At 46.0% G+C, this 81036-nt stretch carries 72 protein-coding genes, 4 tRNA genes, 1 pseudogene and 1 riboswitch; of the genes and pseudogenes, 37 read left to right on the forward strand and 40 right to left on the reverse strand.

All coding sequences use genetic code 11. The features are described from left to right. The first annotated feature begins 108 nt into the window (after positions 1 to 108). A complete protein-coding gene (locus tag NE536_RS14675) occupies positions 109 to 1959 on the forward strand; it encodes a DUF885 domain-containing protein (protein WP_261273140.1) in 1851 nt (616 codons plus the stop codon). Positions 1960 to 2654: 695 nt separating this feature from the next. Here the strand turns inward: NE536_RS14675 and NE536_RS14680 are convergent. From NE536_RS14680 to trmB, 5 genes are all read right to left on the reverse strand, one after another. Next, complete coding sequence (locus tag NE536_RS14680; RefSeq protein ID WP_006082526.1) at positions 2655 to 3596, reverse strand: LysR family transcriptional regulator; 942 nt, start codon at positions 3594 to 3596, stop codon at positions 2655 to 2657. Between the two features lie 449 nt (positions 3597 to 4045). Further along, the gene (locus NE536_RS14685; protein WP_261273141.1) at positions 4046 to 4867 is read right to left on the reverse strand and encodes a YggN family protein; all 822 of its coding nucleotides are present in this window, start codon (positions 4865 to 4867) and stop codon (positions 4046 to 4048) included. A 182-nt stretch (positions 4868 to 5049) separates the two neighbouring features. Further along, positions 5050 to 5964: a glutaminase B gene (gene glsB, locus NE536_RS14690; RefSeq protein ID WP_261273142.1), complete on the reverse strand. Its 915-nt coding sequence runs from the start codon at positions 5962 to 5964 to the stop codon at positions 5050 to 5052. Then, complete coding sequence (locus NE536_RS14695) at positions 5964 to 6290, reverse strand: YggL family protein (RefSeq protein ID WP_261273143.1); 327 nt, start codon at positions 6288 to 6290, stop codon at positions 5964 to 5966. Before NE536_RS14695 ends, glsB begins: the two co-directional genes overlap by 1 nt. 53 nt (positions 6291 to 6343) lie before the next feature. Continuing rightward, positions 6344 to 7060 (reverse strand): tRNA (guanosine(46)-N7)-methyltransferase TrmB, encoded by a 717-nt coding sequence (gene trmB, locus NE536_RS14700; protein ID WP_261273144.1) that lies wholly within the window; start codon positions 7058 to 7060, stop codon positions 6344 to 6346. Positions 7061 to 7259: 199 nt separating this feature from the next. Here trmB and mutY point away from each other — a divergent pair, with 199 nt between their 5' ends. Both mutY and NE536_RS14710 read left to right on the forward strand, forming a co-directional pair. Beyond that, positions 7260 to 8366 carry an A/G-specific adenine glycosylase gene (mutY, locus tag NE536_RS14705; protein WP_261273145.1) on the forward strand — a complete coding sequence of 369 codons (1107 nt, stop codon included), beginning with the start codon at positions 7260 to 7262 and terminating at the stop codon, positions 8364 to 8366. A gap of 2 nt (positions 8367 to 8368) precedes the next feature. Beyond that, positions 8369 to 8647 carry an oxidative damage protection protein gene (locus tag NE536_RS14710; protein ID WP_006082532.1) on the forward strand — a complete coding sequence of 93 codons (279 nt, stop codon included), beginning with the start codon at positions 8369 to 8371 and terminating at the stop codon, positions 8645 to 8647. A gap of 88 nt (positions 8648 to 8735) precedes the next feature. Here the strand turns inward: NE536_RS14710 and NE536_RS14715 are convergent, their stop codons facing one another. Together NE536_RS14715 and NE536_RS14720 are read right to left on the reverse strand one after the other, a co-directional pair. Then, the gene (locus tag NE536_RS14715; RefSeq protein ID WP_006082533.1) at positions 8736 to 9311 is read right to left on the reverse strand and encodes a YceI family protein; all 576 of its coding nucleotides are present in this window, start codon (positions 9309 to 9311) and stop codon (positions 8736 to 8738) included. Between the two features lie 4 nt (positions 9312 to 9315). Continuing rightward, the gene (locus tag NE536_RS14720) at positions 9316 to 9867 is read right to left on the reverse strand and encodes a cytochrome b (RefSeq protein WP_259503825.1); all 552 of its coding nucleotides are present in this window, start codon (positions 9865 to 9867) and stop codon (positions 9316 to 9318) included. Positions 9868 to 10256: 389 nt separating this feature from the next. Here NE536_RS14720 and NE536_RS14725 point away from each other — a divergent pair. From NE536_RS14725 to NE536_RS14740, 4 genes are all read left to right on the forward strand, one after another. Continuing rightward, positions 10257 to 10332 (forward strand) — tRNA-Phe (locus NE536_RS14725). A gap of 21 nt (positions 10333 to 10353) precedes the next feature. Beyond that, positions 10354 to 10429, forward strand: a tRNA-Thr gene (locus NE536_RS14730). A 555-nt stretch (positions 10430 to 10984) separates the two neighbouring features. Continuing rightward, positions 10985 to 11060, forward strand: a tRNA-Phe gene (locus NE536_RS14735). 7 nt (positions 11061 to 11067) lie between these two features. Continuing rightward, positions 11068 to 11143, forward strand: a tRNA-Thr gene (locus tag NE536_RS14740). Between the two features lie 257 nt (positions 11144 to 11400). On the opposite strand, the gene NE536_RS14745 is transcribed toward NE536_RS14740, so the two are convergent. After that, the gene (locus tag NE536_RS14745) at positions 11401 to 11586 is read right to left on the reverse strand and encodes a hypothetical protein (RefSeq protein WP_106649920.1); all 186 of its coding nucleotides are present in this window, start codon (positions 11584 to 11586) and stop codon (positions 11401 to 11403) included. Positions 11587 to 11739: 153 nt separating this feature from the next. Here NE536_RS14745 and NE536_RS14750 point away from each other — a divergent pair, with 153 nt between their 5' ends. After that, positions 11740 to 12084, forward strand: a complete 345-nt coding sequence (locus tag NE536_RS14750) for a DUF3634 family protein (RefSeq protein ID WP_220777163.1) — start codon at positions 11740 to 11742, stop codon at positions 12082 to 12084. A gap of 145 nt (positions 12085 to 12229) precedes the next feature. On the opposite strand, the pseudogene NE536_RS14755 reads toward NE536_RS14750, so the two are convergent. The 12 genes and pseudogenes from NE536_RS14755 to NE536_RS14810 all read right to left on the reverse strand — a co-directional run bounded on the left by NE536_RS14755 (position 12230) and on the right by NE536_RS14810 (position 22748). Continuing rightward, a pseudogene (locus tag NE536_RS14755) lies at positions 12230 to 12461 on the reverse strand (hypothetical protein). 263 nt (positions 12462 to 12724) lie between these two features. Then, the gene (locus tag NE536_RS14760; RefSeq protein WP_107946882.1) at positions 12725 to 13270 is read right to left on the reverse strand and encodes a DUF3833 domain-containing protein; all 546 of its coding nucleotides are present in this window, start codon (positions 13268 to 13270) and stop codon (positions 12725 to 12727) included. Further along, positions 13258 to 13872 (reverse strand): chalcone isomerase family protein, encoded by a 615-nt coding sequence (locus NE536_RS14765; protein ID WP_261273147.1) that lies wholly within the window; start codon positions 13870 to 13872, stop codon positions 13258 to 13260. Before NE536_RS14765 ends, NE536_RS14760 begins: the two co-directional genes overlap by 13 nt. Before the next feature lie 85 nt (positions 13873 to 13957). After that, complete coding sequence (locus tag NE536_RS14770; protein ID WP_261273148.1) at positions 13958 to 14539, reverse strand: DUF2878 domain-containing protein; 582 nt, start codon at positions 14537 to 14539, stop codon at positions 13958 to 13960. Between the two features lie 81 nt (positions 14540 to 14620). Then, a complete protein-coding gene (locus NE536_RS14775) occupies positions 14621 to 15907 on the reverse strand; it encodes an SAM-dependent methyltransferase (protein ID WP_261273149.1) in 1287 nt (428 codons plus the stop codon). Position 15908: 1 nt separating this feature from the next. Continuing rightward, the gene (locus tag NE536_RS14780; protein ID WP_261273150.1) at positions 15909 to 16733 is read right to left on the reverse strand and encodes a DUF1365 domain-containing protein; all 825 of its coding nucleotides are present in this window, start codon (positions 16731 to 16733) and stop codon (positions 15909 to 15911) included. Continuing rightward, entirely contained in the window at positions 16730 to 17980 is a 1251-nt protein-coding gene (locus NE536_RS14785) for an NAD(P)/FAD-dependent oxidoreductase (protein WP_259522340.1), read from the reverse strand. Before NE536_RS14785 ends, NE536_RS14780 begins: the two co-directional genes overlap by 4 nt. Beyond that, positions 17977 to 18777: an SDR family NAD(P)-dependent oxidoreductase gene (locus NE536_RS14790; protein ID WP_261273151.1), complete on the reverse strand. Its 801-nt coding sequence runs from the start codon at positions 18775 to 18777 to the stop codon at positions 17977 to 17979. The genes NE536_RS14785 and NE536_RS14790 overlap by 4 nt, the downstream gene beginning before the upstream one ends. After that, complete coding sequence (locus NE536_RS14795) at positions 18777 to 19223, reverse strand: nuclear transport factor 2 family protein (RefSeq protein WP_107402336.1); 447 nt, start codon at positions 19221 to 19223, stop codon at positions 18777 to 18779. The genes NE536_RS14790 and NE536_RS14795 overlap by 1 nt, the downstream gene beginning before the upstream one ends. 23 nt (positions 19224 to 19246) lie before the next feature. Further along, the gene (gene phrB / locus NE536_RS14800) at positions 19247 to 20749 is read right to left on the reverse strand and encodes a deoxyribodipyrimidine photo-lyase (protein ID WP_261273152.1); all 1503 of its coding nucleotides are present in this window, start codon (positions 20747 to 20749) and stop codon (positions 19247 to 19249) included. Beyond that, a complete protein-coding gene (locus tag NE536_RS14805; RefSeq protein WP_261273153.1) occupies positions 20736 to 21749 on the reverse strand; it encodes a MerR family transcriptional regulator in 1014 nt (337 codons plus the stop codon). Before NE536_RS14805 ends, phrB begins: the two co-directional genes overlap by 14 nt. Positions 21750 to 21794: 45 nt before the next feature. Further along, a complete protein-coding gene (locus NE536_RS14810) occupies positions 21795 to 22748 on the reverse strand; it encodes a YbgA family protein (protein ID WP_006082548.1) in 954 nt (317 codons plus the stop codon). Positions 22749 to 23074: 326 nt separating this feature from the next. Here NE536_RS14810 and NE536_RS14815 point away from each other — a divergent pair, with 326 nt between their 5' ends. Further along, a complete protein-coding gene (locus NE536_RS14815) occupies positions 23075 to 23581 on the forward strand; it encodes a hypothetical protein (protein WP_107946874.1) in 507 nt (168 codons plus the stop codon). A 24-nt stretch (positions 23582 to 23605) separates the two neighbouring features. On the opposite strand, the gene NE536_RS14820 is transcribed toward NE536_RS14815, so the two are convergent. From NE536_RS14820 to NE536_RS14830, 3 genes are read right to left on the reverse strand one after another with little or no spacing between them, the layout of a single operon-like run. Beyond that, positions 23606 to 23890 (reverse strand): heavy-metal-associated domain-containing protein, encoded by a 285-nt coding sequence (locus NE536_RS14820; protein WP_106649907.1) that lies wholly within the window; start codon positions 23888 to 23890, stop codon positions 23606 to 23608. Then, on the reverse strand, positions 23887 to 24204 hold the full coding sequence (locus NE536_RS14825; RefSeq protein WP_342455085.1) for a hypothetical protein: 318 nt from the start codon (positions 24202 to 24204) through the stop codon (positions 23887 to 23889). Before NE536_RS14825 ends, NE536_RS14820 begins: the two co-directional genes overlap by 4 nt. A 16-nt stretch (positions 24205 to 24220) precedes the next feature. Then, positions 24221 to 25363, reverse strand: a complete 1143-nt coding sequence (locus NE536_RS14830; protein ID WP_261273155.1) for a transglutaminase-like domain-containing protein — start codon at positions 25361 to 25363, stop codon at positions 24221 to 24223. 706 nt (positions 25364 to 26069) lie between these two features. On the opposite strand from NE536_RS14830, the gene NE536_RS14835 reads away from it, so the two are divergent. Genes NE536_RS14835 through NE536_RS14845 form a run of 3 tightly spaced genes read left to right on the forward strand, consistent with a single transcriptional unit; the run spans position 26070 to position 29230 of the window. Beyond that, entirely contained in the window at positions 26070 to 27146 is a 1077-nt protein-coding gene (locus tag NE536_RS14835; protein ID WP_063884570.1) for a hypothetical protein, read from the forward strand. Between the two features lie 9 nt (positions 27147 to 27155). After that, a complete protein-coding gene (locus NE536_RS14840; protein WP_006085733.1) occupies positions 27156 to 27566 on the forward strand; it encodes a type 2 periplasmic-binding domain-containing protein in 411 nt (136 codons plus the stop codon). Between the two features lie 44 nt (positions 27567 to 27610). Further along, positions 27611 to 29230: a methyl-accepting chemotaxis protein gene (locus NE536_RS14845; protein ID WP_261273156.1), complete on the forward strand. Its 1620-nt coding sequence runs from the start codon at positions 27611 to 27613 to the stop codon at positions 29228 to 29230. Positions 29231 to 29407: 177 nt separating this feature from the next. Here the strand turns inward: NE536_RS14845 and NE536_RS14850 are convergent, their stop codons facing one another. After that, complete coding sequence (locus NE536_RS14850; protein WP_106649901.1) at positions 29408 to 30679, reverse strand: SLC5/6 family protein; 1272 nt, start codon at positions 30677 to 30679, stop codon at positions 29408 to 29410. 256 nt (positions 30680 to 30935) lie between these two features. Between NE536_RS14850 and NE536_RS14855 the strand changes: the two genes are divergently transcribed. Genes NE536_RS14855 through NE536_RS14865 form a run of 3 tightly spaced genes read left to right on the forward strand, consistent with a single transcriptional unit; the run spans position 30936 to position 33328 of the window. Then, positions 30936 to 31319: a RidA family protein gene (locus NE536_RS14855; RefSeq protein WP_261273157.1), complete on the forward strand. Its 384-nt coding sequence runs from the start codon at positions 30936 to 30938 to the stop codon at positions 31317 to 31319. 24 nt (positions 31320 to 31343) lie between these two features. Then, positions 31344 to 32618, forward strand: a complete 1275-nt coding sequence (locus NE536_RS14860) for an L-cysteine desulfidase family protein (RefSeq protein WP_261273158.1) — start codon at positions 31344 to 31346, stop codon at positions 32616 to 32618. A gap of 50 nt (positions 32619 to 32668) precedes the next feature. After that, complete coding sequence (locus tag NE536_RS14865) at positions 32669 to 33328, forward strand: helix-turn-helix transcriptional regulator (RefSeq protein WP_261273159.1); 660 nt, start codon at positions 32669 to 32671, stop codon at positions 33326 to 33328. 51 nt (positions 33329 to 33379) lie between these two features. Here the strand turns inward: NE536_RS14865 and NE536_RS14870 are convergent, their stop codons facing one another. Together NE536_RS14870 and NE536_RS14875 are read right to left on the reverse strand one after the other, a co-directional pair. Further along, positions 33380 to 34969 carry an RCC1 domain-containing protein gene (locus NE536_RS14870; protein WP_261273160.1) on the reverse strand — a complete coding sequence of 530 codons (1590 nt, stop codon included), beginning with the start codon at positions 34967 to 34969 and terminating at the stop codon, positions 33380 to 33382. A gap of 202 nt (positions 34970 to 35171) precedes the next feature. Continuing rightward, complete coding sequence (locus NE536_RS14875; protein WP_261273161.1) at positions 35172 to 36086, reverse strand: polyprenyl-phosphate transporter; 915 nt, start codon at positions 36084 to 36086, stop codon at positions 35172 to 35174. A gap of 224 nt (positions 36087 to 36310) precedes the next feature. Between NE536_RS14875 and NE536_RS14880 the strand changes: the two genes are divergently transcribed. Then, positions 36311 to 36811: a hotdog fold domain-containing protein gene (locus tag NE536_RS14880; RefSeq protein WP_006085741.1), complete on the forward strand. Its 501-nt coding sequence runs from the start codon at positions 36311 to 36313 to the stop codon at positions 36809 to 36811. 217 nt (positions 36812 to 37028) lie between these two features. Here the strand turns inward: NE536_RS14880 and xapA are convergent, their stop codons facing one another. Then, on the reverse strand, positions 37029 to 37856 hold the full coding sequence (xapA, locus tag NE536_RS14885) for a xanthosine phosphorylase (protein ID WP_261273162.1): 828 nt from the start codon (positions 37854 to 37856) through the stop codon (positions 37029 to 37031). Between the two features lie 136 nt (positions 37857 to 37992). On the opposite strand from xapA, the gene NE536_RS14890 reads away from it, so the two are divergent. From NE536_RS14890 to NE536_RS14910, 5 genes are all read left to right on the forward strand, one after another. Next, complete coding sequence (locus NE536_RS14890) at positions 37993 to 38910, forward strand: LysR family transcriptional regulator (RefSeq protein ID WP_261273163.1); 918 nt, start codon at positions 37993 to 37995, stop codon at positions 38908 to 38910. Positions 38911 to 38975: 65 nt separating this feature from the next. Continuing rightward, positions 38976 to 39413, forward strand: a complete 438-nt coding sequence (locus NE536_RS14895) for a nucleoside deaminase (RefSeq protein WP_261273164.1) — start codon at positions 38976 to 38978, stop codon at positions 39411 to 39413. Between the two features lie 168 nt (positions 39414 to 39581). Next, a complete protein-coding gene (locus tag NE536_RS14900; RefSeq protein ID WP_261273165.1) occupies positions 39582 to 40787 on the forward strand; it encodes a DUF418 domain-containing protein in 1206 nt (401 codons plus the stop codon). A gap of 29 nt (positions 40788 to 40816) precedes the next feature. Continuing rightward, positions 40817 to 41356 (forward strand): DUF1294 domain-containing protein, encoded by a 540-nt coding sequence (locus NE536_RS14905; RefSeq protein WP_261273166.1) that lies wholly within the window; start codon positions 40817 to 40819, stop codon positions 41354 to 41356. Between the two features lie 82 nt (positions 41357 to 41438). Then, complete coding sequence (locus NE536_RS14910; protein ID WP_261273167.1) at positions 41439 to 41906, forward strand: Sbal_3080 family lipoprotein; 468 nt, start codon at positions 41439 to 41441, stop codon at positions 41904 to 41906. Positions 41907 to 41980: 74 nt separating this feature from the next. Here the strand turns inward: NE536_RS14910 and NE536_RS14915 are convergent, their stop codons facing one another. Continuing rightward, positions 41981 to 43330 (reverse strand): short-chain fatty acid transporter, encoded by a 1350-nt coding sequence (locus NE536_RS14915; RefSeq protein WP_261273168.1) that lies wholly within the window; start codon positions 43328 to 43330, stop codon positions 41981 to 41983. A 234-nt stretch (positions 43331 to 43564) separates the two neighbouring features. Between NE536_RS14915 and bamJ the strand changes: the two genes are divergently transcribed. Further along, positions 43565 to 44035: a BamJ family beta-barrel-assembly machinery protein gene (gene bamJ / locus NE536_RS14920; RefSeq protein ID WP_106649891.1), complete on the forward strand. Its 471-nt coding sequence runs from the start codon at positions 43565 to 43567 to the stop codon at positions 44033 to 44035. Positions 44036 to 44140: 105 nt separating this feature from the next. On the opposite strand, the gene NE536_RS14925 is transcribed toward bamJ, so the two are convergent. Both NE536_RS14925 and NE536_RS14930 read right to left on the reverse strand, forming a co-directional pair. Beyond that, complete coding sequence (locus tag NE536_RS14925) at positions 44141 to 46747, reverse strand: glycosyl hydrolase family 18 protein (RefSeq protein ID WP_261273169.1); 2607 nt, start codon at positions 46745 to 46747, stop codon at positions 44141 to 44143. Positions 46748 to 46861: 114 nt separating this feature from the next. After that, positions 46862 to 46950, reverse strand: a riboswitch (cyclic di-GMP riboswitch). 311 nt (positions 46951 to 47261) lie between these two features. Further along, positions 47262 to 48047, reverse strand: a complete 786-nt coding sequence (locus NE536_RS14930) for an ROK family protein (protein WP_006082570.1) — start codon at positions 48045 to 48047, stop codon at positions 47262 to 47264. 392 nt (positions 48048 to 48439) lie between these two features. On the opposite strand from NE536_RS14930, the gene NE536_RS14935 reads away from it, so the two are divergent. After that, a complete protein-coding gene (locus tag NE536_RS14935; protein WP_261273170.1) occupies positions 48440 to 50227 on the forward strand; it encodes an aminopeptidase P family protein in 1788 nt (595 codons plus the stop codon). A gap of 237 nt (positions 50228 to 50464) precedes the next feature. On the opposite strand, the gene NE536_RS14940 is transcribed toward NE536_RS14935, so the two are convergent. Continuing rightward, positions 50465 to 51730, reverse strand: a complete 1266-nt coding sequence (locus NE536_RS14940) for an HD-GYP domain-containing protein (RefSeq protein WP_261273171.1) — start codon at positions 51728 to 51730, stop codon at positions 50465 to 50467. A gap of 594 nt (positions 51731 to 52324) precedes the next feature. Here NE536_RS14940 and NE536_RS14945 point away from each other — a divergent pair. Together NE536_RS14945 and NE536_RS14950 are read left to right on the forward strand one after the other, a co-directional pair. Further along, positions 52325 to 53893, forward strand: a complete 1569-nt coding sequence (locus NE536_RS14945; RefSeq protein WP_261273172.1) for a methyl-accepting chemotaxis protein — start codon at positions 52325 to 52327, stop codon at positions 53891 to 53893. A 390-nt stretch (positions 53894 to 54283) separates the two neighbouring features. Beyond that, positions 54284 to 55585, forward strand: coding sequence for a DEAD/DEAH box helicase (locus NE536_RS14950; protein ID WP_261273173.1), 1302 nt, complete (start codon positions 54284 to 54286; stop codon positions 55583 to 55585). A 235-nt stretch (positions 55586 to 55820) separates the two neighbouring features. On the opposite strand, the gene NE536_RS14955 is transcribed toward NE536_RS14950, so the two are convergent. Beyond that, on the reverse strand, positions 55821 to 56711 hold the full coding sequence (locus tag NE536_RS14955) for a hypothetical protein (protein ID WP_261273174.1): 891 nt from the start codon (positions 56709 to 56711) through the stop codon (positions 55821 to 55823). Positions 56712 to 57076: 365 nt separating this feature from the next. Between NE536_RS14955 and NE536_RS14960 the strand changes: the two genes are divergently transcribed. From NE536_RS14960 to NE536_RS14970, 3 genes are all read left to right on the forward strand, one after another. Then, complete coding sequence (locus NE536_RS14960; protein WP_261273175.1) at positions 57077 to 57724, forward strand: peroxiredoxin-like family protein; 648 nt, start codon at positions 57077 to 57079, stop codon at positions 57722 to 57724. Between the two features lie 99 nt (positions 57725 to 57823). After that, the gene (locus NE536_RS14965) at positions 57824 to 58459 is read left to right on the forward strand and encodes a DUF2913 family protein (RefSeq protein ID WP_261273176.1); all 636 of its coding nucleotides are present in this window, start codon (positions 57824 to 57826) and stop codon (positions 58457 to 58459) included. Between the two features lie 159 nt (positions 58460 to 58618). After that, positions 58619 to 59371: a substrate-binding periplasmic protein gene (locus NE536_RS14970; protein ID WP_071938323.1), complete on the forward strand. Its 753-nt coding sequence runs from the start codon at positions 58619 to 58621 to the stop codon at positions 59369 to 59371. A 200-nt stretch (positions 59372 to 59571) separates the two neighbouring features. Here NE536_RS14970 and NE536_RS14975 read toward each other — a convergent pair whose 3' ends face one another. From NE536_RS14975 to NE536_RS14985, 3 genes are all read right to left on the reverse strand, one after another. Then, the gene (locus NE536_RS14975; protein ID WP_012197428.1) at positions 59572 to 60093 is read right to left on the reverse strand and encodes a hypothetical protein; all 522 of its coding nucleotides are present in this window, start codon (positions 60091 to 60093) and stop codon (positions 59572 to 59574) included. A 94-nt stretch (positions 60094 to 60187) separates the two neighbouring features. Next, positions 60188 to 62311, reverse strand: coding sequence for an aldehyde ferredoxin oxidoreductase (locus NE536_RS14980; protein WP_342455086.1), 2124 nt, complete (start codon positions 62309 to 62311; stop codon positions 60188 to 60190). A 16-nt stretch (positions 62312 to 62327) separates the two neighbouring features. Then, positions 62328 to 62972, reverse strand: a complete 645-nt coding sequence (locus NE536_RS14985; protein ID WP_261273178.1) for a 4Fe-4S dicluster domain-containing protein — start codon at positions 62970 to 62972, stop codon at positions 62328 to 62330. 355 nt (positions 62973 to 63327) lie between these two features. Between NE536_RS14985 and NE536_RS14990 the strand changes: the two genes are divergently transcribed. After that, complete coding sequence (locus NE536_RS14990; protein WP_261273179.1) at positions 63328 to 65694, forward strand: OmcA/MtrC family decaheme c-type cytochrome; 2367 nt, start codon at positions 63328 to 63330, stop codon at positions 65692 to 65694. Between the two features lie 215 nt (positions 65695 to 65909). On the opposite strand, the gene NE536_RS14995 is transcribed toward NE536_RS14990, so the two are convergent. The 3 genes from NE536_RS14995 to NE536_RS15005 form a co-directional block, all read right to left on the reverse strand. Beyond that, on the reverse strand, positions 65910 to 67688 hold the full coding sequence (locus NE536_RS14995; protein ID WP_261273180.1) for a flotillin family protein: 1779 nt from the start codon (positions 67686 to 67688) through the stop codon (positions 65910 to 65912). 36 nt (positions 67689 to 67724) lie between these two features. Next, positions 67725 to 68360 (reverse strand): YqiJ family protein, encoded by a 636-nt coding sequence (locus tag NE536_RS15000; RefSeq protein WP_106649876.1) that lies wholly within the window; start codon positions 68358 to 68360, stop codon positions 67725 to 67727. A 106-nt stretch (positions 68361 to 68466) separates the two neighbouring features. Beyond that, positions 68467 to 69033, reverse strand: coding sequence for a DsrE family protein (locus NE536_RS15005; RefSeq protein WP_261273181.1), 567 nt, complete (start codon positions 69031 to 69033; stop codon positions 68467 to 68469). 63 nt (positions 69034 to 69096) lie between these two features. On the opposite strand from NE536_RS15005, the gene NE536_RS15010 reads away from it, so the two are divergent. The 5 genes from NE536_RS15010 to NE536_RS15030 all read left to right on the forward strand — a co-directional run bounded on the left by NE536_RS15010 (position 69097) and on the right by NE536_RS15030 (position 72490). After that, positions 69097 to 70602, forward strand: coding sequence for a carboxypeptidase M32 (locus NE536_RS15010; protein WP_261273182.1), 1506 nt, complete (start codon positions 69097 to 69099; stop codon positions 70600 to 70602). Between the two features lie 194 nt (positions 70603 to 70796). Beyond that, a complete protein-coding gene (locus NE536_RS15015) occupies positions 70797 to 71294 on the forward strand; it encodes a GNAT family N-acetyltransferase (protein WP_261273183.1) in 498 nt (165 codons plus the stop codon). Then, on the forward strand, positions 71291 to 71641 hold the full coding sequence (locus NE536_RS15020) for a DMT family protein (RefSeq protein ID WP_006082592.1): 351 nt from the start codon (positions 71291 to 71293) through the stop codon (positions 71639 to 71641). Before NE536_RS15015 ends, NE536_RS15020 begins: the two co-directional genes overlap by 4 nt. A gap of 28 nt (positions 71642 to 71669) precedes the next feature. Further along, positions 71670 to 71927 carry a DUF2960 domain-containing protein gene (locus NE536_RS15025; RefSeq protein ID WP_220592355.1) on the forward strand — a complete coding sequence of 86 codons (258 nt, stop codon included), beginning with the start codon at positions 71670 to 71672 and terminating at the stop codon, positions 71925 to 71927. 53 nt (positions 71928 to 71980) lie between these two features. Continuing rightward, the gene (locus tag NE536_RS15030) at positions 71981 to 72490 is read left to right on the forward strand and encodes an RDD family protein (protein WP_006082594.1); all 510 of its coding nucleotides are present in this window, start codon (positions 71981 to 71983) and stop codon (positions 72488 to 72490) included. A gap of 140 nt (positions 72491 to 72630) precedes the next feature. On the opposite strand, the gene lptG is transcribed toward NE536_RS15030, so the two are convergent. Together lptG and lptF are read right to left on the reverse strand one after the other, a co-directional pair. Continuing rightward, a complete protein-coding gene (lptG, locus tag NE536_RS15035; protein WP_006085768.1) occupies positions 72631 to 73689 on the reverse strand; it encodes an LPS export ABC transporter permease LptG in 1059 nt (352 codons plus the stop codon). After that, a complete protein-coding gene (lptF, locus tag NE536_RS15040) occupies positions 73686 to 74798 on the reverse strand; it encodes an LPS export ABC transporter permease LptF (protein ID WP_011847425.1) in 1113 nt (370 codons plus the stop codon). The genes lptG and lptF overlap by 4 nt, the downstream gene beginning before the upstream one ends. A gap of 243 nt (positions 74799 to 75041) precedes the next feature. Between lptF and pepA the strand changes: the two genes are divergently transcribed. The 3 genes from pepA to NE536_RS15055 all read left to right on the forward strand — a co-directional run bounded on the left by pepA (position 75042) and on the right by NE536_RS15055 (position 80280). Then, positions 75042 to 76550 carry a leucyl aminopeptidase gene (gene pepA / locus NE536_RS15045; RefSeq protein ID WP_106649869.1) on the forward strand — a complete coding sequence of 503 codons (1509 nt, stop codon included), beginning with the start codon at positions 75042 to 75044 and terminating at the stop codon, positions 76548 to 76550. Positions 76551 to 76879: 329 nt separating this feature from the next. After that, positions 76880 to 77383 (forward strand): DNA polymerase III subunit chi, encoded by a 504-nt coding sequence (locus NE536_RS15050; RefSeq protein WP_261273184.1) that lies wholly within the window; start codon positions 76880 to 76882, stop codon positions 77381 to 77383. A gap of 20 nt (positions 77384 to 77403) precedes the next feature. Next, on the forward strand, positions 77404 to 80280 hold the full coding sequence (locus NE536_RS15055; protein ID WP_261273185.1) for a valine--tRNA ligase: 2877 nt from the start codon (positions 77404 to 77406) through the stop codon (positions 80278 to 80280). Positions 80281 to 81036 lie beyond the last annotated feature (756 nt).

An 81036-nucleotide genomic window follows, 5' to 3' on the forward strand; every position in this document is an offset into this window, starting at 1 on the left:
CAGTACAGTTTAACACTATTACTGCTAACACATTTTCTAACACTAATATCCATACATTCTTGTTCCGCTTCTTTAGTATTGATACAAATCAATCTAGGAAGCCTGATCATGCCAATAAAAACTAAAATCAGCTTAGTCGCACTGACCCTTTCAGCTCTACTGACCATTCCCGCGTATGCAGCATCAACTTCGCCAGCCTTACACAGTACAAGCAAACCTGTGAATGCAGTAGCACAAACCGAGTCAGAAAAAGCCAATGCTCTGTTCGAAACCATCTTCATGGAAAACATCATGGCGAGCCCCATTTCGCAGACCTATATGGGGATCAAGCAAGACTATGATAAATGGGATGAACTGGGTGATGCCGCCGATGATAAAGCCTTAGCGCGCACGAAAAAACAACTGGCGCAGGTCAATCTGATTGATGCGGCCAAGCTCGATCCACAAACAAAACTCAGCCTTACCTTGCTCAAACAAAATCTGCAAAATGACATCGAAGATGACCAATGGCGCTACCATAATTACCCTGTGAATCAGATGTATGGCGGCCACTCTATGATCGCCTCCTTCTTAATTAACCAACATCAAATCACAGATGTCAGCGATGCTAAGGCCTATATCAGCCGCTTAAATGGCGTGCCCAAACGGTTAAGTCAACTACAGACAGTATTAGACGTTCGCGCAGATAAAGGCATTATCGCGCCTAAGTTTGTATTCGCCTATGTGATTTCAGACAGCCAAAACATTATCAAAGGTGCGCCTTTTGATAAGGGCGACGATAGCGCGCTACTCGCAGATTTTCGCCGTAAAGTGAACCCATTAGCGATTCAAGAAACAGAGAAGCAAGCGTTAATAAAGCAAGCTGAGCAAGCACTAGTGACTCAAGTCGAGCCCGCCTACAACAAGCTCATCGATTATATAAAAACGTTAGCGGCCAAAGCTGACGACCGTGATGGTGCGTGGAAACTCCCAAATGGCGCAGCCTTCTACAACAATGCCTTAGCTCGTACTACTACGACAAACATGACCGCCGATCAAATCCATGACTTAGGGCTTTCTGAAGTGGAACGTATCCACAACGAAATGCGCGCCATCATGAAGAAGGTCAATTTTAAAGGCGATTTACAGCAATTCTTTAGCTTTATGCGTGACGATCCCCAGTTCTACTACCCCAATACCGCCGAAGGTAAAGCCGCTTATTTAGCAGAGGCGACTAAGCTCATCGACAACATGAAATCGCGCTTGGATGAAGTGTTCAAAGTAAAACCTAAGGCCGCCATGATAGTCAAACAGGTTGAAGCCTTTAGGGAAAAATCCGCGGGTAAAGCCTTCTATGAACAACCAGCGCCGGATGGTTCTCGTCCAGGTAGCTACTATGCCAACCTATATAACATGAAAGCCATGCCGAAATACCAAATGGAGGCACTGGCCTACCACGAAGGTATTCCGGGTCATCACATGCAGATCGCCATTTCCCAAGAGCTGCAAAATATTCCTAAGTTCCGCAAGTTTGGTGGCTATACCGCGTATATCGAGGGCTGGGGTTTATATAGCGAATCTTTCCCGAAAGAAATGGGACTCTACGCCGATCCCTATTCTGACTTTGGTCGTCTAGCAATGGAGCTATGGCGTGCATGTCGCTTAGTCGTTGATACTGGTATCCACGCTAAAAAGTGGACCCGCGAGCAAGGCATTGCCTATTACGTGGATAATACGCCCAATGCTAAATCAGATGCGGTGAAAATGGTTGAACGCCATATCGTTATGCCATCACAAGCAACAGCTTATAAAGTGGGCATGATTAAGCTGCTGGAACTCAGACATAAAGCAGAGCAACAGCTTGGCAGTCAATTTGATATCCGCGACTTCCATACGCTAGTACTTGCTAACGGCGCATTGCCACTGGATGTGTTAGAACAACAAGTCGATCTCTGGATAGCCAGCAAGAAAAAGGCCTAATGCACTAATGCTTTAATGCTTTAATGCTTTAATGCTTTAATACCTAAGTACTTAGTCGTGAAGCACTGTTAACTTGCTTCACGACTAAAGCGACATAGGTGAATGCCTTAGCTACCCCCAATAAAAAAGCCACTCGAAAGTGGCTTTTTTATTGGTACCATTATCCCGTTAGATAACAGAACCCTTCTCACTGTGGGTCACTATATTTGTTGTATTAATTTATGCTTTAGCACTCGCCTTCACATCACTTAACACACAGTTGCGACTTTAGGGTACAGGGAGACAAAACTTGTGCCTAAAGCTGTAAACCATCAATAAAAAAATTACCTCAGCGATAAGGCTGAGGTAAACCAAAAACTAGGATGATGGTTTAAAGAGCCAACATTGTTTTAGTTCTCAAACTTCTGTTGGCTGTGATCCAAAACTGCATTAATGCCGACCTGTACACAAAAATTGAAAGGGGTCATTTCCAATAAACGTATAGGACTCAGGTCATTCCGAATCAACTGTTACCATTGTATTCAATTAAGAACAGAGTTCAAGGATGTTATAAAAAAGTGCTTTAGAACACTCTAAAAAATCATCAGCAAATGTACTCATAAACTCAATCTAAAGCATTGATTTTAAATAACCATAAAAGTACCTAATTAATTTAAAATCACATATAACCAATTTTGAGAACAATGTTTCCTATTTTACTGACGTTTACTGAATAATTCGACATAGGGCGCATCCCAATACGGCGGCGTTCCTATGTGATCTTTGATGAACTCGATAAAAGAACTGACCTTAGGTGCTAAGTGCTTACGACGGGGATAAACCGCCTGCAATGGCAGATGGTGGGTCAATTGCCAATCCTTCAGTAAAGGCACTAATGTTCCCTTGGCAATTTCATCTTCCATCAAATAACTTGCAAGATACACAACCCCAAGACCACTGATTGCAGCGGATTTTAATGCTGGCGCGTTATCCACCCTGAAATTGCCCGATACGCCAATTTCACAGTAATCATCGCCCTTCTTAAATTGCCACATGCTGTGCTCGTGCCACTCGCCTTGATAGACCAAACAATTGTGGTCAACTAACTGCTCAGGTCGAGTTGGCTCGCCATGTTGAGCAATGTAGCCAGGAGAAGCAACTAACAGGAATTGGCACTTCATCAGAGGTCTAGCAACCATGCCAAGCGGTAATTGCTCCGACATAGTTAACAATAAATCTAAGCCTTCACTCACTACATCTACTTTATGGTCCAGTAAGCTCACTTGTAGCTCAAGCTCAGGATGTTTTGCCATAAAGGATGGCAGCGCAGGAATGATATGCATCACCCCAAAGGATTGGGAAATCCCCACCTTGAGCACACCGCGAGTCGCATCATTTAAGTTATGCACGCTGGCTATCGCTTGTTCAGCGTCACGCAGCAGTTCTTCACCTTGCAGATACAGCAAATGCCCTGCTTCAGTCAGGCTTAAGCTACGGGTGGTACGTTGGATTAATTGAACACCAAGTCTATGTTCAAGATCGGCGACTTGTGTACTGACCTTAGACTTAGAGATCCCAAGCCTTCTTGCGGCGGCACTAAAACTACCAGCTCTGGCCACATGAGTAAAAATCGCAATAGGTTCTAACAGTTCTAACATGGAAGTCGCCTTAAGCTGTTTACGACAATGATATTAACTTTCGGTGAGTAGCAGTGGTTAGCGTAATCATCGCTTTAAAATAACCATAGCATTGATATCTCGCATTAAAGTGATATAACGCAGAGATTTAGACCGAAAAAGTCCACTAAAGTAGGGTGTTATATCTGACTGATATGCCAGCTTTTAATTATATTTTAAGAGTATACCAAATATTCGTCTCTAGACTGTAACATTCCGAACTAAATCGCTGCAAGCCAAGCCTAGACGCCACATCGACTTTATCCTCATAGCTTTCGCCACTAAGAATTAGCCAATAAAAAAGCCCCTAGGCGATAAATTGACTAGGGGCGTAGCATTCAAATTTGACTCATGCACAAGGAGATAGAAGTTATTGCAGTTAAAACTAAAGGCTATTCACAAAAACTATTAGTAAGGACGATTAACAAGAACTATTCACGCAGCTCCTTGGTTGAGTTTTGTGTCAACGCATAAGGCGCGAGTTCTGGTACCTCTTGGCGTAATTGATTTTCAAGCACTAACAGATTTTCAAATCGGTCGCACAAACGGTCAGCCTTAGCTTCCAATCCCTTAGATTGACTCTCAATTTGTTGCTCAATATCTTGGCCTAAGTTGTCAATTTTCTTGGAGAAGGCATCCATCTTGGCTTCAAAACTATCACCGTCACCCGACATGATTTGGCCACCTATAGTCATCATAATAGTGCCGACTGAGTTCTGAACAATTTGCTCCATTTCCTGCTCGAATTCGTCATTAAAGGTGTTCTGCATCGAGTCTTCCGTCGCACCTAAGTAGAAGCTATCGCCATGACGGTAAGCCACAGAATCAACGCGCTTTTGGACACCCGCCATCATTTCATCGAACTTAGCACCGGCCGCATCGCCCATTAAAGGGGTTAACGCCATGCTCACCGCTTGGGACGCTAATGCGACGGCCTCGTTCACGACTTCAATCACTTCAGGCACTTGCGTCGACACTTCATCGGCATATTGAGTCACTAACTTTTTTTGCTTATCGGTTAAGCTTACTTGTTTGCCTTCAACAAATAACTTATCGACTTCGATGCGATACTTTTCTGTGCCCTTCTCGCTCATGACTAATTTTTTAGGCTCAACCATTACGTCATAATTTAAAGAGACTTCACAGCGATCATCGACTTTAGGCTCGGTTTGCGCTTGCGCCAACTGTAGGCCAGATGTCCCTAGAATCACCCCGGATAAAGCAAATCCAGTTAATAACTTATTTAATTTCATGTTGTTCGTCCTTTAATCTGAATAATTCGATAAACCTAAACTACTGAATAGCTTATAGCAGGAGACGTGCCAACTTTATAACAATATGATTATGTTAGATTTAGGAAAGTTAGCACTAAAAGGTCATTAGCGAAATTCGCTAACTTTTAGTCTGATAGTGCTAATAAAAACGAGAGGTAAAGCTAGAAAATAGATCGGCCAAGACGCTGACTTAAATGCTCAAGCATGGCAGTGCCAGCAAGTGAATTGCCATTGCCATCGAGTTCTGGCGACCAAACACAAATCGACAGCTCCCCAGGAATAACGGCAATGATGCCGCCACCGACACCACTTTTACCTGGCATACCAACACGATAGGCAAACTCGCCCGCACCATCGTATAGGCCCGAAGTCGCCAACAGGGCATTAAGCTGCCGAGTTTGCACCTGAGAAATCAGCTCAATGCCATCCAAAGTCTTGCCGCGATTTGCCAAATACAACATGGCCTTAGACAAGTCAGCGCAGTTCATCTTTAAGGCGCAGTAATGAAAGTAGGTGCGTAGCACAGTATCAACATCGCCTTGAAAATTACCAAAGGACTTCATCAAATAAGCGATAGCCGCATTGCGCGCACTATGTTGATATTCTGAATCTGCCACTTGTTTATCGAAACACACTTTATCGTTTTGACTTAGTTGCCTAACTAACTCGAGCATTCTGTGTTTGGGCGCACCTAAACGACTCTGCAATAAGTCAGCAATCACTAACGCACCCGCATTGATAAAGGGATTACGCGGCTTGCCACGTTCTAGCTCGACTTGAACTAAAGAGTTGAATGAATGGCCCGAAGGTTCTTTGCCAACTCGGCTCCAAATTTCAGCTTCTTCATATAAAGTTAACGCTAAGGTTAAGCTGAAAACTTTGGAGATACTTTGAATCGAAAACGGCTCAAGGTAATCGCCCGCACCTAAGGTTTCACCATCTACAGTAGTGACGGCAATGCCTAATTTACCAGCATCAACGCTAGCCAGTGCGGGGATGTAATCTGCAACCTTTCCTTGGCCGAGCAAGGGTCGAACTTTGTCGACCACTTCCTCAAGTAATGCCAACTCGGGCATTAACCCCACCAAATGTCGTACAGTTCGCTAACTTCAACCTGAGACACTTTTTGGTTCGCCCAGAATGCCTTAACTGCAGCAATATCTTCTTCGGTACATTTGCCGATCGTTTGGGTTGCGATAATGCCTTCCCATTCGATGTGACCGCCGCCATGGAAACCTAACTTACGGGTTTCGATCACTTCATCGATAAATTTATCAACAGTTGCATCGATATCGGCTTCTGATACTGATGCATCAAAAGTCCAAGCCATATCAAAACCTAACACTTGGAATTCATCAACGCGCATTTTCTTACGTAAACGACGGCTACGATTAGTTGCCATAGTGACTTTCCCCGTTGTGTTAAAAAACTAATTAATCAATTGAAATATCTAGATTAAGCAATACGCTCAAACATCAGATCCCATACACCGTGACCCAGTCTATGGCCGCGGGCTTCAAACTTTGTCAGTGGGCGATGATCAGGACGCGGCACCACAGTGCCATCACTCGACTGGTTTTGATAACCAGGAGCTGCTTGCATCACTTCCAACATATGCTCGCTGTATTCTTCCCAATCGGTTGCCATATGGAACACGCCGCCAATTTTTAGCTTGCGACGGATCAATTCAGCAAATTCAGCTTGTACGATACGACGTTTATGGTGACGTTTCTTATGCCAAGGATCGGGAAAAAACAATTGCACTCGGGCTAATGAACCGTCGGCAATCGCATGCTCTAATACTTCCATGGCATCATGATGATACACACGTAAATTAGTCACACCCGCAATAGCGGCATCGCTTAAGCAAGAACCAACACCCGGTTTATGCACTTCAATACCAATAAAATTTTGCTCTGGTGCGTCTTTAGCCATTTGCACTAAAGAGGCGCCCATGCCAAAGCCAATTTCCAGCACAGTATCGGCTTCACGGCCAAAAACATCGCTCAGGTTCAGTGGAATTGGGCTGTAATCTAACCCCATTGTTGGCCACTGGCTTTCAATAGCTTGGGCTTGGCCTTTAGTTAAGCGACCTTCTCTTAGGACAAAGCTTCTGATCTTACGCAGATACTTGCCTTCTTCATTAAATTCAGCGGTAGTGACTTCGCTCATTTTTGCCTCGTCTAGTGGACAGCACCATCATAAAAGAAGGGCATTATCCAAAGTTCAACATACAGTGCAAGCACTAATGGGGCGAAAGTATACCAAGATTATTTGAGAGTGCGAATTTAGCAGTGATTTTCGGCTTTTTAGCCCTTATCCACTTGTCTTTGAGCTTGTCTAAGAAGATAACTGCCGCTACACTGCGCCGATGAAATCTACAGCCTCCTTCGCTACACGTATCGTCTCTTGGTACGACAATCACGGTCGTAAAACCCTCCCTTGGCAGCAAGATAAAACCCCATATAGCGTATGGGTTTCTGAAATCATGCTACAACAAACTCAGGTTGCGACTGTTATTCCCTATTACCTTAAATTTATGGCGCGTTTCCCCGATGTGTTAGCACTTGCTAACGCGCCAGATGATGAGGTGTTACATCATTGGACCGGCCTTGGGTATTACGCTAGGGCGCGTAATCTGCATAAAGCGGCCAAGATGATCCGCGACGATTATAAGGGACTATTTCCAACGGATTTTGAGCAAGTACTGGCTCTGCCGGGTATTGGTCGCTCGACAGCAGGCGCGGTATTGTCACTGTCTCTTGGCCAGCATCACCCCATTCTCGACGGTAACGTCAAACGCGTGTTAGCACGACACGGCGCTATCGCCGGTTGGCCGGGGCAAAAAACGGTCGAAGCGCAGCTTTGGCAGCTGACTGACACGTATACGCCGCAGCAAGATATTCAGAAATATAATCAAGCCATGATGGATATCGGCGCCAGTATTTGTACTCGTAGCAAACCTAACTGCGCCGCTTGCCCTGTAGCGATTGATTGCAAAGCTCAGCTGATTGGCCGACAAACCGATTTCCCCGGCAAGAAGCCTAAAAAAACCATACCGACCAAAGCGGCGTGGATGTTAGTGCTAATGCAAGACAACCAAGTGTTTTTAGCTAAACGTCCGCCAGCGGGAATTTGGGGCGGACTTTGGTGTTTCCCTGAGTTTGCCACCCAAGCCGCACTTGAAACTCATCTTGAAGAGCAAGGGTTTGCTGCGCAGCAACTCGAATGGCTAACTGGCTTTAGGCACACATTCAGCCACTTCCATTTAGATATTCAGCCCATGATGATTAACTTAGATAAAACTCATGGCGATAAAACCCACGGCAATAAACAGAGCGTGGGCGCGGTCATGGAACAAAATCAGTCTCTCTGGTATAACATAAGTCATCCTTCCAAAGTGGGACTCGCCGCCGCCACCGAGCGCGTGCTAGCCAATTTGGGATCACTCGTTCAATCCGCAGTCAGTAAGGAATAATCATGGCGCGTACAGTCAATTGCGTATATTTAAATAAAGAAGCCGACGGCCTAGACTTTCAACTGTATCCAGGTGATTTAGGTAAGCGCATTTTTGATAACATCAGCAAAGAAGCTTGGGGCCTATGGCAAAAAAAGCAAACCATGCTGATTAACGAAAAGAAACTCAACATGATGAATGTTGATGATCGTAAGTTTCTTGAAGAGCAAATGACCTCTTTCCTCTTTGAAGGTAAAGAAGTAGAAATTGAAGGTTTTGTGCCTGAAAAAGACCAAGATTAATTTTTGTCGTTCACTTAACGATAAAGCTTACAAAAAAAGCGCCTTTCGGCGCTTTTTGTTTATTAATCTCGTGAAGAATAACTGAGCGTTACTTACGCACGCCTTCAACCACAAGATCTAACTCAACATGGCTAGACGCTGGGCCTAAATCCATTTTGATACCGAAATCTTTCATCGCAAACGTGGTTGTGCCCGTAAAACCTGCACGGTAGCCACCCCATGGATCTTGACCTTCGCCCACTGCATGGGCATTGATAGCTAATGGCTTAGTGACACCATTTAAGGTTAAGTTACCGTTAATCACTAAGTCGCCATTACCTTTATCTTCAACTGTGGTTGAGGTAAACGTCGCTTGCGCAAACTTACTCGTGTTAAGGAAATCGGCGCTACGAATATGCTTATCACGCTCGGCGTGGTTTGAATCTACACTGAGCGTATTTACAGTCACATTCACTTTAGCCGCAGTGGGTTTAGCCGCGTCATAGCTAAAGTCGCCGCTAAAATCATTAAAGCGGCCAACGACATAGCTATAACCTAAGTGGCTCACTTTGAAAGTAATAGAGGCATGTGCTCCTTCACGGTCAATGACATAGTCCGCCGCTGAAGCCGCCATCGGAGCCAATAGAGATGCACCAATCAGTGCGCTTAACAGTTGCTTTTTCATTGTATTATCCTCGATTAAATTTAATCATTTTGAGTAAAGTTGCGTCTTTATCGATAAAGTGATGCTTTAACGCACCTGCTGCGTGGATTACCACGAGTGCGATTAAGCTATAAGCTGCGTATTGGTGGATATCGCCTGCTATATCAGCTTGGTTTTCAAAAAAAGGTCCAAATCCTGGTAGTTCAAACCAGTCAAACACCATAATTCCTCGGCCTTCTGCCGTTGAAATCAAAATGCCGGCACACATGATCACCAGCAGCAATACATAAATAGCTAAATGCGCAATATGAGCCGCCTGCCTCTCCCAAGGCTTATGATTCGCCTCTGGTACGGGCTTAGGATTCACTAAGCGCCATAACAGGCGGAATAACGTCACTGCCAAGAGTAAAATCCCGACGCTCTTATGTAGATGTGGCGCTGTCTTGTACCATGCGCTGTAGTAGGTTAACTCCACCATCCACACACCTACCGCAAACAACCCAATGACGACGATCGCACTCAGCCAATGAGTCACAATTGCGGTTATCCCATAAGCCAACTTACTATTTCGAAACATACTGCGACTCCGTATTCGCGTTTTCTTCATGCCATCCATGAAATAATATTCATTATCATAAGTCTAATTTTAAAAACTAAAATCAGTAAAAATCGCTCATATCTTTCTAAATTTTAGAAAGTAAGCAGGAAACTAGGATTTATGAGCATAAATCTATAGTAAACATCAGTATCCTTCTGACTTGAAAACTACAGTCAACGAATGAAATTGACCTGAATCTGCTGAAAAAGAGATAAAAAACAAGCAAGATGCACATTAAACCGCCGAACGAGTTATTTATTGGGGAAAAGCACTTGCAGAGGTGAAACTCCCTAGCTAATATAGCCGCACTTCGAACGAGACGGCTCAGCCAACGAATTCAAAGTAGTTAACTAACGCTTAGTTTAGTTGCCCGAATAGCTCAGTCGGTAGAGCAGAGGATTGAAAATCCTCGTGTCCCTGGTTCGATTCCGGGTTCGGGCACCATTATTTTGCAGTAAAAATTTAGCCGGCATAGCTCAGTTGGTAGAGCAACTGACTTGTAATCAGTAGGTCCCGAGTTCGACTCTTGGTGCCGGCACCATATAAACAACGAAGCCACTCAAACGAGTGGCTTTTTTGTATCTGTTTTTTGTATCTGAAATTTGAAGTGTTCAGTGCAAAGCGCAACTGACTTACTCTCGATAATATCGGTAGGTTTTGAGACTGACTTTTGGCCCTTCAACTCATGCCTGTTCAACATCATAATTGCAGACAAACTTATCTACCAAACTCTGCTGTCGATAAAAGTACCGTGACACTCACTAAACTTCGTCATCAGACGATATTGCCCTCCACTTCGCATACATTGCATGCCTTAAGCGTTAATGTTCTTTCTTAAAACACAGATTAAACGAGCACTGAAATTAACATTATCAATCCAAAGGAAGCACTAACGTCACTAAAATGCTGAAAAATTCAGCGACTCAATATGAGAAAAGTGGAAGAATCAAATAAATGTTCGATTTTTGTTTAATAGTTAATCAGTCATTTAAAAAGGGCTTGCACAGCCAAAGCGAGCACTATATTATACGCGCACTTCGAACGAACAAGGTCTTTACGACTTAGTTTGAAGTAGTTAACTAACGCTTAGTTAGTTGCCCGAATAGCTCAGTCGGTAGAGCAGAGGATTGAAAATCCTCGTGTCCCTGGTTCGATTCCGGGTTCGGGCACCACAATTTAGCCGGCATAGCTCAGTTGGTAGAGCAACTGACTTGTAATCAGTAGGTCCCGAGTTCGACTCTTGGTGCCGGCACCATATAAACAACGAAACCACTCAAACGAGTGGTTTTTTTGTATCTGAAATTTGAAGTGTTCAGTGCAAAGCACCACTGACTCACGTTAACACCAGCAGCTTGCGTTTTGCTTGGCCTAAAAGAACTCACTAGCGACCCGCGCCTTACTCAAGTACTCGATAAATTGCATAAACTGAACATCAATACTCACACAATAAAAAAGCCACTCATTGAGTGACTTTGGGCTCTTATACAAACTATCAGATCAAGCAGCTCGCACTTATTTGATTAGCTCGAGTGGCATAGGCCTATCACCGGCTTGAACTTGATGTTGAACATGGCGCCACCCTTGAGTGAGCTCACTAAGATGTGCTTTTCTCTCGGGGAATTGTGTAGAAAGTTTTTCAATTACATCGATTTGCTTCTTACACAATAATGACCAACGATCTGCATTTGATAAGTACATGGCGTTTTCCTTAACTGAGGGGTTACTTTTCCTTTGCCAGTTAAGTCTAGGCGGGAATGATTTTATTGCCAATTCAAAATTGCGTGTTAGCGCACTGTTAAAACAAGTCACTCAGGAGTATCTTTGTCCTATAAACATAAGATAGGGGGCGTTATGACAGCCGATATTTTCAAACTCATTTTTGTCGCTATTGGTATTTTTCTCGTTTACAAACTCATATTTGGTGGCAAGAAAGGTCTAACTATTTTTGAAATGCATTTTAAAGATGGCCGCATGACTCAGCATAAAGGCAAAATCCCAGAGCGCTTCGAGCGGGAATGCCGCCACATTGCTAAAGCTGAAAAACTGACCTGTACTGTTAGGGCTGAAAAATCAGGAGATGTACGCTTACATATTTCTGCCAACGTGAGTGACAATGTGAAGCAAAGGATCCGTAATGTGTTTCCGTTTGAATATTATGACAAAAAATCGATAGATAACAGTCGTCAAGCAGGCTAGCTCTTCGCTCTTCGCCCTTTTCCCTAGCAACCTCAATACTTAACCCACAATGCTTGTTGAAGGTTAAGTATTGAGGGTTAAGTATTGAGGGTTAAGTATTGAGGGTTAAGTATTGAGGTTGCAGCGAGTCCCTAACCCACTCTTCTTATTTAAACTTAACCGCGTACCTAGGTTTTAAAAAAATCGGATTCTAAACGACCATCTGCCCTCGCATCTCGAATACGGCGTTCATTATCTTGCACCATAGGATCGCTGGCAGGTTGATGAGGGTCAGCTTTTGTCTCAGCTTGTTCCTCAAACACAACGTCAAAGGATGAACAAGCAGTTAACGACAAACTCAACAAGGCACACCATAGAACTAAGTGTTTTTTAATCATTAATCTACACCGACTTAAACTTGGAATAATTAAAATAATAAACAATGAGTTACATATAATTAACTATCATATTTATCACTTTATGCCGCTAGCAAAAGTGCCTAGCTGACACTTTGGTTTGAACTGAATACTTTAGTGCAGACAAAAGGTGATTATTAGCCAAGCTATACTGTTTAAGCCAACTTAAGCCTTAATCAACAGAGTGAATCCATGACAAGCAAGCACAAACATAGTTAAGCTAACTTAACTAAAAATTGCTGAGACTATTTTTGAATAACTAAAGTAACCTGAGCGACTGTGATGCCAAACTTAATAATATCGCTTTGATTTATAATGGTATTGTCATTCACTAAGAACATCCAATCGTCGAAATGAACTTGGTATTCATCGCCATCCACGGGTAATAACATATCGTATTTCCAACGTAGCGCACTACCACTGGATTGACCATCGGCGGTGCCGATAATATCGCCTGCAGTTCCCGAGTATCGCCCTTCCCCTAGCGCTTTAATGCGCCACACACGAGTTTGAGTTTCGCCATCATCATAAACAAACCATTCATTAATGACACCCTCGTTTCCCTGCCAACTGGCTTCCATAGTGACATTGAACTTACGGATCACTTTGCCGCTAAAGTCATGCACTATTCCAGACGCTTTTAATGGTCCATTAAAGAATGATTCCAACACCAGTGTAGGATGAGTATCTTTATAGTCAGTCACTTCCACCGATGAGCAACTCGATAGCAGCCCAATCATTATTAGGCCTAGCAATAACTTTTGACCGATAAGTCGTGTTAACAATCGCATGGTTTTTCTCCGAGTAATTGCGCCCGTAAATTCGGACGGCTAGTGTCTTTCGATAACCAAATCGCTAAAAATGCCTCAGCAAAATTAGCATCGTGGATAATGTCTAGTGATTGATGATTAAAGAAAAACTGACTCGTTTGCCCATCCATAACCTTAAAACTTAAATGGTCGCCCTGCTTCACATCTGGCCAAGTGGCGGTTAATAAACTCAACCAACGCTGGATATCCTTTTCGGCAAACTTTAGATGCTGCCATTGATCCTTTGTCGCTTCTAACAGATCTTCAGACTCTATATCTCGATAATATTCAATATCTAGCAGCAAAGGATATTGCCCCTGTTGATAACGGCCATTTACCGTCATCAGTCTCGCTTTATACAAACTAAACCACAACCAATCCATTTCTCCGCGCCCTACTTCCTGAAAAGTCTGCGTCACATCGGCGGCATCATTCAGCTCGATAGTAATGTTTTCAAAATCTGGCGTTTTCGCCTCTAATGCTTTTAGAGGTGCGGTCAATAAACTGAGCGCCAATAAACTTAAGCAGCTTGAATTCAAAAATGAAAAACCAAGATTTGAGCTGCGATTACGAACTGACGACATAGGATCCCCTTTGACTGCATGATGTCTTACAACACCTATTGACTAAAAAATGACTTAACCGGACTCAATTCCTAGATTTCAATAATTAACGTCCAAACACAGTAAAAGAGCGAGCCTTAGTGCTTCGATTAAATCCATATGGATTAGCAAGTTGGATTAAAAATGGCAGCAAGACTAGCCAAACAAAAAATAACACCACAGCAGAAATGACATTGCCGTAGGGCAAAGTCACCGCATTAAACTGCGCGCCCGCGACATAGCTTAACGTGCCAAATATTCCTCCGAGTAACGCCTGCAATATCAGCGGTAAGGGTCGCATAAACGCTAAGCTATGATTCAAACTCAAGCCAAAATGCAGCCATAAACAGCCAAGCCACCAAGGGAAGACAGCAAACTCGAACAGGCCTAAAACCGACAGCACAGCGTCAATGCCAATCCCTAGGGCGGCAACCTTGAGCATTAATCGTAAATCGACTTGGCGATACTGGCGCTTACCCGACGAGGACAACAGGATAAAGTGAAACAATAACAAAGGTATAGTTAGCAGCAGTGACAAGTTAAGCCAAAGCACACTCGACCACCACACAGCCTGAAAACTCAGGGCGTTATAGAGTATAAAACCCTGATGTTTAGGCAGATGCCGAGAGTTAGCTAACATTGACTTCATCTTTGCCTCACTTTTATCTTGCTACAACTACAGCGACAATTTCATTTAAACGGATGCATCTAAACGAACTACTCTCAACGGCTAATCTAACCGGGTAGCCGCAGGAACAGCCAGGCTAGGTTGACTATTGCCTAGAACGCGATAGTCCGGACGTACGGCAACTAAATGCACTGTGCTTGTGGTGCGTTCTAAAAATCCACCTTCGCAATAACTTAGGTAAAATTTCCACATGCGGATAAAGTCTTCGCCATAACCTAAGGTTTGGATTTCACCCACGGCATGATCGAAATTCTCATGCCAATGCCTCAGCGTTTTAGCGTAATCGAGCCCCATATCATTGAGCGACCAGACCACCATATCCGTCTGTTTGGCAATATGACCGACCATTTGACTGACAGAAGGTAAGCAGCCACCGGGGAAAATATAGCGCTGAATAAAATCCACACTTTTGCGATAGCTGTCGTAACGTTGATCGGCAATCGTTATCGCCTGAAGCAGCATACGCCCATGGGGCTTTAACAGTGATTCCAGCTTTTTAAAGAAACCCGGTAAATATTCATGCCCTACCGCTTCAATCATTTCAATAGAAACAACCCTGTCGTATTCCCCCGTCAGATTGCGATAATCCTCGGTCAGCAGAGTCACTTTATCGCTCAGGCCTTCGCTTTCAACGCGCGCTTTGGCATAGGCGTATTGCGCATCTGAAATCGTCGTCGTTGTCACGTGCACGCCATAATGCTTGGCCGCATAAATAGCCAGTGCGCCCCAGCCAGTACCAATCTCAAGCAAGGTTTGACCTGGCTGTAAATCGAGGCGCTCGCAGATAGTCATCAGCTTAAACAGCTGGGCTTCCTGCAAACTGGCTTCCTCATGGGGATAAAGCGCACTCGAGTACAACATTTCACGGTCGAGGAATTGCTCGTACATGGCATTACCCAAATCGTAGTGGGCCAAAATGTTGCGCTTCGAGCCCTCCTGCGAGTTACGATTCAGCACATGCTTCACGCGGTTTATCGTGCCGGTTAACCAAGAAAACTTGGCTTCAATCCTATCGAGCAAGGCTAAATTGCGGGCAAACAGTTGCACAACTTTGGTGAGATCTGGGCTCGTCCAATGGCCTTGAATATAAGCTTCACCGGCACCAATGGAGCCTGAAAGCATTATTTGACGATAAAAACTGGGGTGTTTAACCACAAGCGTGGCATGTAAATCGGTATGACTCTCACCAAAACGATAACTCTTATCGCCCTCAACTAAGGTCAAGCAACCGTGGGGCAGACTTTCCAGCGCCTTGAGCAAGACTTTACGCGCAATACTGTCGGGCAGTTTCTCTGTGGCGACTGAGGTTTGCGAAGCAGTATTTTCCATGTTATTTCTCCATCTGAGCTGGATGCGGCACAAAGGGCACACGTTTGAAAAAGAGTTTCAGCGCTTGCCAATAAATCCCGAAGAAGATCTTGAGAGTCATAAAAGGGAAGCGAAACAAAAGCGTCCGTAAATTGGCCGCCGTGATCGGTTGACGTTTCATCACAAGATTGGCATTAAACAATTTTTTGCCATTTTCCTGCATCGACTTGTTTTCAATACCAATATTTAAGTCTTCCCTCGGCGCAGCCACATGCCAGAGATAACGCATATCTAGGGTCATAAAAGGGGAAACATGAAACACTTTGTCAGAAGGTTTGGGCGCAGCTACATCCACTAAATAGCAATGGCGTTGATCCCAAGGCGTGTTACTCACTTCGGCCAACATGTATAAAGGCGTTTGATCTTGATAACAAAAATAGAAATTTACTGGGCTGAAATACACACCAAAATGACGGATCTGACCCACAAACAGAACTCGGTCGCACAGCTTATCAGCACCTAACTCGGCTACTTGAGCCAATACTCGACTCTTAAGCGCCGCGGCGCTTGGATCGGCTACGGCCACTTCGCTGTTATCATTGGATTTAGTCGTAAAAGACGTTAAATAGTCTTTAGGATTAAATCTCAGTAAAGCGCGGCGCTGACTGGCAAAAATTCGCCCCATGGCACTGATCCTATCGACTTCATCTAAGTCAATCGCCAGCAGCGCCATGGCATAACTAAAGCTGTGTTTAATCGGCGTAAAACGGCTGTGGGATACAGTGCCGTAATAAATGCCGCTATTGAGTTCTGCCATATTTAAGCTTGTCACATTTACATCGGTCATAGGCTGACACCAAAATGGGCGCATACATCCAGTGCACTGCGAACACCATCTTCATGGAAACCATTGTGCCAATAAGCTCCAGCAAAATGGGTATGATTTTGCCCGGAGATTTCCTCACGGCGACCCTGCGCCTTAAGGCTGGCTTCGTTAAACACTGGGTGGGCATAATTGAAGCGGCGTATCACTTTCGCCTCATCAATCAACTCTGACTGATTCAAAGTGACACAAAACGTCGGCGCATTGGCTGGCAACTGTTGCAGTATGTTCATGTTGTAAGTCACTGACGCTGGGCGTTTTAGATTGCCATCTAATCGATAGTTCCAACTCGCCCAAGCCGCTTTTCGCTTAGGCAGGATACGCGTATCCATGTGCAGCACCACATCGTTATTCTGGTAGCTAAGGTCGCCTAAAATGGCGCGTTCTGTGGGCGTGGGATCGTTTAACATCCGCAGTGCTTGGTCGCTATGACAGGCTAAAATCACCTCGTCAAACTCCAACCATTCACCCTGGACTTGTAACTTCACCCCATTGCCATGACGTTCAATACCTGTCACGGGGGAGTTAAGGCGAATATTGTCTTTAAAGGGCGCAATAAGATCAGGAATATAACTACGTGAACCGCCCTTTAGCACATACCACTGAGGCCTATCACTGACATTTAATAAACCGTGGTGCTGGAAGAAGCGAATAAAAAACTTCAACGAAAACGCACGCATATCTTCTATGCTCGAAGACCAAATTGCCGCGCCCATGGGCAAAATATAGTGCTCGGCAAAAAAGCGCGAAAAGTTTTCACTGTCTAAATAATCACCTAAGTTACCTTCAGGGTAAATATCCTGTTGATAGAGTGCCTTACAGCCTTTATTGAAGCGTAGAATTTCTTTTAAAAAGGCCCAAAAGCGCGGATTCAGCAGGTTACGCTTTTGGGCAAACAAACTCGCTAAATTGTGGCCGTTATATTCAAGCCCTGTCAGCGCATTTTGGACGCTGAAACTCATCTCAGTCGGTAATATGGTGACGTTAAGGCGAGCCAATAAACGCTCAAATCTTGGATAGGTTCTGTCATTAAACACGATAAAACCAGTGTCTATAGCGTAGGTTTGGCCTTGGTGCTCCACATCGACTGTCGCCGTATGGCCGCCGATATAGTCATTGGCCTCAAATACTGTGACCTTGTGCGACTCGCTTAATAGATGGCCACAGGTTAATCCAGAAATGCCGGTGCCGACGATGGCGATATTTTTCATAAACTCTTGTCCTTAAGCGGCTTGGCTTGAGTATCGTTTGCAATCATTTTTTGCCACACAAAGGCAGGTAAAAACGACATCAATTTCAATAGATAAGTAAAGCGTCGCGGAAAATGGATCTCGCGCTTGCCACCTTTAAGCCCATTGCGGATTGCCTTAGAAGCGGTTTGCACACTCACTTGCATTGGCATAGAAAAATCATTTTTTGCGGTCAGTGGCGTCGCAACAAAACCAGGGCAAATCAAGCTCACACCTATGTCATTCTTAGCAAGATCAAGCGAGAGACTCGAGGCGAGATACTGCACGCCAGCTTTAGAGGCGCCGTAGGCTTGCGCGCGAGGGAAAGGTAAAAAAATAGCGCTGGAACTCATTAAGCCAATACGTGACCCCCTTGGCATTAAAGGTAAAAATGCGCTGAGACAATATCCCATCGCAATTAAATTGGTATGGACGACGCGCTCGAATAACACATCATCGAAGGCCTTAGCATCGTCTATATACTCACAACTGCCCGCGTTTAAAACCACCAAATCGAGCTGACAATCGGTTTTCGCCAACAGCTCGGCTAAATCGTGGCCAGCTTGTTGAACTTGGTTGCGCTGGGATATATCAAAAATTAACAAGGTGGCACCTACGAGTTCATTCAAGGCTAACGCATCTAATCTTTCTTGGGAGCGGCCACAGGCAATGACGTGCCAACCTAAGGCTAAATAATCCTGTGCCAGTTGCAGCCCAATGCCTGAGCTTGCACCTGTAATAAGCACGGTATTAATTTTCAATGGCTTAACAACGTCCATTACTTAGCCGCCCTGTCTTTAAGCAAGCGGATAAGCCCGCCCATGCAAGGCAAATGCTCGTACAACATTTGCCCTAAGTCGAAGTAATCCCTGTGAAAATAAATCTTGTCGTTGAATTTAAGTTGGCTCATGCCATCAACATGGATAAGTCCGCCTTTATTCAACTTAGGGTGGCTATATTCCATCTGCCAAAACAGCGCGGCTTGATTCGCATCCTGCTGTACTTCTTTGATCTCAAACTGAATATGCTTAACATTCTTATATAACTTCGCGAAGTACTGAGTTAACGACTCTAGCCCTGTGATTTGATGCATAGGATCGGTAAAGCTAATACTGTCGTCGTAAACTTGACCCAACAGGTGCAAGTTATCTTTATTCAAGGCTTGATAAAGCTGAATAAAATCATCAACAAGCGTATTAGTCTCAGTCGTCGCTTGGTTTGTCATCTGGTTATTGCTCCTGATCCTATTTATTGGGCCGCGGCCTTTTTCAATACACCTAGTACGGTTAACGCCCTTGCTCTTGCTGCACTGTGCTCGACAATCGCACTCGGATAAGCCGTTTGAGTGTTGAATAACGGCTGTTCAAACAAGGACGGTGTCTGCGCTGTACTGGGTTGATGTAATTGCTTAATTCCCCAAGATGCGAGCTCTGGTAAGTACTTACGGATGAAGCTGCCATCTGGATCAAACTTTTCACTCTGGCTCATAGGATTAAAAATGCGGAAATAAGGCTGGGCATCGCAGCCACAACCCGCGGACCACTGCCAGCCGCCATTATTCGCAGCCAAGTCACCATCGATGAGCTTTTGGCGAAAATAGCGCTCGCCCCAACGCCAATCAATCAGTAGATGTTTAGTCAGGAAACTCGCCACCACCATACGCAGACGATTGTGCATCCAACCCGTTTGATTGAGCTGGCGCATTGCCGCATCGACAATCGGATAGCCAGTACGACCTTCACACCAAGCGGCAAACTCCTGCGGATTATTGCGCCACTGCACATGGTCAGCTTGTCGATTGAAATTATGATTCTTAGATAAGTCAGGAAATGCCACCAGCAAATGACGATAAAACTCACGCCAGGTAAGCTCATTTAACCAAGTTCGAGCTGGACTAGTATCGTCGACAATCACCTCGGGGAAGTCATGCAGCAACGCGGCAACGCATTGTCTTGGGCTAACGACGCCAATGGCCAGATAAGGTGAAATAGAACTGGTGCCATCGATGGCGGGGAAATCCCTATCTTGCTTATAATCCTGCACTTTCTGCTGAATAAATGCAGAAAGCAAACGCTTTGCCTGCCCTTCTCCCGCAGCCCAAAGTTCACTCGGCACTTTAGTGACATGGTTAAACAAAAGCGGCTTTGGCTCGGTCAACACAGGTCCAAGCGGCGCCGGAACTGGAAGCGGCAAAATAGCATGGCGAGCGGCAATTTCTCGCCACTTACGGCTAAAAGGAGTGAAAACCTTATACATGTCGCCGGACAAATTCAGCACTGTGCCCGGCTTAAGCAAACAATGCTCATCGGTTAACATCAGAGGAATACCCGCCTGAATACAGGCTTGGTCACGCTGTTGCTCGTTAATCTCAGGCTCACTGCCGGCAAAAACGCGGCTAATACCTTGCTGCTGGCAGTAATCACTGATAAACGCTGGCACATCGGCAAAGGTATCTAACTGAATTAATTCGAATGTAATACCCAAACTCGCCAGCCCTTGGGCAAGCAAATTGATGTGACGTTCGATAAAATCTAACTGAATGGGCGCCACATCATGGCTTTGCCACTGAGTTGGCGTAGCGATATAAATGGCCTTAAGTGCCACGCCATTCTCCCGAGCCCAATCACAGGCTGCACTTAACGCCTGATTATCGGCAAGGCGTAAATCTTGGCGAAACCACATCAGTGCATTATTGCCCTGCACTTTTACTGGCATTGAATCTATTGGCATTGAGTCGCTAACTGATGTCATTGTTTTCTCGACTATTGCCCTGCTCGCTTTTCCCTTTGCCTTTGTGACTTCTGTTAGTCTTCCCCACTGCTCGAGACGGCATTTGTCCAATCAAGTCTGTCATCGAAGGCGCCCAGAAAGCCGATAAGGAAGTCAAGGTCGGCGCAAAGGGGCCAACAAATCGACAGGGGAAACTCATTTGTGCCAATACAGTGAGCATTTCAGTCTGCTCAGACCCCGAATGATTTGGATCGGGAATAAGCAAAAGCGCATCGACGTTAAGCCTGCCCTGCAGCAGCGGTAAACTACCTATGGCCTGCTCGCCAAGGTCGATAACCGATACTCGAAGCGACGCTAACTCGAGCGATAAGAGCAAAGAAAACAGGCTTTTAGTTCGGGTAGAGTTAGGCTGCGTGGCCGCGCCGCGGGATAACTGCACCACAGCCATTCGCGCCGCAATGGCCTGTCCGGTAAAGGCATAACGCCCACCAACTCGGCTGAGTAATTCGCTTTTTAACCAAGCGAGAATTAACTCGGCATCGAGCCGCTCATCCACTAAGTCATCGAGTTGATTAAGCCAAGGTTGCAGTAACTTTTCTTTCACTAATTGAAACGGATATAAGCCAAATGCATCGTCTAATATCTGCTGCAATTTATGCTGATTGAAGTCGAACAATGCTGCATTCAGCGCAGTAATTTGCTCACCCCACAGATCGACAACTTGAGTTTCTACCATTTCAATAGACAAGGATTTGGCGGCACTCATCAGCAAAGGTTTAACCTTACTGATCGCAACACCTTTAGCTAACCATGTATTAATCTCATGGATTTCTTGAATATTTTCACTCGTATATAATCTGTGTCCCTTGGGCGTGCGCGCAGGGATCACTAAACCAAAACGGCGCTGCCATGCCCTTAAGGTCACGGCATTCACGCCGGTTAAGGCCGACACTTCACCAATGGGGAGTAACACGCCATCATTGGGCTCATCGTTGGTTATGGACTGGGTATCTTGTTTCATATATCAGTAATAACTCACTAAATTCAAAGCTAAAAACCACTCATGCTAGTAGGCATAGCGCAGCTTCAACGCCTCTGGATGGGGATTCAAGTACACTTGCTCTTCAATGTAAGGCGTTGGGAATTCCCGCAGATAATGATTTATGAGCGTGATAGGCACTAACAGAGGCAATAAACCTTCGCGATATTTCATAATCGCTTCAGACAGTTCTGTCTTTTGCTCTTTGCTCAAATGCTTTTTAAAGTAACCCTGAATATGCTGCAGCGTACTGGTGTGATTTTTACGGGTCGCATTGATTTTCAGCGCCGTCATAAAGCCTTCAAAGTAGCGGGTTGCGCTTTGTTCAAGATCCTCAATATTGGCCACTATCGGCCCAAGCTCGCGATACCACGTAGGGCTATGCGCCATTAACAGGTATTTATAGCGGGAATGAAACTTCACTAACTTATGCTTAGTCAGCCCTTCATGCTTCATCAGATGCCAATCGTGATAGGCATAAACGCGGGTGAAAAAGTTCTCCCGCAGCACCATGTCATGCAAACGGCCTTCTTCTTCCACGGGCAATAGTGGATAACGCTCCATTAACTTGCGGGCGAACACACCAATCCCCGACTTAGAGCCATTGTTCGTGCCAATTTTGTACTCAGTCACCCGCTCCATGCCGCAGGTTGGCGACTTAGCGCAAAGCAAATATCCGCCGAGAAAATCGAGCTCTTCAACCTTGTTTTCGCTGTATTCATTAAGCTTATCGGTCACATCTAAGCTGCCGTCACCGCTTTGAACCAAGATGGTTTCGCCATCACGGACTAAACGGATACTTTTTCGGGGTGCACCTAGGCCAATCGCCATTTCCGGACAGATAGGCACGTAATCGAAAAATTGCTTAATTTCTTGATTACAATAGGTAGAATTTTTATGTCCGCCATCAAAACGAACCTTCTCCCCTAATAAGCAAGCACTGATCCCAATCTGAATTCGCTGCGGGTTAAACTTGTACATAAGTCGACTCCTTGTATCACTATGTCTTTAATTACGGACCATAGTTGTACAAGGATCAAGTTTTTGTATAAATATTTTTTTAAAAGCCTCGTTCAAGCGTGACTTCTGATAAATCAATCACAAATGAACCATACATAAACCCCACATAAGCCTGAGTTGGCCTCTAACTTGCTTAATAAAATACCGAGCATCATTAAATTAATTAAAACGACCATTAGCACCATTTAATCGCGCCGTATTAGGCCAAAGGTTGCCAAGGGACTCAATCGCAACTACTGGGCACAACTACTGGCACAACTACTGGGCCATACCAAAAGGAATCGGACATGAGCACAATCAACCCCAACAGCTATACCAATCCCTATGCAAATTTGGCACTCACGCAACTCAAATCAAGCCAGAGTAACCAAGCTAATGATGCCACTTCGATTGCATTAACGGGTCCCGCAGTTAGCCAAGATACTGTCACCCTCTCCTCATCTGCGCCTGTAGCGACAGCCGATACCTATAGCCATCTCGCAGCTAACGCCAAACAAGGCTATACGGGGAATGTGCAAGCCATTGCTGGCAAACCTGAGTCAGATAAAAGCACCGACAAATTGGCTGAAGCCATGCAGGCGATCCTCGATAAGCGTACAGGTATCGATAGGGAAAAACTGAAGCAGTTAGAGGCTGAAATGGAAAAAATTGCCAACGATGAAAGCCTGTCTGAAGAAGAAAAAGCCAAACAACTAGAGTTACTACAAGCGCAAAAGATGGACCTGATTAAGGAGTCTTCAGAGAAAAATGAAGAGAGGCAGCGCAGAGTCGATCCCGAGGTGTATTACAGCTAATAAAGCCATGGTAGGCCAAGACGCTTAAGCTTGTTTCTCTATCTTGTTAATACTGCCCTTATAACCCGTTTCATCAACGGCCTTGAGCAAATTATCAAGATTAAAATCCTCTGGCACAGTCACTATTGCCTGTTCGGTTTTCAACGAAGCCTTGGCCTTAATCACCCCATCGGTTTTACGCAGGGCTTTATTCACGACAGTGACACACAGCGGACATGTCATGCCCTTTACATCTAAGGTAACCAGCACGTTTGCCGCCCAAGTGGGCGCTGAACACAAGCTCAAGGCGAGAAATAACACTAACTTCATTCGAACACCTCTAATAACCAAGGTAATACAAAAGGATATAACTGAAATGCCAGCACAATAGGCACAGTTAACCAGTACAGCCACAGCATCTGAGTACGACTCAACGTCGCGGTACACAGTGGCTTTTTAGCAAAATAGAGCCGCCAAAATCCCATCAGAATCAGCCCAGTCGACAGTATCAACATGGGCACTTGCAGCCAGCTCAGTTGCTCAATCCCTGACAGGCTCGCGGCCGACACCCCGAACACCAAATAAATAAGCGGGGCAATACAGCATAGGCTTGAAGCAACCGCAGCAAGCACTGCGGCGGCCATAGTCGCGAAGAGGCCCTTAGCGTTGTTCGGTTGACTGGTAGTCATAGGCAAACACTTTAGGCTCATAATAGTTCACGGGATCGCCATCAACTTCGGCATACGGGTAGCCAAAGTTATTCAGTGGTGTCTGTTCGGCTGTAGGGAATAAATCAAAGTCGCGGCCATAGTTAAAGCCAACCCAGTTCATTTCCCAGTTACCAAAAAGGTAATCATTCACCGCCTGAACCTCAGGATCGCTGTGTTCTTTTTTCTCCGTTAAGCGCATTTTAGTCACATCGGCAGGATCGGCGGGCAACCAACCATAACCCGCTAAATAGAACATAGCGCGGCAATGTTGACCACCACTGACATCGGCAACCCCTTTTTCATCGGCGCTACCAAATGCCTTTTTAGAATAATGACCCATCTTGATAGCCTGTCCTAAGCGAATCCCAAACATTTCACGGGCAGGGATACCCACAGCACGCATTAACGCCACAAATACCGAGTTAATGTCGGTACACTTGCCGCCTAACTTGCCACTTTCTAAAATGCTGGCCACATCGCCTGTACCACAGCCAATCACACTATTGTCGCGGAACATATTGGCGCTAACCCAAAGGTAAATCAGTCGCGCTTGTTTCAGTGGCTCAGTTTCGCTACCGACGATTTTATCCGCCGTTTGCTTCACAATACCGTTAATCGGCATATGTTTAGTCGGCAGTAAATAACGTTCTACATCCGCAGGATAGTGGATCTGTGTTGGCGTGCGATAGTGAGTCAAAGCGCCGCTCTTAAGCGGTTCCCAATCTAAGGTTTCAATATCTAACTCAACTTTAATAGTCATGCTGGCTTTGGCATCTGGCCAAGTCGCAAACAGGGTTTTGGCGCCATAACTGTTGTTTGAGCTGATATAGGCATCTTTAAAACTGCCAGTGAAATTCAGCTTACTGACCCGTTGGAATTGTGTGTCTTCAGGCAAAGGGATCCACAAGTTAACCACGCCCTCAGAGCCTTCAGGAGCAACAAGATGGTAAGTGTTTGTTAAGATAAAACGGCGACGTCCATCACTTGAGCTAGATTCAACGACACTCGATTTAGAGGAAGATGCCAGTACTGGCGCGATAAAACCCGCAGTCGACAAAATAGCCGCACTTTTTAAAAAATTGCGTCTTTGCATTATGACATTCCTTTTATTGGATCATATTAGAAAGAAGAGAACTCAACATCACAGAGCAAGATTATAGGTTCTATGGCCCTATGCAGCAATCAAGCCCAATTTAGGCTGCTCACCATACAGTACAAAGGCCGTAAATCGGAGAAAAAGACGCAGTAAAATATGCCGCAGCGCTTACCTACTCGTGAAAATGCGATAAATGTCGACTTTTCTTGGAAGAGCAATTTTAGAAGACTAAAACAAGTATCACTCGTATTACGTCTACAATCTCACCGCAAAAATATCAACATTAGTCGACTGTTAATATTTATGAGGGAGATAATTCCCAGTTATTTATAATGCAAACGTACAAATGTCTCATTTAAAAAATGAGTCATTCGCATGGCCGAACTGTATTTACAAATATGCTCTACACCATTTTATCTGCAAAAAATGAAACAGAATTCAAATTTAGTGACTAAAATTTATACGCTTAAATCTGCAATATGAATATGTAAAAAATTGCAGCCTCTAAACTTGCCTGAATTCGGGTATAGAGATTTGGCACATCTAGCAATTTCACCTGAATAATCACAAAATAAATTTCAAACTCATAGTACAAAACGTGACTTAGACCACTATGTTGCAGAAATGTTCCGCAAAAGTTTGCGTATGTTCACACCTGTTCTAGGCTTAAAAACGAATATACCTCACTTTAAAGGGCTTTTTTATGAAACATAAGTTTTCATTAGGTCTTTGCTCACTCTTGCTCAGTTCCACCGCTTATGCAGAAGTGAACATTTCAGGTTTTGCCTCAGTTGTCGCGGGTCAAGTTCTCGAAGGTTCTGGCGTTGCTGAGTTTGATTTAGGTCCCACCTTTCTCGCCGACTATCCACTCGTTGGTGCCTACGATGAAGATATTAGCTTTAAACCGGATACCTTATTTGGAATCCAATTTTCAGCGGATTTACTTGAAGGATTAACAGCCACTGCACAGGTCGTCTCACGCGGTGCCGATGATTTTTCAGCAAGTTTTGAATGGGCTTATTTATCCTACGAGATCAATGATCATTGGACAGTACAAGGCGGTAAAAAACGCCTACCTCTCTACTATTACAGTGATTTCTTTGATGTTGGATATGCCTATCCTTGGATACGTCCACCCGCAGATAACTACACATGGCAAATATTTAACTACACAGGTGTCAGCGCGCTATATAACTATTTAATTGGCGACTGGACCATGTCAGGGCAAGTCTATTACGGTAGCGAAGATAGTGAACCCAATAAACTGTTATCTGACTTTTTCTTCCTCGAAAATACCCGAGAAGTGTGGAAGGACATAGGCGGTATTGTTGTCCAATTCAATAAAGATTGGTTAGATATTCGCCTTACACATATGCAATACACGAATGAACGTTATATTGGTGGAATTCAGCAGGAATGGAATGGCAGCACCCAACGTTCAGGCAAATTTTATGGCCTGTCAGTTAACATAGATTATGAGAACTTCCTCTTTCTATCAGAGCTGAACCGCTTAGATCTCGATGGTAGCAATCTAGATACTTACTTGCTCACTTTCGGCTACCGTATCGATTCAGTGATGCCATACATTTCCTATTCGGACTTCAATGAAGGTAAAAATCTCGAAGTGCACCATACGAGTTCAGTAGGAATACGTTGGGATTTCCACCCCTCGGCAGCCTTTAAAATTCAATATGATGACGTTAAAGATGACGGTGGCCCAGGCTTGAAAATCGCAGGGGATTCTAAATCCATCAGTCTTGGTATTGATTTAGTATTTTAGGAGAGAGATATGAAAAAATTAGTTTGCTCAATCCTACTCAGTTTACTCTCAATGCCATTATTTGCTGGCGTAGTTGTCATAGTGAATCCCAGTAATGCGGATGCAATAGATCAAAAATCAATCGAGAATATTTTTTTAGGAAAAACAAAGACCTTCCCCGGAGGAGCCCAAGCAGTACCAGTCAATCTTGACAGCGCTATGCCCTTAAGGGAGACATTTGACACTAAAGTACTGGGCAAGTCATCCAGCCAACTTAAGTCATATTGGTCACAGAAAGTGTTTACGGGCAAAGGAACGCCACCCAAGGAAGTCAGTAGTGGGGCGGAGATGATAAAATTAGTTGCATCTAACCCTAATATTATTGGCTATATTGATAGTAGTGAGGCCAATGATTCGGTAAAAGTTATTGCCGAGTTTTAGATTGGAGTGCCGGGCTTTAGCTCGGCACAACTTGGGGGCAAGGGATGAATTTCTTTAATAACATTTCTATTTTTAAAAAAGTTATCGCGATATTTATTTTAGCAGTCATCATTTTCGCTTTAAACTTAAGCATTAGTGTTATCTCCATAAATAAAAATCGCACCACTCTTAACTATATGGAGCAGCAAGTTTACCAAAGGGTTGAACTCGCCAATCAAAACGTGTTTTTTATCCAACGACTCGATGAGCTTTATACTCAATCCGTTTCTTTTGCCGACGAAGACCTGTTAACCAATGCCAGTAATATGTACGAATCTTTACGCAAAAACCTCCAACAGTTAGACAAGGTCGATCCCTCACAAGCCAATCAACTCAACAATCTATCGGCTAAATTAACCCGTTATAACGATATGACGATTAAGCTAGCTAAAGGCATGCTGGCAGGTACGATTGATATGGCAAATATTGGCCAAATCAGCCAAGAAAAATCCCAAGCCTATGAAGCAGTGCTCAATGAAATACAAAACTACAAACAAGACAAAGTACTCGAATTTAAACAATCGATAAAAGAAGCGGGTGACAGATCGGAGCAAAGTTTATGGCTCACCCTCTCCATAGGTATCGCTTTACTGATCGTGATGTTTATTGTCACTATCGCCATTGCACGCGCCATTAGCTCTTCTGCCCGTAATGTTGCCCAGTCATTGAGTGAGCTCGCCGATGGTAAGGGTGATCTTAGCCATAAACTTAACGTATCAGGTAGCGATGAACTCGGCCAAGTATCGAGTAACTTCAATCGATTCCTTGGGTTACTCGGTGATTCGATTCGTAGAGTAGTGAATGTTACCGATCCCTTGCTTGCAAGCTCGCACTCACTCAAACAGCGAATGGAAGATGCGACGCATGCAACTCAGAGACAAAGCCATGATGCCAGTGCTGTGCAAGTTTCAATGGAAGACATGCGCCACTCCGTCATTGAAATTTCGCAAAATGCGCGCCAAGCCGCCAGTGCCGCCCAGATTGCCGAAAAAGAAGCCATGCAAGGTATGACAGTCGTCCAACGTACTATCGATATTTCACAGGAATTAAATACGGGGATTCAGGCCGCTTCTAACTCGATTAATGAACTTGCCAGAGACACTGAAAATGTCACCTCTATCTTAAATGTGATTACCTCGATTGCTGAGCAAACTAACCTGTTGGCACTGAACGCTGCCATCGAAGCTGCCCGCGCGGGTGAGCAAGGACGGGGCTTTGCCGTGGTAGCGGATGAAGTCCGTGCCCTCGCCTCTAAAACCGCAGATGCAACCACAGAAATTCGTCATGTACTGCAAAACCTTAAAACGGCGGCTATTTCTTCGGTTAGTACCATGAATGTGGCCATGTCTAAATCATCAGAAAATGAAACCAATGCCCAAAACACGGGCAGTGCATTGAAATCAATTCAGCAGCAGATTGTCAGTATCAATAGCATGAATACCCACATTGCCTCGGCAACAGAAGAGCAAGCCTCGGTCGCTTCCCAAGTGGTCGATAACGTCGTCAATATGAACGCCTCATTCGAACAGACATTGCAAATTCTGTCGCAGGTTCGCAATGTTTCTGAGGGATTAGTCGATTTTGCCGATGAACTGAAAAACGCCACCTCACAATTCAAACTTTGAGGACGACTTATGATGATTACTTGGGATCATGGCTTGTCATGATTGCTTGAAATGATGGCTTGAAATAATTGTTTGAAATGATTGTCTAAGGTCGTTTTCCCCGCAAAAAACCGGTATTGAGTAACTCAATACCGGTTTTTATGCATCAAAGCTTAACTTCCCCCCATTTTAACCCTGCTAACTAAACGCCAAGAAAGGTGATACACACAGTAATAAACCCGTGATGATAATGATATACAGCGACATGCCCTTGTACTTATGCAGTGCGGGGACTTGATATACTAAATAAGCGGGAATTAAACAACCCACTAAACCAAAGATTGGACTGCAAATTGACGTAAAACTTAGCACTGGCGCATTCAATACAATCGCGCCCCACGACAGTAGAATCGTGAAAATCATGATGCCGTAACCGACAAGCTTTTTGTTGATGCGATCTTCAGGCATAAACCGACGCAGCATATTCATGGTTAGCCCTTGGCAAGCTTCTCTGAAACCAAGATACACGCCAAAGTAAGCCGTCATGACGGCAAAAATGTTCAGTGTCAGACTCAGTAATTTCAGCGTTTGCCCCTGCATACCTTGGGCGACCATGGCCAAGGCCGAGATATTTTCTTCCGATGCGCGCACCGCTTGTTCGTGACCCATAGCGAGCGTGAATGATACGGCATAAAAGAACACCACGACAAACAAGACACCAAAGGCAATATTCATCGCTCGCATCGCTTTAAAGCGCGCCACGGCTAAAGATTTCTCCCGTGAACGGTATGAAATCACCATAGGGCTTAAGCTTTGAATAAACAGAATCGATGTCAGCGTAAAAGGCAGCATGACGACCGCATCTTTTAACCAATCACCCGTTGCTGGAATAGCGCCAATATTATTGATATCCCACTTATCCACCATCAATAACCCTAACACAGCCACAACACCCAGCTTAGTCAGCACCATAAAAGTGGAGATCTTAAACAGTAGATTTTCACCGCGGGAGGCTAAGGCAACTAAGCCGCAGATTAAGGCTAGACCATAAAAAGGATTTTCTGACAATAACGCTTTGGTGACCCCAAAACTTTGCAAAAATGAAGCACTGTCGTTTGTAATGGCCGTTGAATAAACGAACACCCAAATGACCAGCATGATGAAGTACAAGCCGCCCAACAGCATGCCCCAGTTTTTACCTAAGTAACCCGAAATCACACTCGGGTAATCCTTACACTCAGGCGATTCGGCTAAGGTATTGATAAACAACCGTTGGAACATATACATGGCAGGATAGCCAATAATGCCAGACAGTAAAAACACCCATAACCCCATTAAACCAACCTGCACAGGCAAGAATACGATCCCCGCGCCAATCGCCATTCCAATACTCATGATAATCCAGCCCCAATCCGTACTATCGAAGCGGGTATCTGCTTTCCACTGTGCAGCAGTAATTGTTGCATCCATTATTTCACCTTTACCTTGTTGCTATTATTTTATGCAAATATATTTGAACAAAACAAACTCAGCAATCAATATACTCAACTTTTGTTGAACAAAGAGTTAAAGCTCACAACTTGACTGAAAACGAGATAAATAGCGCACAAACCGCAGTGACAAATGAAATTCATTAAAAAATAATTGCAATGAAACATAAAAATACAAATAATGTTGCACATACGCCGACCTAGGCATTCAATTTTATTTGCAAGTTGGAGAGACAATGAAAACCATTATCCACGCAGAAAACGCTCCCGCAGCCATTGGCCCTTATTCACACGGTACGAGCTATGGCAATCTCATCTTCACCTCTGGCCAACTACCCGTTTGTAAAGAGAAAGGCGGCGTGGTTGACGGTGGGATCACCGCACAATCGATTCAGTCGCTAGACAATCTCAAATACGTACTTGAAGCGGGTGGCGGTAGCTTAGAAACGGTTCTCAAAACCACTTGTTATCTTGCTGAGATCAGTGACTTTGCCGCCTTTAACGAAGTGTATAAAACCTATTTTAAAACCGACTGCCCTGCACGTAGCTGTTTTGCGGTGAAGGATCTTCCACTGGGCGTTAAAGTGGAAGTTGAAGCCATAGCACACGTTAACATTTAAGCATTAACATAAGGTTGTAAGCTGATGAAACCCCAATGGCAGCAGTATATTCGCATCATCAAACAAGTCGTTAAGCCCGCATTAGGCTGCACTGAGCCCATCGCCGCTGCTTACGCCGCCGCCGTCGCCCGCGCCTTACTGGGTGTTGAACCCGATTCAATTGCGGTACAAGTGTCTGACAATCTTTATAAAAACTCTATGGGCGTGTTTGTACCTGGCACAGGCAAAATCGGTCTGGCAATTGCCGCTGCAGCAGGCGCCATTGCTGGCAATCCTGATGCAGGCTTAGAAGTATTGGCCGTAATCACGCCGGAGCAAGTCGCCAAAGCACAGGCATTGATTGATGCGGGTAAAGTCACAGTTGAGCGCACTGAAACGGCAGAGTTTATCTATTGCTGTGTTATTGCAAAAAAAGGCGACCGCGAAGCCCTAGTGAAAATCTGCGGCGGGCATACACTGATCGCCGAGAAGCGCCTCAACGGCGAATCCGTCTTTAGCCTTGACAGCACGCAAGCTAAAGCCACGGGTTCCATCTGTGAAGGCGTGGATATTACTATCGAATCCATTTATCGCTTCGCCCAAGAAGTCCCCTTCGAAGAGATCAAATTCATCCTCGAAGCCTCTGAGCTAAACGGCAAATTATCCGATGAAGGCATGGCGAATCCCTATGGACTCGAAGTCGGTCGCACCATGAAAAGTGGCATAGCCGCTGGCATTATTGGGGAAGATTTACTCAATAAAATCGTGATGTTAACGGCTGCCGCCTCCGATGCGCGCATGGGCGGTGCGAACTTGCCCGCCATGAGTAATCTTGGCAGTGGCAACCAAGGCATAGCCGCGACTATTCCCGTGGTATTAACGGCGCAATGCTATAAGGTTTCGGAAGAACAGCTCGCCCGCGCCTTGATAATGAGCCATCTAGGGGCGATTTATATCAAGTCCCATTACCCACCGCTGTCGGCATTTTGTGGCAATACAGTCACCAGCGCAGCCGCTTCTATGGCTATGGTGTATTTGGCGGGAGGTTCGTTCGAACAATCCTGTTTCGCGATTCAAAACGTGATCAGCGACAGCTCGGGCATGGTGTGTGATGGCGCGAAAGCCTCCTGCGCCATGAAGGTCAGCACGTCATCTAGTGCGGCCGTGCGCTCATTTTTGATGGCGCTCAGTAGTCACAATGTCTCAGGCCAAGGTATTATTGCTACCGATGTTGAGAAAACCATTAAAAACATTGGCAAAATGATCCTCAATGGCATGTCATCCACAGATGTCACTATTATCGATATTATGTCGGCATAATGATTTTAACCCGCTGAATAATGGCGGGTTAATAACCAAAGGTTGAAATTGTGAAACTGCAAGATTTAACGCAAAGTGATCTGGATATTTTGAAATCGGTCGAAAATATCGTCGATGGCATCGCGGCTATGTATGGTCAGCACACAGAAGTGGTATTGCACAGCCTAGATGCGAAACATCCGTCTGTGGTCAAAATTGCCAATGGCCATGTCACAGGTCGAGAAGTGGGGGCGCCGATAACCAACCTTGCCTTGCTTAAACTCAAGACAGGTCAGGATATTTCTAACTCTTACCTAACGAAATGCGCCAATGGTAAGACGCTAAGATCGATTACGACTGTGATCCGTAACAGTAAAAATCAGCCCATAGGTTTGCTGTGCATTAACAGCGACATGGATGCGCCGCTGCAATCTGTACTGCGCACTATGATGCCAGAGCAACTCCTTGGCAGCGAACTGACCAGCTCGCCCGAGGTGTTTGCCCGCAATATCGATGAAGCGCTCCATAGCACGATTGACAGTATCAACCATGAAGTGCGCTCAAACTCTGGGATTTCCCCTTCACAGAAGAACCGCGAAATCGTTAATCAATTGCATGAGTTAGGGATTTTCGAACTCAAGGACAGCGCCCAAGTCTCGGCCACTCGATTGGGGATTTCGGTGCATTCGATTTATCGCTATCTGCGGGAAATCAAAGCCAATCAAGCTTAATTGCGTGCATGATTGAATCAACGGGCTGAAATGAAATATTCCAGCCTCGTTTTAATATGACATATCAGCATCAGCTTCACCGCCACTCCCTAACAGATCCCACGTCAAAACTTTACCATCAGAAGTGAGCGCTATCATGTTTGATATGTTGCCACGCACCTCAATGACATCGGTTAGATCAATATCTTGTTTTTTAGCATGCCAACTCAGCCCGCCAAATTGCCAAACAGAAAGGCTCCCATCACGTCGCTTAGCGGTAAATCCCATAACACTTGGGATAAGCTCGATAACCTCAGAGACACCAAGCTTAGGTCCCGCGCTATCCTCTACTACAGTGCCATCCGCTTTCAACGCAGCATAACTCTGATTTAACGTAACCACTTGAACTACATCTGTAATCTCTTGCATCATAGGTTCACCACTTAAATCCTCTGCTCCTTGCCAACCTATTGATGTGCCATCCTCTCGCAGCGCAACAAACCCCGTATCTATCGCATATAGTGCGCGTACATGTTGCAACTTGTTTTGCACGGCCGAAGCATTACCGCCATGGCGTTTATGACCCCAAACTACAACATCGCCATTCGCTTTTAACGCAGCATAAGCGCCATCATTAGCTACAATATCAATGACTTTTTCTTGGCTATTAGCAGGCGAGTTCGCTAAGGCTAACGGAAAAAGTACACGACTCTCTGGCAAAAAACCTTCACCCCACGCATAGACTCTTCCATCGGCCATTAATGCAGTAAAACCAAATACTGAATGAACAACTTTGGTAACTGCCGTAAACTCACTGAGTCTAGCCAGTTGTCTTTGGCTTTCTTGACCATCATTGACGCTCCCCCAAGACATTAGCTCCCCGTTTTGAGTCACGGCAGTAAAGGCACTTGGCGCCGCATAAACAGCTTTAATATTCTTAAGTTTTGCGGCAAGGTGTTGACTATTACCACCGTGATAGGCCGAACCCCAGGTCACCACAGTGCCATCCTGTAGTAACGCAGCAAATGCTGCATCATTGATACTCACACTCTGCACATTCTTCAACGCTGGCGCTGAATAAATTCCGTGATTTAATTCATCCAAAGACCCATCCACGATAGACCAACTGATGACGCTGCCATCTCGTTTTATGGCGGCAAACAGATCATCACGCATGACAAAATCTGCCACTTGCGTGAATTTATCTTTAAGTAATGCTGGTGCATCCCCCATATCCCAAATCACCAGTCGATGGTCTTGGGTTAATGCTGCAAAACCACACCCATTTGTCGAAGCAAAAATGCTTTTTACATTGACTAATTCAGCCGCCACTGCGCTATGGTCGCCGCCGCACTGACGATCGCCCCATGTCACCACGCTGCCATCCTGCCGAAGTGCCGCAAAAGCACCTTTATTACTGTAGATATGGCGGACATTCTTGAGGGAGTTGTCAGTTGTGAGATTAGTATTGTCGGCTGGAGCATATTGGCCATATTGAGATGCCTTGCTCTGTGGCCCAAATTTTTGCAGAGTATTCTCCATTTGCGCCTGTTGCTCAGCCGAAAGCACGTCCTCTTTTTTACCGATATTGTTGCTAATCACATGAGTTAACGCGAAGAAAGCGAGCGCGGCGCCCGCCCATGACACGGTATTCTTATTCACAAAACATCCTTATCGTAACGACAAACTCATACTGAATTTATACAGGTGCCTTCAACCAAAGGCACACCTCTGCAAAGGCTAAGTATTGTACAAAAAAACCATGAAAATTAAATATCTGATGCCTTTTGGGCAAAACAACAAAGCAGCGAAGGCTCGCTGCTTTGATAGGGAAAACGTTATACCAAGGGTATTAAATAAAGGATTAATCTCTTTTGCCCACTTTCTCTAACCCCCATACCAGTGCAATCGCCGCCAGCATACACACAATCGCAAAGGCGAGTTGCGAAGGTTGGCCGGTCATTTGTTCAAAATTAAGCGGCGAAATATTTTGCTCCAGCAAAGGTACTTGTTCGCCGTGGGAGTTGGTCCGCCAAGTTAAAGTTTCTTTCCACGGCCAAATTTTACCTAAGGTACCTAACATTAATCCGGTTAGAAACACGATAGTGGCATCGTGGTGTTTACGCAGCAGTGCCGACAATAGATGGCTGAATGTCAGTAATCCCATCACAGCGCCAACGGCGAAACAGGCCAAAATATCCAGCTGAATATTTTTAGCCGCGGCTAAAACCACGGGATATAAGCCCAGTAATAATAAGATAAAACTGCCTGAGATCCCCGGTAACACCATAGCGCAAATGGCAATCGCGCCACCGAAGAAGATATTCATATAACTAGCTTCTACCGCGACCGGATTCAGCACAGTTATCGCCCATGCGGCCAGCACACCTAAGGCAAATAAACCTAAACGTGCCAGAGTGAAACCACTCACTTGCTTAAGCATATGCACGACAGAGATAAGAATAAGCCCAAAAAAGAACGACCAAATCGGGATCGGGTGCGTCACCAGTAACCAAGAGATTAACTTAGCAAAGGTAAAAATACTGGTCAGGATCCCCGCCAGCAGACTCACTAAAAAACCACCATTAATATGGGCAAATGCCCCTTTTATGCCCTGCGACTTAATCACGCCCCAAAGGGAAGGATTGATGCGTTTTACACTGTCGAGCAAGGTATCGAGAATACCGGTAATAAACGCTATGGTGCCGCCCGAAACGCCTGGCACGACATCGGCAGCGCCCATGGCCATTCCCTTAAAATACGTCAGCAAATATTTCACTGTGAGTCCTTGTAGTTAAATCAATATGCCATTGCCGTTAAACGACAAATTGGCCGCAATTATACGGTGTTACACTAAAAACCGCGAAATGAAGTTTGCTTAATTATGCCGACTGGTATTTGTTGTTATCCTAATGTTACACTCATCCGACCAGAGCGGTCCAAACCCAACTTGGAACAGGCTCAAGATAACAATCCCCCTTTGCATCATTATTAAGGATGACCATGAGCCAGACTGATTCTTCTAGCACTGCAGAACAAAAACCAAATAAAGTGCTCGCGCTCTACCACAAGACTCGCCGTTATCCCTTCGGCCAAAAACTGTTTTCAATCATGGTTTCACGCATGGCACCCTATTTCGGCACCATCAAACCACTGATCACTGAATTACGCCTTAATCATTGCGCCTGTTTAATTAAAAAACGCCATGCCGTTCATAATCATATAAAAACTGTGCATGTGATTGCGATTTGTAACGGCCTAGAAATGGCCATGGGCGTGATGGCCGAAGCCTCAATTCCAAAGCATTTACGTTGGATCCCTAAGGGCATGAGTTTGGATTATACCGCTAAAGCGGGCAGCGATATTTTATGTATCGCCGAAGTGACGCCAGAGCAATGGACTCCGGGCGATATGTTGGTTCCCGTTACCGCCTACGACACCCAAGGTGTAGTTGTGGTGAAAGGACATATCAAATTGTGGATTTCAGAAAAACCGCAAAAATAAACGCTTTGAATCAAGACTTACACTTAATGTCAGCATTTAAAAAGGGAGCTTTGCTCCCTTTACTTTTTCACCTTCAGCCGTATTTCGCAAAAACATTCGGGGAAATGAATTGTGCGGCGCCTTGCTCGCATAAAAGTACAAACTTTTAAATCTGTTCTTTTAAATCCGAAATGCTTAAATACGAGCTATTAAAATAGCAACCCAGTGATGCAAAATATTAAGCAAAATGGCTTGCAGTAAAACGCTCAATTAAACAGATAAAGTCGGCTTCAGCAAGCTTGGCACACTTTAAGGTTTGTTCATGGGATAACTGCACGTCCCCCAATCCCTCTGCCATATTGGTAATGGCACACACAGCCAAGACGGGCAAACCACAATGCGCCGCCGAAATCACCTCTGGTACCACAGACATTCCCACTACATCGCCACCGATGATTTGCATCATGCGGATTTCGGCCGCGGTTTCAAAACACGGGCCAGAGTAGGACACAAATACCCCTTGATTCACTTCAATGCCTGCGGCTTTTGCGACACTTAAGGCTTCTACTCTCAGGTCTTTATCATAAGCATTGGCTAGGCTAAAAAAACGTGGACCGTAACTTTCATCGTTTGCGCCCGTCATGGGCGTACCCGGCATAGTGTTGATGTGATCGCTGAAAATCACTAATGATCCCACGCCGATCCGCTCTGGCCGTAATGACCCCGCAGCGTTAGTCACCAGTAACAATTCACACCCTAAACGTTTGAAAGTACGCACCGGCGTCGTCATCACCTTCATGCTTTGGTGCTCGTAAAAATGCCCACGGCCTTTCATGCACACTATATCGATGCCATGTAAGCTGCCGAGCACTAGCTCTCCCGAGTGACCGACGACGGTACTCACGGGAAAGCCGTCTAATTCTTCATAGGGGATCACTACTTTGTTATCTAAATTATCGGCAAACGCGCCAAGCCCTGAGCCCAAAATCATAGCAGCACGGGGAGAGAAATTCGGTTTACGGGCTCGAATCGTCGCAAGGGCATTAATAACAGGATCATGGCTCATACAAGGTACCTCATAGCAAAGGAATGAAAGAGTAAACGACCCTCAGTATAAGCGGGCTTAGGGTTGCAAATAATCGCGATTAACCGCACTATTGTGCTGCTAAAAAGGACAATAACTAAAAAGCACTGAGCCTGAGATGAGCAAGATAAACGCACCAGAACTCGTCACCTTGAAGATGCTGCGGTATTTCCATCGGGTTGCTGAAGTAAAAAACTTTACCGCTGCTGCCGAGCAACTTCATCTATCGAAATCTCCGCTGAGCGCACAAATCAAAGAGTTAGAATCACTCCTTGGCGTTGAGCTGTTCACCCGCAGCACTCGACAAGTGGAACTCACACCCTATGGCCAATTGTTAAGAGAAAAGTGCGAGCAAATATTCGAGCTGGTGAATACCTCATTGGAGCAAGTGGCTCAGCTTGGGCGACTCGATAGAAACCATATTCGAATTGGCATCATGAGCTCGCTTTTTTGGATGGGATTTAGTGACATACTGAAAAGCTTTCGCAAGCAATGCCCTGAAAATGAGCTGATCTTTCAAGAGTTATCACCTGAAACTCAAAAAGTCGCCTTAGCGCATCAAGAAATCGATTTTGGCCTAGTGCGCTACGCCGACACCTTAAATCTGCCGAACCTCATCGCCGAAACCATCACCAGCGAACCTATGGTGTTAGCGCTGGCAAATAAACATCCCTTAGCCAGACGTAAAAGCATCGACTTGAGTGAACTCAAAGATGAGCCCTTCACCTTACTCAGCCGTGCCAACTCCGCCTCTAGTGATTTGATTATCGCCAGCTGTCAGGTCGCAGGATTTATGCCGAAATTAGTACAGGAAATGGTCGAGCCCAATAGCTTGATGGCCATCATCGCTGGCGATAATAGGGTATCCATAGTGCCGCAAAGTTATGCTTCACAACCTTGGCCTAGGGTAAAGTTTATTAAATTAAAACAAACCATCCCCGCCGATATCTGCCTGATTTATCGACCAGAAATAGCTTCGCAGCCAATTCTCGATAGCCTGAGGGACTTATTAAAGCAACAAATCAAAACCATTTAGATTGTCCATCAAACGAGTGCTATGCTGAGTTTAATATTCAGGGTTCATATTTTAAGGATATCAAGATGGATGAATTTTTAGCGGCAGCCATTGAAGAGGCCAAACAAGGACTCGCCGAGGGCGGTATCCCCATTGGTTCAGTATTAGTGATAGATGGCAAAATCGTCGGGCGCGGCCACAATAAACGGGTACAAAAAGGCAGTTCAGTACTGCATGCCGAAATGGATTGCCTCGAAAATGCCGGCCGATTTAGCGCCGCCGAGTATCAAAGAGCGACCTTGTATTCCACCCTATCGCCCTGTGACATGTGCAGCGGCGCGGTATTACTTTATGGCATACCTAAAGTCATCGTCGGTGAAAACACCACCTTCCAAGGACCAGAAGCCTATGTTAAATACCGCGGTGTGGATGTCACTGTGGTCGATAACGCCGAGTGCAAACAACTGATGCACGACTTTATCGCTAGCCATCCAACACTCTGGAACGAAGATATCGGCGAGTAGTGGATCTTCACTCTTCTCAGTCACTTTCTATATTTCACTTGCTATCTTTTTTGTATTTCACTTTTTGTATTGGCTGTATTTCATTGGAGGCTAGTGCCTGCTAGGCTAGCCCTCCCAAATCCCAGTGAAAAGTCGAACATGCCTACTAGCGAAAGGAACTCAGCTAACGTGCCAGCCAATTTACCTAAAGACCCTTGGTCAAGAACAAACGCCACGCAGCCAGTCGTCATGGCGATACCCGCACAACGTAATGCCAATCTCGATGCTATTCGCGGCTTAGCCGTGTTGGGAATATTTTTTATGAATATCTATTTTATGGGCATTACTTTTTTTGGCTATGCCCCCCACGAAACGCCGCCGCTGTCGGATCACATAATCAAAGTGTTCAGCAGCTTTTTCATCGAGGCGCGCTTTATCAGTCTGTTTTCCATCTTATTTGGTGTCGGGCTTTTTATTCAATATCAGAGATTTAGCGCCAAAGGCCTAGAAGCATATCCACTTCTACGTTCACGTTTGAAATGGCTAATGGTGTTTGGCCTACTCCACGGCATCATTATCTGGCCAGGTGATATTTTATTAACCTATGGGATCAGCGGATTTTTAGCTTTGTGTTACAAAGATTTAAGTATTGAAGCCCTTAAGCGCAAAGCGAATATTTTTATTTTAAGCGCCTTAGTGATCATCACGCTGATTAGCTTTACGGGCAGCGATGAACCTTTCACTCGAGAATCGAGTCTATTTGCAGAGCAATACGGAGCATGGACCTCAAGTTATGCCGACCAATTGTTCCTGCATTTGATACAAGTGGGTTATATGGCGTTGGTGATCCCTTTTACCATAATGTGGTTTACGGCGGGCTTAATGTTGCTCGGCATGGCCTTGTATCAACAGGGAACTTTTGAGCGGGGGTTTAGCAAGCCACAACTGCTGAAATTAGTGCTCGCCAGTGTGACGGTATCGCTACTCGATATCGGTTTAGACTTTAGCAATAATCCTATTCTAGTGACGTTTTCAGATGTGTTGATCATGCTAAGCGCTATTCCAATGGCGCTGATTTACATTCATATTATGGTTAAAATTTGCCAGAACAATCCTAATAGACTGACTCCATTGCAAAATGTTGGCAAGCTTGCTTTTAGTCTCTATATTCTGCAATCCATCGTTGGCGTGTTAGTGTTTAGACACTTAGATCCAGAATTGCTATTGAGTCTAGACAGATGGGGATACATGGCCATGGCACTGGTTTATTCAGTAGTGCAATTACTGTTAGCCAGCCTGTACTTACGCTATTTCAAGCAAGGGCCGCTGGAGAAACTTTGGCGCCACCTCGCGTTTAAAAAATACGCTGCATCACAAGAACGCCAGCAAGCTTAAAAACACTGACACGAGATTGATACTAGATAATGACGAATTCAAAACCAGCCAAAACGGGCAACAGCGCTTCACCTCAAACTAATCGTGCTCAAAAGAATCGACCACAAAGCAGTCGTGCTCAGAACAATCGCACTTCAAACAATCGTGCCCAAACAAACAATCGTGCCCAAAACAGCCGCACTCAAAAGTCCAATACAGCCGCATCAGGTTCAAGCCTTATGCCGCTGTTATTAGTGCTGATTTTTCTTGCTGGCTTAATCGGCGCGGTCCAGCAACATATGCTGCCCTACGGCATTGCGGGCATGTACCTCACACTGAGCCTGCTGACCTTTATCGCCTATGCCATCGATAAATCAGCCGCAAAACGCGGTAAATGGCGCACTAAAGAAAGCACTTTGCATCTGCTGGCGCTCATGGGCGGTTGGCCCGGCGCCCTGTTTGCCCAAAACGTGTTAAGGCACAAGTCAGTTAAAGCCTCATTTAGAAACGTCTTCTGGCTCACCGTTGTCGCTAACTTAGCCGTGCTGGGTTATGGCATAAAAACCGGCGCCATAGATATGTTTATCTAGCAAGCTATGGATTCTATGAAAATCTAAAGTTTGTCACTAAAACGCTTTAACTTATTTTAATATAAAAACAAAAGGTTAAATTATGAAAAAATTTTTAGTTGCAGTTTTGGGTGTTGCAATACTATCGGGTTGTGCCGCACCTCGCTATACAGCAAAACCAATAGAAACAAATACTAACAATGTAGAAATAGTCATTATTAAGGATAAAGAAACACGTGACGGCTTCCAAGAAACAATGGAGACATGGCTAAAAGCAAATAATTACACCTACACAGTGCAGCCTGATGATTCTAAACATGATTTAAATAAACTCACATTAGAATATGAAGGTAATTGGACTTGGGACTTGGCATTATATTTAAAAAGCGCTGAAATTAACGCATTTCAGAATGGCCAAAGAGTTGGCAGTGTTAAGTTTCAAGTACCCTATACTGCGAACCCGAGTAAGTTTGGTAATGCTGCGAATCGTATTAGCTATATGATGTCAGCTCTATTTGGTCAAATCACTGCTGATGAAGCAACAAAAAAAGTAAATGGTTCAAGCGATTAATATCATTGAAACCTTAACTAAAAAACAGGGTAATCATAGAATTACCCTGTTTAGTTTTGCACTGTTTATTATCTTTAAAACCAGCTCAACGCGATACTGATAATCACGCCTGTGATCATCAACTGCATTAAACAAAATCCCATAATATCCCGCGCTTTTAAGCCCGCAATTGCCAGCACGGGCAGTGCCCAGAAAGGTTGAATAAGGTTAGTCCAGGCATCACCCCAAGCTACGGCCATAGCTACCCGAGCAACATCGGCGCCCAAGGCCTGCGCAGCAGGTAACATAATGGGTGCCTGCACGGCCCATTGACCGCCTCCCGATGGCACAAAAATATTTACAATTCCCGCGCTGATAAAGCTCCAAAATGGCAGGCTCTCGGCGCTGGCGATGGCCACAAAACCTTCCGAAATACTTTGGGCTAAACCCGATTGCACCATCACAGCCATAATGCCCGCATAGAAAGGGAATTGGATCACAATCCCTGCGCCGCCCTTAATGGCCTCATTCAAGCTGGTTAATAAACTGCGTGGCGTTTGATGTAAGAGGATAGCGAGAAAAAGGAATAAGAAGTTCACTAAGTTAAGGTTTAAGCTGCCGCCCTGTACCCAAAAGTAATAGCCTAAATATACCAGCCCAGCGCCACCGACACTCCAGCCGAGTAAGCGGCTATTTTCTAACTTATCCGCAGGACGGCTTTCAGGCTGACGCTCGCTCACATTTTCAGGGTTAAGCGCCGAAACTGCGGGTTCGCTTACTTTATCGTCCAGAGCGCTTGGGTCGACATAAATACTGTCCTTGTCTTCAGGCAACATGAAACGATTCACTAATGGCATGACCACAAACAAAATCGCCACTAACAGTAAGTTAAAGCTCGCGAAAATGGTGTCGCTAGTGGGGATAATGCCAATTTGTGCTTCGGAGAAATGCCCCGCAGTTGCTATGGTTAACGGGATAGAACCCGCGAGTCCACCATGCCAAACCACAAAGCCAGAATAGGCGCTGGCGACCAGCAGCCGATAATCCACTTTTACTTTACGCGCTAAAGCTTTGGCAAATAACGCCCCCACCACTAGCCCAAAACCCCAGTTAATCCAACTGGCGCCCAGTGAGACTAAGGTCACTAACATAATGGCTTGCGGTGCCGACTTAGCTAAACCCGCAATCGCATCGAGCAGCTTTTTAATTGGCGGTGAACTTGCCAGCATGAATCCCGCCACCAGCACTAACAACATCTGCATCGAAAAACTCAGCAGGGTCCAAAAGCCATCGCCCCAATAATTAATGACTTCCAGTGGCGTTTTGTGTTCTGCGACCACGGCAGCAATTAACACCACTAAGGTGAGTAAAAGCACGAATATATAGGGATCGGGTAGGAATCGGTCGACGAGTTTGACCAGAGGTTTTGCCGCTTTGTTTAACATAGACTTTCCTTGTTTATTATCTAAATTCTAGTTTTTATATGTTTTTATTGAATTTTTATTGAGTCTTAAGCCCACAGGTTAAGCGATCTCTAAAGCGGGATAAAGTCTTGAGGGGGTTTTTAAAGCGTTGAACTGGTAGCACCAGATAGCCAGCCCTACGCACACGCGAGTGCCGATAGCATCTCAAGCTAAAAAACTGATAATATGGCCAAAATTAACTAAGGTGCTCTTTATATGAAAATGTTACTTGCCGTTGCTGTGATTGCTGGGGTGATTTTTTACTTCTTTACCTCAATGAACGGCCAAAAAGCCGCCCAAGAGAATATCCGTTTAGGCAATGAATTTTTAGCGCAAAACAAAACCAAAGAAGGTGTTATCACCACGGCTTCGGGTTTGCAATATCAAGTGTTAACTCAAGGCGATGGCACTGTTCACCCTAAAGCCAGCGATACGGTAACAGTGCATTACCATGGCACTTTGATCGACGGTACTGTGTTTGATAGTTCGGTTGATCGCGGCGAGCCTATCGCATTTCCGCTTAATCGGGTGATTAAAGGTTGGACCGAGGGCGTACAACTTATGGTCGTTGGCGATAAAGTGCGTTTCTTTATCCCAAGTGAACTCGCCTACGGCAATCGCAGCACGGGCAAAATTGGCGGTGGATCAGTGCTGATTTTTGATGTGGAACTGCTTAAGATTGATTAAATCAGTCTTCAATTAGCCAGTAAGATCAATTGCTGAATAAAAAGCCCTGCGTTATCGCAGGGCTTTTTATCTCTATAACTCAAATAATATTAGTATGTTAGATGATTAAGGACAGCTTGCAGCACCAATATCAACCCATACCGCCGCAACGCCCGGTACATCCCCTTTAGTCCAGTAACTCGCCTTCCATTGACGGCCGTTATAGCTGGTGGTTTGCCCGCCAGTATAGGCGACACCCGCATCCCAACCGAGAGCAACTTGGCTGAGTAGCTGCCATTGATCAGCGGTGCGAGATGGCGTATTGCCCTGCGTCCAGTACTTGGCTTTCCATACCAACTGACTGTGGCTCACAGTATCGCCCGTGTTGTACACCACACTGGTTTGCCAAGCAGGATAGTTACCGGCATTAGGATCGGTTGCATCACAACCACCACCGATCACTTTTGGCGTCACGGTGAGATTCGTCGATGCGCTCGCATCTAAGGCACCATCAGAAACCAGCACGCTCAAACCATAGCTGGTCGCTTCGGTGACATTAGGCCCAGTGACCACTAAGGTGGCACTATTTTGTCCGGTTGCCGACACGCCAGCGGGCACAGTCCAAGCGTAAGTTAAGGCATCACCGTCGGCATCAGAGGCACTCGCCACTATGCTAACAGTTTTACCCGCTTCCACTGTTGCAGTGGCAGCTACACTCACCACGGGAGCTTGGTTCGGAGTATCCGCCTTATTGGTCACTGTCACTGAATCTATGGCAGATAACCCTTCTGGATCAGTGACTTTAAGACTAAAACTATAGGCAACATCAGTTTGCGTTGCAGCCAATTGAATTGCCGCATTCGCCATATCGGCGTTTGTGATGGCAATCGTTGGGCCAGACACTTGAGTCCAAAGATACGTTAGCGCCTCATTTTCAGGATCACGCGAACCGCTACCATTGAGCACCACATCGGCGGGACCTGTGACATTCACATCCGCGCCCGCATTGGAAATTGGCGCTTTATTCACCGGTGGTGTAGTTCCTTCGCCATGGCCTAAACCTTCGTGCATCGCATTTAGAATATCGCCGTTATCGGCATCAATTTCCCATGCAAATAAACCACCTAGCTGATTGGCAAGCACATATTGGCCCTTGGCTTTAACGGAACGAGCATCATCGAAAGTGATTAAATCCCCCGTAGATGCCTTGAACAGTGATGGCGCCTCGGCCGTTTCATCATAGCTGTAAGTCCAACCGCTCCCCATGTACTCGTTCACTATCTGGCGATAATCCACCACGCCATCTTCCCATGTGCCTTTCACTTTGCCCGTCGCTGTCCCCGTGAATGGGTTATTGCCCGTGTAGCCATTCACGCCTGTCCAGCCGCGGCCGTACATAGCAGCACCAACCACAATTTTCCCTGGGGTTACACCTTGAGTTAACAGGGCCTTTACGCCCTTGTCTGTGGTGTAGCGGGTATCAGGATCCCAACTCGCCTCATAAAGATTGGTTTGATGACCGAGTTCAGTGTTCGTCCAACCGCCATTGAAGTCGTAACTCATCAAGAAGATGTAATCCATGTACTGCTGAGCGGCCTGATAATCGACTTTCTGAATTTTATCATCACCGGCGCTAATGGCTGAAGTCAGCTCATAGGTACGACCCGTCTCAGCACTTAACTCGTCGAGCATGGCGCGCAATTCACGCATCAAGGTCACATAGGTTTCACCGTCGTTGGCATTGCCTAAGTTTGGATTTGCACCACTGCCACCGGGGAATTCCCAATCAATGTCGACACCGTCAAAGAACTTCCACGTTTGTAGGAATTCCTTCACCGATGCGACAAAAGTATCGCGCTTAGTTTTATCGCCAAAAAAGAAGAAGGGATCAGATAGCGTCCAGCCACCAACCGAAGGCAAAATCTTTAGATCGGGGTGGGCTTGCTTCAGCGCCATCAATTGACCGAAGTTGCCTTTGTAGGGATCAGAGTAGTCACTCACGCCCGCCTGTGGCATTTGAATTGCCGCCCAAGGATCGTGGATAGCGACTTTAAAATCTTCACGGCCACTACAGGCACGTTGCAGCGCTTGGAAACTGCCGTCGATTTCTTTCAAACTATCGTTAATGCCATCACCACCACAAATAGGGGTAAAGCCATATAAAATATGAGTTAAGTTCTGTGCTGGGATCTTATCGACTGGGAACTTACGGCCGTACACACCCCATTCTACAAAGTAACTGCCGACCACTTTGCCCGACTTGTTAACGTATGGACGATTGTTTTCTTTAAGCGGAGCATTGAGTGGCACTAAATGGCTGCCATCGGTATCGGCCACGAGGATTTCTTTGGCATCGCTCGCCGTACAACCATCGCTGTTACACAGTTGCACTTGCATCTGATAACGGCCGCCTTTGTTCACCTTAAAGTTAGCGGTGCCCGAAGCGCCTGAGGGGCCTTCCCAAGCGACATTACCGTTGAGCAGCACTTGGGCTTTATTGCCCACATCGCCACTCCAAAGGTTCCAGCTGACGGACACGTCGGCGGCATCTTTAATGGTCACCAACTGATTGTAAGCCGTAGCAGCTTGATTAACTTCGATAATAGCGAACTTGGTTTCACCCCAACCTATAGTCGGTTTGCCGGGCGCTGCGGCAAATGCACTGGCACTCACGGTAGATGCCAGCGCCGATGCCACCAGCAAGGCTGATGTTGAAATTTGAGTCTTGAACATGAGATATCCCTATTGAATTTTTTATATGAATCAATAAGGCAAACAAAGCGTAGACAGGAAACAACACTCTCTTAAGACCATGCAAAACGACAGACAATTGCACGAAGAAAAACCTGTGGTATCCCCGCTATCATAGGTACAGACGAACCCTTAGACCGGAGGCTTTGCGTCCCAGTTTTTCAACTGGTTTGCCTTTTCACGCAATGACAACGTTGTCATTGCGATAATCAGCATAGACGTAAGCGCAATAAAAATGCAACAAAATATTATCAACTAAGGTAGTGGTCTGATAAGAAAGCAATTAAATACAGTTCAGAAATTTATAATATTTACTTAGATAATTAAGGCTTTGCTGACTATTTTAGCCATAAAAAAACAGGACACGATAAGCCAAAGGCATCACCTGTCCTGTTATCAATTTCACTATTTATGCTGCTAATACTGCTTAAACCACTAGCACTGAGCCGCTGTAATCTAATAATTCAAAACCATTAGCTAACAGCATCTATGATCCTTATGCGCGTGGATAATCCCTTGCGAGCATCGCAGATAAACCTCGGCACACTAAGGTTTCCATATCATCGACGCGGTTGATTTTCATCTCAGCTAAGGGCGCGCTCAATGCCATTTGCTTTAAGCTTTCGAGGCAGCCTTTGTAGTAAGGAGCACTGTTCATCATGTTACCCGCGAGCCAAATCCGATTGGGATTAAATAAATTAACGGTCCACGCCAGCCCCATACCAAGGTAACTGCCCGCACGGTATAAATCATCCTGAGTAGTGATGTTACGGCTACGCACAGAATCGCCACTGGCGAGTTGTTCTAAACTAAATTCGCCTGATTCTGTCATCACGCGGCAATGCCCCAACTCCCCTGCAACCCCCGTCGCACCGGTAAAGGCTTGCCCATTAAACGCAATCGACATCCCTATCCCAGTGCCGCACATGACCAACAACTCACAGGCATATTTGGCATCGCACGTGGCTTGCATACCCGCATCCATATCGTTGCAAATAAACTTAAGCTCGCCTTGAGTTTTCACTGTGTCAAAACTCAAACCATTGAGTCCGGGTAACGATTTACAAGCAACCAAACGATTATTTTGTACCAGTCCAGGTACGCCAATCGCTAATTGATAATCTTGTAAATCGTAATCGCGTTCGAGCGCAGCGATTTGATTATTTAACTCTTCAATTTTAAAACCTTCGCCTGTGGGAATTTTATATTGTTCTGTATGTCCCGCGAGCTGAAGTTCGAACAGGGCTGTCGTACCGCCCACATCTATTGTTAGTATTTGCATCGCTTACTCCACTGATACATGCGCCCCACTCTGACCCCGAGCGGAGATGGAGAATGTTAGCATAGGGTCCAAATGTTAGCGATTGAATAAAACTTAAGTAGCTAATTTGTAAGGAACAAGTCTACAAAAAATATGACTGACATTTTGTTTTACTCAGGTTTTATGCTAAGAATCACACAAATAAATTAAGGGTAAAACACTTAGCTTGCTCATCGCAGTCAGCACAAATTCACGATTGTATACAAAATCCTTTATTCGCTCCCCTTGCATCTCGCGCGTTAGGCTTGCGATAATCCGAGCTGGTTAGAACTCAAATCAACATAGACCTACTTATCCTTAGGCAAGCTTTGCCTACCGACTCGCACAGCGTGCCAGTCTCACTTGGAGCCCATATGTCACATTCTATCGCCAGCCGCCTCGACGCTATTCGCAGCGAATTATCTTCTGCCAATCTCGATGCTTTTATCATTCCCCGCGCCGACGAGTATCTGGGCGAATATGTGCCAGAACACAACGAACGTTTGTACTGGGCAACCCACTTTACCGGTTCGGCAGGCATGGCTATCGTATTGAAAGATAAAGCCGCAATATTTACCGACGGCCGTTATACGGTGCAAGTTCGTCTGCAAGTGGATGCTGCACTTTTCAGCTACGAAAGCCTGACCGACACGCCACAAATTGAATGGTTATGTGACACGCTACCAGCGGGGTCACGCGTTGGCTTCGATGCACGCTTACATACTTTAGCTTGGTTTGAAAATGCCAAAGCGACCTTAAACAAAGCCCAAATCGAATTAGTGGCGGTTGAGCAAAACCCTATCGATTTACATTGGCAGGATCGCCCCGCACCATCGAGTGCGCCAATCACGTTATTCAGTAACGAGAGTGCCGGTAAAACCAGTCTGCAAAAACGCATTGAAATTGGCGCCTTAGTGAAAAAAGCCAGTGCTGATGTCGCGTTGATCGCCGCCTTAGATTCTTTCTGCTGGTTGTTAAATATTCGCGGTAACGATGTGCCGCGTCTGCCCGTTGTGCTTGGCAGTGCCCTACTCCACGCTAATGGCGATATGCAGCTGTTTACCGATTTAAGCAAACTTCCAGAGGGCATTGAGGAGCATGTCGGTGCAGGCATTAGCTTTAAAAGTGAAGCGTCCCTCGCCGATACGCTGGCGAGTTTATCAGGCGTTAAACTGCTTGCCGATCCAAACTCAGCTAACGCTTGGGCACAAAACCTCGCCCGTGAAGCGGGGGCTAAATTGATTGCTGGCATTGATCCGGTTTCTTTGCCTAAAGCGCAGAAAAATCCCTCAGAACTTGCCGGAATGCGCGCTTGTCACATTCGTGATGGCGTTGCTGTAAGTCGCTTCCTTGCATGGTTAGATGCCGAAGTTGCCGCCAAGCGTATGCACGATGAAGCCACACTTGCCGATAAATTAGAAAGCTTCCGCCTGCAAGATGAGCGCTATCGCGAGCCAAGTTTCGACACCATTTCTGCAGCGGGCCCCAATGCCGCCATGTGCCATTACAATCACAACAATGGCACACCAGCGATGATGACGATGGATAGCATCTACTTAGTGGATTCTGGCGCGCAATATATCGATGGCACCACAGATGTGACCCGTACTATTGCGATTGGCAAAGTCACTGATGAACATAAAAAAATGGTCACGCTGGTGCTAAAAGGCCATATCGCGCTGGACCAAGCTCGCTTCCCTAAAGGCACTTCAGGCCAGCAACTCGATGCATTCGCCCGCCAATATTTATGGCAACATGGCTTTGATTACGACCACGGCACTGGCCATGGTGTGGGTCACTTTTTAAGTGTGCACGAGGGTCCACAGCGCATAGGTAAAAATGTCAACGGTATCGCACTGATGCCCGGCATGGTGCTTTCCAACGAGCCGGGTTACTACCGCGCTGAGAGTTTTGGCATTCGCTTAGAAAACTTAGTCGTAGTGCAACACTGTGAAGCACTGAAAGGCGCAGAGCGCGAGATGTATGAGTTCGATGCACTGACTATGATCCCTATGGATGCCCGCCTAATCGATAAGAGCTTGCTAACGCAAGGGGAAATCGACTGGTTCAATGCTTACCATCAGCAAGTGTTTAATACACTTTCGCCGCTGATGTCCGGGGATGAACTCGCGTGGTTAACGCAAGTGACTAAAGCGATTTAGAGCGATTTAGCACTCCTGCGGGTAAGTAGCGATTTAAGTCGTTATTTAAATCATCTTCTAAATCCGTTATATGCTACAAAATAAAACGCCCAAGGCTATGAGTCTTGGGCGTTTTTTTAGCGCTGATGCTGTACTTCAAGCCTAGTCGTATTTCAATAGCATGCTTTCAGCTCATAGTTTCGAAACATGGTTTCAAAACACGATTTCTATTTCAAACATGATTAAAAACACGAGTAGCTAAACCATAGTAGGCTGCGCCATAGGCTGATAAGCATCATCCAGCGATGCCTTAGATAACACTTCAAACTCCTGATGAATTGCCATAAAACAATCGACTAATTCAGGGTCGAAATGCTTACCTTTGCCTTCAATCATTAAATCGATGGCTTCTTGGTGACTAAAGGGTCGCTTATAACATCGCGGTGAAGTGAGTGCATCATAGACATCCACCAAGGCAACTATGCGTGCCGAAAGCGGAATATCCTCACCTTTCAACCCTAAGGGGTAACCACTACCATCCCACTTTTCATGGTGACCCGAAGCGATATCTTGGCCCATCCGAATAAAAGTACATTGGGGCGCATATTCCAACAAACTGCGTAACACTTGCCCACCAATCACAGGGTGAGCTTTGATCTGCTCAAACTCCTGCGGGGTTAATTTACCCGGTTTGAGTAGAATCGCATCGGCAATACCGACTTTACCTATGTCGTGCAAAATGGCCGATAGACTAATATCTTGAATAAAATCATCGTTTAATTCAGCAGGTGGATTGTCGGCCTGCAACCGCTGCGCCGCGAGCATTTTCGAATACTGCCGCATACGTAGTAAGTGCGCACCCGTCTCGTTATCTCTGTATTCAGCAAGTTTGGCCAACCCTAATACAGTCGCTTGGCGCGAGGCTAAGGTTGAATCGAGTGAATCAGCCAACTTACCTAATAAATAAGTGATGGTTAAGGTCAGCATGGCATTGGTTACAATAAAATTAACTACAACAACGGCCCAAATACCCAAACTGTAACCGCGAATATCGGGCCAGTTTAACCAACCAAAATGATAGGCAAGCCCAATCATTACCAGACTCAGCCCATTCAAATATTGGGCATATAAGCTCGCGCGACGGCCTAAAAAAATGCCCACTAATGGCGGAAAGATAAATAACCAAAAGAACCCCGCACCCGATGGACCAATCGCAATCAAAAAACCTACGCCGATAGCAAACGCTAACAAACAGCCACAGCCAAAACGCGTGCTATCAGTAAGCTTAGGAAAATACAGTAAAACCAATAAAAACAAATAAGCCAGCGTATCGAATACCACCATAGACCAAAGATCGGCGATGACACATAAATACACGCTGGTGATATATACGGGCACGCAGAGAAGCGCAAGAAAGCCAAATAGACGTCCAAAAATCAAACGTCGCCAATGGGGAAGTGCCGCTGCTGTCCCCAAGGACGCGGTAGCCAATTTAGCTACGCCACGTCTAAGTGATATCGCCATGGGAAAATCCTCTTATGTTGCATTCCCGCTATGAGCTAATGAAGCTGATCTTATGAACCTAAGCTAATGAACCTGAGTTAATAAACTAAAGGGTGCGAATAAGATGACAAAACTGAGGCAAAGCCAGATAAATCACACATCCAGCAAGCCATAGTTTATTGCCCATTAAAGAATAGACTATGACGAATAAACCGTCCGAATGAATGCCGCGATATGGCAAACGAATCAAGGACATTAGGCCAATGCCACCGCAAAGATTTTGCAAATAATATGATGCCTACTTTCTACTCAATATCTGATAAAACAATAACCCTATACAAAATACTGAAATTTGCGTTTTAGCAGGATAAACGCTCGTTTAATTCCATATTCGCACTACTTAAAATTTTTATATTTTGCAATAGCTTACAAATACAACGAACGATTGATTTTTATGGGTAAACCATCAAAAACCGCTCTCCTATACCCATACAAAAATGATAGTCTTGTCACATAACAAGCTTACCCCAATGAGAGTAAGCGCAAGAAAATTAGCGCCTAACACCGCGCCCCTGAACCCTAATGAATCACATCGGCCCTGAATGGACACACTAAATGAGCCAGAGTAACGCGTCTGCCCACAGAACACTGAATGCACAGAGATCAGATCAAGAAATCCGCTTAACACCACAAGATGAACTCATTTCCACCACCGACACTCGCGGTGTCATTACTTACGTTAATGCCCGTTTTGCCGAAGTCTCAGGCTATAGCGCCCAAGAGTTAATTGGCAGTGCCCACAATATGGTTCGCCATCCCGATATGCCGAGCGCCGCCTTTAAAGAAATGTGGGAAAAGCTTAAGTCGGGCCAATCTTGGCGCGGCATAGTAAAAAACCGCTGTAAGAATGGTGGCTTCTATTGGGTCGATGCCTTTGTCTCGCCATTATTTGAAAACGGCACTATCGTTGGTTATCAATCGGTGCGTATTCAGCCTCAGGCCGCCTACGTCAGCAAAGCAAATGAAATATACCAAAGACTTAAACTGGATAAATCCATTTCTAAGCCCTTAAGCTTAATGCAGAAACGTATCCTCTCGGCGGTTGTCGCCTCGACAGGCTTACTGATCGCAGGCTACTTTTGGGGCTGGGGCGTGATTATCGCGGGGGCAGTTTTGATGAGTTTAAACTTGGCTATTTTCTACGATGAGGCCTTTCGCATTCCCGCTAAACTGATTGAAATGCAAACCAAATACGACTCTATCAGTCGTTACATCTACTCGGGTGCCGATACGTCTTCTATCCTCGATTTCCAGCTCATCATGCTGCAGGCCAAAATGAGTGGCGTACTGGGGCGCACACAAGATCAAGCCAATCAATTGCATGCGATTGCCGATCAATTAGTGGTCGCGACCGAGCAAACCTATGTCAGCCTAGATCAAGAGAAAAGTCAGCTAGAACAGCTCTCTAGTGCGATGGAAGAAATGAGTTCAACCATCACTGAAGTCGCGCAGAATACCCATCTCACATCCACCAGCATCAATACCGCCTACGATCTTTGCCTTAAAAGTAGCGCCAATATGAAGGCCAACACTCAAAAAGTGGAACAACTGGCCAAGTCTGTTGCCGATGCAGCTAACAATGCCCATCAATTGAATAAAGAAGCCGAGCAAGTTGCTAATGCGATGGGCGAAATTGACTCCATCGCCGAGCAAACTAATCTTCTCGCCCTCAATGCGGCCATTGAAGCTGCCCGTGCAGGTGAACAAGGCCGAGGGTTTGCCGTAGTCGCCGATGAAGTGCGCGCGCTGTCGAGTCGAACCCAACTATCGACCAACAGTATTTCAAAGAGTGTCGATAAGATGTTCTCTATGCTCAACATATGGGCCAAAGAAATGGAACAGAGCCGCCAACATGCGGAGCGCTGCGCTAGCGACATTCAACTGTCCGCCGACAATGTGAATACCCTTTACCAAGAAGTGAGTGATATCCACACCTTTGCCCAACAAAATGCAGTGGCAGCGGATCAACAGCGTCAAGTGATCAACGAGATTGCCAGCAATATACATTCCATCACCCATTCAAGCGTAGAAAACTTAGCCGCAACCCATCTGATTGGTGATGCTGCTCATCAGCTTAAACACAATGCCGAGAAGGCCCTCGGCCTAAGACGCACCTTCGGTTAGCCATAAGCAAGATATAAAATGCCGCAGCCAAAACTGCGGCATTTTTCTATCGCGTTCTTTTTGTTCGTTCTTTCCGCCAGCCGTCACTCAACCTCAAATCATACTCTGCTAAGAGCATACTCAATCCAGAGCGTGCAGAATTGGCCCTATCCCGCCTGAGCCGTCGCTAAGGCTTTTATCTCTTGGCGATAAAATGATGCCGATAAAATGCCAAAACACTAAAAAGTTCAGGTTTTAACCGAAATTTTTGCTATACTCCGCGCCCGCCATTTTTCTTATAAAATCTGTGTGGAAGAATGAGCCAGTCGGCACGCCTCTCTCCTTAGTCGAGTAAACAATAGAGGCTCGCGGTGCTTGAATGTTTGAATAAGTGAACGATAGGAATCCAAAATGAGATTTGAATCTTTTAGTTTTTCCCCCGAGATTTTGCGCGCTATCTCAGATTGCGGTTATCAACAAATGACGCCTATTCAGCAGCAAGCGATACCTGCTATCCGCCGCGGCCAAGATGTCTTAGCCAGTGCCCAAACCGGTACGGGTAAAACCGCCGCTTTCGCGCTGCCGATCCTGCAAAAGATGGTTGAAAATCCAAGCGAAACGTTAAAGTCGAATGCCCGCGTATTAATCCTTACGCCGACCCGTGAGCTTGCGGCTCAAGTGGCAGACAACGTTACGGCTTACTGCAAATACTTAAACTTCAGCGTGTTAACCATTTACGGTGGCGTAAAAATCGAGACTCAAGCGCAAAAGCTGAAACGCGGCGCCGATGTAATCGTTGCCACCCCAGGTCGCTTACTTGAGCACCTTACCGCCTGTAACTTAAGCCTGTCGAACGTCGACTTTTTAGTCCTAGACGAAGCCGACCGTATGTTAGACATGGGCTTTAGCGCCGATATCCAAAAGATCCTGCAAGCGGTCAATAAGAAACGCCAAAACCTGTTGTTCTCAGCCACTTTCTCAAGTGCGGTAAAAAAACTCGCCAACGATATGATGGTTAAACCGCAAGTGATCAGCGTTGATAAGCAAAACACTACAGCCGACACCGTCAGCCAAGTCGTTTATCCGGTTGAACAACGCCGTAAACGCGAACTGCTTTCTGAGCTTATCGGTAAGAAAAACTGGCAACAAGTGTTGGTATTTACTGCGACCCGTGAAGCCGCCGATACGCTAGTCAAAGAATTAAACTTAGATGGCATCCCATCTGAAGTGGTCCACGGTGACAAAGGCCAAGGCAGTCGTCGCCGCGCCCTGCGTGAATTTGTGGCAGGTGATGTACGCGTACTGGTTGCCACCGAAGTTGCCGCCCGTGGTCTGGATATCCCAAGCCTTGAATACGTAGTCAACTATGACTTACCTTTCCTCGCCGAAGACTATGTCCACCGTATCGGTCGTACAGGCCGTGCGGGGAAAACTGGCGTAGCCATTTCTTTCGTGAGCCGCGAAGAAGAACGTACCTTAGCCGATATCGAAAAACTGATCGGTCAACAAATTCGCCGCGTCACTGTGCCAGGTTATGAAGTGGGCAGCCGCGAATTGCTGTTAAAGCAATTGCAAACCCGCCGTAGCTTTGCCAAGAAGCAACAAAGAACCGACAACGTCGGCGCTCAAGTTACTGCTGAGAAAAACATGCAAGGCCGCCGCGTAAAAATGAAGGTGGGGCAAGCACCTAGCAAAGCGAAAAAGCTGAAATAAACAACTAACATAGGCAATGCACCTCGCCTATCAGTCTCGTTATTAAAGCAAAAAGCGTCCCAAGGGACGCTTTTTTTATTGAGCCGAATTAATGAGCTACAAACCATAGGCTATAAGAATGACTCGCTCTCAAAGATGGCTTATCCCAGTCCGAACTCTGTGACGGACTCAATCGGCAAGTTATCCCCCTACCTCATTTGCACAATACTTAACCCACGTAACTGAGGCCGATCACTTATTCCAAAAAACCACCAAATAACTGTTTAAGCCTTTGCTCATCAATGGGATTTTCGCCGCGCCAACCCGCTAGCGGTAAGATGATGTCAGAGCGGATACTGCCCGGGTATTTGATATTGCAGATCGCTTCAAATGGCGTAAATGCTTCATAAAGCGGCGTAACATAGGGATTTGGCATGATGCCAAGCTCAGCTAACACCGTCAGTTGGCCACGGAAACTGTACTTTTTAAATTGAGGAATAATCTTGGCTTTCTTCACCCTTTGCTCGAGTTTTCCGGGTGTTTCATCTAAAGGAGCCTGACGGATAGCTTCAATTAACGCACTGAAGATGGCCACATCCTCTGCATTGGGTTTACAAGGCGATAGCGTACAAAATTCTTGTAATTCTATGAGGTTGTGCGCCCAGCGCTCGTTCCACACACTGCCAGCGTAACAGGAAAAGATTTTTTGCCCCTGCTCAATCCAGTTAACGCGCTTGATGGAACACATAGGACAAATGTCACTATCGGTTGCCATCGAATGTTCTGGTAGCACCTTCGCAAACAGATAGCTGAGAATGGGTTGACGACCGCGCGGGAAACTTGAAAAACCACATAAATAGGCCGCCAACAGATTTTCCAGTGACAAATTAGGCTCTAGGAGTAGTTTTTTATAGGCAAGAACGGCCTCATCATGGCTTAGCTTAACCCTGTTATTGACCGGATAGCCACTCTGTTCAATCAATGCGATTTCGGTATCAGATAGGCCTTGATAGGAGTAGATATTAGTTCCCGTATCGACATCAAACACATCGCCATTATCGATTCTTTGTTGATAACCATGCTCGTCTTTGCGGTACGACTTTTTATAATAGACTTTCTTTAACGCCTTAAATAATCCCTTATCCATTTACCACTTTCCTATTGAAAAAATTACCAAACATCACTTCAGCCTTTCAAGGCTGTGGCAATATTATCACTTTCGCGTTCGGCGCCCCAACTTAGCTCACTCGATCTGCTGACTCGATTAGCTCACTCACTCAATTAGCCCACTTTATCGGCTCACACCATTGACTTATATGAGACTAAAACGAGCTTTTGGGTGATTGAGCAATCATTGCTTTAAAAACACCACGAAATCTGGATACACACTGCAATAAATTGCTGCATTCGCCGTTCTTGTAACAGTCTTCCCCATTCACGCCCCAACAAGCGTACAAACCAGAGCCAATCGCTTGAATTGATAGAATAACCCATAACAAAGAGAGATTACTTATGCCGTCCCTACTACAGCGCTTTTTACTGACCACCAGCCTACTGCTTGGCAGTTTTACCACACTAGCTCAACCTATCGCTAAGGATGAATATTCGGTTAGCCCACTGCTCAATGGCGAACAAATTCCCGCAATTACCTTACAAGATATGAATGGCCAAAGCGTTGATTTAGCAAAATTAACCGCACAAAAACCAACCATTTTCTTTTTTTACCGTGGCGGCTGGTGCCCCTTTTGCAACAACCAAATGGGGCAACTAAAGGCGATTGAACCTGAATTATTAAAAATGGGCTTTCAGTTAGTGGGTATTTCACCCGATACACCAGCTCAACTTAAGGCTTCGGCGGCAAAAAATGAGCTTAAGTATCTACTGCTTTCCGATGAAAAAATGCTGGGAGCGCAAGCCTTTGGCTTAGCTTTTTACACAAGCGAAAAGGTCACTGAGATCTATACTTCGCGTCTTCATGTTGATAATCCAATGTGGACGACTCCCGAGGGAGCCAAGCGTTTAGTCTTACCTGTGCCCGCCATTTATATTAGCGATGATAAAGGTTTGATTCATTTCCAATATGTTAATCCTAACTACAAGGTCAGACCCGCACCTAAACTGATCTTAACCGCCGCAAGTTTGGTGGGATCGCAAGAATAAATATCGGTTTATCGACCGCTTTGCTAAACTAGCTCCGCCGCAATCAATATCGTCCAAGTTCAAATAGATAACATCACTTCAGCCCGCGGCGGAGTCATAATGAATTCTCAAACCTATAACCAAGCTGTGCTCGAACTCGCCCTTGCGGGTCTTGCCGATTTAACCGCTTCAGCACAGACCAAGAAAGCCCAGCGCACTTCTGCGCAGGAAAGTCATTTTTTGTGTAATTGGATGGTCGAGTCCTTAAAGGAAAAACGCTTTTCTAAACTGGTAGCCGACGATCTCACGGCTTGGATACGTTTGGCTCGCAGCCAAGGTGCGGGCGCCGAACTCAAACGTTTGTTAGAAAGGATTGTGCATCAATATCAAACAGTTGAGACATCAGAGCAAGCGTTAGGTACGGCATTAAATGCTATGATAGAAACTTTAAAGCAAGCCGAATGGTTGGTCTTTACTGACACTGAAATCAGCGCCAAGCTCAAACTCGATGCTGATGGCCAATCTAGCTTAGTCATTGATGCAAAAGAATTTAACCAACATATTAAAGACAATCAATTGGTCAAACCAATCAACTTCTATGTCCGCGCCGATGAACAGACACTAACGCGTATCGCCCTATCCCATGGGTTATTACTCAGCCAAGGTAATAAGAAAACCAGCTTGATTAAGCACCATAAAACCTACCAAATTTTCCCGCATAATCAACAGCCAGCCCTGTGTCAGCTATTAGCTTAGGTGTCATAGCGTAAAGTGTAATGGCGTAAAGGTGAAAACTGTTTAACTATGGCTGATGTGACTGACTGTGACCCAATAAACAATTTATTCACACAGTTTAGGTAGAATGGCCATCGGATAGGCCTTGGCTAAAGCAGAGATAACAAGGATAAAAGCAATATGGTTAAGCGATGTTTGCAGTATAAACACTTAGTTCGATTTGCCTTGTTCGCCCTTTGCTTTACTCAACCACACGCCTATGCGGAGCAGCTCAAATACAATATCACTGGCTCCTATTCTTGGTATCCGTATTTTATCGGCGACCAAGCAGAGGCGCCGGGGATGATCACTGAGCTTATCCCGATGATTTTATCCCTCGCTAAAATCGACGGTGAAATCCTCACCCTGCCGCCAAAGCGCACTAATAACGCACTGGAAACCGGTCAACTCGACTTTGATATCGTCAGCCCGAGTTGGTTTGAAAAGCAGGATTTGGGGCCGCTGTTTGTCAAATCCGCCCCCATAATGCAAATCACCGAATATGTGGTCACCCTGCCTGAAAATGTCAGTAAATATAAGGATATCGACCAGATAAAAGGTAAACAAATCGGGACTGTGCGCGGTTATTTATACCACGACGATAAGGACTTTATCCGTGCCGACTTTACCTCTGAGCAAGAGTTAGTCAAAGCCTTAGATAAACACAGAGTCGATGCGATTATTTCCGGTAATTATCCAGCCTTGTATTGGTCGACTCAGTTGCGGATCCCTGTCGCCCTTGCGGCGGTGCATTCCGATGGAGACTTAGTGTTTAGGTTACGTAAGGAACATGCCGATTTGCTGCCTGCCATCAATCAAGCGATTGCGACCCTAAAAGCCAACGGTAAGATTGATGCGATAGTCAAAAAGTACACCCAAACACTGGCAAGCTGAGCCTATGTTCAAGCATTGGCGTTATTAAGACCACAGTTACAGCTTGGGCTTAGCTCAATCGTTTTCTTTCGTTGTAACATCATCAGCATGCCATCGGTCCACATTTCCCGTCATCAATAAAAAAGCGCCCGCAGGCGCTTATCGATACAGTTCCAAGGTTTATCAGCATTTATCAATAGCTCAACTTAATCAGCTTAATGTCAGTTTGACCATTCACAGGGATCGTAATTGGCGAGGACTGCGGCATAACTGTGGCTCAGTCCTTGAGTCGAGTAGTAGTAACCTTTGCCCTGTTTATCCACGGCATAATGGATATCTTCCGCCCCAAGCTGCTGCGGCAATTGCTCACGCACCTTGGCTAATTGGGGCTCATCATAAAGATAGGGGGCAAAAGTCAGCACGCTCTCCTGATACACCTCAGTATGGCGGCAACTATTGCGGCGAATTTGAGCTATGATGGCCTCAAATGCATCACCGCGCTCCAGTGCTAACCATTGCTCGGCATAGCGCTCAACGATACTTTTGTCGGAATAGAAAAAATGCCGCTTATCCGACAAACGCATCTGCACATCCGCATAAGCCTCATTGAGGATCAGCTGAATATAACCCGCAACCGTTTGCTTATTATCCCATTCCAGCCCTGCCACGGCGGCAATTTGCTCCGCCGTGACTAAACGTCCATGTTGGCTAAATACTCGGATATAACCGACGAGTTCAATCATTTGTTCACTCATAATGTCCAATCATAGCGCCCAATCATAGTGTTCACTCATAATGTCCAGTCATAGCGCCAATCATAGTGCCCAACTAGAGTGTTCAAGCGGGTAACAAGCCTCGTGCCGCTAATTTGTCGGCGACAAAGCCCAGACTAAACTTGTCGAGTGTGGCCCGCGTTGGCGCTCCCGTTTGAATGTCCCAACCAAAGGCTTCGTAGAACATGTCCAGCGAGGTTTGCATGTCGGCGCGGTCCATCTTGATGGTGCCCTCTTCGCCAAAGTTTTTGTCTGGGTCCATGTCGTAAACCCAGTCACTGAGCACATCGTGCTCTTCACGCATATTGCCCTCATTCATCTGCAACATGGTTAAGGCGCGGTGCAGATGCAAGACTCTTTCCGCCTTGAAATCTAACTCAGTTTCACTGGTTTCAATCCCTGTGACTAGGCTGAACATTTGCGATTCTATGGTGCTATCGCCTTCATAATTACGGTTCTTATCGGGCGATGCCAATAGCGGGAACATCCAATTACACAGTGTCAGCGAGTCATGCAGCACGTTTTTCACTAAAGACCACTTCGCAAAACGAACCTTAGCGGCATTAATCGGGGTATACCACTGCACCTTATCAAAGGCGCCCTCGCCCCATTTTTTCTTGGCGATAGCGACTGTCATATCGTGGGGTAACCCACTGTTAACTATGTTGATGTGGGAATGGCACTGGGCATCGCGGTTAAAGACGACGTTGATTAAGGTGCCCACCTGACCTGCAGTTTCACTCGCATGGTGCACGGCGGCATTAGTTTTTCGGTTAAAGACCTTGGTTTTACTCTCTTTATGTATGTCCCAATACCCTAGTGCGGGGTTTGTGCCATCCAATCCCCAACGCGCGATTAAGTCATATAAGCCATCCGCCATATGGGAAATTTCGCCTTCTTTGTAGGCAATGCGGCGATAGAAATCGATTAAGAAAGCAGGATCTTGATTATCCCAAAGCGCCCAAGGAATGCTGTTGTATTCCTCTTCTGGCAGTAAATCTTTGAACATATCGTGTGTTTTTAAAAACTTAAAGATATGAGAAATCAAACCATAGTTACACCAAATGCCGTAGTCATCGAGGATCTGTGCCCCCAAGGCTCCCGCCATTGCATGTGCTTCAGAGCCGTTTGTGGTGCCCATCAAATACTGAGGCACGAGGAATCCCATACAGACGTTGGCAATATGCTCGGTTTTACGACCATATTTACTCTTTAGTTCAGGGACTTTAAGCTCGCAGAAACAACGTATTGGGCATGAATGACAACCGCCAGTGCGCTTCATCCACTTGTTGGCATATTCGACGCCTATGTAGCTTTCGGCCATCGAAGTACGAAATCCAATACGGTTACGCTCATTCCAAGGCACTTCGCCTAAATCGATTTCTTGATCGGCGGCGCCCCACTTAAGGCCAGGTCGTGATTTCCAGCGACTGATAGGGGCTGAGTACTCGGCCCAAGATTGCGGCGTCGAAGGCACCACACCATTATTATTGGCGCCGATAATTCCTAAAATATGGTCATCTAAGGCGCGCATTTTTTCATTATTGGCGGCAATTTTGACGGCGCCGGTGCCGATAATGCCGATCCCTTTACAATTTTTTGAGCCCATAACTGAGCCATGACCACCCGCAGAGTGTCCGCCCTGAGTCATGATGACAGACAGAGGCACTTGGTTTTCACCCGCTTGGCCAATCGCCGCCACTTGTGCATTGGGGCCCATCATTTGCGCTATCATGGCGTGGGTATCGAATATGCCTTTGCCCCATAGCGCATCGGCGGGTTCAATAGTGACCTTGTCATCGACAATTTTTAGCCACACAGGGCTCGCCGCTTTGCCTTCAATTGCAATCGCATCGAAGCCGGCAAATTTCATTGCAGGCGAAAAATGGCCACCAAAGTGACCGTCGGCAATAAGGTGTTTTTCAATCACTGGACTACGGGAAGTAATCGTTGTTCGTCCAGTACAAATCACGCCTGAACCCGTTAAAGGCCCCGCAGAGAAGACAATAATATTCTCAGGATCGATTGCCTTTATATTGTCCTTATGACCATCCCACAATATTTTATAGCCAATACCCATACCACCAATATAGTCATAATATTTTTCTATGGGATCATACGAAATCGTATTTGTCGTTAAATTAACTCTAAGGACTTTTCCTGCCCAACCACCAATTATATTACTCATCATATTTCACCTCGATTCAAGAAACTAAGCCGGTATATTTTTCATATTGTTCTAATGCAGCTTCGGCTTCATCCCAAGGATAAAATTTAATTGCCCCAGTAGGACAAACTTGAGCACAAGCAGGCTGGCCATTGCATAAATCGCATTTCACGGCTTTCATTTTACTGCGGACGACTTTAATCACTTGCTGCGGACATTTATCCGCACAATAACCACATCCAACACAGAGTTCTTCATCAACCACCTTGGCGCCGGTTAGCGGGTTGGTTGAAATAGCCTGTTGCGGGCACACTTGTGCACAAACTTCACATTGGTGGCAAGTGGCAGGAATTATGGTGCCATCACCGCATTCGCCATGCTGCATGTGATAGTTGAATTGCATGCCATGCGGGCCGAAGTTCATGTTATGTTCGACTTTTACGCGCGCCAGCGTTGGACTACTGTCGCCCTCGTGGTTCCAGCTGCAGGCAATCTCGCAGCGTCGACAACTCACACACACCACAGGGTTGACCACCATTAAACCACCGGCCATGACTTCTACGACTTCCTGACTGTCATTGTCGCTGCCACAACCGGTAAGAAAGCTAATCAGTGTCCCGTGATATACAGTACCGACAGCAACGCCCATACTGCTTTTAAGTATTCCTCTTCTGGTAATCATATTCGATCCTTTATTAGTCAAAGCAATATAATTAAAATATGTATACACTTTGATTCCCGACAATTTATGCTAGAGTAATATCTATTATTATTTTACGTCTGCGTCACACTTACCCAAATTGGGGCAGTATTAGATCAAGTTACACGACTTGTGTCTGACTAACGCTTTTAAGAATTAACAATTAAATATATCGAAAATTAAAATAATGCTTCAATTCAAATTACCTCAATATAATTAATCAAAAAGGTTTAAAAGCGGTTAATTAACTGCCACTCAACGTATAACTCAGTTAATATCTAAAACGCATACATTCCGATTAGAGTCCCGACAGAATCTAATTAAAAAGGAATGGAAAATGATGAACACGAATACCCGTTCTCAATGGAAAATCTTTACGCCAATTGCTGTTGCAGTCTGTCTGATGACCGCCTGTTCCGATGGTGAAGAAGGTAAAGAAGGCCCACCTGGAATTGTGAGTATCAGCATAGAACAGGCCGATACTCTTAAAGCGACAATCGAAAAAGTCGCTATCGATGCGCAAACTCAAGTGCAGGTCGATTTCTTTCTCAGTAACGCCAATGGCATTGCCGTCACTGGACTAGAAAACCTTAAGGAGCTCGATACCTTAGGCCTTGGTATCGCCAAGCTTGCACCGCCGCAGGCGCACTATCACATCACTCAAGCCACAGCTGACGCTGCGGCGCAGAATAGCGCTGTCGCAATAGGAGCTGCCAGTACGACGGATGCCGCATTGCAATGGACTAGCTACATCAACAATCAAGTGGAACCTGCGACCAATGCCCAAGCCAATGCTCAGACCCAATTTCAAGCGGGCATTGAAAGCAGCTGTAAAACGACGTGTTTAACCTCGCTAGGCGCAGGTCTATACCGTTATACCTTTAGCAAAACTCTGACGGCATACCCGCAATTTTCGGGGCTCGATACCCAATACACGCCTGAGCTGACCCACAGGATTTACCTAGAACTCAAACCGTTAGCCAATAGCCCAATCGACACTCAGTTGATTAACAGCGTATACGACTTTGTTCCCGCCACGGGGCAAACCGTCGCAGCGGACATGGGCCGCAAAGTTATCGCACCTGAGCAAGCCTGTTTTCGTTGCCATAATGCCGATTTGGCCAATGCCGATACCCGCCTTTTGATGCACGGCAGTAAACGTTTTGCCTTTGAAGGCTGCGTTGTGTGTCACTCGACTTATTCTGGCGATCCTGAAACCGGTAACAGCTTAGATATGGCGACATTGACGCACCAAATCCATCAAGCTAAATATCAAATCGTCGGCCACAAGGGACAGTTATATGACTTCTCCAATGTGACCTTTCCCGGCGATATGAAGCAGTGCCAGCAATGTCATATCGCTGACGCAACGGCGCAAAGCAGCAATTACAATATCCCCAGTAAAACCGCCTGCCTTGACTGCCATAAAGCGCAAATTCCCGCCGACTGGAATGGCACTGTCGCGGGGTTATTCCATAATAGGGAGATTTTTGCCAAGCCATGGGCACTCAGCTGTAGCGGCTGTCACCCCGATAGCAATAATCCCCAAGGTGTCGGGCTATTTCACAATGCCGCAGTGAACACGGCCGCTAAACTGGCGAGCGATTACCAAGTTAAGTTACTGAGCTCGCAGCTCAGTGTTGAGGCGCAAACTCTAGTCGTCACACTGCAAGTGCAGCAACTTGACCAACTTCCCGCCACTCAAGCCATGATTAAATCTTTCTGGTTAATTGCCGCGGGTGAAACCAATCACGCCAACATGCCAGTCAGTAATGGCCAGCGTAAAGTGTGGGATTTATTGGCAAACACGAGCGATGTTGCCTTAAACATCACGGCGCCGAATCAGTTAACGGTCACTATATCTAACTTGTCGACTGCTGACTTTGGCGATCTGAGCCAATCTAAGCTCTACAGTAAATTGGTGCTCTGCGCCGATAAAAACACTGGCTTTGCCGTTGACTGTAATATCGCCAATCACAATGTGAACCTCAGCGCGTTGAATACGCTCACCCTGCAAGGTCAAACGGTTACGGCAAAGGCTAAGGTCGATGAAAAGGCTTGTCGCCAATGTCATGATCAAGGCTTAGAGGATAGAGTTCTGTCGGCGCATCAAATGAGGGGGATTTTTGAGCCCACTAGCAGCTGCGGCACTTGTCATGCACCGCAAACCGCAACCGCGCTCACAGATGGGCAATGTCAAAGCTGCCACAGCAATGATGCAATCATGTATCTCAATGCAGGCATAATGCATACTCCCGGTGCCGACCAAATCAAGCCCTATCGCACCATGAACAATACCTTGAGCTACAGGGAATTAGTGCATTCACTGCACGCGGGAACCCGTACTGTCGTCGGTTTTGATAACCCACGCCCAGAACTCACCTACCCTAATGCGAAAAATAATTGCAGTGTTTGCCACAGTGCAGGACAGCTGGATCTTGCGGGACTGAGTGCAGAGCAATCCCTGTTAGTTGCCGCACCCGATGCGGTCAACAATGGCCAAATTGCCGAGTATTCGCCAACCTTAGCAACCTGCGCCGCCTGTCATACACAAACAGATAGCTTAGTGGTTCATGCACGTGGCTTTGGTGGGGTTTATCAAAGCGATGCAAGCGGAGGGCGAATTTATCAAGCGGGACAAGAATCCTGCGCCATCTGTCACGCCGAAGGTCGCTTATCGGGTGTCGATAAGGTGCACCAATAGGCTGGTAGATTTTATCTCCCCCAAAAACAAAACCGCTCGCAATAATGCGAGCGGTTTTATTTAATCAGGCTTATTTATCAAGCTGATTTACCAAGCCTTGAGTCAGTGCTGACTTCACTCAGCGCAAAAGCTTACTTGGCGGATTTAATCTCATAGAGCTAACCTTATGAAGTTAATCTCATGAAGCTAACCTCATTGAGTGAGCTAAGTCGACCTTACAGCTTAGGCACGCTTTGACTCTCGACCACATGCGTTTGGCTGTAATCTTTAAGCTCAGCATGAGACGACTTCACACCACTTAACGCCTCGGCGGTTAACGTATTATTGCCGTTCAATAAATCATTCAAGGTGCCAGTATCACCGTTCACTAAGCCCAGCTCTCTGAGCATGGCATCAACCACCGGCGCATTAGCGCGATAGTTTAATGCGGCACTGGTGACTTGCTCGGCAATGCCACCTTGATGGTGAGCGCCTTCGGCACCCGCGGCAAATTGATTGCCAGCGCCATAGCCTTGAAGAATTTTAATGCCTTCGATGTTTTCCAACGGTTTAACGGCTTGTGCCACAATTTCAGGCAAGGCCTTCAAAATGGCGAGGGATTTTTGCAGGGCAATTTGCTCATCACTTAAGACGTTTTCAGCTTCGTAAAGTGCTTGCTTACCCGCAGCTTCAACGGCATAGACTTTCTCATCTGCTTCGGCCTGCAGTTTTTTCGCATCGGCGCTAGCGCGCGCTTCAATCAAAATCGCACTCGATCTGTCTTCGGCGGCACGTTTCTCGGCTTCGGCTTGTACTGTTACGCCTACCGCATCACGCTCAGCTTCTTTACGGGCATCAATCACTTCAATCTCTTTACGACGATTCGCTTCGGCCACTTGGCGCGCTGTGATTACCGCTTCTTCTTTCTCAACTTTCAGTTTTTCGGCTTCAGCAGCACGGGCACGGGCAGCAGATTCTTCTTCAGATTTGGCCGCAACCGCAATGCGTTTTTCCTGCTCAGAAACTTCAATATCCCTTTGCTGTTGAATGCGCGATTGTTCAATCGACTTATACTTTTCAATCTCGCGGGTTTCGATATCTTTAGTCTTTTCGATTTCAGCGGTTTCGATAGCGCGCTCTTTAGCAATTTCGGCTTCGCGTTCTTCACGGGCCTTGTTTTCTTTCTGCTTAATGATTTCCGCTTTTTGATCGGCGCGTTTAAATTCCAAAGACTGTTGCTGGATCAGGCGTGCTTCTTCTTCCGACTTTTCAATCTCTAGGGATTCTTTTTCGGCTTCGAGGTTTCGTTGCTCGATCTTAATCCGGTTATCCTGTTGGATATCGTTGGTTTCTTTACGTTTTTCTTCAATGATTTTCGCCAGACGCGCACGACCTTCTGCATCGAATGCGTTGTTTTCATTGAAGAACTGCAGATCAGTTTGATCAAAACCCGTTAACGAAACCGACTCGAGTTCGAGACCGTTTTTCTCCAGATCGTTAGCTACGTTATTTTGCACACGTTGTACAAAATCGGCACGCTGCTCATGCATTTCTGTCATAGTCATTTCAGCGGCAACGGCGCGGAGTACGTCGACAAACTTAGACTCCATCAGCTTTTTAAGTTCTTCGACACGGTTTGTGCGCGTACCTAAGGTTTGCGCCGCCATCGAAATACCATCGGAATTTGGGGCAACACGTAGGTAGAAGTCGGCCTTCACATCGACACGCATTCTGTCTTTAGTGATCAGCGCATCTTTCTGAGTTTTTTCCACTTCGATACGCAGGGTATTCATGTTGACCGAAATGGTTTCATGCAGCACTGGCAGTACGATAGCGCCGCCATCTTTAATGATTTTCTCACCGCCAAAGCCAGTACGCACAAAGGCCATTTCTTTGGTTGCACGTTTATATAACTTGGCAAAAATTAACCCGATCACGATAAAGCCAAGTAACACCATACCGGCAACGAGCAAAATAAAACTACCGGATGAACCGATATCAGTTAACACATCCATTTGATTTCCTTTCAATTGATTTATAGCTGGGGACGATTAATTATCAAAACACGTAGCAGACCAGACACGGCCTTCACGCTTAAGTAGCACTACTTGAGTGCCAGAGGCAAACTCGATACCCGAGGTTTCAGGCTCGACTAAGACGTAATGTTTTTGTTGGTGTTTATCACGCACAACGGCTTCAGAGGGCATACCTTTGATGGCGCAGCCTAAGGTAATAGTCGCAACATAGCCGCTCAAATCATCAAGCGAAATTGCGCTCGATTCATTTTTCGGCAGATGATCGGCCAGCACTCGACCGAGATAACGGCAAGAAAAGGCACTCGCAACTATAGCTATCGGTAAGGTGAACAATTGCGGCAGTAAAAGGCCAGCAACATTGAAACTGATAAAATTGACGATATAACCCGCTATCGCAAAACTGGTCAGCGCGAGCACAAACCAAATCAATAACGGCAGTCGATTGAGGCACAGCCAACCGGCAATGCCTGTGAGTCCACCGGGGCTGACATCGGCGTCATAATCCGCATCGATAGGCACCCATTGGTCTAGCGCACTCATCATGCTTAGGCCAATAACTAACGCGAAGGCTTCAAACACACCGAGGGCCAGAACACAGGCAAAAGCTATGGTGTAAGGTAAATTAGGCTGCTCAACTAAAAACGCCCACATAGTCATCTCCTTGAACAATACAGCATTCCATTTATTTCACTGTAATTATCGACTTATGCGCCACAGAATAGCAAGCCAAGCCTAATTTCCAAACTAAAAATTTACCCTAAAATGGATTTTCACTGTAACCCTGCTGCGCCAAAATAGCGTGGGCTGTCATCGCCGATAATGCCATATCGACTCCGGGTAATAATGAGGCATTGGTTAAATCGAAATAGGCGGCGCTCTGTCCGCAGATATAAAACTTCACGCCGTGATCAACCAGAGCCTTAACCAAAGCGCGATTAGCGTTTACCGCACCTGAATGCTGCTTGGCATAAAAAGCATCATCAGCTAAATCGCTGATGCCGCCACCGTGCACCACCATAGCAAGCTCGATTTCAGTTTCGTTAACGCCTGCCGCCACATGCATGTTGATGAAACGGGCTAAACTTTCGAGCTGACGATTCGTCTTGCCCACATCGGCCGCCTTACTCATATCAAAAGCCACTTTAAACTTCATGCCCTTAGGAATGGGCATCATGCTATCGACTTTGGCAATCTGACCAAACTCAGGAATAGCAGGCCCAGCCACAAATTTATCGGCGCCCGCCTGCGCCGTCGAAGCGATAGCGGCGAGGGTCAGGCACAGCGCAGCCTTAAGCGTTTTAGTGCTATATGATTTTGACTTCATTGTATTATCATCCTGTTATTGTTATTTATTCGCGCAGGTTTTATGCGCCAGAAGGGAAATCCCATGGGCACACCTAAGACTAAAGTACCAACGCCAAGTTACGACAAACTGACGGCACATTTCCAGAAAATTTCTCACTTTGAACATTTCAGCGCTTTGGGTGACTGGGATCAAGCGGCCATGATGCCGATGGGCGGTGGTCAAGATCGCGGCGATGCAATGGCTGAACTGGCGCTGCATATCCACGGTCTCAAAACCTCAGACACCTTAGCCGAGCACTTACACGGCGCGGAGGACGAATCACTCTCAACAGAGCAAGAAGCCAATCTGCGGGAAATACTGTACCAGTATCAACAGGCCAACTTAGTGCCCGGCGACCTAGTACAAGCCAAAACCAAGATGGCTTATCAATGCGAGAATGCGTGGCGCGAGCAGCGTAAAAATAATGATTGGCAGGGCTTTAAGCCCAATCTAAAAGCGGTCATCGACCTTGCCAAGGAAGAAGCGCAGATCCGCGGCGAAGCGCAAAATATCACGCCCTATGATGCCCTGCTCAATAAATTTGAACCGGGAATGACCACGGCAAAGCTGGAACAAACCTTTGGCGGCCTGAAAGATTGGCTACCGACACTCATCCAAGATGTGCTGACTAAGCAGGCAAACGAGCCTAAGCTTGTGCTCAATGGCCCCTTCGATATCAGCGCGCAGCAAGCCCTTGGCCGTGACGTCATGGCGTTTTTGGGGTTTGACTTTAATCACGGCAGGCTGGATATGAGTAGCCATCCATTTTGTGGCGGCGTGCCAAGCGATGTGCGGATAACGACCCGCTACAATGAGGCCGATTTCAGTAGCGCAATCATGGGCATAGTTCATGAAACAGGCCATGCCAGATACGAGCAAGATTTACCTCAAGCGTGGCGCGGTCAACCCGCTGGGCTTGCACGTTCTATGGGCGTCCACGAAAGCCAAAGTCTATTTTGCGAAATGCAGCTTGGGGCAAATCCGGCATTTCTACGTCAGTTACAGCCTAAAATCGCGCAGCATCTTAACTGTCATTTCAGTGCCCAAGAATTAGCGCAACATTATACCCGCGTAAATCCCGGACTTATTCGCGTCGACGCCGACGAAGTCACCTATCCTTGCCACATTTTGCTGCGGTTTGAGGCAGAAAAAGCCTTTGTCGATGGCAGCTTAACCGTCGATGATTTACCTGATTTTTGGTCGACGCAGATGCAACAATTACTGGGGATCAATACTGATGGCAATTACCGCGACGGTTGCATGCAGGACATCCATTGGGCTGTCGGTGAGCTAGGGTATTTCCCAAGTTACACCTTAGGCGCCATGTATGCCGCTCAATGTCGTTTTGCGATGGAAAAAGCCTTAGGGCCAATTGAAGCCCTAATCGATGCAGGCAAGTTGGACTCGGTATTCCAGTGGCTGCGCGAGCACATTTGGTCGAAGGGATCCTTACTCACGACCGATGAACTGATCCGCCAAGCAACGGGCGAAACCTTAAATGGTCAATATCTTGAGCGTCACCTGCGCCAACGATATCTGGGCATTTAACCGCTGCGGATACTTAAAAGCGCTGAAAGCTCAGTTTATACGGGTTTTAAAGCGCTTTATATTGCCGCTGGAGCCTGCATTTTGAAGCCGCTTGAGGTTATAATGCCGAGCTTATTTGAATCAGGACTCTTTCTACGGAGTTCCTTCAACAGAACTCTTGAAACGGGGCTCTTGAAACAGGATAAATGTCTGCCATGTTACTGCGAGCAATCACCCCACAGGATTGGGATGCCATTTTAGCAATCCAAGATGAGTGTTACTCACAACTGGATCCTGAGCCCTTGCACGTGCTGCAAAGTAAATGGCAGGTATCACCACAATCTTGTTTTGTGTTCGAAGTGGATAAGTCGGTTGTCGGTTATTGCTTGGCTCACCCATGGACCACCAATATGCCGCCCGCGCTCTATCAGCCCATTACCCATTTACCTAAGGCAGATACTTTATATCTGCACGATATTGCGCTTTCAGCCAAAGCCCAAGGTTTAGGCGCCGGTGCTAAAGCACTCACCCGCTTAACACTGCTGGCGGATCGATATAATCTCAATTCCTTGTCCCTCGTTGCCGTTCAAGGCGCCGACAGTTATTGGCTAAAAATGGGCTTTAAGCCTCAGGCCATAGACAAGTGCCTTGGCAGTTATACCGACGACGCTATGTATATGATTTATAAATTTAATCATAGAGATGAAAGATGAATCCAACCCTGACCACTATTGGTTTACTCTGCCTAAGCAATATCTTTATGACCTTTGCTTGGTATGGGCATTTGAAAACCTTAGGCTCAAAGCCTTGGATTATCGCCGCCTTAGTGAGTTGGGGCATCGCCCTATTTGAATACTTGCTGCAAGTACCCGCTAACCGTATCGGTTACACGGTTATGAACGTCGGCCAGTTAAAAATTTTACAAGAAGTCATCACCTTAAGTCTGTTCGTCCCCTTTGCCTATTTCTATATGAAAGAACCATTGAAGCTCGATTACCTGTGGGCAGGATTGTGCATATTAGGTGCTGTGTATTTTATTTTTAGAAGTGAATTTAATTAATTTCAGACTTAATTCAGGAGAGCTCCCCATGGCCCGTCAAGTCACTTATACCTTCAAAGGTACGACTAAAACCATCGCCTTTAGCTACGACAAACACCATGATTTATATGAAGCCGTGGCCGAAGCCGAAGGTATCGATCTGAGCAAATTTTTGGCTATGGAACAACAAGTCGCCATGACGTCGCGCAAGGGTGCTAAGGCTGAAAAAGAATTCAGAAAAGTAGAATTTGCCCGCTTTGGCTTTAGCAATATCCACTTTGTTAGAGACGAAGAACCTGAAGCCTAGGCAGGTATCCATATTTGTATTCGCTTTAAGCACTTTAAAAACAGGACTCTGTGATGCTCAATACCGAACATGCTAACTTTCCCCGTGCGGGATTCTTTCGCCGCTTAGGTGCTGCAGTTTACGATTCGCTGTTAGCCGTGGCCGTTTATATGGTTTCTGGCGCTGTAGGCTTTGGCATTTTCTACGGCCTTACCGCTTCAGGATTGGCTGGCATGAATGGCTTTGAGCATGTCTCTGACGCGCTCAATGGCACGCCGATTTACCATGGTATTTATCAACTCTGGCTCGTCTTGTGTGTCGGCACATTCTACGCATTATTCTGGAGTAAGGGCGGTCAAACCTTAGGGATGCGCGCTTGGCGGCTTAAGATCCAACATCCAAACGGCCAAAACTTAAGCATGATCACGGCCTACGCTCGCATCGTTTGGTCACTGCTCGGCATTGGTAATCTGTGGATCCTCATCAATGGCAATAAGCTTGCCCTACAAGATAGTATGACCCGCTCAGAAGTGGTTGTCTTGTCTAAAGAAGCCAATCAAATGCGTAACTGGCACGGCGCCTAAGTTTAGTTTCTAGTAAATTGTCAGCATAAAAAAACGACGCAAAAGCGTCGTTTTTTATGGGCTATTTTTTAGGGACTGTTCTTATAAACTATTCTTATAGACTATTCTTATAAACTAAATGGTGAGTAATAAGATGAGTATCATCGCCGGATAAAGTAGAAGGCAACGCCGGTAAACAACAAGCTTGGTGCCACAGCCCCCACATAGGCAGGTAACTCATACACTATGCTCATAGGGCCGAAAATCTCATTACTGATATAAAAACTAAAACCCGCCACAACCCCGAGCAATACCCGAGCGCCCATAGTCACAGTTCGCAGCGGCCCAAATACAAACGACAGTGCCACTAACATCATCACAGCGACCGTCACTGGCTGCATCACCTTGCGCCACAGTGCCAATTCATAGCGGCTAGGATCTTGGCTGTTGGTTTTAAGGTAATCGAGATAACCGACCAGACCGCGGATAGATAACGCCTCAGGTTTAATCGAAACTACACTGAGTTTATCCGGCGTTAAACTCGACTGCCATTGATCTTCTTCCAGATACTCAAGCACGACTTTCTCATAGCTTAAATCGGTACGTTTGACGTCGAATAAACGCCAACGGTCTTGGGAAAACACCGCGCGGTCCGCATGTACAACGTTGGTGAGCTTGAGTTCGCTATTGAACTTATAAAGCGTAATGTTGTTGAGTTTATTGATGTTTTCAACTTCACCAATGTTCACGAACAAATCACCGTCTTTTGCCCAAATACCGCGGTGGGACTTAATTAAACTCCCGCCTGAGAGTTTAATAGCTTGCAACTCATTAGCCTTTTGCTCGGCAATCGGTGCGCCCCATTCCCCTAACACCATCACCAGCAACATCAAGGGCACAGCGGTTTTCATCGCAGACATAGTGATCTGCAAACGTGACATGCCAGAAGCTTGCATTACTACAAGTTCAGAGTTCGATGCCAGCATTCCCATGCCAATCAACGCGCCCAGCAGCACGGCCATAGGGAAAAACATTTCGATATCCCGTGGCACTAAAAACAACACATAGATGCCCGCATCCATCATGCTATAGGTGCCACGACCGACTAAGCGCAGCTGGTCAACCCATTTAATGATGCCCGACAAGCCAGTCAACACCAGCAAACACAGCGCTGAAGTGCTTAACAATACTCTGGCGATATAAAGGTCTAATATCTTCATGCCGCCACCTTCTTATGGGCAAACAGGGTCGAGATACGACTAAATATAGGCCTATCTTTGCCGAGCAAGAACAGCCCCATCAAGAGCGCTGAAATATGGATCCACCACATGCCTAAATACAATGGAATAATCCCATCTTGCAATGCCTTACGTCCGGCGACCATGAGGCCAAAATAGCCAAGGTACAAGAGTACTGCAGGGAACATTTTAGCGAACTTACCTTGACGCACATTTACCCGCGCCAGTGGCACCGCAATCAAGGTCATGATCGGAATCGCCAGCGGAATGGCAAGACGCCAATGGAATTCGGCAACGGCTTCCGCCCCTTCGATTTTTACGAGTTCATCGACGGGCAGCGCAGATAACTTACGCCGACGCTCGTCGACTTGCTGCTCTTTAATCTGCATTTTATAACCACCAAATTCGATCATTTGGTAGTCCTTCGCCTTCGGGCTGCCTTGATAACGCACGCCATCATTCAGGTTTAACTGCTGCGCACCAGAGCTATCTTCCTGCACTCGCCCACCTTTGGCCACCACCACATTGGTGACGCCGGTTTCGTCATCAGGGTCTGGCAACTGGGCCACAAACACTTTATCTAACTCGTTATCTTTACCGATACGTTCGACAAATAATACCGCGCGACCATTTGGGCTCGCCTGAAAACGCCCTTGCACTAAGGCCGCAAGCCCGGCTTCGGACTGGGCTTTTTCGAGCACTTGGTTTTGCTGCTCTTCTGCCCAAGGGGCGACATAAAGGGATAAATAGCCGGTAAACAACATATTGATCACGGCAAGAATCAGCGTCACGCGGGTGACATACCACTCACTGACCCCAACACCGTGGAGAACGACCATCTCATTTTCGGAATACATACGGCCATGGGCTAGTAAAATCCCCAAGAACAAACTTAACGGCAGGACTAAGATCACCAGATAAGGCAAGTTAAGCCCAATCAGGGTCATGATTAAAGAGGCGGGAAAATCGCCGTCGGAGGCATCGGCCAGTATACGCACGAAATGCTGGCTAATAAAAATAGTTAACAGCACTAAAAGTACCGCAATTTGTGCCTTTAAAACTTCTCGAATAAGGTATTTAAATACAATCACAGGCAGGATCCGGTCTCTAAACTTATCTTTTTGCTGGTAACAGACTAACTTTCATGTAAACTGTTTACTTTTGATAGTTTTCTGACCAGCTTCAGGGGTTCTAGGTAAACTTAACGTCACTAAATGCGTGACTCAAGCGCCGAGAATAAATCACCTTTGGAGTAATAACTTAGGCCCTTTTCGGGACAAGCAGACATTATCCAATAAATATAAAAATTTGTCTTTAAGAATCTAGGAGTGCTCATGGAGTTTAGCGTAAAGAGCGGTAGCCCCGAAAAACAACGCTCAGCCTGTATCGTGGTCGGTGTTTATGAACCCCGTCGTCTGTCTGGTATCGCGGAGCAATTAGATAAAATTAGCGAAGGTTATATCAGTAACCTACTGCGTCGCGGCGATCTGGAAGGTAAACCTGGCCAGATGTTGTTGCTGCACCATGTTCCTAACGTATTGAGTGAACGTGTTTTATTAGTGGGTTGTGGCAAAGAACGAGAACTAGACGAACGCCAATACAAACAAATCATCACTAAGACAATCAACACCCTTAACGAAACAGGTTCAATGGAAGCAGTTTGCTTCTTGACTGAACTGCACGTGAAAGGACGCGATACGTATTGGAAAGTGCGCCAAGCGGTTGAAACCACCAATAGCAGTCTTTATAGCTTTGATGCCCTAAAGACCCGCAAAGGTGAAACCCGCCGTCCACTGCGTAAATTAGTGTTCAATGTACCCACTCGCCGTGAATTAACCTTAGGTGAGCGCGCCATCGAGCATGGTATGGCAGTGTCTGCCGGCATGCACTTATGTCGCGATGTGGCCAACATGCCACCTAATATCTGTAATCCAGCCTATTTGGCCTCGCAAGCGCGCCAAATGGCTGAAATGCACGACACCCTGCATGTCACCACTATCGGTGAAGAGCAAATGGCCAAACTGGGCATGAACTCATACCTTGCAGTCGGTCGCGCCAGTGCTAACGAATCCATCATGACAGTGATGGAATACAAGGGCGCTGTCGATAGCACAGAAAAACCCATCGTATTAGTCGGTAAAGGGTTAACCTTCGACTCGGGTGGTATTTCATTGAAACCTGGCGAAGCCATGGACGAAATGAAATATGACATGGGCGGCGCAGCGGGTGTTATCGGCACCATGAAAGCCATCTGTGATATGAAGTTACCTATCAACGTTGTGGGTATTCTGGCTGGCTGTGAAAACATGCCATCGGGTAATGCTTACCGTCCAGGTGACATTCTGACCACTATGTCAGGTCAAACCGTTGAAGTGTTAAATACCGATGCGGAAGGCCGTTTAGTGCTGTGTGACGTATTAACCTATGTTGAGCGTTTCGATCCTGAACTGGTTATCGATACTGCAACCCTGACTGGCGCATGCGTAATTGCCCTTGGTAAACACGCATCGGGTCTATTCTCATCGCATAACCCACTGGCACACGAGCTATTAAGTGCCGGTGAGCAAAGTGGTGACCGCGCATGGCGCATGCCATTGTGGGATGAGTATCAAGATATGCTCGACAGTCCATTTGCTGACATGACCAACTTAGGTGGTCGTCCAGCAGGTGCTATCACAGCAGCATGTTTCCTCTCGCGCTTTGCTAAAAAGTACAACTGGGCTCATTTAGACGTTGCGGGTACAGCTTGGAATAGCGGTGCTAACAAAGGTTCTACGGGTCGTCCTGTGCCACTATTGACTCAGTTCCTGATCAATCGTGCAGGCGTTGAACTCGGCGAATAGCCGACTATCCGGCCTTAGTATGTTAAAGGCTCGATAAATGAAAGGCGAAGATGAAAATCTTCGCCTTTTTTATTTTCTTAATTTAATCAGAAAATCGATTTCCTGAATAAAAAACTGAACAACTAATGGTTTTAGAATAATTTTTCAAAGAGTTATAGCTCTACCCTCTTCATCTTCAACGGCTTAAAAGCATCCCATTAAGTCCAGCCAGACAGTGATAGATAAAACCGCACCGTAAGGTTTGCCCTAAGCATTAACCCATACTGACTTTTAGTGTAAACTGCTGCTCTCGTTCGCCACTAAAACAAGTGAAGCAAGGCATTGAAATCATGACTCAAGTGCTGTTTTATCTTATGCCGCCAGTGGCATCACCTGCCAAGACCAAGGTAGATTCACCTGTTGCAACCGCGAATGCAAACCCTGCACTTTGCGAGATGCATCTTCTGGCATGCCAACTGGCGCAGCAGGCTTTTGTGAAACAACAATGGGTCTATATCCATTGCCAAGATAAGCAGCAAGCCCATGCGATCGATGAACTTTTATGGCAGTTTGAGCCAAGTGCTTTTGTGCCGCATAACCTCAAAGGTGAAGGCCCGATGACGGGATCGCCGGTAGAAATTGGTTTTGATCGCCTCGGCGCCAACAAAAGTCGCCAAGTTCTGATTAATCTTGCAGACCAAGCGCCCCCATTTGCGGTAAACTTTGGCCACATTATCGATTTTGTTGCCAATGACGATCAGCATAAAGCGGTCGCTCGCGAACGTTATCGACAGTATCGCGGCTTAGGGGTCAATTTACAGACCCAAGACTTAGCAACACATCCACTTAATTAGTTTGAGACAGACACGTTCCCATGGAAAAAACATACGATCCGCAGTCCATCGAGCAAACGCTTTACCAAAACTGGGAAGAGCAAGGTTACTTCAAGCCACACGGCGATGAATCCCAAGGCAATTATTGCATCATGATTCCGCCACCAAACGTGACGGGCAGCTTGCACATGGGCCACGCCTTCCAAGACACCATTATGGATACTTTGACCCGTTACCAACGGATGAAAGGCAAAAATACCCTATGGCAAGTCGGTACTGACCATGCGGGTATCGCCACCCAAATGTTGGTTGAGCGTAAGCTTGAAGCCGAAGAAGGCAAAAATCGCCATGACCTAGGTCGCGATGCCTTTATGGATAAAGTGTGGGAATGGAAAGCGCAATCGGGCGGCACTATCACTAAGCAGCTACGTCGTATGGGCGCATCTGTTGATTGGGACCGCGAGCGTTTCACTATGGACGAAGGCTTATCTAAGGCCGTGCAAGAAGTGTTTGTACGTCTGTACGAAGACGAGTTGATTTATCGCGGTAAGCGTTTGGTCAACTGGGATCCAAAGCTGCACACAGCTATCTCTGATTTAGAAGTGGAAAGCAAAGAAAAACAGGGCCATATGTGGCACCTGCGTTATCCACTGGCCGACGGTGAACTGACCGCCGATGGTAAAGACTATTTAGAAGTCGCTACCACGCGTCCAGAAACCATGCTCGGCGACAGTGCTGTTGCAGTGCATCCCGATGATGAACGCTATCAAGCGCTGGTCGGTAAGTTTATTCTGTTGCCGATTGTTAACCGCCGCATTCCTATCGTGGCCGACGATTACGTCGACATGGCCTTTGGTACAGGTTGTGTGAAGATCACCCCAGCCCATGACTTTAACGACTATGAAGTCGGTAAACGTCACAACCTGCCAATGTTCAACGTACTGACCTTAGATGCCGCCATTCGTGCAAGTGCCGAAGTGGTGAACTCTGACGGTACCTTTAACAAAACGCTCGATGGCAGCCTGCCTGAACGTTTTGCCGGACTTGACCGTTTTAAAGCGCGCGATGCTATCGTCGCCGAATTTGAAACCTTAGGGCTGCTGGAAAAAATCGCGCCGCACGCCTTAAAAGTCCCTTACGGCGATCGCTCAGGTGTGGTTATCGAGCCAATGCTGACCGACCAATGGTATGTCGCTGTTGCGCCAATGGCGAAAACCGCTATTGAAGCCGTTGAAAATGGCAGCATTAAATTTGTGCCGCAGCAATACGAGAACATGTACTTCTCGTGGATGCGTGACATTCAAGACTGGTGTATTTCGCGTCAATTGTGGTGGGGTCACCGCATCCCTGCATGGTACGACGAAAACGGCAAAGTCTATGTCGGCCGCAACGAAGCCGACGTCCGTGCTAAGCACAATATCGCCGACTCAATGACACTGCGCCAAGACGAAGACGTACTGGACACTTGGTTCAGCTCAGCCTTGTGGACTTTCTCAACCTTAGGTTGGCCTGACAATTTAGAAGATTTAAAAACCTTCCACCCAACCGACGTGTTGGTGACAGGTTTTGACATCATCTTCTTCTGGGTTGCCCGTATGATCATGATGACCATGCACTTCATCAAAGATGAAGACGGCAAGCCACAAGTCCCGTTCAAAACTGTCTACGTAACCGGCCTTATCCGCGATGAAGCGGGTAACAAGATGTCAAAATCTAAGGGTAACGTACTCGACCCATTAGATATGATCGACGGTATCGGACTTGAAGATTTAGTTGAAAAACGTACCGGCAACATGATGCAGCCACAACTGGCAGCCAAGATTGAAAAGAGCACTCGCAAAGAATTTGCCGACGGTATCGAAGCCCACGGCACAGATGCACTGCGTTTTACGCTTGCGGCAATGGCATCAACGGGTCGTGACATCAACTGGGACATGAAGCGCTTAGACGGTTACCGTAGCTTCTGTAACAAGTTATGGAACGCCTCACGCTACGTGCTGATGAATACAGAAGATCAAGATTGCGGCCCAGGCTCACCAGAGCACAAAGGCGGCGAAATGGAACTGTCGTTGGCCGATCGCTGGATTATTGGCTTGTTCAATCAAACCGTTAAGACCTTTGACGATCACATGACAGCCTACCGTTTCGACTTAGCAGCCAATACCCTGTATGAGTTCACTTGGAACCAGTTCTGTGACTGGTACTTAGAATTAACTAAACCGGTATTGCAAAACGGCACTGAAGCACAAATGCGCGGCACCCGTCACACCTTAGTGACAGTGCTCGAAGCGATGCAACGCCTGATGCACCCTATGATGCCGTATATCACTGAAACCATCTGGCAGCGCGTTAAACCGTTAGCTGGTGTCGCTGGTGATACCATCATGCTGGCACCGTTCCCAACATTTGATGCCGCTAAAGTCGATAGCGCAGCAATGGCCGATTTAGAATGGGTTAAGCAAGTGATCGTCGCTGTGCGTAACATTCGCGCCGAACTGAACATTGCCCCATCTAAGCCACTAAATGCCCTACTTCGTGGTGTTAGCGCGCAAGATAAAGCCCGTGTTGAAGCCAACCAAACCTTCTTCACCACACTTGCCCGCTTAGAAAGCATGACTATTTTAGCCGATGGCGAAACTGCGCCTATGTCGACCACAGGTTTGATTGGCGAAATGGAGCTGCTGATCCCTATGGCAGGCTTAATCGATGTCGCCGCCGAAATGGCCCGTATCGACAAACAGCTTGAAAAACTCGGCCAAGAGATCGCTCGTATCGAAGGCAAATTGTCGAACCAAGGTTTTGTGGCAAAAGCTCCAGCCGAGGTTATCGACAAAGAGCGCGCTAAGATGACCGATCTCAAGCGTGACATGGACAAGCTCAACGAACAAAAATCAGAGTTCGCTAAGTTAGAAGCTTAAGCTTCTCATTCACTCTGATTCACTTGTTATGATTGGTTCTAACGGAATGAAGGGCAGCCACTAGGCTGCCCTTCTTGTATCTATATCGCTGCAATCTATGAGCGATTATGAGCCTTCATCTACGCTTTTGAGACAGATGCAGTACTAAATCCAAACCCCTTTAACTTACTGCACCGCATTGAAACCACCTCACCACTTATCTTAACCATCGCTCATTAGCTCACAAGTAGACCATCACTGCCTGCATGAGCAAACAACACACATGTAGACCAAAGAGCAGCTAATACCTCCCGAGACAGCACTGATAGACTGACATGGAGTGCTGACATAGATATCTAATGTCGTCATAGACTCTCGGCACAAGCAAAAACAGATTATTTAGTGAGTAGAACCTAAAAAGAGAAGTGTTAAAAGCGAAATGGCTGAAGATAGCGACACAGAAGAAAGCTAAACCGAGATAGCTAAGCCATAGAATGATCAGCCGAAGGATAAGTAAACCAATAGATGAGAGGTAAAGAGAGGTAAGCCGAAACGGATAAAGCAATAATGAGTTAACCATATATGGACGCCTCAGCTTTTACAACACTTTTGAATGATTGGTTCACTACCATATATTCGGCGTCTAAATAGGCTTTTTACCCGCGCCATGATGTAAATCCGAAACCTATTACCTTATCACTACATCGGCATTTAATGCCTTGGTCAAGTCAGGCTCTAATAGGTACGGTTGACCGTTTATTCATCAGTGCATGTAAA

It is taken from the genome of Shewanella septentrionalis, from assembly GCF_025370265.1.
Classification (GTDB): Bacteria; Pseudomonadota; Gammaproteobacteria; order Enterobacterales; family Shewanellaceae; genus Shewanella; species Shewanella hafniensis.

Bases quoted from the DNA above. Each gene is read 5' to 3' on its own strand.
- NE536_RS14850 (WP_106649901.1), bottom strand. From the start codon at position 30,679: ATGGATGCAACAATTACTGCTGCACAGTGGAAAGCAGATACCCGCTTC.
- NE536_RS14930 (WP_006082570.1), bottom strand. From the start codon at position 48,047: ATGCAAATACTAACAATAGATGTGGGCGGTACGACAGCCCTGTTCGAA.
- NE536_RS14915 (WP_261273168.1), bottom strand. From the start codon at position 43,330: ATGTTAAACAAAGCGGCAAAACCTCTGGTCAAACTCGTCGACCGATTC.
- NE536_RS15015 (WP_261273183.1), top strand. From the start codon at position 70,797: ATGTTACTGCGAGCAATCACCCCACAGGATTGGGATGCCATTTTAGCA.
- NE536_RS14675 (WP_261273140.1), top strand. From the start codon at position 109: ATGCCAATAAAAACTAAAATCAGCTTAGTCGCACTGACCCTTTCAGCT.
- bamJ (WP_106649891.1), top strand. From the start codon at position 43,565: ATGAAAATGTTACTTGCCGTTGCTGTGATTGCTGGGGTGATTTTTTAC.
- NE536_RS14950 (WP_261273173.1), top strand. From the start codon at position 54,284: ATGAGATTTGAATCTTTTAGTTTTTCCCCCGAGATTTTGCGCGCTATC.
- NE536_RS15055 (WP_261273185.1), top strand. From the start codon at position 77,404: ATGGAAAAAACATACGATCCGCAGTCCATCGAGCAAACGCTTTACCAA.
- NE536_RS14710 (WP_006082532.1), top strand. From the start codon at position 8,369: ATGGCGCGTACAGTCAATTGCGTATATTTAAATAAAGAAGCCGACGGC.
- NE536_RS14895 (WP_261273164.1), top strand. From the start codon at position 38,976: ATGGATGAATTTTTAGCGGCAGCCATTGAAGAGGCCAAACAAGGACTC.
- NE536_RS14965 (WP_261273176.1), top strand. From the start codon at position 57,824: ATGAATTCTCAAACCTATAACCAAGCTGTGCTCGAACTCGCCCTTGCG.
- NE536_RS14750 (WP_220777163.1), top strand. From the start codon at position 11,740: ATGACAGCCGATATTTTCAAACTCATTTTTGTCGCTATTGGTATTTTT.
- NE536_RS14880 (WP_006085741.1), top strand. From the start codon at position 36,311: ATGAGCCAGACTGATTCTTCTAGCACTGCAGAACAAAAACCAAATAAA.
- lptG (WP_006085768.1), bottom strand. From the start codon at position 73,689: ATGAAGATATTAGACCTTTATATCGCCAGAGTATTGTTAAGCACTTCA.
- NE536_RS14720 (WP_259503825.1), bottom strand. From the start codon at position 9,867: ATGTTTCGAAATAGTAAGTTGGCTTATGGGATAACCGCAATTGTGACT.
- NE536_RS15030 (WP_006082594.1), top strand. From the start codon at position 71,981: ATGCTCAATACCGAACATGCTAACTTTCCCCGTGCGGGATTCTTTCGC.
- NE536_RS14945 (WP_261273172.1), top strand. From the start codon at position 52,325: ATGAGCCAGAGTAACGCGTCTGCCCACAGAACACTGAATGCACAGAGA.
- NE536_RS15025 (WP_220592355.1), top strand. From the start codon at position 71,670: ATGGCCCGTCAAGTCACTTATACCTTCAAAGGTACGACTAAAACCATC.
- NE536_RS14975 (WP_012197428.1), bottom strand. From the start codon at position 60,093: ATGATTGAACTCGTCGGTTATATCCGAGTATTTAGCCAACATGGACGT.
- NE536_RS14855 (WP_261273157.1), top strand. From the start codon at position 30,936: ATGAAAACCATTATCCACGCAGAAAACGCTCCCGCAGCCATTGGCCCT.
- NE536_RS15010 (WP_261273182.1), top strand. From the start codon at position 69,097: ATGGGCACACCTAAGACTAAAGTACCAACGCCAAGTTACGACAAACTG.
- NE536_RS14765 (WP_261273147.1), bottom strand. From the start codon at position 13,872: ATGTCGTCAGTTCGTAATCGCAGCTCAAATCTTGGTTTTTCATTTTTG.
- NE536_RS14810 (WP_006082548.1), bottom strand. From the start codon at position 22,748: ATGTACAAGTTTAACCCGCAGCGAATTCAGATTGGGATCAGTGCTTGC.
- NE536_RS14815 (WP_107946874.1), top strand. From the start codon at position 23,075: ATGAGCACAATCAACCCCAACAGCTATACCAATCCCTATGCAAATTTG.
- phrB (WP_261273152.1), bottom strand. From the start codon at position 20,749: ATGACATCAGTTAGCGACTCAATGCCAATAGATTCAATGCCAGTAAAA.
- NE536_RS14685 (WP_261273141.1), bottom strand. From the start codon at position 4,867: ATGAAATTAAATAAGTTATTAACTGGATTTGCTTTATCCGGGGTGATT.
- pepA (WP_106649869.1), top strand. From the start codon at position 75,042: ATGGAGTTTAGCGTAAAGAGCGGTAGCCCCGAAAAACAACGCTCAGCC.
- NE536_RS14695 (WP_261273143.1), bottom strand. From the start codon at position 6,290: ATGGCAACTAATCGTAGCCGTCGTTTACGTAAGAAAATGCGCGTTGAT.
- NE536_RS14745 (WP_106649920.1), bottom strand. From the start codon at position 11,586: ATGTACTTATCAAATGCAGATCGTTGGTCATTATTGTGTAAGAAGCAA.
- NE536_RS14790 (WP_261273151.1), bottom strand. From the start codon at position 18,777: ATGGACGTTGTTAAGCCATTGAAAATTAATACCGTGCTTATTACAGGT.
- xapA (WP_261273162.1), bottom strand. From the start codon at position 37,856: ATGAGCCATGATCCTGTTATTAATGCCCTTGCGACGATTCGAGCCCGT.
- NE536_RS14825 (WP_342455085.1), bottom strand. From the start codon at position 24,204: ATGGCCGCCGCAGTGCTTGCTGCGGTTGCTTCAAGCCTATGCTGTATT.
- NE536_RS14995 (WP_261273180.1), bottom strand. From the start codon at position 67,688: ATGGATGTGTTAACTGATATCGGTTCATCCGGTAGTTTTATTTTGCTC.
- NE536_RS14820 (WP_106649907.1), bottom strand. From the start codon at position 23,890: ATGAAGTTAGTGTTATTTCTCGCCTTGAGCTTGTGTTCAGCGCCCACT.
- glsB (WP_261273142.1), bottom strand. From the start codon at position 5,964: ATGCCCGAGTTGGCATTACTTGAGGAAGTGGTCGACAAAGTTCGACCC.
- NE536_RS14860 (WP_261273158.1), top strand. From the start codon at position 31,344: ATGAAACCCCAATGGCAGCAGTATATTCGCATCATCAAACAAGTCGTT.
- NE536_RS14835 (WP_063884570.1), top strand. From the start codon at position 26,070: ATGAAACATAAGTTTTCATTAGGTCTTTGCTCACTCTTGCTCAGTTCC.
- NE536_RS14775 (WP_261273149.1), bottom strand. From the start codon at position 15,907: ATGGAAAATACTGCTTCGCAAACCTCAGTCGCCACAGAGAAACTGCCC.
- NE536_RS14970 (WP_071938323.1), top strand. From the start codon at position 58,619: ATGGTTAAGCGATGTTTGCAGTATAAACACTTAGTTCGATTTGCCTTG.
- NE536_RS14910 (WP_261273167.1), top strand. From the start codon at position 41,439: ATGAAAAAATTTTTAGTTGCAGTTTTGGGTGTTGCAATACTATCGGGT.
- NE536_RS14985 (WP_261273178.1), bottom strand. From the start codon at position 62,972: ATGATTACCAGAAGAGGAATACTTAAAAGCAGTATGGGCGTTGCTGTC.
- NE536_RS14955 (WP_261273174.1), bottom strand. From the start codon at position 56,711: ATGGATAAGGGATTATTTAAGGCGTTAAAGAAAGTCTATTATAAAAAG.
- NE536_RS14905 (WP_261273166.1), top strand. From the start codon at position 40,817: ATGACGAATTCAAAACCAGCCAAAACGGGCAACAGCGCTTCACCTCAA.
- NE536_RS14940 (WP_261273171.1), bottom strand. From the start codon at position 51,730: ATGGCGATATCACTTAGACGTGGCGTAGCTAAATTGGCTACCGCGTCC.
- NE536_RS15020 (WP_006082592.1), top strand. From the start codon at position 71,291: ATGAATCCAACCCTGACCACTATTGGTTTACTCTGCCTAAGCAATATC.
- NE536_RS14845 (WP_261273156.1), top strand. From the start codon at position 27,611: ATGAATTTCTTTAATAACATTTCTATTTTTAAAAAAGTTATCGCGATA.
- NE536_RS14795 (WP_107402336.1), bottom strand. From the start codon at position 19,223: ATGACAAACCAAGCGACGACTGAGACTAATACGCTTGTTGATGATTTT.
- NE536_RS14935 (WP_261273170.1), top strand. From the start codon at position 48,440: ATGTCACATTCTATCGCCAGCCGCCTCGACGCTATTCGCAGCGAATTA.
- NE536_RS14780 (WP_261273150.1), bottom strand. From the start codon at position 16,733: ATGACCGATGTAAATGTGACAAGCTTAAATATGGCAGAACTCAATAGC.
- trmB (WP_261273144.1), bottom strand. From the start codon at position 7,060: ATGAGCGAAGTCACTACCGCTGAATTTAATGAAGAAGGCAAGTATCTG.
- NE536_RS14770 (WP_261273148.1), bottom strand. From the start codon at position 14,539: ATGAAGTCAATGTTAGCTAACTCTCGGCATCTGCCTAAACATCAGGGT.
- NE536_RS15005 (WP_261273181.1), bottom strand. From the start codon at position 69,033: ATGAAGTCAAAATCATATAGCACTAAAACGCTTAAGGCTGCGCTGTGC.
- NE536_RS14890 (WP_261273163.1), top strand. From the start codon at position 37,993: ATGAGCAAGATAAACGCACCAGAACTCGTCACCTTGAAGATGCTGCGG.
- NE536_RS15000 (WP_106649876.1), bottom strand. From the start codon at position 68,360: ATGTGGGCGTTTTTAGTTGAGCAGCCTAATTTACCTTACACCATAGCT.
- NE536_RS14785 (WP_259522340.1), bottom strand. From the start codon at position 17,980: ATGAAAAATATCGCCATCGTCGGCACCGGCATTTCTGGATTAACCTGT.
- NE536_RS14990 (WP_261273179.1), top strand. From the start codon at position 63,328: ATGATGAACACGAATACCCGTTCTCAATGGAAAATCTTTACGCCAATT.
- NE536_RS14840 (WP_006085733.1), top strand. From the start codon at position 27,156: ATGAAAAAATTAGTTTGCTCAATCCTACTCAGTTTACTCTCAATGCCA.
- NE536_RS14830 (WP_261273155.1), bottom strand. From the start codon at position 25,363: ATGCAAAGACGCAATTTTTTAAAAAGTGCGGCTATTTTGTCGACTGCG.
- NE536_RS14925 (WP_261273169.1), bottom strand. From the start codon at position 46,747: ATGTTCAAGACTCAAATTTCAACATCAGCCTTGCTGGTGGCATCGGCG.
- NE536_RS14980 (WP_342455086.1), bottom strand. From the start codon at position 62,311: ATGAGTAATATAATTGGTGGTTGGGCAGGAAAAGTCCTTAGAGTTAAT.
- NE536_RS14760 (WP_107946882.1), bottom strand. From the start codon at position 13,270: ATGCGATTGTTAACACGACTTATCGGTCAAAAGTTATTGCTAGGCCTA.
- NE536_RS14960 (WP_261273175.1), top strand. From the start codon at position 57,077: ATGCCGTCCCTACTACAGCGCTTTTTACTGACCACCAGCCTACTGCTT.
- NE536_RS14680 (WP_006082526.1), bottom strand. From the start codon at position 3,596: ATGTTAGAACTGTTAGAACCTATTGCGATTTTTACTCATGTGGCCAGA.
- NE536_RS14715 (WP_006082533.1), bottom strand. From the start codon at position 9,311: ATGAAAAAGCAACTGTTAAGCGCACTGATTGGTGCATCTCTATTGGCT.
- NE536_RS14805 (WP_261273153.1), bottom strand. From the start codon at position 21,749: ATGAAACAAGATACCCAGTCCATAACCAACGATGAGCCCAATGATGGC.
- mutY (WP_261273145.1), top strand. From the start codon at position 7,260: ATGAAATCTACAGCCTCCTTCGCTACACGTATCGTCTCTTGGTACGAC.
- NE536_RS15050 (WP_261273184.1), top strand. From the start codon at position 76,880: ATGACTCAAGTGCTGTTTTATCTTATGCCGCCAGTGGCATCACCTGCC.